The organism is Elusimicrobiales bacterium, from assembly GCA_041651175.1.
GTDB lineage: Bacteria > Elusimicrobiota > Elusimicrobia > Elusimicrobiales > Elusimicrobiaceae > JAQTYB01.
On the sequence record JBAZJT010000011.1, the window covers coordinates 1 to 87,274 of the forward strand.

Below are 87,274 nucleotides of genomic sequence, written 5' to 3' on the forward strand. Positions count from 1 at the left end.
AAAGCGGATGAAAAGGAACAGGTAAAAGGAGGCGTTATCGGGCAATAAAAAGAGCGAAAAAATCAGGCACAAAAACATTCCCGGCTTTCATTGGCAAAAGCACGGGCTACTGAAGTTTTCAGGTTAATGGGAAAAATGGATTTTGTATTGCTAAAATCAAGTTGACGGGGATAGGTCCAACGGCCCATGTGGGGGCGGCGCGCCATTACTACAATGAACCCAAGTGAGTCTTGGGACTCGCCACGCTAATAAGGAGTGTGACCAAATGAAATATGTTCTGTCCGTGCTGATGGCCGCCGCGTTCGGCGCGCAGCCGGTTTACGCGCTGAGCCTGGCGGATGCGGGATATTCCCCGTTTGCGCTGGGCACTTCGCCGTCTGACATTGAAACGCCGGACGCGCGGCAAAGCGACGCAAAATCGCCGGAGGAAGCGCCCTCGCAAAGACAGGCGCCGCCTTACGGCTACGGCATGCAGCTGAATGCCTCCATAAATCTGGGCGGCAACAATGTCCAAGTGCAGGACTGGCGCAACGGCTTCACTGTCAATGTGGGGCATGTGGGCTACGGCATGTACTCCGTGCAGGCGTTCATTGACGGAGCCGAGGTGCGCTACGGCATCGTCGGCACGCCGGGCGGATCATACCGCGTGCAGAATATGGATATTTACTTCAGCCGGCAGGGCGGCACTGTCTATATGCAGGCGAGCATCCCGCAGGCAGGTTATTCCGGCGCAGCCCAGTTCAATATGGACTGGAACGGCGAGATGTACGGCGCCGACTATGGCCGGGGATACGACCTGCGCTTTACGCGGTACGCCGTAAGCGGCACCATCAACCCCGCGCAGTTTCCGAAAGCGGTACTGGGTTCGCTGGCCGCCTATTACGCCGCAACGTTGATGGATGGAAACTCCAATCAGGGACCGTATCCACCTCCGCCGCCCGGACCGTACCCGCCCCCCGGACCATACCCGCCGCCTCCCCCGCATCACCCGCCGCACCAGCCTCCGCAGTACCCGCCGCCTCCGCCGCATCACCCGCCGCATCACCCGCGCGACATCGGCTCGTCCGACGCCGCTCAGTTCTGATTTCAAATGCGGCAGAAAGCCCCGGCTCCGCAAGGAGCCGGGGCTTTACATTTCCCGTCCGCAAAACCACCGGATATAACGGCAACAGGTTATCCGTAGCGCACGATGTGCCGGGCCAGTTTCTCCTCAAGTTCGGCGGGTTTTATGGGCTTGGTGATATAATCGTTTATCCCGGCGGCAAGGGCGGCGTCGCGGTCTTCTTTCAGCGCGGCGGCGGTAAGCGCGATTATGGGCATGGCAAGGGACAACCGTCCGCGCATGGCGCGCGCCGTCTCCAGCCCTGACATTTCCGGCATCACCATATCCAGTATGACGACATGGTATTTCTTCGCGCGCGCCATCTCCAGCGCCTGCGCCCCGCCTGAGGCCGCGTCCACCTCACAACCGAGGTTTTCAAGCAGTATCCGGGCCAGTTTAAGATTGACCGGGTTATCCTCCACCAGCAAGGCGCGCACCCCTGAGAACGGTTTGGCGGGCTTGTCCGCCGCTATCAGCGCGGCGCCCGATTGCGGCGGCCCGCCCTTCTCGGCGCGCGGCATGACGAAGGTTACGGTGAAAACGCTGCCTTTGCCCGGCTCGGATTTCAGCGAGACGCCGCCGCCCATTCGGGCGGACAGCGTGCGCACTATGCCAAGCCCCAGCCCGGAGCCGCCGAAATTGCGCCACACCGAAGGACCGGCCTGGGTAAAAGGCTCGAACAACTTCGCCTGGGCTTCCGGGGGGATTCCCATGCCGGTGTCGCGCACCGATATTTCCGCGCGGATTTTCCCATCGTCTTGGAGGGAACAGGCTATGGCAAGCACAACCTCGCCCTCATGGGTGAATTTCACCGCATTGGAAAGCAGGTTCAGGAGTATCTGGCGCACGCGCGCGGGGTCGCCGCGCATATCGCATTGGGCGGAGGCGTCCATTTCAAGCCGCAGCGCCAGCCCCTTCGCCAGCGCCTGATGGCGCACAAGGTTAAGCGCGCTTTCCGCCGCCTCGCGCAGGCTGAAATCTATCTCCTCCAGTTCCATCTTGCCCATCTCTATCTTGGCCACGTCTATGATGTCGCCCAGCAGTATGCCCAGCGTTTCCGCGCTCTCCTGCATTATGCCGACATATTCGCGCTGCGTATCGTCCATGCCGGTTTTGGCCAGCAGTTCCGAAAACCCCTTTAGCGCGTTAAGCGGCGTGCGGATTTCATGCGACATTTCGGCCAGGTAGCGGGTTTTCACGCGGTTGGAAATTTCCGCCTGCTCGCGGCGGCGCAGCAGTTCCTCCCTGTCCGCGGAAGAAACGGCGCTTTCACGCACGATGATCACGTGTTCCGGCACGGCGTCGCTGCCGCGTATCGGAAGCACCGAAAGGATGCCGTCTGCAATGCGCCCGCCCTTGACCAGAAACTGCGTCCCGTAGGACTGGGGAACAGCCTCGCCGCGCAGCCGGGCGGCGTATCTGGCGGTTATCATGGGGCGCAGGCCGGGGGGGAAAAACTCCAGGATGTCCATGCCGTTCATCTCTTCAGAAGTGTATCCCAGCATACGCTGCAGCGCCAGGTTGGTATAGCGCACTTTGCCGTTGCTCGCCACGCCCATTCCGTGCGGAGAGCATTCCACCAGCGCGGAGTACCAGCGTATAATAGAACTTTCGTTCTTGTTGCAGAGGCGGTAAATGCCCCTGTAGCCGCCGAGCTTGCAATTGCCGTCGTAAAAAGGAATTCCATTCAGTTCAAATAGCACCGGACGGCCCTGCTTGTTGAGCACGGGCTGGCTTACCTGGTAAAAAGCCTGTCCGTGCTTCATTATGTCTTCCACGAATTTCCTGCGAGCCTGCCTGAGCTCTTCCGGCACCAGCGCGAAAACGCTTGTGCCCACCAGCTCGCCCACCTCGTAGCCCAGTATATTTTTCACGGACGGGCTTATATAGGTGATGATGCCGTTTCTGTCCATCTCGGCGATGACGGTATCCTCGGAACCTTCAACCGGCTCGCGAGAATCAGCCTCCGCATCCGGCTTGATTTTCACCATATAGCCGGAGGACGCCGCGCCCCCCAGCGCAACCGCCGGCGACTCCAAAAAAAACTCAAGAGGCTTGCGGTATGTCACCGCAAACTTCTTGAGTTGTATGACGTCCAGTCTTACCTGACCCGACTCTATTTTCGACAAGTAGGATTGCGTGACACGCAAGAGTCGTGCCGCCTCCCGTTGCAGAAGACCCGCTCCCTTTCTGGCCGCTATCAGCTTGGCGACCAACCGCCTGTGCTGGCCGGAATGTATGGTCTTCATACTACCCCTCTGCACCTGTTGTAGAATTTACAAGAATACATCGCCCAATGCCAAACTGGAATATCGGCCTTTATTCAGCCTATATTATAGTCTGGCTCTTTATTGTACTATCCGCAAGTGGTTTCTACCGAAACCCGTTTTCAGAAAGGAAGTTTTCCGTAATGGAATTTCCTCCCCGGCGGGCGTATTTGAGAAGGATATCGGGCTCGAAGTTCAGCATATCGCCCGGATTGCGGTATTTCAGTGCGGTGGCGGACCATGTGGCGGGTATGACGGCGGTTTCAAATTCGCAGTTGCGGACGGAGGCTATCGTAAGGCTTACCCCGTCCAGCGCGGCGGAGCCTTCCTCAATCAAATCCCCGGACGCTTCCGCCGGGGCGGCAAAACGCATAATACGCGCCGCCGCGCGCGGGACGACGGAAACAAGCCTTACGGCGGTTTTGACATGCCCGGTAACGATATGCCCGCCAAGGCGGGAGCCCAGCTTAAGCGCGCGCTCCAGATTAACCCTGCCGCCGCGCCGCAAAGCGTGAAAAGCCGTTTTGCGGAATGTTTCCGGCGACACATCAAATGCCGCCGTCCCTCCGGCGAACAAAGCCACGGTCAGGCAGACGCCGTTGACCGCTATGCTCTCGCCCAAATCCGGCTTCCAGCCGGGGGGGAGGCGCAGTTCCAGCCGGCCCGTTCCGGCGCGCAGTATTTCGCCTTCCGCTTCAATTATTCCGGTGAACATGACCCTCCGCCACTATATCCCCGCCGCACATGCGGACGGACACATTTTCAAGCCGCAGTCCCAGCAGCCCGCCGGAGACGCGCGCGATTCCGCGCCCGCCCAGCGAGGGCAGCGCTTTCCCGCCGCCGAAAACCGCTGGCGCGCTGATGAAAATAAATTTGTCCACAAGCCCCGCGTCGCTGAAAGCGCCGCACAGGGCGGGACCGGATTCCAGCATGGCATAGGCGATGCCGCGCCGGCCCAGTTCGCGCATAAGCGGCGCAAGCGGGACGCGCCCGCCGGTTTTGAAAGCCAGCACCCCGCAGCCCGCCTTTTCCAGCGCGCGCCGCTTTGCAGCCGGCGCGTCCGAAGAACATGCCACAAGCAGCGGATGCTCACGCGCTGTTTTGACCATATCGCAGGAGACGGGGATTCTAAGTTCCGTATCCGCCACCACGCGAAGCGGCTGGCGCGCGCCCGGCAGTCTTGCATTAAGCATGGGATTGTCAGACAGAACAGTGCCTATGCCGGTTATCACCGCGTCGCTTTCCGCGCGCAGGCGGTGGACGAAACGGCGGGATTCCGCGCCCGTTATCCAGCGGGAATTGCCGAGGCGGTCGGCAACCCTGCCGTCAAGGCTCTGGGCGATTTTGGCCGTCACATAAGGCAGGCCTTCGCGCATCAGCTTGTTAAATCCGGGATTGAGCGCCCCGCACCGCTTTGCCAGCAGCCCCGCGCGGGTTTTGATTCCCGCCGCGCGCAGGACGCGGGCGGCGCGCCCGCAATTGGCGGGGTTAGGATCCCGCGCGCCGAAAACGACCCCGCGTATTCCGGCCTTTATTATCGCCTCGGAACACGGGGGGGTTTTCCCGCATGAGGAGCATGGTTCCAGCGTAACATACAAGGTTGCGCCCCGCGCGGCTGCGCCGGCATCCCGTATCGCGTTTATCTCGGCATGAGGCCCGCCGAAGCGCAAATGCGCCCCTTCCCCGACGATACGCCCGGACCTGGCCACAACCGCCCCCACCATCGGATTGGGATGCGCGCCCATGACTCCCCTGCGCGCTATCTCCAGCGCGCGCAGCATGAAGCGCTCGTCCTCCGGGGAAAAGCTCATTTTTTCAGTTTGCGCCACAGGTCGGCCATCTCTATCGCGGCGGCGGCGGCCTGCGCGCCCTTGTTGCCCTGCTTGCTGCCTGCGCGCTCTATGGCCTGTTCCAGATTGTCCGCCGTAACCACGCCGAAAATGACCGGCACGCCGGAACCCATCGCCGCCTGGGCTATGCCGCGCGCGGCCTCGCCGCAGACAAGCTCGTAATGCGAGGTCGCGCCCCTTATCACCGCCCCCAGGCAGATGACGGCGTCATAGCGTTTGGACATTGCCAGCCGCTGCGCAAGCTGCGGCAACTCAAAGGCGCCGGGGGCCCTGGCTATTTCTATATCCGCCTCGCGCGCGCCATGGCGGGCAAGCGCGTCAAGCGCGCCTTCCAGCAGCTTGCCGGTGATGAAATCGTTGAACCGGGAAACCGCGACGGCGAACTTAAGCCCTTCCCCGTTAAGCATTCCTTCCGTTGTTTTTATGTTCATAGCAGATGTCCCAGCCTCGTTTTCTTGGCGCGGAGGTAGCGGCTGTTTTCCCTGTTGCCGGGAATTACAAGCGGCACCCGCTCCGTTATTTCCAGCCCGTAGCCGGAAAGCCCCGCGATTTTGCGGGGGTTGTTGGTTATAAGCCTGATTTTCCGCGCGCCCAGGTCCGCCAGAATCTGCGCGCCCTCTCCGTAATCGCGCAGATCGGCGGCGAAACCCAGCTTGACGTTTGCTTCCACGGTGTCAAAACCCTCGTCCTGAAGCCCGTAGGCCTTTAGCTTGTTCACCAGCCCTATTCCGCGCCCCTCCTGGCGCATGTAGAGCAGCGCGCCGGAGCCGTTTTCGGCTATCATCCGCATGGCGGCGCGCAACTGCGAGCCGCAGTCGCACCGCAGCGAGCCAAAGACGTCGCCGGTGATGCATTCCGAATGCACCCTTACCAGCGCCTCGCCCTGCGGTTTTCCGCAGACAAGGGCTATATGCTCGCGCCCGTCAACCAGGCTGCGGTACACCGTCATCTCAAAAACGCCGAATTCCGTCGGCAGCCGGGCCGAGGACTGCTTCTGCACCAGCGTCTCCGCCCTGCGGCGGAAGGCTATGATATCGGCTACCGTGCCAAGCTTCAGCCCGTGCCGCGCGCAGAAACGGCGCAGTTGCGGCACGCGGGCCATGGTGCCGTCCTTATTGAGTATCTCGCAAATCACTCCGGCGGGATAGAGGCCGGCGGCGCGGGCCAGGTCCACTGCCGCCTCGGTATGTCCGGCGCGGACAAGAACGCCGCCCTCCCTGGCGCGCAGCGGGAAAACATGCCCGGGACGCGCCAAATCCTCCGGGACGGTTTTGGGATTTACAAGCGCGGCTATGGTGCGCGCCCTGTCGTGGGCGGAAATGCCGGTGGTAACCCCGGCTTTGGCGTCAACGGAGACGGCCCAGTCGGTCTTGTATATGTCGCCCGAGGGGGCGGCCATGCGCTCCAGCCCCAGTTCGTCCAGCCGGCGCGACTGCGCGGCGACGCATATCAGGCCGCGCCCGTGCGCCGCCATGAAATTCACCTCGCGCGGGCCGCAGAACTGCGCGGCAATGACGAGGTCGCCCTCGTTCTCGCGCGATTCGTCGTCGGCGATAACTACGAGTTTCCCGGCCTTGAAATCGGCTATGATGTCTTCTGCGGAAGCAAAAACGGAAGTCTTCTTATAAACGATAACGCCCCCTTCTCTCCGGGGGCGAAAATGGAAGCGCCGGCGCGGCGCGCCGGCAAGCTCTTCTCTCATCTGGACTTTACCATCGGCCCCGGAATTTCACCGGGTCATGCCGTTTTTCGGCTCGCGGGCTGTACCGCCGGTCTGGAATTTCACCATGCCCCGAAGAGCAAGCAATACTATTATACCAAAATCTGATACCATAAGCCCAGCTATGAGAATAACCTTATTATCGCTCTGCTGCGCGTTGCTTTGTTCATGCGCCGGGGTTCCCGACAGGAAAACCGCGGAATCTCTTGACGGCTGGCTGAACCGCCAGAAAACCGTCGCCCTGTCCGGGATGACGGCCAATATCTCCTCCGGCCTGTCCGGAGAAAAGAGATTCGGCATGCAGTTCGTGACAGACGAACGCAAGGATTATGTCAAAGACATGCTGGCCCGCAAAGACCCCCGCTTCCGCGCGGAGGGGGCTGATTTGATACTAAGCGGCATAAAGGCCGCGCCCGGCTCGGTCTGCGCCGCCCCGCCCGGAAAGCCGCCGGAACCGGATTATTTCTTCCACTGGACCCGGGATTCCGCCATCGTGATGGACGTTCTGTCCGCGCTGGACGCGAAAGCCCCGTCCCCGGAAAGGCAGGCCATGCTGGCGGATTTCATACATTTTTCGCGCGGCCTTCAAACGGACTTCCCGGACGGCGGGCTGGGCGAGCCGCGCTTTAACATGGACGGTTCCGCCGACGTGCTGAAATGGTCCCGCCCCCAGCACGACGGCCCCGCGCTGCGCGCGCTGACTCTGATCCGCCATGAATCGCGCCGCGCCCCGCTGCCGGACAAAACCGCCGCCGAACTGCGCGCCGCCGCGCTTGCGGACCTGGATTTTATCGCCTCCGCATGGGACAAACCCGCCTTTGACCTGTGGGAGGAATACAGGGGCGCGGATTATTATGCCGCCGTAGTGCAACTGGCGGCGCTGGAGGCCGGCTCCGCCTGGGCGGCGGCCAAAGGGGAGGGGGAGCGCGCCAAATCATATTCCGCCGCAGCGGGCGCGCTGCGCTCCGCGCTGGAAGGCTACTGGCGAAGCGACGCCGGGTTCTACGCCTTTCATCTCGGAAAACAGATTTACTGGGACGGCACGGAACGGCCAAAGCCCGGCGGCAATCTTGACTTTGCCATTGTGATGGCGGCGCTGCATTCCGGCCTTGAAGACGGGCCCCACTCGCTGCTGGGCGACAGGGTGCTTTCCACGACGGTCAAACTTGAGGACCTGTTCGCAAAAACATATCCGCTCAACCGCGCCCGCGCGCAGGACGAGGGCGCCGCCATGGGCCGCTACGACGGGGACGATTATTACGGCGGCAACCCGTGGGCGTTCGCCACATTCGCCTGGGCTCAGGCGCATTACAGGGCAGCCTCGCTGGCGGCGAAAAAAAGCGAACTGTCCGCCACGCCGCTGAACCTGGAATTTTTCTCCCGCGCGCTGCGCCGCGCGGGCCGGACCGCCATGCCCGCCGCCGGAGACAATCTGCTTGCCCCCGGACTGCGCGCGGACCTGCTGCGCGGACTGGTCCTGCGCGGCGACGATGTTATGAGAACGGCCCGCCGCTGCATTCCGCCCTCCGGCGATATAGCCGAACAGTTTGACAAAACCACCGGCGCGCCCGTATCGGCGCGGAACCTTTCGTGGAGCTTTGCCTCCTTCCTGGCGGCGGAGCAGGCCCGCAGGGAGGCCGCCGGGCTTTACTGATACTTGCGTTTGCCGCGGTTTTTGTTAAAATAGTATCCGCATGATATACCGAGCGGTTCTGTGGACAGGCGCGTTCGCTTTGCTCTGTCTGCTGGCCACTGTTGCGCTGGCGGCATCCGGCAGGAGTCACCACATAACCGCCGCAGCCGCAGTAACGCTGGCTCTGGTTCACGCATCGCTGGCGGCATATAAACAGTTCAGGTTCAGGCGCCCGGCCATTCCGCCGGGAGGAGCAGGCAAATGAAACTCGCTTTCGCTTTCACTGCAACGGCTTTGCTCTCGGCGGTTCCGGCTTTTGCGCACCCGCCTTCCGCGATACATATCTCCATAACCGGCAAGCAGGTCAACGTAACAGTGGACCACAACACGCGGAACAGGCTTAAGCATTACATCGACAAAATCGCGGTAAGCCTTGACGGCAAAACGCTGGTCTCGCAGAATTTCGCCTTGCAGCAGGATGAGAAAACCCAGACCGCGGTATACCTGCTGCCCGAACTCAAAAGCGGCGCGGTGGTGCGGGTATACGCCGAGTGCAACATGAAAGGCAGCCTTGCCGCGGAGCAGAAAGCGCCATAATGGCCAGAATAAGAATACTTATAGCCGCAAACGCCGCGCAGAACGGCCTCGCAAAATCAATCAGCGATGCCGGCTGCGACGTCGCCGCCGCGGCAACCAGCCTCAAAGAAGCGCTGGACGCCTGCGCGCGCGGCGCGGCGGACATGGCATTGGTGGACATAAGATTCGGCGGCGACGCGGCCTCGGCGCAGAAAGCGGCGTCTTTAATAGAGGAAAAAGCGTCCATCCCCGTGGTTTTTTTCGCCCCGGAGGAATGCGCCTGCCCCGCAACCCCCTCAGGCGCGCCCGGCTGCGCGGACAATCCGCTGCGCCCGGGCGAGGCGGCGGGCTTTGTCAAATTCGCGCTTTACCGCAGGGAAACCGAAGCCGCGCTGATGGAAAGCCGGCGCTGGCTCTCGGCAACGCTCAAAAGCATAGCGGACGCCGTTATTGCAGTTGACAGGGGCGGCTGCGTGCGCCTGATGAACAACGTGGCAGAGGCCGTTACCGGCTGCGCCGGCAACAAATGCGCGGGCCGCTTCATAGACGACGTGGTTGAGATCAAGGATGAAAAAACGGGCCGCCGCATTCCCAATCCGGTTTTTTCCGCGATGGAGCGCAACGACATGGTGCGCGCGCCGTTTGACATAATTCTGTCCACCATGGGCGGCAGGAATGTGGCTGTGGGCTGCAAGGCCACCCCCATAGTCAAAGAGAACGGCGAGGTTCACGGCGCGGTGCTTGCCTTCTGGGACGTCAGCGAGGCGCGGCTGGCGCAGCAGGCCCTCGCCCGCAGCGAAACCAAATACCGCCTGCTGGTGGAAAATGCCAGCAGCATCATAATGCGCGTGGACCTCTCCGGCAACATAACTTTTTTCAACGAGTTCGCGCAGAGCTTTTTCGGTTTCGGGGAGAACGAAATCCTGGGGAAAAATTTTATAACAACGTTGTTTCCGCGGGAAAGCGCCCCGTATTCCGAGGCGGCGGCCATGCTGCGCCGCCTGGCCCAGGGCGGTGAAAGCAGCCTCTCCTTCCAGTCCGAAAACCTCAGACGCGGGGGGGAGACGGCCTCCATCGCCTGGACCAGCCGGCTCATCAAGCTGGATAACGGCGGCAGGGAAATACTCTGCGTGGGAGCCGACATAACCAGCCTCAAGCGCGCGGAATACGCCCTGGCCGAAAGCGAGAACAAATACCGCAGCCTTTTTGAGGATTTCCTTGATGCCATATATCTGGCCGACGCCGGCGGCGCGCTGACAGAGGCCAATCACGCATTTCTTGACCTGTTCGGCTACAGCGAGGAACAGTTCCGCGCCGGCGCGCATCTGCGCGACATTTTCATAAGCGACAGCGACCTTTCCGCCTTCCTGGGCGAGGTGGAAACGCGCGGCGCGGTCAGAAACTACGAGATAAAACTCAGAAAGTCCAGCGGCGCTGTTATGGACTGCCTGATAACCTCGTCGCTGAGACCGGGCAGGGGCGCGGGCTTTGAAGGCGTGCTGCGCGACATAACCGAGCAGAAAAAGGCCCAGCGCGAGCTGGAAAAGGCCCGCGCCGAACTTGAACTGCGCGTGCAGGAACGCACCAAAGAACTGGCCACGGCCAATGCCGAGCTTTCCGCGGCGTATTCGGAGCTGCAGGACGCCAATCTCCAGCTTATACAGTCCGAGAAGATGGCGGCGCTGGGGCGCTTTTCCTCCGGCATAGCGCACGAGATAAAAAATCCGCTGGGCATCATTCTGGGCGGCATAGAGTATCTGCAGATAAAAGACCTCGTTTCCATAGACTTCCGGGAGGACGAGTTCACCGGCGCCAAGCTGCCCGCCGTGCTGCTGCTGCGCCTGGCCGCGGACGGGCTGGCGCAATCCTGGCCCGTGGAAAACGAGAAGCAGGCGATATCCGCCCTGAACGAAGTTCTGGATTCCAACTCCTTTTACGAGAAATGGAGCGCGCTGGGCAAGACGGCGCCCAACCGCGAGGCACAGGAACTGGTGCGCCTCACCGCAGAGTCGCGCAAGCAGGAATTTTCCTCGCTGCTGCCGGTGGAGCGCAGCTATGTGAAATTTCTCAACCGCTATCTGCTGGAGCTGGCCTATCCGGCCGACTGCCCGCACTCGCCTTACTCCGAAGTATTCCTGGCGATGATAAAGATAAAGGACGCCACCATGCGCGCCGACACCATAGTGCGCAATCTGCTGCGGTTTGCCCGCCCCTCGGAAATGCAGACGGAGCGCCTCGCCCCCGAATCGCTTATAGACTACGCCATAAACAACATCCCCGCGGAGGAGAAAAACCACGTCTCTTTTTCCGCAGACTATGAACGCGGCCTTGAAGTGGATGTGGACCGCAACCAGATTATACAGGTCATAATAAATGTCCTGGTAAACGCCGCGCAGGCCATCCCGCGCCGCAGCGAGGGCCGGATAAGCGTGCGCACATACAAAACATCGCGTCCCGAGTTGTCCGGGAAAAGACTTTACTGCGCCATGGAGATCAAGGATAACGGCGTCGGTATCAGACAGCAGGACATGCAGCGCATTTTTGAGCCTTTTTTCACAACCAAAATATATAACAGGACTCTGGAGTCGCACCCCGTGGAAACAGGCATAGGACCGGGCTCGCCCGGAATGACAATACGCCGCGTCTGGCGCGACGTGCGCCACGGCCAGACGCAGGGAACGGGACTGGGGCTTTCCGTATCCAAATCCATAGTCAATAACCATAGAGGCGACATGACGCTTTCCAGCGTGGAGGGAGAGGGCACCACGGTAACCGTTCTGCTGCCCCTCGCGCAGCCATGAGCGAAAAATCACTGATACTGGAACTGTTCCTCAGCAAAAAAGCGCTGGAGGAGAAGGATATTCCGCAAATTCTGACCGCGCAGCACAAGGACAACACCACCGTAGAAGAGGCGCTGGTATCCTCCAAATTCGCCACCGAAGCCGACATTGCCCAGTCGTATTGCGACTATTTCAAAGTGCCCTTCATCCCGGACGAGGAATTCGCCAAGTCCGCCGAAAAATCCATAGAGCTGGCGAACCTGCTGCCGGAACGTTTCGCGCGCGCCAACAAGGTCATCGCGCTGGAAAAAGCAGAGGATACGCTGCGCGTGGCCGTGATAAACCCGTCAGAGATTTTCATCGTGCAGGAGATTTACCTCTATACCGGGCTGAAAGTGCAGCTTTCGGTGGCCACCATAACCGCCATAACAAACGCGCTTAACACCCATTACGGCCAGCGCGACGAGGTCAAGGAACTGGCCTCGGACCTGCTGCCCGCCAGCAAAGGCGACGAGGACGACGAGACCGAGGAAGTCCTGGACCTCAACAAGCCCATCCCCGCCACGCGCGAGACGCAGGTTGTGCTGTTTGTAAACAAGATGCTTGAAACCTCGCTGCAGCAGCGCGCCAGCGACATACACGTGGAGCCGTATGCCGAGGAAATCCGCATCCGCTTCCGCATAGACGGCATTTTAAGCGAGGTGCCGCCTCCGCCGAAATCCATGTTCGTGCCGCTTATCTCGCGCATCAAGATATTAAGCAAGCTGGACATAGCCGAAAAGCGCGTGCCACAGGACGGGTCGTTTACCATGCGCTACAACAGCGCGCGGGTGGACGTGCGCGTGTCCACCTGCCCCACGGTGTACGGCGAGAAGATGGTCATGCGTATCCTTAACAAGGACAAACTCCCGCTGGATTTTGAAAAGCTGGGCTTCCAGAAAGCGCAGCTTGACGCTTTCGTCAAAGGCATAAACTGCCCCAACGGGCTGATTTATGTAACCGGCCCCACCGGCTCGGGCAAGTCCACAACGCTTTATACGGCGCTGCAAATGCTCAACTCGCCGGAAAAGAACATAATGACCGTTGAAGACCCCGTGGAATACAAGTTCCACGGCATCAACCAGGTGCAGGTGAAACCGAAGGTGGGGCTGACTTTTTCAGGCGCGCTGCGCTCTTTCCTCCGCCAGGACCCGGACATCATCATGCTTGGCGAAACCCGCGACGCCGAAACCGCCGAAATCTGCCTGCGCGCCGCGCTTACGGGCCACCTGGTCCTCTCAACGCTGCACACCAACGACGCGCTTTCCGCGGTATCCCGCCTTGAGGATATGGGGATAGAGCCGTTCCTGCTCGCCTCCACGTTGCGCGTGGTGGAAGCGCAGCGGCTTGTGCGCAAACTTTGTCCAAACTGCAAGCAGTCCTATCCTCCTCCGCCGGATGTCATAAAAAAATACGGTTTCGCTGAAGGGGATGTCCTCTACACCCATGTCGGCTGCGAGCAGTGCAACGGCCTGGGCTACCGCGGCAGAATCGGCCTTTACGAGGTTATATTCGTAACACCCGCCCTTTCCGACATGATACAACGCAAAGAGCCGCTGCCCGCGCTTGTGGCCCAGGCAAAACGCGAGGGCACGAAATTCCTGTTTGACGTCGGGTTGGACAAGGTGCGCGAAGGCTCCACCAGCCTTGAGGAAGTGGTAACCGCCGCCGCCGTGGGCGAGTAACCCGCGCTCCCGTTCCATATAAAACAGGCCGCCGCCGGCTAGCCGGCGGCGGCCTGTTCCTGCACTTTGTCGGCTACCAGACGTTTCTGCGGAACAGATAATCCAGCTGGCCCGCGTTTTTAAGCCCCAGCGGCACGGCGTCGCTTCCCGGCGCCTTCTCAAGCAGCACCCGCGGCGCGGCTTCCGTGTCCGGCTGCGCATCGCCCTTGACATTAAGCGTTGAGCGTATGTCCAGGAACTTGTCATACAAGACATTGCCGGGACAGTCGGAACTGCCAATCTCGCGGTGGGCGTAAATTTTCTTTACCCCTATCTTGTAAAACTTGGCTATCTGGGTCAGCGCGGTTTCAACGGCCTTCAATTGCGCCTTGGTCGGCGGGCCGTCCATGAAATTGCCCATCACGGACACGCCGGCATTGTTGGCGTTGTTATTAAGCACATGGGCGCCCTGCGCGTTTATGGGCCTGCCCTGATATATGGTTCCCTCGCCGTCTATGACAAAATGATAGGCGATATCCGTCCAGTGGCGCACGTTTTTGTGATAATCCTGCAGGAACCGCATTTCCTTTATGCCGTCCGCCCTGTTCATGGGCTGATGGCCCGCCGTGTGGTGAAGAGTGACTCTGGACGGCGTCTGCCCGGTGTAGCTGCCGTTGGGCGGTTCGGCCTTCCAGGCGGAGCGCGAAACAAAGGAAAGCCCCGGTATAGCCGGCGGCGCGGACAGCCTTGCGGAAGGCGGCGGTTCCGGCAGCGCGCCGCCGTCGTCTTTAAGCTCGCCCTTGTCCTCAAACACCTCAACATCGTAAACCGCAACTTCGCACTTCCCCTTGAGGCCCGCGTTCAACAGCCGTATCTGCACCGGGTTTGCCGACGCGGACGGAAACCTGATTTTGGCCCAGAACCGTCCGCCGTCAAAATGCTTCACCGTCATGGCCTGCCAGTCGCCGTCGCCGCTTCTGGCCTCCGCGGCAAGCCCCGGGTCGCTCATGCGGCCCTCCATCGCCAGAGTATCGTACGGCTCCGCCGCCGGGCGGCTTACGCGGCTGGTAAACACCGCGCCGGATTGCGCGGGATTTATGATTACCGCTCGGAAACCGAAACCCGAATCGCCGAAATTGAGCGATTCGCCTATCTCGCCCGCCATGGAACTACCCGGCAGGGCGAGAAATGCCGCCATCATCAATATGCGTGTTCTCATGGCTCCAGTTTTACCACACGCAGACGCTTTTGTCAAGTGCGCCGCAAATTAGCATAATGTTATGCCATGCTGGAAACGGTCTGCGGGGATTATCATCAACTGGCGGCGGCTTTTGCCGCGCGCGCCGGCGCCCGCCTGAAAAAGGGCCCCGCCGGCATTCTTGTGGCCGCCCCGTCGCGCGCCTGCGCGGACAGGCTGCAGGAAACGCTCGCGCGCGAGCATGGCTGCGCCGGGGGGGTGGCGTTTCACACCTTTATAAGCCTGGCCGTAAACCTCGCGGCGGAAAATCCGCCGCCGCGCGGCGGCCCCTCCGGCAGGCCATACCCGCTGGCAGGGGATTCGGGCTTTCAGGATTTCATCGTCCGCTTTATAACCGAAACTTTTCCCGGCTGCCGGGCGCCTTCGTCGTGCAGGGGGTTTGTCTCGGCGCTGCGCTCCACGCTGCGCGACCTGGCCGACGGGCAGACAGACCCGGCGACCGTGCTTGCCCATGCCGAGGAAGGCGCATTCTCCGGCCTGCAGGAAGAGCGCGTCCGCTGGCTGATGCGCGTGCTGGGATACTACCGCAAATGCGCGGAGCATATTCCCGTCACCAATTACGCCGAGCTTTTCTCCTGCGCCGCCGCAAACGCCGTAGAATCGCCCTGGCTGGGGCAATACTCGCAAATCTGGCTTTACGGCTTTTACGATTTGACCGGGCTGCAACTGGAGCTTTTCTCCGCGCTGGCGGAGCGGGACGCGGTTTTGTTCTATCCTCTTGTAAAAAGCCACCCGGCCTACGAGTTCGCGCAGCGGTTCCACGAGGCGCATTTGGCAGGCAAATCCGCAAAAACCGTTTTTCTGGCGCCGGAATGGAAAAATCTCGCGCTCGGCAGCGCGCTGGAGGGGATGTTCAGGCCCGGCTCCGCTCCGGCAGCGCCTCGGCCCGGGGCTGTCTCCGTCATAAGCGCGTCAGGCGCGTCCGGCGAGATACGCGCCGCCGCCAGGGAAATACTGCGGCTCAGGGAGGAGTGCGGCTTTGAATACCGCGACATCGCCCTTGTCGCCCGCACGTTAGAGCCGTACCGCCGCGAAATCCCGGAGATTTTCGGCGAAAACGCCATTCCTTTTGAAGCGGACCTGCCCCTGCCGCTTCTTTCCCGCCCGCTGGCGCAGGCGTTCCGCTGCCTGCTGTTTCTGCGCCGGGACGGCTATCCCGCCGAATCGGTGGAGCATATTCTGGAATTCTCAGGCGCGGCGCGCGGGCAGTGGCGGCAGGCGGCTAAATTTTCCCGCGGCGGGCTGGCGCAGTGGCGCGCCCTAAAGGAAGCCTCCGCCCTGCCGCCGTATATAGAGCGCCGCGCCCCGCCCTCCGAAGCCGCCGCCGGGCTTGCCGGCTGGATAGAACGGCTGGATAAGACCCTTTCATCGCTGGAGACCGCCGGGGACTGGGCCGCCCACGCGCAAACCGCCGCAAAGCTTATTGACGAATGCTTTGAGCGCGGCTCGCTGCCGCCGCATATGGACGGAGTCCGCGAGACTTTCCTTGCCGCGCTTTCCGGGCTTGAAAGATATGATACTGTCCGCCGGGCCCGTGCGGGCGAATTCCTGGACGAGCTTGAGGCCCGGCTGGACGCCGCCGAAATCCCCGCGGAGAAGGCATTCTCCGGCGGGGTGCGGGTGCTGGATGCAATGGCGGCGCGCGGGACGGCTTTCGGCGCGGTAATACTTGCGGGTCTTAACGAAAAGCTGTTCCCGCGCCTTGTGCGCGAAGACCCGCTTCTGCGCGACGGCGCGCGCAGATTCATGCGCGACCACGAGGGGTTTTCCATCCGCCCCAGACTGGAAGGCTATGACGAGGAAAAGCTGCTTTTTCATTTTGCCGCCTCCTCCGCGCGCAGGCGGCTGGTCTGCATTTACCAACGTTCCGACGAGGACGGGCGCGCCGCCGCGCCGTCCGTCTATCTCGCCGAGCTGCGCCGCTGCTGCGGCGGCGCGGCTGAGGAAAGGATTTTTCCGCGCCGGTTTTCGGAGCAGGCGTCCGGCGGGGACGAAATGCTGCTCTCCGCACGGGAAATGTCGCTTAAAACCGCGCTTGGCGGCGCGCCGTTCGCGCCGGAACTGGAACCCCTTGGCATTGTCCCGCCGGACTGGGAGCGCCGCTCCGGCGCCGCTGACGCGGTATCCGCCTTCTCCTCCGCCGGCAAATACGACGGAATGACCGGCCCGCCGGAGGCTTTCGCCGCGGAGTTTTTCGGCAGGGGAATCTCTCCCTCGGCGGCGCAGACGCTGGCGCAATGCCCGATGAAATTTTTCCTCAAATACGCCCTCTCTCTGGACGAGCCGGACAGCCCCTCCTCCGGCGAGACTCTGGCGGCGAACCTGTCCGGCACAATCTACCACGGCATTCTGCAGCAGACATACCAGAGCCTGCCGGAGGGGGGGGATTTCTCCCTCTCCGCCGCGCGGCGCGGGTTGGAGGCCGCCTGCGGCGAGGTTTTCACCCCGCAGGCAGGCCGCGCGCTGGGACTCTATCCCGTAATCTGGGAAATGACGGAAGAGGCGATGCGCGCCCATCTGGCGCGCGCGGTGGAGGAGGATTTTTCCGCGCTGGGCGGCTGGCAACCGGCATTGTTTGAAAAGGAAATGTCCGCAAAGCTGGACGAACTGGGCGGTGTCAAATGGCGCGGCAGGGCAGACCGCATAGACATGGACCCGCAGCGGCGGGTTTTTCGCGTGGTTGACTACAAACGCAGGGCGCGCAGCTCCACCCTGCTGGCGGAAACCTTGAAGTGCGAAACATTCCAGCCGCCGGCCTATATGCTGATGGCGGCAAAATCCGTATGCGAACTGGCGGGTTTTGCCCCGGAAGGCGCGCTGGTCCTGGGGCTGGAAGCCGGAGAATCCGAAAAAAGGCTGCGCCCGCTTTCACTGGAAGAAATCGCGCCGCACTGGCCCAGGCTGCGGCAAAGCGTTGAATTCATCCTGTCGCTGGCCAGGGACGGGGTTTTCTTTATCCGTCCGTCGGAAGGCGCGGAGCACGGCTGGTGCGCCTGGTGCCAGTTCGGCGCGGTATGCCGCAAAAATCATCCGGCCAGCCGCCGCAGGGCGGAAACCTGCCCGCAATTTGCCGAGCGGGAGCTGCGCTCCAAACTGAAATTTTATGACAAATGAGCTTGCCGACATAAAGCAGCGGCTGGACGCGAAATACACTTTCGGCAGAAACGTCATCGTGGACGCCGGCGCGGGAACCGGCAAGACGCGCCTGCTGACAGAGAGGCTGGCCTTCTGGATTATCGGCATAAAGCACGGCTGGCTGGGCGAAGGCGAGTCCCCTGCGGAACGGCTGGTGGCGCTGACCTTCACCGAAAAAGCCGCCGCGGAGCTGAAGCTGCGCCTTTGCGCCAGGCTGGCAGACGCGGCGTCCGGTTTTTCCGGCGGCGGCTGGCGGGACGACGAATTTCTGGCGGAAGCGGCGGCGCGCTCCGCCTGTTCCCCGGCGGAGATGGGCAAATCCGCCGCGCTGGCGCTGCAGCGGCTGGACAGGGCGCAGATAGGCACCATACACAGCTTCGCCTCGCATGTGCTGCGGCTTTATCCGGTGGAGGCGGGCATAGACCCCGCCAGCGAGATTGACGCCGGCGCGGCCTTTGACGCCGCCTTTGACCGCCTCTGGCGCAACTGGCTGGAGGAGGAGCTTTCCGGCTCCGGCGGGCGGGAGGCTTTGTGGAAAAAAACGCTGCGCGCAACCGGCATGGAAGAGCTGCGCGCGCTTGCCCGCGCGCTCTGCGGCGGCAGACTTGAAAATTACGACCCGAGGCCGCATTTCACTAAACTGGCTGAAATATGCGCGGCAAAAGCCCGGCGGGCAGCGGAATTATCCGCGCTGTATGCTCCGGCGAACAAACCGCGCGCTCTGGAAAAAGCGCTGGATGGGGCGGCGGCCTCGCTGGCAGCAGTTTCGCGCGCGCTGGAAAACGGGGACTTTTCCGCGCCGCATCCCGCGCCGGAGAATAAAAAACCCGCCAAACCCGCCAATTGGCCCGACCAGGATTTTGAGGAGGCCAAAGCGCTGCTTTCCTTCGCGGCAACAGCCACGGTTTCCGGCCAGGCGGCGGTGCTGGACGCGGCTGAACTGATTGCGCCTTTCGCCGCCAAAACCCGCGCCGCCTATGCCGGGCAGGCCATGCTTTCTTTTGACGACCTGCTGCTTAAGTCGCGCAACCTGCTGCGCGACAACCCGTCCGCGCGCGCGGAGCTCAAGGCCAGGTTCAAGACGCTGCTGATAGACGAATTCCAGGACACGGACCCGCTTCAGGGAGAACTGCTGCTCTATCTTGCCGAGGAAGGCAAATCCTCCGCCCCGGACTGGCAAAGCATACGGCTGGAGCCGGGCAAACTTTTTATCGTGGGCGACAGCAAGCAGTCCATATACCGCTTCCGAGGCGCCGACATACGCGCCTACGGCGAGTTTGAAAAGCTCATGGAATCCCAAGGCGCGCTGCGCTGCGCGCTGAGCGTCAATTTCAGAAGCGGGCGGGAGATTGTGGAGGCCGTCAACTCCGCCGTGCCGCCGGTCATGCAGCCAGCCGAGGGGATGCAGCCCGCCTATTCGCCCATAACGCCGTGCCCGCAGGCGCAGTCCGCGCCGGCGCGCCCCCGTGTGGAGATATTTCTGGCCCCGCCTCCCAGGGAAGGCGCCCCCTCCGCCGGCGGCTGGCGGCGGACACAGGCCGAATTCATCGGCGGCTGGATAGAGGAAAACTCCGGCTCGCTGGAGATAGAGCCGGGACGCAAACTCGCGCTAAAAGACGTTGCGCTGCTTTTCCGCTCGGCCACGGGGCTGGACGAATACCTCAACATCTTCAAGCGGCGCGGCATCAGATACGCGGTGGAGGAGGACAGGTTTTTCTACTCCGCCCAGGAAACCGCGGACCTGATGAATCTGCTTAAAGCGGCCAGCGACCCGGCGGACAAAACCGCGCTCTGCGGAGCGCTGCGCTCGCCGCTGGGCGGGCTGGACGACGGCGAGCTTTACGCGCTTTCCCGCGCAAATGGGCTGGATTACACGCGCGACGCGCCCTCCGGCTTTGAGGCCGCAGGCCGGCTCTACGCGATATTGCGGGAGCTTAACTCGCTTGCCGCCTCCGCCCCGCTGGATGATTTTGTCGGGCGGGCGATAGCCGCCGTCCGCGCGCCGGAGATTCTGGGCCGCGCCTATCACGGGGAACAGACGGTTTCAAACATAGCCAAGTTCGCGCGCATAGCGGCGGCGCACAGCCTGGACCAGGGATTGGGGCTGTCCGGTTTCATAAGCCGCGCGGGCCGGTTCATGGAGGACCGCGCGCGCGAGGGCGAAAGCCCGCTGGCAGACGAGTTCACAGACGCCGTCCGCGTCATGACCGTGCACAAGGCCAAAGGGCTGGAGTTTCCGGTAGTTTTCCTGCCTGATATAACCGCGCGCAGGCGCGCAGGCAGCGGCGAGGACGCGCTGTGCGACTGGGCCTGCGGCATGACCGGGCTGCGCGCCGGCAAATCACGCGACTGCGCCATGGCGGTTCTTGAAGAACAGCAACGCGCGCACGAAAACTTTGAGGAAGCGCGCATTTTCTATGTCGCCATGACCCGCGCCAGAAGCAGGCTTATACTGGCCGGCAACCGCGAAAAGCCGCCGGAAATCTCTTTCGGCGGATTTCTGGCGAAGGCGGGCTTTATTCCGCCCTCTCCCGAGGAGGAGGCCGGATTCCGCTGCTCGCCGCTTGCTCCGGTAAAAGACATCCCCGCGCAAGCCATGGCCCCGCAGCCGCGCCGCGCGGCGGAGCAGCCCCCGCGCGCCGCCGAATGGGCCGCCCGCTGGCGGCGCAGGCTTGAGGCCCGCGACGCCGAGGCGGGCAGGAGAACATTCGCCACCCCCACCGGCGCGGAGCGCGACGCTGAAACCGGGCATATCCGCCAGGAGATTTCCGAATTTGCGGGACCGGACAGGCTGCTAATCGGCAAGCTCTGCCACCGCGTGCTGGAATTGCACGATTTTTCGCGCGCCATAACGCGGGACGAGACGGAGCGCGCGCTGAACTATTTCGCCTTCCAGCACCATGTGCCGGATTATAAAGCCGCCGCAGACGAGGCTTTCGGCATCCTCTCACGTTTTGCCGCAAGCGGCATTTACGGCGAAATAGCCGCCGGCGAGATACTGGGGCGGGAACTGCCGTTTGCGCTTGAGCAGGAGGATGGCTCCCTCATGCGGGGCGTGATTGATATGGCCTTCCGGCGGGAGGGGAAACTGGTTCTGTTTGATTACAAGACCGAGGCCGCCCCCGCCGGCGGAGAGGCCGCCGCGGCGGAAAAGTACCGCGCGCAGGCTCGTGCCTACCGCAAAGCCGCGGGCCTGATATTCGGAGAGGACGCGCTGGCGGAAATCATATTCCTGCGCTCGCTTTCCCGCGCGGTAATATAAGACTCTCTACCAAATTCTTTTTTCCACCATAAAACAGGCGTTGGCAACAACTTCCATGCCGGCGGCTTTGGCGCTGTCTATGGCGGAGCGGGATTCGGAGCCGGGCTGCATCCAGACTTTTCCGATGCCCAGCCGCTTGCAATCCTCCACCAGCTTTTCGGTGATTTCGGGGGGAACGACCGTCATCAGAGTATCGGGCTTTTCGGGCAACTCGTCCAGGCTGCGGAATATTTTTCGGCCAAGAACCTCCCCGCCGGCGGGGTTCAGCCCGAAAACGCAATAGCCGGAGGCGATAAGGTCGCGGAATATGCGGAAGCCGAACTTGGCCTCGTTGCGCGAAACGCCGGCTATGGCTATGACTTCCTTCATGCGCCGGGGAAATTCAGCCCCGCCACCGCGCCCATTTTTTTGGCGGCAAGCTGCATGGACAACTCTATGGCGCGGTTCACGGTTTCCCGGACGGCCTGCTCCAGCGCCTGCGGCTGCGCGCCGGCGGAGTTTATCTTAACCTCGGTCACCCTCTGCGAGCCGTTCATCTTCACGTGCACAAGCCCGTCGCCGCTGGCGGCCTCCACGGTTTCGGCGTCAAGCTGTTTTTTCATCTCTTCCATCTTGGACTTGAGCTGCATCAGCTCCTTGATTTTGTCAAGCATGCAACCTCCACAGCAGGGATATGAAATGCAGCAGCGACGCGACGGCAAACGCCGCCGCGAAATTAAGCGCGGCAATTTTGAAAGTATCCTTCACCCCGACCTCGTTTGAGAGCGCGGCAAGCGAGGCGGCGCAGGGCATGTAGCCGGCCAGGAAAACCGACGCCGTAACTATCTGCCATGACGACAGTTCAAACGGGACCAGCAGCGCGATGGAAACGTCTTTTCGCAGAAAGCCCAGCAAAATCGGCGAGGCGGTGTCCGGCGGCAGGCCCAGGCACAGCGACACAGGCCCCTTAAAAACCGACGCCAGCCGGTCCGCCAGCCCGGACCACTGCGCCAGCGCGATGACGGCAATGCCGGCCATTATCATGGGCGCGGCCTCTACGATATAATTTTTAAAGCGCAGCCACAGCTTGGAGCCGTACACCCGCGGATTGGGCCACTGCCAGGCCGGGATTTCCACGAACAATTCCGGCTCCGCGCCCTTCATTATTTTGTTGAGCGCGTAGCCGGCCAGCGCGCCTGTCAGCAAAAGCGTGCCGAAAACAGCCAGCACATAGCCGAAACCGCGCGGCGCAAGCAGTGAAATTATCATCGCGCTCTGCGGCATGCACGGCGCGGCCAGCAAAGTAAGGCTGAGGGCTATGATTTTCTCGCGCCGGGTCTCCAGCACGCGGGTGGCCAGAATGCCGGGCACCTTGCAGCCAAGCCCCAGCAGCACCGGCACGGAGGCGTAGCCGTGCAGCCCGATTTTGTGCAGCACGGCGTCCAGCAGCACGGCAAGGCGGGGGATATAGCCGGTGTCCTCCAGAAATCCCAGCGCGGCGTAAAACGCCAGCACATAGGCCAGCACCGGCACGAAAGCCACATACACGCCGGAGGTCAGCACGCCGAAACCGCTCAGCGGCTCGCCCGGAGCGCCGAAAAGCAGCTTGACGGCCATGTTGTAATGCGACGGTTCCAGCAGTTGCAGCAAAGGCAGATACAAATGGTAATAAGCCGGCCCCAGAACATAATCAACGAGCCCCTCCCCGACAAGGCGCACAAAATAAAATGACGCCGCCAGCACAAGCAGCGCTATGGGTATGCCGGTGGCCGGCAGAATGGAAAGCGAGGCCATTTTCTCCAGCGCGGAGGGATGCCTGTGCGCGATATGCTGGGCGCGGCGGCTGATTTCGCCTATCAGCTTCCATTTCTCGTCAGAGGATGGGGGAACGGCGGAGGGGGGGGCAAGCTCGCCGCGCATGGCGGAGGCGGCCTGTTTTTCCAGCTCGGGCAAACCCTCGCCGCTTACCGCCACGAAAGGCACGCAGGGCGCGCCCAGCATTTTTGAAAGGGCGTCCGCGTCTATGGTGATGCCCCGCATCCTGGCAATGTCCCACTTGTTTAGCAGTATTATGACGGGCCGCTTCAGCGACAGTATCTCCAGCGCGAAAAACAGGTTCCGCTCAAGGCTGGTGGAATCCACCACGTGGATGAATACCGAATCTTCGGCGCCTTCAAGCATCCGGCAGGCCACTTCCTCGGCCTTGCAGGAGGCTTCAAGGCTGTAGGCGCCGGGAACGTCGGTTATGCGGCACTGCTCTCCCCCCAGCCTGGCCGAGCCGTGCAGATATTCCACCGTGGTTCCGGGATAGTTGGAGCTTATCGCGCCTATGCCGGTCAGCCGCGAAAACACCACGCTTTTGCCCACGTTCGGGTTTCCGGTCAGAAGAACGGGAAAGGGGCGCGGCTCCACGGAGACATGCTCGCATATCCTGCGGCCAAGCGCGACCTGGCAGCCCGCCGCCTCCACCACCGCCGCCCCGCCCGGAGCCGAGGATATTTTGCGGATTTGCCGCCCCTCGTAAATCCCCATGGCGGAAAGCCGCTTGCGCATGAACTCTCCGCCCGCTATGGCGGTAACTTTGGCGCTCGCCCCGTCCCGCAGAGAGGCTAAAGTGGCATTCCCGGTTTTACAGGGCACGGCAGAAGGCATATATCCATTATTCCAAGAAAACCGTTTCCCGTCAAGAAAAGAGCAGGCCCCGCATAAGCGGGGCCTGCCTGTCTGCGTCAATTCGGCTCAGTTCACAGCGCCGTCATTAACATCGGCGTCTGCCGCATCTCTATGGCCGCCATGCCCTCCGCCGGGATGGCCGCCGGGGTTGCCGCCGGGATGGCCTCCACCCCAACCGCCGCCAGGGTTAGGCGTAGGCTGCGGAGAGGGCTGCGGATGCCACGGCTGTGGCGCAGGCTGCGGATGGTTCGGCTGCGGCGCAGGCTGAGGATGATTCGGCTGCGGACCGGGTTGCGGATGATGCCCGCCGGACGGCGGATTCGGCTGCGGCCCCGGGTGATTCGGCTGCGGCGCAGGCTGAGGATGATTCGGCTGCGGACCGGGTTGCGGATGATGCCCGCCGGACGGCGGATTCGGCTGCGGCCCCGGGTGATTCGGCTGCGGCGCAGGCTGAGGATGATTCGGCTGCGGACCGGGTTGCGGATGATGCCCGCCGGGATGCGGCCCCGGATGCGGACCGCCGGGCTGAGGATGAACCGGTTGCGGGGGATAGTGATGATTCCACGGATTATGCCCCGGATAGGGATGATGATGGTAATTCCAATTGGGGTCCGGAACATAAGGATACCAGGGCCCAGGCCCGGCCCAGCCGTTGTTGAAATCCTCAAGCCAAGCCACCGCATACCCCGCCATGCAGGATGCCTCGCCTTCGGAGAATACCGCGGTGTTCATATAGCCCTTGGCAACGCTGCCGTTGAAGTGCAGATAGTAATTGCCCCCAGCATCGCCGATGGTTACCCCGCCCGCAAGGTTTACGCCCACACGTATGGCGTCGCCGCCGTCCGGTGTCGGAATATGCCCTGTTATTATCGCGGTGGTGGGGCCGTTCTGCCTGAATTCCAGGTCCACATCCTCGCCGCGCACCAGATACACGCTCGGTTCGTCCGGAGCGTTAAGCCGGTGAACCTCATAGGATATATCCGCGTTTTCCACGGTGGCCCGCACTGCGTAATCGCCGTAGCCGTTGCGGGTAACGGTAACATAGAAGGCATTTTCGTCGTCCCATATCGTGGTAACATTCCCGTTGCGCACCATCGGGACATCGCGCAATTCCACCCTCGGGTCGGGGGCTTCCTCTTCCGGCGGGGCCTCCCCGTCCTTCACGCCGGAAACAGCCATTCTGGCGGCGTCAGGCATGGGCACGTCCGCGGCATCGCTTATTCTAAACGGCGCAAGCTGCGGAATGCCCCTGTCCGCCAGGCCAAGCGCAAACAGCGGCGGCGCGCCAAAGACGGCAACCGCCAGAACAGAAACGACTTTCAGCATTTTGGCTCCTCCCCTTGACATATTCAGAGCACACTGCGGATGATAGCATTTCCGTCGCGCATCTGCCTTGGTTGTCGCATATGCCCCGTTTCAGGGACAGGGCCGCAAGACCTATCGCGGCGGCAGCGGGCAAAGTGATATTGTTTCCATATGCCTGTTCTTGAAATTCTTCTGATAGCGGTTGCCTTGTCCATGGACGCGGCGGCAGTGGCAGCCGCAGCCGGCGCGGCGGAAGGTTCTTTCCGCGTAAAACGCGCCCTGGAGATGGCTGCGTATTTTGGCGGCTTCCAGGCGGCCATGCCCGCGCTGGGCTGGCTTGCCGGAGCGGCCGCGGCGCAGCACATGGCGGCATTCGCCGGCATGGCGGCGGCAGCGCTTCTGGCCGCGGTGGGCGCCAAAATGATATGCGCCGCCGTAAGCGGAGAGGAAACCGGCAAGCTCCCGCTGCCCGCGCTGGCGCTGGCCACCAGCGTGGACGCGTTCGCTGTGGGGGCGGGGTTTTCGCTGCTTTCCGTGCCGCTTCTTGCGCCGTGCATGGTCATCGGCGCGGTTACATTCCTGCTGACGCTGTCCGCGTTTTACGCGGGCATACGGCTTGGGAAAATGATAGGCGGGAAAGCCGAGGCGGCGGGGGGAATTGTTCTTGTCATCATCGCCATAAGCCTAATCAAATAAAAGCCCGCCGCCGGGTATCCGGCGGCGGGCGGCGAAGCGGAATTTTTCAGGATTTCTTTGCCGGAGAAAGAACCTTCTCTATCGCGGCGGAAAACGTTTTCTCGTCGCCGTCGTCGTATCCCAGCCATTTGCCGGCCACATCGTGTGAACTGTCCAGCAGATAGAAATTCGGCACGCCGTGCGCCTTGTAGGCAACGGAAACCGGCTTGCCGCCGACCACTATAGGAAACGACAATTTGTATTTCTGGGCAAAGTCGCGCGCTTTTTCCGGCGCATTTTCCGTGGAAATGCCCAGCACCGCCAGCCCCTTCGGGCCGTAGGTTTCGCTGATATGCTGCATCACCGGAGCGGCAAACTTGCAATACGGGCAGTAGGAGGTGAAAAACATCACCAGCACCGGCTTGCCGGCATAGCTGGCAAGGTCCACATTCACGCCGTCGTAGCCGTTAAGCGAAAAATAGGTGTCCTTTTTGACATAAGCCGGTTTTTCCGGCGCGGGCGCCTGCGCGGGCGCAACTGCGGCGGATGACACCGCCACCGGCGCTTCCCCCTGCGCGCAAAAAGCGGGAACCGACAGACAGCCTAACGACAACGCGGCAATTGTGAGTTTTCTCATTGAACAATTAAACAAAAAAACCCCGTTTCCTGTCTATGCGGAAGGCGCCTTCTAATGATAAAATATAAGGGTCGCATCATACTCTGCGGATACTCAGGAGGATATATGGCCTACAAAATCAATGCCGAAGCATGCATCAACTGCGGCGCGTGCGAACCCGCCTGCCCCGTGCAGGCGATAACAGAGAGCAACGAAAAACGCGTCATAGACGCCGCCAAGTGCATAGACTGCGGAGCCTGCTCCGGCACCTGCCCGGTTCAGGCAATAGCGCAGTAGACGGATGGAGTTTCCCGCCGGCGCGGCGGTTCAGCCTCAAAAACTGGCCGCGCTGCGCGCCCTCGTCGCCCGGCTGGGCATAGACCTGCCCGCCGTGGAGGAGAAGTTCGCCGCCGGCGGGGGGCATGGCGGGCAAAAAACCAACCGCTCGCGCAACTGCGTCCAGCTGAAATACCGGGGAATTTCCGTGCGCTGCCGGAGGGAACGATCCCTCTCGCTCAACAGATTCCTGGCATTGCGCGAACTGGCGGAAAGAATTGAAATGCAAATCTCGCCCCAAACTTCCCAAAAACTTCAGGACAGGGAGAAAATCCGTAAATCCAAGCTGCGCCGCCGCGCGCGCAGGGATAACCCGTGATTACAGACGTCCTTGTGGCGGGCGCGGGCGCCAGCGGCCTGTTCTGCGCGCTGCACGCGGCAAGAGGCGGCGCCTCCGTAATCGTCCGGGAGGCGGGTCCGGCGGCGGGGCGTAAAATCCTTGCCAGCGGCAACGGACGCTGCAATCTGACAAACCTCAACGTCTCTGCGGAACATTATCACGGCGGCAGGGAACTGGCGCGGGCCGCGCTTGCAAACTTCGGCGGCAAAAACGCCAGGGACTTCTTTGAAACCCTGGGCGTCATGACCGTGGAGGAGGACGGGGGCAGGATATTCCCCCGCGCCGGCAGGTCCGGCGCGGTGCTTACGCCCCTTCTGTGCGCCGCGACGGAAGCCGGCGCCAGAATAGAGCTTAACGGAAAAATAACGGCCATACGGCGCGAAGGCGGAATCTACAAAGCCTTTGACGGCGCAGGGGGCCGCATTGAAGCGCGCAACGTAGTGCTGGCCTGCGGTTCCGCCGCGGCATCCGGGCTTGGCGGCGGAATGTCCGGGTATTCTCTGGCGGAAAGCTTCGGCCACGCCATAATCCCGCCGTCGCCCGCGCTTGTGCCGCTGCGCTCCGGCGAGAAAGGGCTGCGCCGGCTGGCGGGGATACGGGTCCATGCCGCGCTTTGCGCAAAACGCGACGGGCGGACTTTATGTTCCGCGGCAGGCGAAACCCTGTTTACGGATTACGGCCTGTCCGGGCCGGCGGCGCTGAACCTGTCCGCCGGCTGCGCTGCGGAACTGCAATCCGGCCCGCTGGGCTGCGAAATGAATCTGTTCCCGGATATGGAGCAGCGCAAATTCATGGATTTTTTCTCCGCGCGGGCGAAAATGTTCGCCTCAAGGCCGATGAAGCATTTTTTCGCCGGGATGCTGCATGAAACAGTCGCCAACCTTATAATGGACATAGCCGGAATAGACCGCAACTCGCCCGCGGGCGAACACGCGGGAAAAGCCGCCGCGCTCTGCCAGCGCTGGGAATTCACCCTTTCAGGCACAAGACCCATGTCGGAAGCCATGGCGGCGGCGGGGGGGGTGAAGTCCTCGGAAATCAACCCGGATACGATGGAATCCAGGCTGGCGCGCGGATTGTTTATAACGGGCGAGTTGCTGGAGCCTGTAGGCGAAAGCGGGGGCTGCAACCTCCACCTGGCATGGGCCACGGGAAGGCTGGCGGGCCTGGCCTGCGCGTCCGGCGCGCGCGCGCGGCAACAGAATGGTCGGCAGTAGCGGACCGTTAGGGTTTCCATTTGCGCAACGGTAATATATAATATCAACACCTACTGATATGACACTTCTGAAGGCGATGGAAAGAACAGCCGCTGTCACAAAATGCCTTTGCGCTATGGCCGCCGCATGGTGCCTGGCCGCGCCCGCCATGGCGGAACTGCCGAACGCTCCGCACAAAACATTCCGCGTCCAGGGCGGCTCGCCGTCAGGCATGGCATTATCCCCGGACGGCAATTTCACCCTCGTGGCGGACCGTTCTCCGGTGCTGCGGGTGTTTTCGGTGAAAACCGGCGGCATGGTCCGCAAATTCACCTCCAACGGCGACATTCGCATTGCTCTGTGGTCGCCGGACGGACGTACTGTCGCGGGCGCGGGTTCAGGACGAATATGGCTGTGGAATTACGCTTCCGGCAAGATTGTCAGACACCTTGGCGGACAGAAGAGCGACTTGAACGCGGCGGCATTCTCACCCGACGGCAAAATGCTGGCCTGCGCCGGCGAAGACAGGACTCTGAGAGTATATCGCCTGTCAGACGGTATGGAGGCGGCGGTAATAACCTCCGGCGCCGCGCCGCTGGTTGCCGCGATATTCTCCGCGGACGGCAAACATCTCGCAGACGCGGGCGCCGACAACCGCGTCCGCCTTTTCCGTGTTTCGGACTGGGCGCTGCAAAACACTTTTGAAACCGCGGCCCGCGTAAGCCACGCTGCCATATCGGCTGACGGCAGCTATATAGCCGCCGTCGGCGCGGACGGTAAAATTTACGCATTCAACACCGTCAGCGGCGCAACAGCCCAGCTGGGCACCCGCGACAGAACGGCAAGCGCGGCGGCGTTCTCCCCTTCAGGCCGGTATCTGGCCGGAGTGGGAACGAGCGCCGGAATCCGTCTGTGGGACATGCAGACCTTCCAGCTGGCTGCCACATTGCAGGGCGGAAAGGGCGACGCGGTGTCGGTCGCGTGGAACAGGGACGGCTCCGGCCTGGCCGCGCTTTCGGCGGACGGTTCCGTCAATCTGTGGAAACTTAGCCTTCTTGACATCCCCGGCGCCGCACCGCAAAAAAGCTTGTCTCCGCCGACGCCCCAGCAGAAAGCCGATGCAAAAAGCGGGGCATACCCGGAACGCGGATACGACGAATCACCCAAAGGCCGAGTAACCAGGCTTTTTTCGGGAATGCTGTCCGCGCGGATGCTTATGCTGATACTTGTATCCGCAGGACTGATATTCACCCTGATGGCCACAATGACGGACATGTTCCTGCACCCGGAAAAAGTATTTGAGGAAAAGTCGTCGCGTTACGAGCCCCCTTCGGAGCTTCAACGCGCACCCGGCGGTTTCGTTTTTCCGAAACACACGGAAAAAAAGCCAAAGCAGGAGGCGGAATCCGCCGCTGCGGAGAGTTCCAATGTACTGTCTCAGCTTGGCAAGGCACGCGCCTCCGCCCAGCCGCCAGCGCACAGCGCGGGGCCGGAGTTTTTCACAAATCCGCCGCTGATGGTGGAATCCCCCAAGCCCGAGCCGGCGCCCGAACCGCAGATAACGGCACTCCCCGCTCGCCAGATAATGCAGCCGCCACCTCCACCATCTCTGGAAACGCAGCAACCGCCGCCGCCCGCTGCGGCGGAAAGCGAGCCGCGCCCCCTTATCGTGCCGGAACGCGGCAAGCAGCCGGACGCCGCGCCCCCGCCGCCGGCCCCGCCGGCGAAAACAGAAACGGAAAAACCCTCCGACATGGTGTCCGGCAAATACCGTCTGCTACGCGAGGTCGGGCGCGGCGGCATGGCCATAGTCTACGAGGCGGTTGACATACAACTGGACAAAAAATTCGCGCTCAAAAAAATGAAGGAGGGCTCCTCGCTCAGCGAACGCGAACGCAAACGTTTCATAGAGGAAGCCCGCATCACCGCCAAGCTGCGCCATCCCAACATAGTGGATATTTACTCCATCAACGAGGAAGGCGCGGATATTTATCTGGTCTTTGAATTTGTGGACGGCAAAACGCTGGAGAACCTGCTGACCCGCTACCGGCACATACCGGCAAAGCAGTGTGTGGCGATATCAAACCACATACTGTCCGCGCTGGATTACGCGCATTCAAAAGGCGTGGTGCACAGGGACCTCAAGCCTTCCAACATAATGGTCGCAGACGACGGTTTTGTGCGCGTCATGGATTTCGGAATAGCCCAGCTGGCCCGCCTGGCCACCGCCACCCGCGCCGGAGCCGACATATCCGGCACGCTGGCCTACATGGCGCCGGAGCAGCACCTGGGCAAATATGACAGCCGCGCGGATATTTTCGCTTTCGGCGCCACCCTCTACGAAATGGCCACCGGAAGACTTACTTTCCCGGGGCCGGATTTCCTCTCGCAAAAGCGCGAGGCGCATTACAAAAAGCCCTCCCAGGTGACGCAGATGCCGCAGGCCCTGGAAGACCTTATAGTCGCCTGCCTGCACCCGGACAAGGCAATGCGCCCCGCCAGCGCGCAGGAAGTGCAGGCCCGCCTCCGGGACCTCAAACTCTGATGGCTGCGGCGCGCGCCGCGGCGGCGGCTGTTCTGGCTCTCTTTATACCCGGCGCGCAAGCCTCTGAGGTGGAATCTGCGCAGCGCCAGCCTCCCCCTTACTCCCGCACCTTTGAAACCGGCGGCTGGACCAATTCCGTGGCCTGGTCGCCGGACGGGCATATGTTTTGCGCGGCATCATCCGACGGGTTCGCCCGGGTATGGGACAAGGACGGCAATCTGCTCAAAACCGGCGCGCTGGGCGAGGCTTCGTGCGCGGTTTTCTCCCCGGACGGGAAATATCTGGCCGCCGGCGGCGCGGGCGGTGTTTTTCTGTACCGCCTGCCCTCAATGGAAGCGGCGGGGGAGCTCTCCCCGCGGAAAACCATCATCAAGTCGCTGGCCTGGTCGCCGGACGGGAAATACCTGGCCGCGGCCTCGCTTGACGGCTCCGTAACCCTGGCCGGATTTCCCGCGTTGAAAAAGCTCTGCGCCGCCGACGCGCACGAGGGGGGGGCGGCTGCCGTTTCGTTTTCTCCGGACGGGAAACTGCTGGCCAGCGCCGGATACGACAGGACGGTGAAGCTCTGGCGCCTGCCGGATATGCAGCCGGAGCGGACGCTGCGCGGCTTCAACGGCAATGTAAACGCCGCCGTATTCTCCCCAGACGGCAAATTCCTGGCCGCTGCTGCCGACGACAGGTCTATACGGATATGGCGCGCAAAGGACTGGAAAAACATCCTCGCGGAAGAAAAAGCCCACAAAGACGCGCTTAACGCCGCCGCCTGGTCCCCGGACGGAAAACTTATCGCCACCGCGGGGGACGACGGCTTTGTCCGGCTATGGCTGGCAGAAGATATGACGCGGGTGCGCACCATAAAAAACTACAACCTAAGCGCGCTTTCGCTGGCCTTCTCGCCTGACGGGACGCAGTTGTCCGCGGGATATTTGCTTGGCACAGCCAGGATATGGAACTGGAAGCGAGAAACAGCGGTTATAACTGCGCGCAAGGCCTTCATTAACACCGGCAAGGACAAGCTGTCGCTGCGCCTTGGCGAGAGAATCACCCTGCAATGGGACGAAAACCCCACCGGCAGAATCGTCTACGCCGAAACAGACTCCGCGCGCGGACGGGTCAAACGGAAGCTGCTCGGGTTTTCGGACAGGTTCGCCCCGGTGATACGAATAATCTCCAAAACCCGCGAGGGCCGGCGGCTGCGCATAAAAGGCGTGGTCTACGACGACTGCGCCGTTTCCGACGTAACCATAGCCGGACGCGACGCCGAGTGGGCATCCGGCAAAGCCGCCTACGCCGATTATTCCGACGCTTTTCCCTTCACAGCCGAGATTGCGCTTCCCCGTTCCGGCCCCGCGCCACTGATAAGCGCGCAGGATTATGCCGGACACCGCTCCAGCCTGGCCTTAACCGATGCTCCGGCGGAACACTGGGCGCCCCAGGTGGCAGAGATAAAAGCCGCCCGCCCCGCCCCGCTGATGAGCGCGGTGGATTCCGAGGCCAAAGTCGTGCGCATGGTCCCCGCCGGCGAGCCGCTTCTGGCGGTGGGCTACCGCAAGAACTGGTACCGTCTTGACGACGGCCTCTGGATATCCGCAGACGCCGTCACCGGCAGATAATCCCAGCGGTTCCGCTATGCCAAGCAGCAGCGCGCCTACCGGATGCTGAAAGAAGCCTTCCGCCCGTATCCCGTAGATTTGCCGCCCGCAAAAAAAGTTTGTTATTCCAAAGAATAATCTGCAATCGCCGGCGGGACGCCGGGACAGAATTGGCGCGCCCGGATTTTGCCGTCGGCAAAATCCGGGCGCGGCTCAAAACAGACTTTCAGGAATGCACGGGCTCGCGGGGGGCGAGCTTCTGGATGGTTTTGTCCAAATCAAGGAAACCGTCGCAGGTCTGGCGCAGCTCCCAGGACTGGCCGATTTTGAAGCCCGCCAGATACACCTTCTTGCCGGTAGCCTGAACCGCTTCCACCATCTGGACGAAATCGGCGTCGCCGGTGAGAATTATGGCGGTGTCGTAGGCGTTCTGATAGCACAGCGCCAGCATGTCGGAGACAAGAAACACGTCCACGCCTTTTTGCACATAAGCGCCTTTGCCGCGCGGGTCCCGGCGCAAATTGGTCAGCTTCACCTTTATGCCGCGGAAACGCAGCGCCTCGTAGAATTTGAGACGCTCGCGCTCGCATTCGTAGCGGCTTTTGGCCAGAACATCCTCGGCGGAGAGGATATGCCAGAACTCGTGTTCGTTGGGCGGCCATTCGCCTACTCCAGCCAGCCGCTCGCGCGAAAGCTCCATCAGCCGGCCCCAGGCCATGCCTTGCCGGGCATGGTCCATGTCGGACCAGGCGCGTGAATGGGCTTTGAGTTTCTGCTCCGCCGCGCCGCAGGCTTTTAGCGTCTCCTCCCGAAGTTCATCGTCTGAAAATATTGGCGGCTTGGCATTGTAATAATAGGCGCGGATAAGCTCAATGCCGGTCTCGGCGGCAAGGGCCTTTATCATGTCGGAGAGGTCCACGCGGGGGGTTTTGCCATACGCGGTCTGATAGGACTGGTAAAAATACTCGCCGTCAATAAACATCATGCCTTTCATAATCATTCTCCTTTGGTATTCGGGTATGTCCAGTTTACAAGAAGGCTAATAACGCCGTCAACATCTTTCCGCGCGGACAAGGTCTTCGTAGGTTTCCCGGCGGCGGATTATGCGCCATTTGCCGGTTTTGGAAACCATAACCTCCGCCGCGCGCGGGCGGGAATTATACTGCGACGACATTGACATCCCGTAGGCCCCGCAGGACAGAACCGCCAGAATATCGCCCTGCCGGGGGGGGGATATTTTCATATTGACGCCCAGAAAATCGCCGCTTTCGCACACGGGCCCGACTATGTTGAAAACCGCCGCCCTGCCTCCGGCGGAAAGACTTACAACCGGATGCGCCGCGCCGTAAAGCGCGGGACGGAGCAAATCGTTCATGGCGGCGTCAACGACGGCGAACTTCTTGCCGCCGCTTTGCTTGCGGTAGATAACTTTAGCCAGCAGCAGGCCCGCCGGCGCGGCTATGGAGCGCCCCGGCTCCACCATAACCGTCGCGCCGCAGCCGCGCAGCACTTTCAGCGCGCGGGCAAGCATTTTTTCCGGCGGGTCGGGGGGGAGGCCTTCCTCGCAATGCCAGCCGCCGCCTATGTCTATATGCGAAAGCCGCGCGCCCAGGTGGTTTTGCAGCTCCCCGCGCAGCCACAGCAGGAAGCGCGCGTTCTTTTCAAACACCGAGACATCCTTTATCTGCGAGCCCAGATGGCTGTGAACCGCCACCGGCTCCAGAAAACGGCTTTTGGCGGCCATGCGGTAAATCCCGACCGCCTCGCCGACGGAAACGCCGAATTTGGAGCCCTTTTTGCCGGTGGAGATATATTTGTGCGTGCGCGGGTCTATATCCGGGTTGATGCGCACCGATATGCTGCACCGCCTGCGCAGGCGCGAGGCCGTTTTCTCCAGCGCGGCGGCTTCCTCCGCCGATTCCAGATTTATAAACAGTATGCCCGCCTTAATAGCGGCTTCATGCTCGGCATCCGTCTTGCCGACGCCGGTGAATATGATTTTGCGCGGCTCAAAACCGGCTTCCAGCGCGCGGGCCAGCTCCCCGCCGGAAACCACGTCCGCGCCGGCCCCCAAAGCCGCCAGTTTGCGGCATACCGACAGGTTGGAATTGGCCTTCAACGCGTAGCAAATCAGATGCCCGCAGCCGGCAAGCGGTTTTTCGTAGGAGAAAAACCTGTCTTCCAGTTCTTTCTCCGAATACACAAAAACTGGCGTGCCGGCCCGGGCCGCTATATCGCGCAGCAGCCCGGCGGCAACAGGAAGATGATATTGCTTCATACGTTAAAACGAAACAGGCACACGTCGCCGTCCTTGATATTGTAATCCCTGCCTTCCGAGCGTATGAGGCCTTTTTCGCGCAGCGTCTTCTCGCTGCCGTGACGGTCTATATCCTCAAAAGAATAGACTTCGGCGCGGATGAACCCGCGCTCTATGTCGGAATGGATTTTGCCGGCGGCGCGCGGCGCGGGAAACCCTTCCGGGATAAGCCAGGAGCGCACCTCAATCTCTTCCCCGGCGGTGAAAAATGAAATCAGGCCCATCAGCTTCTGAGAAGCGCGGGCGACTTTTTCAAGGCCGGTGTAATGCTCGCCGCTTTCGGCCAGGAAGGCGCGGCGCTCGTCCTCGCCCAGTTCGGCCAGTTCGGCCTCCACCTTCACGCAAAGCTCCACAAAACCCGCGCCGCGCGCGGCGGCAAGCCCGGACAAAATCTTGGAAGCCCCGGCATTGGGTTTTTCCGAATTGTTGCCCACAAAAAGCGTCGGTTTCAGGGTGAGAAGCTGAAGCTGCGCCGTCTCCTCCGGCGCAAGGCCAAGCGAGGAGGCCGGTTTTCCCGCCGCAAGAACGGCCTGCACGCGCTTTAGCGTTTCCAGCGCGGTTCTTGCCGTTTTGTCGCCGGCGCGGCACTGGCCTTCCAGCCGGGGAATCATCTTTTCCACCGTCTCCAGGTCGGCCAGCATAAGCTCGGTCTCTATTATTTCCACGTCGCGCGCGGGGTCCACCCCGCCCATGACGTGGATGACGTTGTCGTCCTGGAAAAGGCGCACCACATGAATCACCGCGTCCACTTCGCGTATATTGGCCAGGAATTTGTTGCCCAGCCCCTCGCCCTTGCTTGCGCCTTTGACAAGGCCGGCGATGTCAACAAAACGCAGCGGCGCGGCGGTTTTTTTCGGCGGCTTGAATATTTCAAATAGCCGGTCCAGCCGGCGGTCCGGCAGCGGCACCACGCCCACGTTGGGGTCTATGGTGGTGAACGGATAGTTGGAAGACGCCGCCCCCGCGTTTGTCAGCGCGTTGAACAGCGACGATTTGCCCACATTGGGCAGCCCTATTATTCCGGTTTCCATGATTTGTCAAATGTCCTGCCAAGCGCCGCCTCAAAATCGGCCAGCCAGCGTGAAATATATTCCCCGTCAAAGCCAGGATTTTTGAGAGCGACGATGCGTGCATCCTCCAGGTCTTTCGGCCTGCCCGCGATAATTTTGTGGACTATCACATCCTCAAGCGAGGCAAATTTCACCTTCGTCCCGCATAACTCCACGGAACGGGCGCGGGCTATCGCCTGGCGCTCGTAAGGCGTCCAGGAAAATATGAAATCCACCCGTATTCCGGTGGCAGTGTCCTGCGCGGGAAATATCATCGTGGATTTGGCGAATTCCGCCGCGTCCCCGGCCAGGGATTTCAGGCCTATGCGCGCCGCGCATTCCGCCACCGGCCCGGCGCCGTCCGCGTCCAGCCCCAGGGTTATGTCTATATCCTTTGTAAGCCGCGGCTCCCCGTACAAAAGAACGGCCTGTCCGCCTATCACCATATAGGGGATGCCGCGCGCGTCCAGTTCAGCGGCTATTTTGGCGAGCAGTTCCTGAAACATGGTTTATGGCTAATGCGAGATTGATTTTATCCTCTATTCCGTCAAGAGGCTGTCTGAGCGGCAAAACACCAAGCAAAACAGCTTCTTCGCGCATAGCCTCGTAAATTCTGATGTTCCGCCCGTAATCCGGCGGAGACAGGCGCATGATGTCGTCGTCCAGTTTCCGCAGCAGATGGGGGTTTCGTATCACACCGTCATTCTATCATTTATCCAGATACGGCGCGAATACGCGGGCGAGGTCCCTGACGCTCAGCGACACGTCCGCCATCACCATCGCAAACACATCCAGATTGACCAGGGAGTTGATTACGGAATCTTTTTCGGCGGCGCCGCGGATACGCTCGGCGAAATCGCGGTTGACGGAGCGTATATCGTCGTACATGCTGACCAGTTTCTGCAGTTCCCAGTCCGGGCACAGCCCCTCTTTCATCCTGAAATACTGCGCGCCCATGTACATGGTGAAAACGCGGTAAACCGTCTCCTCCACGGTTGAAAACGGCAGATGATACATCGCCATGGGCTTTAGCTTGTCCATCACCGGGCAGCCGCTGGAGGACATGTATATGCCCAGCAGCGAGTAAAGCCCTTCGTTGAGCGAGGCCGCCTTTGTTACCGTGCGCGCGGAACTGGCCACGGAGACATACGCGCTGGCGCAGGACATTATCTCGCCGAAATCCGCCACCAGCCGGGAGATATTGGCCGCTATCGGGCAATGACTTGTGTAGCGCGAATCCAGCGGGCAGTTCCGGCATTTGCGGTATTCCAGCAGCGTCCACGGCGGCGGGTCCGGCGCATCATCCTCCTGAACCACCAGCAGGGTGGCGGGGTCTATGGAAACGTGGAATTCCTTGGTGCGCCCGTCATCCAGCTTAAAGGTATATTTCCAATTCTGCATCAATGCCCCCCGAACTTGTCCACCGAGGCGGATATTTCCACCCGCTCCGAATCCGCCAGCACCGGCCTGCCGGCTGTATCCTCTCCGGAGGCGTCCTTTTCCGCCCGCGCCCACGAGCCGAGCGTGAATTTGAAAGTCCCGCCCGCGCCGCGCGGCAGCTTCACCGAACCGCGGTACAGCCGCCGGTTGGCCGAATCGCGCGACAGTTCCACGGCGTCGGCCTTCCAGGAGCCGAACTGCGGCAGGCTGCCGGAGACAAAAACCCGCGTCCCCGCCGGCAGCCCCGGCGGCGCGATTAAGCGGAAAGACACGGCGCTTTCCGCCGGAACCGTTTTTTTCAGCAGCACCTGCGCCGAAAACGGCTGCCCCTCATACTGCGCGGACAAAATCACCGGCCCCGGCTCCGCGCCGTGCGCCAGGCGGAAAACCCCTCCGTCCCGCACGAAATAAGGCGGGGACGATCTGGCCGTCGGCGGGATATAATCCGCCTCAAGCCCGCCGGCAAAGGAAAGCCGCGCGCTCAGCAGCACGGTCTCCGGCATCAGGTTTTTAACGCCCGCCTCCGCGGAGCTGGCCGCAGGTTTAAGCGAGACCAGCCGCATATCCTCCCCGCCGAAAAACCAGCGCAGCGGACGGGAAAGGCGGCGCGCAAGCCCGCGCTCGCCGTAAACGCCGGAGCGGTCCGCATAAGCAAGCAGGTTTTTTCCGTAGACCAGCTTGTCCAGCAGCGCGACTTCAACGGCGGCCATTTCCACCGGGCCGGACATGATGCCCCTGCCGTATTCGCCCTCCAGCAAGCTGGCGTCAATCCATATTTTCACCTCCGGCGGGAAAGAGCCGCTCAGGACGGCGGATAGGCCGGCGGCATCCAGCTTGGGGGAAAGCGCGGCGCAGTTCAAAAACCCGCCGCGCGACGCCATATACAGCGCCGCCGCCCCCGAGGAAAACGCGCCGGCCACGGCCCGGCTGCCAGCCCCCGGCAGGGCGCGGTAATTGGTTTCTATATAAGGAATTAAATCACGCGACAGGAATTCCGCATAAGCCTTCGCTCCGCCGGAGCTTGCGCCGACCGCGAAATCCCCGGAGGAAGCCGGGTCTATTCCCACGGCCAGCGCCTTGCCGGCGCCGCCTCTGGCGCGCAGCTCCGCCATAACACCGGAGACGGGGACATAAGGCTCTTTTCCCGGCCAGGAAAATATCCTAATTCCGGGGAAATACACCGTTGGATAGCTTTCCCGCGACCCGTCGTATCCCTCCGGCAGCAGCACTCGCACGGTGCGCGTTCCGCCCAGTGCCGGAGAATAAAAGCGGGTGATGGTGTTCATGTCGCCGCGCTCGTATATATGCAGCCCGGAAAATGCGTCCGGTTTGGGGCGCGGCGCCAGCACGTTTTCGGATTGAGGCTGCGCCGCCAGCAGAGGTTGCACGGCAAGCGCAGACAGGAGCCATATGAATATAAAAAACAGCCGCATTTGTCAATGCTACAAAATTTGACGATATTCTGTCCGAATAAGCCCTGAAAACGGCTCTTCTCCGGCAAGTTGTGAACAGGTTTTAGCAGTAACCCCTTTAGATGAGGCAAATTACGGCGCAAGCCGGTCCTTTCTCTTTTCTCCGACGGAGTTTCGTCAGAGGCAGAGACGGACGGGGGCTGCTTGCGCCACAGGCGCGGACGCGGTTATCCACAGTTTTGGTCTGGTTATCCACAGCCCTTCAGGCCTGCGCCGGTTTTTCGCCGGAAACCGCCCTTTCAACACTATAATCCACAGGTTATCAACAGGTGTGAACATCACAGGAGATTTGCGGGTTACAACCCTTTTTTTATGGCTTCCACGGCGCGCAGGCAGGAGAGGCGCGCCGCCTCGTCAGTCTCAGTTTCCGCGACCTTTTGCAGAACAGGCAGGACTTTGCGCAGCCGGTCAAATGAGGATTGCGGATCGGCGTAAAACATAGCCGCCTGCGGCATAAGCAAATGGTCCGCCATCATGCCCAAAGCCTCGCAGCCGCCCGTTCTGGCGGAGGGGGATTTGGACGCCAGCGCGCGCTGCAGCCTGTCAACCGCGGGGCCGCCCATCCAGGCAAGCGCGGCGGCGCACTGGCGGACAGCGGACGATTCCCCGCCCAGACATTCGAACAGCGGCTCCAGCGCGGGAACGCCAATTCCTCCCAGCGCCTGCGCCGCGGCATAGGCCGTTTTCCCGTCCGGGGATTCAAGCATTTTCATCAAATCCGGAACCGCTTCGGCGGCTTTTTCGCCCATTTCGCCAAGCACAAGCGCGCACACCGCGCGCAATTGCGGGTCCGGGTCGGAAAGCGCGGGACGCAGCAGCGCGGCGGTTTTTTTGCCTTCGGGGTCAAGCTGCTCCAGCGCGGCGCGGGCGGTCTGCTCGTCGTAGCGGAACAGCCCGGCGATATCGCGCGCGGAGGTCTTTTCCGGCTTTTCCGGGAACATGAAAGCCAGCGCCGCCGCCGTCCAGCCGCGCAGCCTCGGGTCGGCGTCCTTGAGCAGCGGGGAAATTTTGTCCTGCGCGCCGCGCGCGGCGGGGCCCATCCGGGTAAGCAGCCAGGCCGCTATAAGCCTGTTGGCAGTATTATCGCCGGAAGCGAAAATTTTCCCCAGCGGCGCCGCATATTCGGGATACTGCGCGACGAAAGGCGACAGCGCGGCAGCGGCGGCAGCGGCCTCCTCGGCGGCGGATGCGGAGCGGAACATCTCCCAAAGTTCCGCGCGGCGGGGCTGGGCGGCTCCCAGCCTGTCCAGGGCCTGCGCGGCAAGTATGCGCGACTGCGCGTCCGGCTGAATCTTTCTGTCCAGCCCGCGCGCAAGGCAGGAAGACAGTTCGTCTTTCCCCGCGCCGGAAAGCGCGGCGGCGCGCTCAAGCCCGCTCTGCCGGACGGCTTCGGAGCTTGAAACCATATCCGCATACAATCCGCCGCAAAGCGCGGTTGAAACGGAAACAACCTGCGCCGCAGCGGTGGAACCCGCCGTTGCGGGATCCCCGCCGGCGGCGCGGCAAATCCCGGACGGCAGCGCCGCAAGCAGCGCCGCCGCGCATATCCCGCAAAAACGCCGCCCCGCATGACCGGACAAATGTCTCATAAAATCCTCCGTAAAGCCCTATCTTGCGCCTGCCGCGCGCCGCCGCGCCAGTTCCGCTTCCGCCGGCTTGTAGCCCGCTGCGGCGGATTGTTCCAGCAAATTCAGGCATTCCTCCCGCGACGCGGAGGCGGCTTCGCCGTTGCACTTCATCATGCCGAGCTGATACCGCGCCTTCGGGCTTGAGGACGCGGCCCTGCCGTACCAGCGCGCGGCCTCGCCGGTATCGCGCAGTCCGCCCAGCCCCTTATAGAATATATCGCCCAGCATCTCCTGCGCCCACGGCTGGCCGGCTTGCGCCGCGCGGCGCGCCAGCAGCGCGGCCCGCGCGTAATTGCGCGCGGCAAACGCCGCCTCGGCCTCGCCGGCCTCGTCCGGACGGCGGCACGGGGCGGGCTGCCTGAGCCCGCAATCCGCTTTATTGCTGAAATATCCGTTCTTCACCCCTTCCGCAGGGGGGGCTGTCTCCCCGGCGCAGAACGATTTCCGCTTCACGGCGCCATGCTCCGCCGCAACACGCGGTTTTGCGCGGGCGGGCGCGGCGACCTTTTCCTCCGGGCGGGAATGCCGCGCAAAAACGCGCTCCGGCGCAACGGCGGCTGGCGGCGCGGCTGCCGCCGGTTTTGGAACGACCGCAACAGCGGGAACGGCGGGCCGGACCGCCGGGATATCGCGCTCCGGCTTTCTGTCTGTTTCCGGCGCGGGTTTACGCACGGGTTCAATCTTTACCGCCGCTGCCGGAGCAACCCGCACCGGCGGCAGTTCGGAGTATTTCAGGGCGACTATGGCCGCAGCCGGAACGCTTGCATACTTAAGCGCGGCAATGTCAGGCCGCGTTTCGCGGGGCTGTTTCACAACCGGCGCAACGCGCGGCGCGGCGGTTTCGGCATATCTCAGCGCGGTTATCTGACGCGCCGCTTCCGGCGCATGCGCGGTTTTGGCGGCAACCGCCGCAACCGCGGGTTTGCCGGAATATGAAAGCGAAACTATGCCGGCGCGCGGTTTCGGAATTGCAGCGTTTTTTGGCGCGGCATAGCGCACCGAAACAACGGAAGGCGGGGCAGCCTGCGCCGGCGCAGCCGCCGCAAGAAACCTAAGGGAGACAACAACCAGTTCCGGCGGCCTGACGCCGGAGGCGTATTCAAGCGCGGCGATTGCCGGCGCGCTATAGCGCAGGGCGGTTATACCGGCTTGCGGCGAATGCGGCGGCGGGCCGGCTGTGCGGGACGGTTTGTCCGCATACTTCAGTCCGGCTATGCGGACTTCCGGGCCGCAGACGTATCTAAGAGCGGCTATTGAAGGCGCCGCCGCCGCATATTTCAGCGCGGTTACCAAAGGCGCAGGCTGCTTCGCTGTTGCGGGCGCGGGTTTTTCCGGCACGGACGGTTCCATGTATTTGAGAGAGGCTATGACAACACCCGGCCCCTCCTGATATTTCAATCCGGCAATGCGGACAACCGGCCTGCTTCCACCGGCATACCTGACGGATACGACTGAAGACTCCGCCGCATATTTCAGCGCGGTTACTATCCGCCCCGGCGGCGCGGCGGAAACGTCCGGGCCGGGCTGCTTCCTGGAAGGAAGGGAGCAAAGCTCGCGCAGCGGCAGGGAAGGCGCAACGTCGGGGTTGCGCCTCGGCGGCGACTGCGCCAGGTAGGAGTTCAGCTTTCTTCTGGCGCGGGCAAGCTCGCGCGGGGTCATCTGCGCCTCAACCTGACGCAGCGCAATGCGGGCGGTGGGGAAATTTTCCGCGCTGGCCGCCAGCCATTTCCACGCCTCGGCGTAGTCGCGGCGCAGCGCCTCGCCGTTGTAGTATTCCACGCCCAGATTGTACTGCGCCATCGGGTTGCCGTTGGCGGCGGCCCTGCGGTTCCACCTGACGCATTCCGCCAGGTCGCGCGGCACCACGCCGCCCTCGCAATAAAGCAGCCCGAGGTTGACCTGCGCCGTCTCGTAACCCTGCTCCGCCGCCTTGCGGTACCAGCCAAGCGCCTGCCGGTAATCCGGCGCGCCCCCCGCGGCGGAGCCGTAAATCTCGCCCAGCAGATTCTGGGCGGAGGCGCAGCCGCTCTCCGCCAGAGGCAGGGCCAGCGACAGGGCCCTCTCCCTCTCGCCGGACAAAAAGGAGTCCCGCGCCGCGTTCACAAGGTCCGGCACGGCGGACGGGGCCTGTTCCTGCCGCGCGGCAAGCTCCGGCTGGGGCTGGGAAATCAGCCGCCAGGCCGACAGCACCAGCAGCGCGCCGCCGGCAACGGCGGAAGATATGACTATAACTCGCCTTCTCACCCCTCAAGTATATTAAATACGGCCCGCCATTTGACACGGCGCCTCCGGATTGTATAGACTGCGTTATTGGCATACGCCAATAACAATCATGCCCAGACCGCACAAATGCCGCAGAATCCGCTTTGCGCCGAAGGCTTTCTATTTCAAGCCCGCCGGCATACCCGCGCCGGAACTGGAACAGGTAACCCTCACCCTGGACGAGACTGAGGCGCTGCGGCTTGCCGACCATATGGGCCAGGAGCAGGAAAAAGCCGCCGCCGGCATGCGAGTGTCGCGGCAGACTTTTGGCAACATACTGCGCTCCGCCAGGGGCAAGGCAGCCGACTGCCTGGTTAACGGCAAAGCGCTCCGTATAGAAGGGGGGAAAGTCGTTCTGCTATGCGGATGCAAAGGGAACAGGCGCGCTGGCGGCTTATGCGGCCAAAGGCTCGGGCAACGCGCATGCGCCGGGCGGATTTCGGAGGGGCCGCGCACGCGGCCAAAACGGCATAGAAACAGGAGAACATAAAATGAAAATCTGCATTCCGACGGAAACCAGAGACGGCCTGAAAGCCAGGGTATACGGCCATTTCGGCAGCGCGCCGTATTTCACGCTCTGCGACAGCGAAACCCGCCGCTGCGAGATAATAGACAACGGCGACCGGCAGCACGTCCACGGCATGTGCGACCCGCTTAAGGCGGTGGGCAATGCGAAACCCGACGCCGTCATCGCCGGCGGCATAGGAATGGGAGCGATCCGCGGGCTTAACGCCGCCGGGATAAAAGTCTATATCAGCCGCGAGGACACCGTTGAAACCGCCGTGGAGGCCGTCAAGTCAGGCAAGCTCCGGGAAGCGGACGCCGCCTCGGCCTGCGGCCATCATGGCGGGCATGGATGCCAGCACTGATTCCCGCATAACCGCTGTCTCCGCCTGTTCGTCCACCGCCGGGCGCCGGGAATTTGCTATTTTATAGGCTGGCAAGGAGGTTCCATGGCGGCAAAACGGATAGGCATTCTGACCGGCGGGGGCGACTGCCCCGGCCTTAACGCCGTGGTGCGCGCGGCGGCAAAATCGGCGCATAAACGCGGCTGGCAGGTGGTCGGCTTCCTGGACGGCTACGCCGGGCTGGTTGAAGACCGGCACAGGGAAATCGGCGACGACGCAGTCTCCGGCATACTGGCGCGGGGGGGGACGATACTGGGCACCAGCAATATCGCCAACCCGTTCTCCTATTCGCTGCCGCCTTACGGCTCGCCTGAAAAACCGGCGGACATGTCGGACCGGGCGCTGGAGGTTTTCAAAAAGAACTCGCTGGACGCGCTTATCGCCATCGGCGGGGACGGCACGCTCTCAATCGCGCTGAAGCTGCTCAAAAAAGGAATTCCCGTGGCGGGGGTGCCCAAAACCATAGACAACGACCTTGCCGCAACCGACGTTACCTTCGGCTTTGATTCCGCTCTTGCCGTAGCCACCGACGCCGTGGACAAGCTGCACACCACCGCCGAATCCCATCACCGCGTGATGATTTTGGAAACCATGGGCCGCTACGCCGGCTGGATAGCGCTGCGCGCCGGCATAGCCGGCGGCGGCGACATCATACTGCTGCCGGAAATACCCTACTGCGCCGAGGAGCTTTGCGCGGCGGTGCATGCGCGCATGGCGCGCGGGAAGCATTTCAGCATAGTGGTGGCATCCGAGGGCGCGGCGGACGAGTCGGGAAAGCTTACGGTAGCCTCCACCGTCAAAGGCTCCACCGACCCGCTGCGGCTGGGCGGGATAGGCTATAAGATTGCCGACACTATTTCCGGGCAATGCGGCACCGAGGCCCGCGTGGTGGTGCTGGGACATTTGCAGCGGGGCGGCACCCCCACCGCTTATGACCGCTGGCTGGCCACCCGCTTCGGCGCGCATGCGGCGGAAATGATAGCCCTGGGCAAAACCGGGCGCATGGCGCGGCTGCGCGGCACCGGCGTGGACGATGTCTCCATAGAGGAAGCCGTGTCAAAGCTGCGCCGCGTGGACCCGTCCGGAGAGGAAGTCCGGGCCGCGCTGGATGTGGGCACGAGCTTTGCCAGCAGGACGGTGAAATAGACGCAATGCCGGCAAATACCGCGAAAACAGCCGTAGCGGAAGCGGAGATGCTCCGTTTTTTCAATAAAGACGGGCCCGTCGCCAAAGCCGTTGGCCGCTACGAGGAACGCCCCCAGCAGGCCGAAATGGCCTGCGCCGTGGCGCGCGCGCTGGAGGGTGGCGGGCATCTGGTGGTGGAGGCGGGAACCGGCGTTGGCAAATCGCTGGCGTATCTGGCTCCGGCGGCGATGTGGGCGCTGGCGCGCGGCAAGCGGGTGGCGGTAGCCACCTATTCAAAAGCGCTGCAGGAACAACTTGTAAAAAAAGACATCCCCGGCCTGGCCAAAGCCCTGGCGGCTGAAAACAAATTCGTTACAAGCGCGCTGCTGATGGGTTCTGAGAACTATCTCTGCCTGCGCCGGCTGGACATCGCGCTGCGCCGCCAGGCCGGTTTGTTTGACAGCCCCGCCCGCGCGGAAATACTAAACGGCCTGCGCGCCTGCGCCGCGACGGCCCGGACCGGGCTGCGCCAGGAGCTGCCGCTGCGCGTGCCGGAACAACTGTGGGAAAACGTCCGCCGGGAAAGCGAGCTTTGCGCCGGCAAGCTCTGCCCGAAAAAAGATTTCTGCCTCTGGCGCAGGGACGTCTCCCGCGCGCGCGCGGCGCAGATAACGGTAGTAAACCATCACCTTTTCTTCGCGGGGATGTACGGCATCCCGTGGGACGCCGCGATTCTGGACGAGGCGCACAACATTGAAGACGTGTCCGCGCAGTATCTGGGCGCGTCGGTGTCGGGAAGGGATATAACGAGGATTCTGGACGGGATTTTCAGCGCTTCCTCAAAACGCGGCAGCGCGGCGCGCTTTATCCTGGCCGGGACGGCGGAGGGCGACGCCGTCTCAAACGCGCTGGACGCCGCCGCCTCCGCCGCGGACGATTTTTTCAGCGCGGCGGCGCGCAACGCGGGAATAGAATTGCAGCCGCGCTCGGTGCGCGTTACAAAGCCGGATTTCGCGCCGGATACGATTACCCCCGCTCTGGCCGGGGCCGCAAACGCGCTGGCCAATATCATTTCCCGCGCCAAAGACATGGAAGAGGAGCTTGCGCTGAAATCCTCGCGCGACAAGCTGACGGAGGCGGTGTCCGCCCTCAAACGTTTCCTCAAATGCGACAGCCGGGATTTCGCCTACTGGGTGGAGGGGCGCAGCTTCAGGGGCAGGACGCATGTGTCTTTGCAGATAACGCCGCTGGACGTCTCCGGCGAGCTGGCAAAAACGCTTTTCGCATCGGGGCAGCCGGTGATTATGACCTCGGCCACGTTGGCGGTGGACGGCGGGTTTGACTATTTCAGGAAGCGCACCGGCCTGCCGCCCTGCGAGGACAAAATAATAAGCTCGCCGTTTGATTACCGGAAGCAGGCCGGGCTTTATATCGCCTCGGACATGCCGTGCCCGCGCAATGAAACGCAGGCCTACGAGGCCGCCGTCATAAAGGCGGCGGAGGAAATCATACGCTCCGTGGACGGCGGCGTATTCGTGCTGTTCACAAGCTGGAATTTCCTGCAGCGCGCGGCGGGGGAGATAGCGGCGAAACTGGGCAGCCGCCCGCTTTTCATACAGGGCGAGATGCAGCCATCGGTTCTGGTAAAGGAGTTCAAGACCGCCGGCAACGGCGTGCTGTTTGCCACCGACACATTCTGGCAGGGCGTGGACGTGCCGGGAAAGGCGCTGTCGTGCGTCATAATAACGCGGCTGCCGTTTCTGGCGCCGGATTCGCCGGTGGAGCAGGCCCGCGCCCAGTGGTATGCCGAGCGCGGTCAGGAGATTTTCGGCCAATATACGCTGCCGCGCGCGGTAATCAAATTCCATCAGGGGTTCGGGCGGCTTATACGGCGCAAAAGCGACAGGGGCGCCGTCGCCGTGCTGGACCCGCGCATTCTGGGAATGCGCTACGGCGCGAAATTCATCGGCGCGGTGCCGCAGTGCGCAAGGCTGGAGTCGGCGGCGGAACTGCGCGTTTTTTTCGCCGAAAGCCGCACGGAGGAAGAGTGATTAAAATCCTTGTTCTCGCGGCCGCGCTTGCGCCCGCCGGCGCGAACGCGCAGCAGCTTGACGGCGTTTCGGAATACGAGCTTGCCTTCGCCAAAAGGCACGGTTTCCACGAGGCGATACTGGCCGAGGGGCAGGCAAAAAAACTTTCAGGGGCGGAGCTGTCGCAGTTCTATTCCTCCCAGGCGCGCGCGAAAATAAGCGGATTTTTCGCCCCTTACGCCCGCGCGCTTATGGTGATAAGCTCCAACCCGCGCGCGGCTTTTGACAGGTACTCAAAACAAACGCCGTCCGAGGCGACGTTGCTGTTCAAATCCATAGCCGCGCAGCGCGCGCGCATGCGGGGCGAGGCGATGAACGGCTACAACACCCTCATACTCCGCTCCCCGAATTTCATGGACGGCATCGCATACCGCTGGCGTGGCTCGCTTTACGAGGATTCCGGAGAGCTGGAAAATGCAGCCGCAGACTACTCCCGCGAAATAGAAATCTCTTCCGGCAATCCGGCAGCGCTGCTGGCGCGCGGCGGAACGTATTTCGCGATGGGCTATTACCTGCTTGCGGCGCAGGACACGGCCCGCGCCCTCGCCAATTCCGGCGGCGAGGAGAACAGGCGCGCCGCGCGCGGCGAACTTTGCGAGGCGCTGGCGTTCCGCGGCTACCGCCTGCCCTGCGCCGACCTGAACGCGGAAGGCGCCTACGAGGCGCAAATCAGCACGCCGCCCGCGTCGGAGCTTGCGACGCGAGTCCGGCAAACCGCGGCGGGCGCGGAAACGGCAGTCGCGGAGAGCGAAAAAATTCTCACCGGGCCGGGAAGCGACATCGCGCGGCTTACGGCGGCCTCCGAGATGCTGGGCAGGCCGCTGGAAAAGGAATCCGACACGCGCTGCCATTTCCTGCGGGGAATAATAAAGCTGCGCCTGGCCCAGCTTCGCGCGGGAACCTTTGCCGCCGCGCTGCCGGACTTGAAAAAGGCGGCGGTGGCGGGCTCCGGCTGGGCATGGCACGCAATGTTCCGCGTATGGGACAAATACGGCGAGCCGCAGCTTGCCCTGGCCTGCGCCCAATCAGCCGTTGCCGGCGGCGAAGAAAACCCCTTCTTTTATAACGATATGGCCAGGGCGCGCGCTGCCCTCGGACAATACCGCGACGCGCGCGCGAGCCTCAGGAAGTTTTTCAAACTTAACAGGAACAGGGTTTACGGGGAGCATGTCTCCTCCGGGCCGGAGTGCAGGACACTGGCGCTTGAAGGCTATAAGACCCCGGGCTGCCGGGACAAGGCGTATTTTGCCGCCGGCGGGGAAGTCTCCGCCCCGGAATGGCAAATGCCGCCTTCGCGCGCGGTAACGGGCAGAAATTGAGAAAACCCTCCAAAAACGGTAGAATATACCTTCGGCACAGGAGAATGCATTATGATATATACCAACGATTTCAGGGAAGGGCTTATCTTTGAGAACGAGAACGGGCAGATTGTGGAAATTCTTGAATACCAGCATCACCGCAAATCCCAGGCGCGGGCGGTGGTGCGCGTGAAGCTGCGCAATCTGGACACCGGCTCGGTCATTGAAACCAGCTACAGGCCGGAAGACAAATTCAAGGACGTAACCGTGGAAAAACGCCCAAAAACCTACATGTACACGCAAAACGGCATGGCGGCGTTCATGGACACCGAAAACTACGACCAGACCGAGCTTCCCCTTGAGAAACTGGGCGGTATGGACAAATTTCTGGCCGAGAACATGGAAGTGGAAGGGCTCTACATCAACGACAAATTCTACAACATCATCCTGCCCGCGAAGGTGGAGCTGAAGGTGGCCTCCACCGTGCCGGGGGTAAAAGGCGACTCGGTTTCCAACATGACCAAGCCCGCCACTCTGGAAAACGGCATGGAAGTGAAGGTGCCGCTTTTTGTCAACGACGGCGACACCATCCGCGTGGACACCCGCACCAGCCAGTACATGGACCGCGTCTAACCGAAACGGCGGCCCGGAAAGTCGAGGCCCGCATTATGATTGAAGCCGTAATTTTCGACATAGACAACACGGTGATGGATTTCATGCGCATGAAGCGCGCGGCTGTGGACGCCGCCGCCGACGCGATGATAGACTCCGGCCTGAAAACCCCCAAAGCCGCGCTGGTGGATAAAATTTTCAGCGTCTACTGGCGCGAAGGAATTGAGGACCAGAATATTTTTGACAAGGTGCTGTCCGGGGAAATGGGCCAGGTTGACTATAAAATCCTTTCCGCCGGCATTGTAGGCTACCGCCGTGCAAAAGACGCCGCAACCACCTTATACCCGCATGTCGGCATCACAATGACGGAGCTTATAAAAATGGGCGTGCGGCTGGGCGTGGTTTCCGACGCGCCGCGGCTGCCGGTGTGGCTGCGCATAACCACGCTGGGGCTGCAGCACTATTTTGACCATGTGGTAACCTACGACGACACGGGCGAGCGAAAACCCTCCCCCAAGCCGTTCATGCGCGCGCTGGATTTTCTGAAAGTTGCGCCCGAAAAAAGCCTGATGATAGGCGACTGGGCCGAGCGCGACATCGCCGGCGCCAAAAAGCTGGGCATGAAAACCGTCTGGGCCAGATACGGCAACCAGTTTGACAATGTCCGCTCAGGCGCGGATTACGAAATTGACGATGTCTACGAGCTTGTTGACATAGTGCGCAAGCTGAACACGCCATGCAACTGCTGACGCTGCTGCTGGCCTGCGGCTGCGCCCGCGCGCTGGAAATAACCGCAGCGGACAGGGCGGGCGGATTTATACAGCTTTCCGGCGGTATAGAGATAACCGGCGTCCGGTTTTCCACGGACGCCTTCGGCGGGGCGGTTGCGCTTGCGCTGGACAATTCGCGGGACGGGCGGACATTCGCCAACATCAGAATTATGAATAAAAACCTGTACGGCAAATTGATGGCGGCAAACGCCGCCCAGCAGGCAGGAAAGACGGACATAGACGTCAAAGTCCTCTCCGCCAGAAAGCTGGCATCGCCGTCGCGGATAGCAAACGTAGACATCGCCTTTGACGGCGAGCTTGCGGCAACCTTCGGCCTGCTCAAAACGCGGGGCAAAAGCGGCACAGCCTATAAAATGCTCTCGCCCGCGAGTTTCAAATTCAAATCCGGCGCGCTGCGCAAGCGGGTGCGCGAACTGGTGATACAGGCGGGCATGAAAGCCGCCGGGGAAACCGCGCCGGGAAAGGCAGGCGTCAAATGAAATTAATAAACACAACGCGCGGCTGCGCGCTGGCGGAAAACGTGGAAACCGCCGGCACTTTTTTCAAAAGGCTTGTCGGCCTCATGGGCCGCAGGGCCCTGCCGGAGGGCAGCGCGCTTTACCTGTCGCCCTGCAATCAGATACACACCTTTTTCATGCGTTTTGCCATAGACGCGGCTTTTGTGGACGAGGGGGGGAAAATACTGCACATCGCCGAGAATCTCAAACCCTGGCGGATTTCCCCCTGGATAAACGAAGCGCGCGGCACTTACGAATTCCCGGCGGGCGCGCTGGCCGGCAAAGCCGATACGGGCGACATTTTGTCGGTGCAATAATACAAACAACCGCAGCATTCCCTCATAGTCTGTTCCCCGCGCTTGGCGGCGGGGGCGTGGCGGCATATGGCAATGGCATTGCGCCGCCCATATTCCCACCGCCAATCGCGGCACAACAGCGATTTATCGCCCGGACAAGACCAGGCCGCGGTATTCAAGCAGCGGCTGCGTCTCCGGAGGGCCGCCGTAGAACTTCCTGAAAAGCTCGTCTGGCTCCGCCGTGCGCCCGCGCGAAAGAATTCCGGCGCGGAACAAATCCCCGTTGGCGCGGCTTATGCCGCCATGCGAATAGAACCATTTGCCGGTGTCGCGCGCCAGCACCTCGCTCCAGATATAGGCATAATAGGCCGCCTGATACCCGCCGCTGAAAGCATGCGCGAAATACTGCGTGTGATAGCGCGGCGGCACGGGACCGTAATCCATGCCGGCTTTTTCAAGGGCGGCGCGCTCGAAATCCAAAACGCCGGAAGCCGGCGGAACCTGCGAGGCGGGTATCTGATGCCAGGCCTGGTCAACAATCGCCGCAGCCACGTATTCGGCGGTATCATAGCCCTGTCCGCAGGTCAGCGAAGACAGCAGCTTGTCCAGCAGGGCCTTCGGCATGGGCTGGCCGGTGCGGTAATCTTTTGCGAAATTTGCCAGCACACGGGTGTCGCGGGTCCAGGTTTCGTTGAATTGGGACGGATACTCCACGAAATCCGGCGGCACAACCGTGCCGGAAAGCAGCGGATATTTCACATTGGACAACAGCCCGTGCAGCGCATGGCCGAATTCGTGGAACATGGTTACCACTTCGTCAAAGGTCATAAGCGCCGGCTGGCCCGCTGGAGGCTTGGGGATATTGAGGTTATTTATAACCACCGGCTTCCGGTCCAGCAGGCCGGACTGGTCCACCAGATTTTCCATCCACGCGCCGCCCCTTTTGTTTTCGCGCTGGAAATCGTCGCGCAGGAAAAGGCCTATGGTTGAGCCGTCCGCATCAAAGACCTCAAAGACGCGCACCTCCGGGCGGTAAACCGGCAGGTCCGCGCGCTCCTTAAACGAAAGCCCGTAGAGTTCATGCGCGGCGAAAAACACGCCGTCCCGCAGCACGCGGTCCAACTCAAAGTAGGGCTTTATCTCTTCTTCGGTGAAATCGTAGCGGGCCTTGCGCGCCTGCTGGGCGTAAAACGCCCAGTCCCAGGGCTGAACGGCAAAAGGCTTTTCCCCTGCGTCTTTGGCCTGCCGGTCAATAAGACTTTGTATGTCCGCCGCCTCGCCTTTGGCCTTGGCAAGCGAGGCGCGGGCCAGCATTGCCAGCATTTCGTTGACGGCGCGCGGGGTTTTGGCGCTTTCATCCTCCAGCGAATAGCTGGCGTAATCGGGGTAGCCCAGCAGCGCGGCCTGCCGCGCGCGCAGCGCGGCTATCAGGGAAACCAGCGCCGTATTGTCGGTATCGCCGCCGTCCGCGCGGGAGACGGAGGCGCGGTAAATCCGCTCGCGCAGCGCGCGGTTTTTAAGCTGCTCCAGCGCGGGCTGCACGGTGGTGTTTTGCAGCGCGATAACCCATTTTCCGGCAAGGCCGCGCTCTTTGGCGGCCTCCGCCGCCGCGCCTTTCTGCTGTTCGGAGAAGCCGTCCAGCTCCGCGATATTGTCAACAACCACGGCATTGCTTTTGGCCGCTTTAAGCAAATTCTGGCCGAATTTGGTGCTAAACAAGGAGAGTTTTTTGTTTATCTCCTTCAGTTCCGCCTTGCCGGATTCGGGGAGTTTGGCGCCGGCGCGCACGAATTGCCTGTAATACCGCTCCAGCAACTGCGCCGATTCGGGGTCCAGTCCCAATTTGTCCCGCCGCGTATAAAGCTCGTCAATGCGCGCGAACAATGCCGGGTTGAGGCTGATAGCGTCCTGATGCGCGGCCAGCCGGGGCGACACCTCCTCCTCTATTTTCTGCATTTCATCGTCGGTATTGGAGGCGTTGAGGTTGAAAAACGCCTTTGACACCCGCGCAAGCAACGCGCCTGAACGCTCCAGCGCGAGTATGGTATTGTCAAACGCCGGAGCCTCGCCGCTGCGGGCAATGGCATCCGCCTCGGCAAGCTGTTCGGCCATGCCGCGCTCAAAAGCGGGCCTGAAATCGGAGTTCTTTATCCTGTCAAACGGCGGCAGATGATACGGCAGCGGGCTTGGCCGGAAGAACGGGTTCTCCGGCGGCGTCTGCGCATTAGCCGACAACGCGCAGGCCGCAAACAGCGACGTAAACAGGTATCTCATAATTTTGCCTCCGTATACTGCCTATTTTACCAAAGATTGCTCCGCCATCACCGCTGCGGTGTAGACATAGAGTTCCGCGCCCGAATCCTTCCAGGCGCCGGGAGCAAGGCCCGCCTTCTCACCGCAGAGGGAATTCATAAACTCCTCCCGCGAGCGGAAATGCTCCCACACCTGCGGCAGATAAGTCCCGCCGCGCGCGCCTTTGCGGATAAGCACGCCGTGTTTGCCGGGGATTATTTCTTCCGCGCTTTTGACGCGCTTCATCGGCGAGAGCACCGATATTTCAATATCCACGGCAGCCAATTCGTCGCGGGACAGGCCCGGAAACCGCGGGTCCGAAAACGCGCTTTGCTTTGCCATTTGCGCCACGCAATCCGCCAGCGTCTGGCGGGCCTCAAGGCTGCCTATGCAGCCGCGCAGTTCGCCGCGCTTGTGCAGCGTCACAAAAGCCGCCGCCGGCGCATTGAAGGCCGGATGCGCGGAGAGTTCCGGCGGGGGGGGTATTGTTTTGTCAAAAGCGCGGGCTATGCTCTGCCGGGCAAGGGCAAGCAGGTCTTTGCGTTCCGCCTCCGAAAGCGGGAAAAGTTCCGCGCCCCCGTCCGCCGCGCAGAACACCCCCGCGCCGTAGCCTACAGTGCTTTGCGCGTCCGCGCCTTTAACGTCGCCGGAGTTGTCATAGCGCAGCAGCCGGAAATCGCCAGCGCCAAGCTCCATGGCGGCGCGCGCGCCGGCGCGCGCGGCGGCCTCGCCGCAACAGGCGGTGTCATAGCCCTCAAGCCGCTTTTCCATAAGCAGCCGCGCCGCAAGCCCGAAATACTCTGGCCCCGCACCCCGCGCGGCAACCCCCAGCGAAAACATCAGCGAATTATCCGCCAGCCGCGCAACCTCCGCCGGAGGATAATGCGACAGGTCCGCCGAAATCACCAGCAGCGCCTTGCTGCCTTTCAGCGCGGCGGCCAGCGCGCGGCCCAGTTTTTCAAGAATTTCGCCGTCGCCGGTATTAAGCAGCAGCGGCAGCATTTTACGCGCTTTCCCGCCCAGGCATTGCAGGAAGGGAAGCTGAACCTCTATGGAATGCTCGCCGTCATGCGCTTTGGGCAGAACCTCAAACAAGGGAGACAGTTCCGCCAGCCGGCGATGCAGCCCGCCGTCAATTTCCACACGCCCCAGCGGAGTTTCAAAGGCGCCCTCGCCCCACAGCGCGGCGCCGCGTATATCGGCGCGATGCCCGGTTCCCAGGATGACTGCCGTTTCAAAATCCAGATTTTTCACCGCAGCCCATGCCGCGCCCGCCGCCGCGCCGGAATAGACATAGCCCGCGTGGGGGGACAGTATCGCCTTCACGCCGGGGGAATCCTCTCCGCCGGAGATAAAGGATTTCACCGCGGCCTCAAGCTCGCGCGGGCGCGCAGGGTAGAAACTCCCCGCTGCGGCGGGCGGCCTTGTCATGGATTTCATAACCCCTCCAAACAAAAAACGATTTGCCCGAAAGCCGGTTAAATTCTAGAATATATTCACGGTGGTTGTAGCTCAACGGTTAGAGCGCCTGGCTGTGGCCCAGGAGGCTGCGGGTTCGAGTCCCGTCAGCCACCCGTACTAAACCGCTTGCCCCCCAAAAAAAACATAACCTTGCCCTGCCGCTTTGCGCTGGCAGACTCCGTCAGACAGCTAAATCCGGCGGCGGAAATTCCATGCGGGCGCGACGAAACATGAGGGGGGCTTGACAGCGGCGTAAACTAATACTAAAATAGTCTTAGTATGGCGCTGCTAAGCAGGGAAACCGATTATGCCGTGCGCGCGCTGGCCGTGCTGGCCGGGGCGGGGGAGGGGAAGCATGTATCCTCGTCCGAAATTTCGCGCGTGCAGCGCATACCGCTGTCTTTCCTGCGGCGCATTCTGGGCGGGCTTTTGCGCGCGGGCCTTATAGAAGCGCGCGAGGGCAGAAACGGCGGCGTCCGGCTGGCCCGCAAGCCGGAAACCATATCCATAGCCTCGGTGATGGAGATTTTTCAGGGGCCGGTTTCGCTTTCGCGCTGCATATTCCGGCGCAGGCTTTGCCGCAACGGCGGAACCTGCGTCCTGAGGCGGGAAATAGCGGATATAGAATCCTACGCGGCGCGGAAGCTGGCGGGACTGACTGTCGCTGATTTGCTGAGGATACAAAGGAGAAAATCATGACGATGTACTGCAGACAGTGCGAACAGACACAGGGCGGCAAAAACTGCCTTAATCAGGGCGTATGCGGCAAAACGGCGGAAACCGCCGCCATGCAGGACATGCTGGTTTACGCGCTTAAAGGGCTTGGCTTCTGGGGCCATCAGGCGCGCAAGCTGGGAATCGCGGACGAACAGGCCGACAGGCTGGTTATGGAAGGCCTGTTCACCACCGTTACAAACGTAAACTTCGCGCCGGAGACTATCGCGCCGCTTATCGGGAAAGCCGCCGCCGCGCGCGAGCGGCTGCGCGGCAAGGTCATGGCGGCAAGGCCTTTTACCGGCACAATTCCGGCGGCGGCGGAAATAATTCCGGCGCAAACCGTCGCAGAGCTGCTGAAGCAGTCCGGCCAGGCCGCGCTGCCCGCGGACAGCGCAAACGAGGACATACGCTCACTGCGCGAAATTCTGCTTTACGGCCTCAAGGGAATGGCCGCCTACGCCGACCATGCGGCTGTTCTGGGCAAAAGCAGCGATGAGGTCAACGCATTCTTCCATGAAGGGCTTGCCGCGCTGACGGACAATTCGCTCTCCGCGCAGGATTATGTGGCCCTTATCATGCGTTTCGGCCAGGTCAATCTCAAATGCCTGGAATTGCTGGACGACGCCAACACCGGCGCCTACGGCCATCCGGCTCCGGTCAAAGTGCCGCTGGGCCATAAAAAGGGACCGGCGATACTGGTGTCTGGGCATGACTTGCGCGACCTTTATCAGTTGCTGGAGCAGACCAAGGATAAAGGAATCACCGTCTACACGCATGGCGAAATGCTGCCGGCCCACGCCTATCCTAAGCTGAAGGCCTTCCCGCATTTCTACGGCCATTACGGCACGGCGTGGCAAAATCAGTACAAGGAGTTTGACGCCTTCCCCGGCGCGATACTGATGACAACCAACTGCATACAGCGTCCCGCCAAAAGCTACATGGACCGCATTTTCACGACGGGACTTGTGCAGTGGCCGGGGGTGGAGCATATCGGCGCGGGCGAAGACGGCGCAAAAGACTTCTCCCCGGTGATAAGAAAAGCGGTTGCCGCCGGAGGGTTCAGCGAGGACGCCGCCGGTAAAGAAATCACTGTCGGCTTCGGGCGCAACACCCTGCTGGGCGCGGCGGAGACGGTGGTCAAACTGGTCAAGGCCGGCAAAATCCGCCATTTCTTCCTGATAGGCGGCTGCGACGGCGCGAAACCGGGCCGCAATTATTACACCGAGTTCGCGCAGAAAATTCCCAAGGACTGCCTGATACTGACGCTGGCCTGCGGCAAATTCCGTTTCAACACGTTGGAATTCGGCGAGCTTGAGGGGCTGCCCCGGCTGCTGGACTGCGGACAGTGCAATGACGCATACACGGCGATAGTGATAGCCTCCGCGCTGGCGAAGGCGTTCAACTGTTCAGTAAACGAGCTGCCGCTGTCGCTGGTGCTTTCCTGGTACGAGCAGAAGGCGGTGTGCATACTGCTGACGCTATTCTCGCTGGGGATCAAAAACATCAGGCTGGGGCCGTCGCTGCCGGCCTTCGTATCCCCGAATGTGCTGAATATACTGGTGGAGAATTTCGCAATAAAACCCGTCTCCACGCCGGATAACGACCTGGCGGAAATGCTGGGCGCGATAAAGCGGTAACACTTACGGCGCGGCGGGCAAATGTATTTGCCCGCCGCGTTATTTTTTGAAATACCCGTTCATCCAGAGCAGTATCGGCAACAGCGCGGCGAGGACCGCCTTGGAAATCAGTATCCTGGCAGGCATGTCGCAGAAAACCCCGGCGGCGGCATACTGCGCCAGCCACAGCGCGCCGGCGCACATCAGCGCCTGCCCCGCGCGCGAAAAATCATAAGGCACCGGGTAAAGTTTGCGCGAGAAGGCCAGCATCACAGCCGCCATCAGCGCATAGCTGATAAACGTCGCCCAGGCCGCGCCCATGAAAGAAAATTTCGGTATCAGCAGCAGATTGGCCGCGATATTGGACAACGCGCCGACCGCCGTGGTCCAGGCGATTATCTTGGTTTTCTTGGCGATGACCGGCCCGGCGAGGAAATTTACATAGAACCCGTAAAACAAATACCCCGCCAGCACCACCGGCACTACCGGCAGCCCGCCCCAGTAGCGCGGGTCTATCAAATGCCAGCCGCCGATATCCAGCCGCACGATGTCGCCTATAAAAAACGACAGCGCCAGCACCACAAAAGCCCCGAAGGCCGCGAAATAATTGAACACCCGCGCGAATACCTCCGGCGCGCCCGGCTTGCCGGCATGTTCCAGAAAAAACGGCCGCCAGGCCTGGTCAAACATGCTTACAACCAGCATCATGAATATCCCCAGCCTGTAGCCCGCCTGATAAATGCCCACGGTGGACTGGTTGGTGAGGAAAAGCAGTATCGGCCTGTCTATGACCTGCACGGCCATAGCCGCCAGCCCCGCCGGCACCAGCGGCCAGGAAAAAGCCAGCATTTCCCGGAAAACCTCTTTTGAGAACCGCCACCGCAGCGATTGCGTGATGACCGGCGTCAGCAGCACAAGCGACGCCGCAGACGCCGCCACAGACGCCATCAGCGCGCCTTCCGGCCCGGTTTTCAGCTTGAGCAGCAGTATCACGGTTGCCGCCAGGTTCACCGCTATGTTGGCCGCGCGTATGGAGGCGTAGCGCAGCGCTCTGTGTTCCATGCGCAGCTTGGCGAAAGGCACGCACATCGCCGCGTCCATGGCCAGCACTATGGCGGCATAGGCCACCAGCTCGGAATACCGCCCGCCAATTCCACCTATAACCGCGGCGGGCCCGCGCAGCACGCACAGCAGCGCGGCCAGCGCCGCCGAGGCCGCTATCACCGGCCAAAACGCGGTGGAAAATACCGTTTTCTCGTCGTTTTCGCGGTTGACGGACAGGCGCATGTACGCCTGGTCCATCCCGAACTGGAATATGACGCCCAGAAAGGCCACATAGGAATAAACCGCCGCCACCACGCCGTGCTGCTCCGGCGCGAAGGCGCGGGTGTAGACGGGCAGCAGGAAAAAATTCAGCAGCCGCGCCAGCACGGTGGAAAGGCCGTATATGGCCGATTCCTTTCCCAAGTCCCTTATACGCATTTTTTCATTATAATAGATTTGGGCCGTTTCCCGTCCATGCGCGGCCACAGTATTGAGACAGGGTAATTCCGGCAGCTTGATTCGCAGGCGCCTTGCAGTTCGCCTTGAGCGGCGCGCATTTAACGGCACTCGCCACCGGTTGCGATTTTGGGTATAATGTGAATGTTGGGCGGCGGTTCGCGCCCGAATTCCGGGATGGTGTAACGGTAGCACAAGCGGCTCTGAACCGCTTTGTCTAGGTTCGAATCCTAGTCCCGGAGCCATGTATTTGCAAAGATAGAACTTCTGCCCTTTTAGCGTTCGGCGCTAAGGGCAGTTTGTATTTTATGTGGCCTCCGCCCGGCGTGTCCAGTTCAATGCGCTGTACCCAGTTGCTGAGGAACGATTTCGTCTCGGTTATGCTGGATTTCTCCAAAAAGCCGCAAAGTTCGTCCGAGTAGTCCTTAAGCTCCTTGTCCGACACGTTTATCGTTTCCTTGGCGTATTCCGCGTTCAGCGCGGCTTTCATGCCCTCCAAGGCCTTTAGCTGCTCCCGGAGTTGTTTTATGCGCGGGGCCAAGTCCTCGACCTTCACATGGCCCGTTTCCAGCGCGTTATAAAGCTTCTGCAGGCGCTTATTGGCATCCACTATCTGCAGGTCCTTTTCGGCTATACGGTCGCGCAGTCCGCCTTTTGAGGCCAGCAACTCCTCGTTTATATCCTGCACCAGCTTGCCAAGATTTTCTTTGGTTACAACCCGTTCGCGTATTTTGGCTATTACCGCGTCCTCCAGTTTCTTGCGCGGCACAAAGCCGCAATCACACACGGATTTGCCGCGTTTGAGGTAATTCTGGCAGGCGTAGTAGAAAAATTTGCTGGATTTCGCCGCGCTGCCGATTAGCTTCGCGCCGCATTTGCCGCAATAAACCATCCCGGACAGGAGGTAATCGCTGCCAGCTTCGCGCGGATGCATAATTTGCGGAGCCCGTGATTTCATAAGTGCCACCACCTTGTTAAAAGTTTCCTTGTCCACAATCGCCGGATGCGCGTTTTCCACGCGAATCAGCTTGTCCTCCGGCTTTTTGCGGCGGACTTCCTCGTGCTTGGCGTAACGGTTGAATATCACCGCGCCGGTATAGGTTTCATTGGTCAGCATATAATGGATGACGGTCTTGCTCCACGGGAACCCGGCCCGCGTTTTTGCGCCTTCGCTATTCAAAACTTTGGTGATTTCCTTGGTGCCCAAGCCTTTTATAGCCATTTCAAACATCCTGCGCACAACGGATGCCTCCGCCGGTTCTATGTCCAGTTTGGCCTTCTCGTTTCCATTGACCATGACCTTGAGGCGTTTGTAGCCGTAAGGGGCGGCTCCGCCGTTGCAGAAGCCGCGTGCGGCGTTCTCGCGCATGCCGCGTATCGTATCGCTTGAAAGATTGAGCGAGTAAAATTCGTCAACCGCTTCCAGCATGGCTTCCATCAGGTGGCCGGACGGCGTATCATCTATCGGTTCATTGATGGAAACGACGTCCACACCATGCTTGCGAAGCAGCTTCTTGTAAAGGATTGAGTCTTCGCGGTTTCGTGCGAAACGGGAGAATTTCCAGACCAAAATGGTGTCAAAGGGACAGATTTTCTGTTTAGCGGCGTAAATCATCTCCTGAAACTTGGGGCGGTCGGCAGAGCGCGCGGATTCGGCCTCGTCTATAAATTCAGCAATGATGCTGCCGCCTTTTTTGAGCGCATATTCGCGCAATGCCTTCAACTGGGCGGGGATTGAGAGGTCCTTGTCCGCCTGGCCTTGCGAAGATACTCTTGCGTATAACGCCGCTTTCATAACAATACCCGCTCCTCGGCTATTTCACCGCCCTGAAATATGCGGACAGCAGCTTTGCAGTCAATTCGCTTTTGCCGCCGATGTGCCAGTCCATGTTCTTTTCCGGCGGGACTGGGCATTTATAGTCGTAGATGCTGAATTCCAGCCCGTTGATTTTGCCGACCCATTCAATATTGCTCTTGCCGCTTGGGAATGCGAACGGGCGGGGCTTGCCGAATACTCGGACAAGGTCTCTGTATGTCGTGCCGTCGGGCATGTAGCCGACGAGGCTTATGCCGGTTTCCGGGCCTTGGCCCATTTTGATTTCCACGTCTACGGACACTCGGATTTTCATAGCGTCTCCGTTAAAATTCCGCGTTTTTGATTGCGCCGGTTTCGGCGTCGCGGACGGTGTAATAGCGTTTGTTGCTCCGCCAACTGCCGTCGGTGAATTGCTCCTCTATGGTGATGCTCCATTTCGCCTTCGGCAGGGTTTTGCGGACTATCGCCAGCTTTTCAAGCGCGGCGGGGATGTAGTCCTCGGTCTTGCCGGTCAGGGCGACGTCTTCCACGTACATCTCCGAGCCGTCCTGCTTGAGGCTCAGATACCGCGACTTCAGCGTTTTGCCGGTCATATCGCCTCCTGTACTTTTATCCGCGCGAGTGTTTTGCCGTCGTGCCGGATTACAAACCGGATGCGGCTTTTGCCGTTGCGGACTTCGGGGCGGCGGGCTTGCGCCCCGGCAAATGCCTGCGCTTCTGCTGCCGTGTTGAACTTGCCGATTGTGCGGCGTATCGTGCTGCGGAACCTCGTCCCCGCCAGCGCCGTTGATACCGCCGTCACGTAAAACCTCGCTTTATTTACCGTCTCAGAATCCATCGTTTTCATACGGCCTCCGTTAGCTGTCATCATGAACATACAATGACTTCGGCGATTAATCCAGTCCTTTCCGGAAGCCCTTTACCGTCAGGGAAACAGCCCTTGACTTCATCCCGGAAACCCTTTATTTTCTGGCCCGCCCGGCCCCATAAACCGGGCGGGCTTTGCGTTCACGCGCTCGCGGGCAGGATTTTGCCCAGCCAGTCTTTGCCGACCAGCTTGTTGAGCGCGGCCACCACCGCGTCTATCGCCCAGCCGATGAGCATTCCTTCTATGCTCTCCGGCAGGAACGGGATGTCTATCAGCGCGTTGAGGACGGCGACGGCTAACGCCTTCTTATCCGCGCCTTTGAGGCCTTCGTCCTGACCGACGGCTTCGACCAGCTTCACGACATCCGGGATAGCCTCCGCCGCATCCTTGAGGCTTTTCACGGCCTTGATTTTGCCCTTCAGTTCGCCCAGCCCGTCCAGTAACTCTTTTGCCTTCGCTTCGTAGTCCATGGTGTCTCCTGTTTACGCCAGTTTCGTGTATTTGCCGTCTTTGAACGCCAACACCTCGCGCTTGCCGCCGGTGCTGGCGTGAATCCACCGTGAGCCGCCGCGCCGTTCGTCAATAAGCTGTCCGAACGGGATGCCGGATTCTTTCCACAGCCAGTTGAACGCGTCGTCTATGCTCACGCCTTTCACCTCAAAATCCGCCGCTTGTCCCAGCGTATGCTGGCTTGACGCGCTGCCGCCGATGGCCTTGTTAAGCTCGTAACACCTAAAGCCGGAATGCGCTATGACCGGCTTGCCGTAATGCGTCCGCACCGGCTCAAGGATGAGGCGGCACAGGCCGGTAAGCTCGGCGACATAGGGCATCGCCTTTCGGCGGTTAAGCTCCCGGAACCCCGGCTTGCCGGTGCGCGTAAGTTCAAAGAATGTGAAATGTTCCGTCAGTTTGAAGTCGTTCATTTGCCGCTCCATTTAAGCCCCAGTTGGAATATGGCGTTCACCGCCAGCGTTATGCCGCCGACGAGCCATGAAATCTTGGTTTTCATGGCCCTCAGTTCCTCGGCGAGGCCGATTTGGCCGTTGCCGTTGACCGTATGCTCCAGCCGCGATACTCGCCCATCGTTGGCGGCCTTGTCCTGCGCGTAACCGGCAAGATGCGCGTCCTGTTTGGCCTCTATGCGGGCCAATCGTTCAAGTATTTCGTCGAGTTTGCTCATATCACGGCCCTCCTCCGCCGGTTTGGCCTTGCCATTGACCGGCGGCTGTTCCTGTCGCAAGGAACACCTCATACGGCGCATCCGTCGCTATGGCCATGCACGGCAATGCGGCGCAGGCCAACCCCTGCAGCTGGATATGCGTTTTTGCGCCGTAGAATGTCGCGCCGCCGAACACCCCGGTTCCGGTGATGGCTATCGTTGACGCGCTGATGCCGTAGGTTTCCGTGATGGTTTTCGTGAACGTGTTTACGCCGGTGAATGCCTGGCTGGCGCTTAATAGCGGCACATTCGCGCTTAATCTTGCGTCGGGGATTGTGCCGCTGGCGAGGTTGGCGGCGTTCAGGCTGGTTAGCGCGCCGCCCGCTCCGGCAAAGCTGGCGGCGGTTACCGCGCCTGAAAACGCACCCGTCGCGGCGGCGATTCCGTAGGCTTCGGTGATGGTGTTTGAAAACGCCACCCGTCCGGCGGTGGATACTGACATGGCGGGCGAGGTTCCTGCCGTATCAGTTGAAACGACAAGCAAGTACGGGAATGTCCCGGCGGGGCGTATGTCCAGCGCGGCGGCGGGGGCGTACTGGCTGTTGCCTATCAATACCCCGTTTCCGGCGTTTAGCGCGATGTCGCCGTTTGACGCGTCCACCTGCACCGCCCGGCCTGCGCCGGTGTTGTTGATATGCAACCGCGCGTTGGGGACGGCGGGGCTGCCGATGATGAGCCGGCCCAAGTCCGCGCCCTGATAATATGCCGCGTTCGGCGGCGAGAAGTTCGATGTCCACCGCGCCGCGCCGACATCTATGCGCAGCTCGTCCATATAGACCGCGCTGGCGGTCGTGGCGGTATCCGTCGCGCGGGTCTGCTTTGCGCCGATATACGCGCCGTTGGACACGTCTATGTTTGCGCCCGTGCAGATATTGACCAGTTTTGACACCCCGTCAACATACAGGTTGATTCCGCCCGCGTAAGTCGCCCGCACCAGCGCGACATGATGCCAGCCGCCGTTATACGGTCCCCAGACGATATAAGACGCGATGCCCATGCAGCCGGGGCCGGACACCATCAGGAAATCGTTGCCGTTGTAGTTCACATGCGACACCGCCAGCGCGTTCGTTATCGCCGCGTTATACATGTCCAATCCGCCGCCGGTCGTCGTCCAGTCCGGGTTCAGCACGAGGAACGCGCGCGCGGCCTGCCATGCCGGGCAACCAACGGTGTAGACCCAAAAGTCTATCGTGAATGTCTGCGAGCTGATTTGCGGCATGGACGATATATGCGCGCCGTCGTTCCAATGCGTCATATAAAGCGACGCGGAGCCGAACTTTTTGTTGGCCTGCGTCAGGTATGCCGCGTTGACGATAGTGAATGTTGCGGGCGAGACCGAATCGGGGATAGCCGTCGCGCCCTCCGCGCCGTCCATGTGAGCCATGACCGCCGTGTTGGGGCTGTATGCTATGTTCAAATCGCCGCCGATGGCGACGTCGCCGTTGTAGGTGTTTATGATACCCGCGCCTGTGTTGGTGGCGACATTGACGACGGCGGCGTTCACCGCGCCTGAAAACGCGCCCGTCGCCGCCGCTATGCCGTAAGTCGCCGACACGCTGCCCGCGTTTACCGCGCCCGTGAACGCGCCGCTTTGCGCCGACAGCGGCCCCTGCACCGTCGCCGAAGACTTGAGCGTGATGCCGTTTGCGGTTATCCGCCCGCCATTGCCTTGCAGTATGATTGACGTCGCGCCGCCCACGGACGGGTACAGAAGTTCCTGCCCGACGAGCGTCATCGTCGCTTTGCCCGTCGGCGTGGACACGGTTACGCCGTAATACTGCGCCTGCGCCGGGGGCGCAAGCAATACCATCAGCCACACTATCCATTTCCACATATCAGCCCACCTCCTCTGTTGAAGTTGCCGCGCCGCCGAGGACGATAAACCCGCCGTCGCCCTGCGCCGTGTCGCCGCAGTAAAACATCCTTTGCTTCAAATCCGCCGCCCAGCAGTCAAAACACTTCGCCGGATTCTCGGCGGCGTAACCCTTCAGTTCCTCATACGTCCCCGCCTTGAACGCGATGCCGCCGATGTCCAGATAGTTGAAATTCGCCATCAGGATATCCGCGTCCGGAATGTCGCCGTTTTTTATGTTGTGCGGTAACGCCATCAGAGCGCCTCCGTCAGATTGAATGCGGTGGCCCAGTTCTCCACGTCAAGCTCGATGCCCTCTACACGGAAATTCGCGTTATAGAACGGCAGCCGCACGGCCAGCCAGCTTTCGTTGTAATAGACCACCCGGTTCGTTTGGCCATAGCGCACCGCGCCGTCGCCCCATTTCCACGCCGTTATGAAATCGCGCGGGATGATTTTCAGCAAGACCTTGTCGCCCAGCTCAAGGTGCAGGAAAAACCGCGTCCTTGCCAGCGCGCGCCGCCGCTGGCCTTTGACATAGTCATACACCGTCGGCGCGATGGCGCGGGCCAAATCAACATTCGCCGCAGGCAGGAAGTTGCCGCTTGATATCGCGTACTCCCGGACGCCCATCTGGTCTATGTTGTCCGGCCTCGGCTCGCTTTGCGTTTTGGAATCAACGACGATGTTATAGCCGCCGAATGTCACATTGACCCGGTTGTAAACCCGCGCCGCGCCGCTTGCGACGCTCTCCAGCGCGGCCACGTTTGAATTGTCCAGCGTGTAAACCGGCGACATTGAATCGGCGCGCGGTCGGAAAACGAAGCCGTCATCGCCGGTGAAGCCGATTTCATAGCTGCACATCCGCGCCAGCGCGGCCAGCGCGTCTTCGCAGGTCAGCCCGGTCATGTTGACGACAGGGATTGTGACAGCCGAGGTGTAATAGTCCACCTGCCAACCTTTCAGCAACGCGTAGTTCTGCCATGCGTAGTCGTTGGTTACAGTTACCACCCAGCGCAGCTGGATATACCGCAGCAACGACGGAATGACAGAGCCGGGCGCAATCGCCGTCCAGCCGTTCCAGTTCGCCCCGTCGGCGGAATCGCGGTAATAGAATGCGGACACGGCGGTGCCAAGCTCAAAATGCGAAGCCGTCAGCTTCCCCCAGTTCGCCAAATCGGCGGTGCCGTCTATGACGGGGCTGGTGTACGAGCCGGTCAGCGACGGGTAATGGCCGGAAGTATTCCAGTAAAGCCGTATCCCCATGTCATAAGAATCCCACAACGTGTTTGAATACTCGCCAGACGAAAAACCCGCCTCGTCCAATTGCGAAAATGTGGTCTCTACGGAATTTGCGAACAACGCCGGGCTGATGTCCGCGCCGTCAACGCCGCACAGCGCGCAGATTTGCGCGACAATCCATTCAATTTTCTTGTCCAAGCGCCAGTAGGTGTAGCTGCACCACAGGCTTTGACCGGCGTTCAGCGCGATTTTAACCGTGATAGCCGCAGGCGCATCATGCTCGTTGAGGTTGGCGACCGAATAATCTTTGTCTGCCATGAGAACGGTCGCGTTTTCCGGCCCGGCGGAGGTCAAACCTTTGCGAACCTCCGCGATTATTCCCGCCGCGTTATGCCCCGTGCTGAAATCCAGTCCCGAATTGGAGCCAATCAGTTCGTTGGTTACCGCAGTGCCGACGAGCGCCGCGCTGAACTGGGCGAACACCGACATCCGGCCAAGCAAATTCAGTTGCATGGTTTTCTGTTCGGGGTATTCGGTGTTGTCGTCTGTAAGATAACCCGTGTAAATATACTGCGGGTCCGGTGTGCCGTCGGACCGGACCACGCCTGCTATCAGCGCGATTTTGGAGTTGAACACATAATACCCGTCAGGGAAATAGCCGTCCGGATTGCCCTCAAGCCACTGTCCACGGTCGTTTCGGACGGTTACGGCGCAATTGCCGTAGGTCCATTTGTTGTATTCCTCGGTGTCCAGCTTGATTTGGATTTTGCCGACCTCCGCGACATCCGGCGTGAGGTCAATGGCGTCGTCGTAGACAAATGCCGCGCCGGTCCAGCTCCGGCGGTAAAGTAATACTCGCTTGAAATACTTCGGCTTCGGCGAGTTGAACGCGTCCAGCGATTCAGGAGCAATCGTTTTCATAATCAACGTTCCTTGAGCGATAGCTCTATCTCGTAACGGCATGTTTTCCGGTCAAAGGTTTCAGTCGGCGGCTCGGCTATGAGGAACTCGTAAATCTGCGTCGGGTCGTAATCGGCGAAAAATGCGAAAGTCAGGAAATCATAGGTTGCAATCGCCGACAAAAGCGTATCCCGGTCGGCTTGCGTGACATTGCGAAGCGACAGTGTGCCTTCAACCTTCTGCCATTCCTTCCACGCGACGAGGCTGCCGTCGGACATGCGGATGTTGCCGCATTTCGCGGCGTCCTTGCGCTTGAACGTGGACTGCGCGTGAAGCGTGAGCAATTCCACATCCAAATGCGCGGGGTCGTAGACTTTTATCGCGTTCACATTGCCTCCCCGTCGTGTTTCGCGCCGATTTTGTAGGCGGCTTTGGCGTTCTCGACGCCCCACGAAACGCCCTGCTTTATAGCGGTCGTGATTTGCTCGCACACCGCGCGCACATCAGTTTGCGAACCCATGCCGCCGTTGATTGTTATGGGCGCGTTGAGCGAAATATTGACGCCGCCTCCGCCGACAGCCGCGAGCGCGCCGCCGGTGCTGACCGAACCCATCGCTGCCATCTCGCGCAGGCTCAATACATACTCGCCGCCGTGGACGATGGCCGCAACCGGCTGGCCTTTCATGCCGGGGACCAACCCGCCCTCGGCAAACCCCAGAAACTTGCCCAGCCCGCCGGTCAGCCCGCCGAACGCGCCGCCGGTGAACAGGTTCAGTATCCCGTACAGCGCCATCTTGGCGGCAAGTTTTGCGATAAGCTCCTCAAACGCTTTCAGTATCGCCTGAAAAAGGTTGTCGGCCAGATTTTTAATCGCGCCGAACACGCCGCGCGCGGTGTCCAACGCCTTCCAGAACCCTCCCGCAAACGAGCTTTCAAAGCTGCTCATCGCGCCGGTCATCTCGGTTTTCCAGTTAACCCCGGCGGCGGCTGTCTCGCGTAGCGCGCTCGTCCACGCGACGCTGAACGCCGAGGCGTCTTGCGCCGCATCCGCCCCGATATTCGGGATTTGAGGCGCGGCGGGCATGTTCAGCGTAGGCGCGGAAATGCCGCCGGAAAACACGCTTTTCACCGCCGCCAGTTTGCCACCGACAAAATCCTGCGCTTTGCCGTAACCGTTCGCCACGCTTTCGGCGATATCCTTGCCGGTGTTCAACGCAGTTTCGCCGATTATGCTGCCCCATTTCTTTACATCGTTCGCCACACCTTTAAGTGATTGGCTGATTTGCGAGTTGCCCAACGCTCCGGCGGTATCGTCCACGAATTGCCTGATAGCCGCGACCGCGCCGTCCATGCGCAGATACTCGGCCACCGTCATAAAATCCCGCACCCAGTTCTTGAAATAGTCCTTCAGGGCTTGGAATTTATCGCTGAAAAACCGGACGAAGAAGTCCGCGATGACCAGAACATCGTCCATGTAACCCCGGCATACTTCGCGGAATGTCAGCATCAGGCTGTCCCATGTTTTGACGATGGACGACCATTTGTCTATGACAATCAGTCCGACAGCAATCAATGCGACCGCGATAATGCCAACCGGCCCAGACAATGCCCCGATTGCCGTGACAATCAACTTGAACGCCGCGACAATCCAGCCCAACACCGGCGCAAACCCACTCACCGCCGACACGAACAGTCCCAATCCCCAGATGGCGGGGCCTAAAGCCGCGATAATCATGGACACCGTTATCAGCCAGTTGCGCGTACCAGCGTCCAGTCCGCCAATAAACGCCGCCGCTTTTTGCGCCGCCGAGGTCAGCATTTGCGTCAGCTTTACGACCGTCGGCAAAGCGATGTCGCCGAGTTGGATTAACGCGACCTGCAATGTCGCCAACGCTTTGGCGAACTGTTGGCTCGCGTCTTTGTCGGCGATGTTGAACGCGGTTTTCAGGTCTTGCCCCGTCGCTTTCGCCACATCGGCGATGACCGCCCGCGCGACCTCGCCGTTCTTGCCGATGAGGTTCAGAAGTCCGACAAAACCCTCCGCTTCGGGGAACACGTTTGCCAGCGCGATTTCGTTGTCGCCGAAGCACGCTTTCAGCGTCTGCAAGACCGCCAGCAAACCGCGTTCCCGCAGTTCCGAGCGCAACCCCTCCGCCGAAAGTCCGACAAGCGCAAGCCCGTCGCGCATTTGCTGCGTCGGTTTCAGCAAAGTCAGGAACACACCGCGAAGCGCGGCCACCGTCTGCCTCGCGCCCATGCCGAGCCGCGACATCGCCGCCACCGCGCCGGATACCTCGCCGAACGACACGCCCAGTTGCGCCGACACTGGCAGCAGCTTCCCGATAACCGGCGCAAGCTCGTCCAGTTGCATTTTTCCGTTGCGGACTGTGGCGACCAGCATGCCCGCCGCCGTTGCTGCGCTCAAATTCGCGGGACCGTAGGCGTTCAGGGCGGAAGTTACCGCGTCGGCGACGGTTTTGGTGTCGCCCATCCCCGCCGCCGACGCCATCGCCGACGCTTTCACCGCCTCCAGCGCATCCGCGCCGCGTAACCCGGACTGCGCGACAAAATACAGCGCGTCGGCCAGTTCCTTCGGGCCTCTGCCGGTTTGTGTCGCAAGCGTCATAAGGTCGCCGCGCCATGAATCCACCTGTTCGCGGCTCACGCCGATAATCGCGACGATTTTGTCCAGACTGTCGTCGAACTGTGTGGCGAATTTTACAGCGGATAGCGCGGCCCCGGCGAACGGCAGCGACAACCCGTAAGTGATTTCCTTGCCGAGCGCGGTAAACCTGCGCCCCGTGCGGGCGAGCGTCTTTTCAGCTTTGGCGAGGCCTTCCTCAAAGCTGGCTGTCCGCGCCGTCAGGTTCACTATCAGGTTGCCGATTGTCGCCATATTTTCCGCCTAATGCCGCGTTTATTATCCGCACTTTCGCCAACATCTGCCGCCAGTCTTGCGTTTCACCGCCGAACTTCGGCATGAAGTCCTGCGGTTTGTACGGCTTTATTCCCTTGCCGCGAAACACATTCGCGCCCGTCGCCGCTATTATGCCCGCCCGCAAATCCGCCCGTTCCTCGCCGAACGGCTCGATGCCGTAATACGCCTGCCATTCGGTCAGTTCGCGCGAGCTGATGCGGCCCAACAGCTCGCCCACCGTCATGCCCAGAGCGAGCGCTAACCGGAAATAGAACTTTCGCTCCGGGCGGCGGTGAAATTTCCGGCAAGCTCCTTGACGTCGCTTTCGCTCAAGCCGGACAACTGTTGAACCGCATTGAACAGCCGGTTCAACGCCTTTGCGGACTTCTCGCCGAGCCAGTTCGCGTCCGCTTCCGTGAACAGCGGCTTGCCGTCCTCGCCGATAACCGACTGCGCCACCAGCTTTGCGCGCAGGTTCTGCATGTTCACCGTCGCGCTCTTGCCTTGTCCTTGCACGACGCCAGCCTCAAACCTGTCGCGCTCCGCGCCGGTGAGGCTTTTCAGCCGGACTGTCCCGCCCCATTCGGGGACTTCCACGTCCAGCGTCTCGATGTCCGAGACGGTCTTGATTTGGTCTTTGTTGAGCAACATATATCCTCCGTTACGCCAGCGTCGGCTGGCCTGTTATTTTCAGCGTCACGCTTGCCGCCAGCTTGCCGTCTACCGGCGCGTCCGGCTCGAAGTTCGTGACGAAAGCCGAAAAACTCCACGTCGTGTTCGCCGTGTCAGGAAACACCAGCTTGAAGTTTTTTGCCGCGCGGCTTGTCAGCGCGGTCAGCAGTCCCGTCTGGCTCGCGTTGGCGGGCAGGAAGTTCAGCTCCAGTTTTATCTCGCCCGCGTCCAGCAGCCCGGCGGCATACTCTTTGTAGCCGCCCGGTGAATCATCCGCCGTCACATCTATCGTGTCCAGCGAGACGCCCGGCCCGCCCACTTTTGACACGGCGGCTATGTCGCTAAACACCTCCGGCGACGCGCCATCGCCCATTTTCAGTTTCGTGCCGAAACCGCTTATCGCTTCGCTCATATCAATCCTCCTTGTGCCATATCAGGACGTCAGCCGTGACGCGAAATACGCCGTCGTCCGCGCTGAACCCGTCCGTTTCGTTTTCGTTGAACGCGGCCTGAATATCGCCGCCTTTCTTGCCGTGTAACGCCGACACCGCCGCCAACGCCAGCCGCTTTGCCTCAAGGTAATCCACCGAGTAACAGTCCAGTTGGAACCGCGACGATGCCAGCTTTGACGGCCCGCCATGCGAGGCATATCTGATGCACGACACTTTCATGTAAACCATCGCAGGCAGCATAACCTCGTCGGGCAGCCGGACTGGATAGACCCTGTCGCCGACAATCGCCGACACGGCGGCGTCATGCGACAACAATTCAAACAACGCCTGTTCAGCGGTCACTTTGGCCTCCGTATTTCGCCACCAATCGGCGGTATTCCGCGTCGCAGGCCTGAATCGCCTCCTCTTTTTTCGCGTCAAACGCCGGGCGCATGAACGGTTTCGCCTCGACGCGGCCCACAACCTTGTAGAACCATCGGTTGCCGGATTTATGCGACCGCACAGCCAGCGCGTGGCCGAACTCGACGAGACGTCCGTACCACACCGTCCAGTGCAGGCCAATTCGGGCGCGGACTTCGCCTTTCAGCGGGTCAGTGCTGATGGTTACGCCGATGTTGTCCTTGATATGTTCGGCGGTCTCCGGCTTGCCTTTGGTGAACAGGTTGTTGACGCCGGGGTCATACGGCGCGTTCGCCGCCGCCTGCGCGCGGATGACTTCCGCGCCTTTCTTGACGGCGCGCACGGTGGCGCGCCGCAGCTCCGGCCCGCGTATGTTTTTCAACGCCAGCTCAAGCTCCGGTATGCCGTCCAGTTGGATTACGGTTATGTCGCCCATAATTACGCCACCCGCTTACACATAAGCTGCAATTCCTGTTTCCCGTCGGCGGGGTTGATTATTTCCACGATGTCATAACCATTTCCGCCGGATACCACGCGCCAACTCGGCTTCACATCCGCGCGATACCGAATGACGACGCGCACCGTGATTTCGCTGTTCACACGGGCGGATTCAAAATACTCCCGCCCGCGCAAAGGTAGCACCGCCGCCCATACCGTCGCCACATCCGCCCACACCGGTTTCGCTTGCCCGACGGCATCGCGGGTTATGGTCTGCCGCTGCAAGGTTACCCGCCTGTTCAGCTTGCCGGGGTTCATAATGCGCGCCCCCATAACCGATACGGCGCGAGCAGGTACTGCACGCCCATCGGCAACTCCTCGAAGCGCACATTGGCTGCGTCGCTGACGGCGATGCGGTTCTCGTACCAGTGCGCCGCCAGCAGCCTGATTGCCTGGCGCAGCGGCTCCGGCACATTCGCGCCAGCCGCGCCGTAACCGCAGCCGAAGTCGACCTCTATCCCGTTCGCCCGCCGGAACCCCGCCGACGGGGTTTGCCAGTTGTCTTTTGGCAACACCCGCGCCGGTTCGCACAGCACATCGGCGTAATAAACCGCCGCGTTCAACACCGTCCCGACGCCGTTTGCGTCCCAGAACCGGACGAACTCAACCGCCGTAACCGGCGCGAACGGCGCGATTATCACGCCGTCCGCGGGCAGGCCGTCCCAATAGACGCGCCAGCGCTGCGTGATGAGCTTGCGGTTCGTGAGCATTTCAACGCATTCGCGGGCGGCCTTGATAAACCCAGCAATCAGCGCGTCGTCATCGGCATAATCAACCCGCGAATGCGATTTCTGCTCGGCAAGCGTCACCGGCTCAGCCGCCGGCGCGGCTATCAGCGACAGCCCCATATCACTTCGTTCCCGGCGCGTCCGCCTTCCTGTCGCGCTTGAACGGCTCGAGGTATTCCTTGTGCCGCTCCGCGTCGGCGTCGGAAAGCTGTATCACAGCCCCCTCCGCATAGCCGCCGAACGGCTTCTTCACCCGGTAGAGTTTCGTTTCCATGTTTTTTCGCTCCTATTTGAACAGCAGGTACGAGAACGCCGAACCCTGCGCAACGTCCACCGACAACGCCTGCGTAAACCGCAGCCATGTCTGGTCCTGCATGAACGCGTTCGAGTTATCGCCCGCGTCGTAGGCGTCCTGCGACAGCTTCACAGCCAGCCCCTCGCGCGGCGATATCAGCAGCGCGCGGTTGAACCGCCCGTATACCGCCGCCGTGCAATCCGCCCCGGCGCCGAGGTTGTTCGGTATCGTCGGGCACAGGACATACGGCACGTTCCATACCGTCGCCGGCACATCGCCCGCCGGAGGCTGCCAGATGTACTGGTTCTGGTTGTCCTTGAGCTTCATCAGCTTCTTGAGGCCCGTCCGGCTCAGGGTGATTGTCGCGCCCTGCGAGTTCGCCGCGTTGAGCGAGAATATCAGCTCCGCGATATCGTCAAAGCTGACCGACGCGCCGCCCATGCTGACAACATTCACGCCCGACGCCTTGATAACGCCCGTGAACGGGTCGCCCGCCGCTGTGTCGCCCAGCAGCGCGACGCGCTCTATCTCCAGCGCCATCGCCTCGCTGATAAGCTCGGACAGGAACGCCGTCAGGTTGATGGCGCTGTCGCGCAGCAGCTCGTCGGTGCATTTGATGACCGCCGCCATCACCTTCGCCACCTGCTCCAGTTGCCCGAACGCCGGGTTCGTGACCGGCTTCGTCCCGCCCTCCGTCGCCCAGCCCACCGAGACACTGGTCAGCTGGCGCGGCAGCTGCCGTTTCCACGTCGACATCGGCAGGATGTTGGCCAGTTGCATTACCGGCGAGGCGTCTTTCAGCAGCCGAATCACCTCGGCGCTGAACTCGGTCGGGACCAGATACCCGCCCGCCGACGAGGAGCCTTCGCTCATCACCGTCTTCGCGTCGGCCAGCATCGGGTGCCGCTCCTTGGCCGCCAGCAGGAAGCCGCGCATCCCGCCGAATTTCCGGCCGTAGTCGCTGGTCCACGGTTTCTCCGGGGTGTTCGCCGGCGAATTCCTGAACGCCGCAACCAGCCCCGACACATCCTCCGGCCCCTGCGGCGGAACCTGCCTGCCGCCGGGCTGGGGGTGGAGCTTTTTGACTATGTCCTCCACCAGCTTCTCGGCCTTGTCCCTGGTGATGCAGTCGTCCAGCCTGCACTCCAGGGTTTTGCGCAGCTCCGCTATGGAGCCGCTTACCGCTTCGTTTGCATCCATGTGCAAACCTCCTTTGGTCTTTTCGATTTCTATCGACTTCAAAGCCTTGCTTACCGCCTCCGCCAGTGCGTCAGGGTCGGCGGGCACCGCCACAAGCGATATCTCGTATATCTCGGCCAGCGTCAGTTGATGGGGCGCGTCGGGATTTTCGTAATGGAACCGGCCCGCTATGCTGATGCCTTTCGCGTGGCCTTCCGTGTATATCCGGCGCGCGTGTTCCACAACGGGATAATCCGAGCTTGAAAACTTGGCCTTGAAGTACAGGCCCTTCGCATCCTCGCGGATTTCGGCCATCGAACCCGCGATATGGTCAACCGCGTTCACATGGTCCACCAGCAGCACGGGGTTTTTCAGATATTCCTTGAGGTCGTAGACGTAATCCCGTTTCGCCTTGTAAACCGTCGGGATATCGCCATACCTGTCGGCTTGGTTTTTCGTGTTCGCGTATCCCTCAAGGAAAACAGAGCCGTTCTCCTGTATGATTTTGCCGCCTTCAATCGGCAGTATTTTGAATTGCCTGTCCATTGTCGCCTCCAGCCGCCGAAACCATGTTCAGCGGCGTCAGATATATCACACCCTGCCCGCCCGGCAGGCGGTTCATGTTCTCGCGCTCGCGGATATCATCAGCCGATAGCCAGCCCCATTGCCGGCCAATCGCATACGCCGCATAACGCGTCTTGATATCGCCGCGCAAAAGCCCCTCAATCAGAAATTCGGGGAAATAATCGCCGGAAAACAGCTTGAACGACAGCTCCTGCTCGATATTCACCAGCCACGGGCGAATAGTATCCGTCACAAATTCAATCGCCTGATGCTCGATGTTGTTGTTCGTGGACCTATCCAAATCCGAAATCTTGTGCAAAGGCATCCTGAAATAGCGCGCTATTTCAGACACGCCGAATTTGCGGGTCTCAAGCAACTGCGCGTCCTCCGGCGGTACGCCCACCGCGTTGAACTTCATGCCCTCCTCAAGCACGGCGACGCGGAACTTGTTGTCCAGCCCTTCATGCGTCTTTTCAAATGATTTCCGAAGCCGCGCGGATGCTTCGTCGGACAACTGGCCCGGATGCTCAAGTATCCCGCCGGGCCGCGCGTCGTTTGCGAAGAATTTCGCCGCGTATTTCTGCGCCGCCAGCCCCAGACCGATAGCTTCCTTCGCCGCGCGCATCGGCGGCAGCCCCAAAAGCCCGTCATAAGACAACCCTTTGATGTGCAGTATGTTGGCAAAAGGCACGTCCACAACGCCCGAATCCAGCGCGACGGCATAAACCAGTTGCTTGTTCACGCGCTTTAACGATACCCGCCACGGGGTTATCGGCCACAGGGCGACCGGATTACCGTCGGCGTCGCGTTCTATTTCGCTGTAATGGTTGCCCCACAGGCACAGGTGAAGCATTATCGCCTGCCGCCAGCTCATGGAGGTCATCTCCCGGTTGGGCGCGTCGTGCAGTATGCGGTAAAGCGGATGGCCCGCCGCGCGGGATTTGCCGTCGCTGGTGCGCTGGTAAACATGCAAAGGCAAACTGCCGATTGTCTGCGACAAAACCTGCGCGCAGGCGTAAACCGCCGATAAATTCAATGCCAGCGTTTCGTTGACCTCCACGCCGCTTTGAGTGTTCGTCAGAGGCAACAACACGTCGGCAAAGAATTGCTGGATGCTCTGCATTTTCCGACCGCCGATGTTCAAAACCTTTTTGAGCCAGTTCATAAAATCACCATCCCGCGATTCTCGTAGACGCTTCTGCCGCAATGGCGCATGGCCCGGTCCAATGCCATCACGGCGGCTACGATACCGTCTATGCGGCTTGTGCTTTTCGCCTTGTCGGGTTTGATGTTGCCCGCCGGGTCCGTACGCACCACGGCGTTATCGGCCATCCAGCGCAACACCGGATTGCCGCCGTGATGCAGCTTTCCCGCCAGCACCAGCCGCAAAAGTTCGCCGCTCGGCCCCGCCATGCTGGCAAACCCCTGCCCGAACGGCACAACCGTCAGGCCAAGCTCCTGCAGTTCCTGCACAATCTTTGCCGCGCCCCAGCGGTCAAACGCTATTTCCTTGAGGGCGTATTGCTTGCGAAGCTCCGCTATCTTGGCGACGATGAACCCGTAGTCGATATAATTCCCGCCGGTAGTGAATATCAGTTTCTGCCGCACCCACAGCTCATACGGCACGCGGTCGCGGTTGGAACGCCCGCGCAAATCGTCTTCCGGAATCCAGAAAAACGCCAGCAGCTTGATTGCGTCCTCCACCGGAAACGCCAGCACGAGGGCGGTGATATCCGTGGTGCTGGACAGGTCCAGCCCGGCGTAGCAGGCCTTGCCACGCAGCATCTCGGGAATTACCGTTCCCCTGGACGCGTCCCACGCCGCCATCGGCAGCCAGCGGCTTTCCTGCTGCGTCCACTGGTTCAGATAGAGCCGGCGGAAGGTGTTCTCGCAGGCCGGGATATTCTGCGCCTTGGCGCATTCGCGCCTGAGGTAATCCTCGCTGATGCTCACGCCGAGATTCGGATTGGCCTTGCGCCATGTTTTCGGGTCGCGCCAGTCATCAGCCTCATCCGCCGCGTAGATTACCGGCAGAAACGAATCGTCCGGGACCATGCCTTCCTTCACGCGGCGGGCGTATTCATGCAGCTCCCGGCAGATGCTGTTGCGGTCAAAACCTGCCGTGGTGATCGCCATAGTCAGCGGCTGCGTCCGCGAGCCGGTGCTTGTAGCCAGCACGTCCCACAGGTCCCGGTTCGGCTGCGCGTGAAGCTCGTCAAAGATAATGCCGTGCGCGTTCAGGCCGTGCTTGGTCGGCGCGTCGGAGCTTAAAACCTGATAGGTGGACGCCGTGCGCGGAACGAATATCGAGTTGCGGTATAGCTGCCCGCGCGACATGAGCGCTTTCGACGCCATCGCCATGCCCTTGGCCACGTTGAACACGATGGCGGCCTGCTTGGTGTCCGCCGCCGCGCTGTAGACCTCGGCGGATGGCTCGCTGTCGGCGTAAAGCAGGTACAGCGCAACGCCGGAGCAAAGGCTGGATTTGCCGTTCTTGCGCGGGATTTCGATATAGCAGGTGCGGTAGCGGCGCGTGCCGTCTTCCCGCCTGCAGCCGAACAGCGGACGGATGATGTCGTCTTTCTGCCAACGTTCCAGCATGAATGGCTCGCCCGCCCACTTGCCTTTTATATGGACGAGGTAACGCTCGAAAAACCGGGTGGCCCGGTCCGCCGCTTTATGGTCGAAGTAGAAATCGTGTTCGCTCATGACGGTTTGTCGAAAAACCTCTCGTCCTCGTCGCCGCCGTCCTTGTCCGGCCTCGGGATTATCCGGCTGCGCATCGTGGCCGGTATGCCCATCTCGGCGGCAAGCTTAGTCATCATCAGCATCCAGCCCCGCGCGATTGAGACGAACGGACTCTGCTGTACCGCGCCATTCGGCGTACGGTAGACGGGTTTGGTCTTTTTAAGCGCATCGTTTGCACGTTTCCAATTGGAATACGCCGAGCAATAAAGCATGAACAGGTCGCGGTCTATCGAGCTGACTACGCCCAACGCGGACAGCTCCGGGAAAAGCTCGCGCCACTTCGCCTTGGCCTCGTCGTCCAGAAACTCAGGAGGCGCGCTGCTGGCGGGACCGGGCCTGGGTTCGGCAGGGTTGGTCCTGCACCGCTTCAAAGTGCCCGTTTTCCGCTTGATTTCCGTCGGTATCGGCTTCCTTCCGCGCATATTTTCCCTGCCTACCCCCCCCTTGCGAATTATGGACGCGTTTACGCATAGCCGCGCACCGGTCTATAGTCAAAAGCCGGGGGGAATTACCCTGCCTACCGGTCAGCCGTTGCGCTTTTTGCGACACCTGCCGAACCCGCCATCCTCCCGCGCCGTCTTGAGGCTGTGATGTTCATGGCACAGCCCCTGCAAGTTATCCATCGCGTCCGCCCCGCCCTGCGACTTGGGTACGATGTGGTCAACATCGGTGGACAACTCGGCGCAACCCGGATAACGACACACCGGGTCCCGCGCCAACACCAGCACCCGCAATCGCTGCCACCGCGAACCATACCCCCGTTGAGTAGAAGTTCCTCGCCTTTCCTGCTCGGCCTTGTTTGCCTTCGCTTTGTGCGCCGCGCAGTAACGCCCGCCAGCCTCCGCCAAAGCAGGGCAGCCGGGATACGCGCACGGAGGCAAAGGCTTATGAGGCATGCTGCACCTCCGCCTTCCTGCCCGTCGCCTGCTCCCAGCGTTTGACTATGACATCGGCGTAAAGCGGGTCTATCTCGCAGAGGCAGGCTTTGCGGCCTGTATGCTCGCACGCAATGAGCGTGCTGCCTGACCCGCCGAACAGGTCCAGCACCACATCGCCCTTGCGGCTGCTGTTGCGTATCGCACGGGCGCACAGCTCCACGGGCTTCATCGTCGGGTGTTCTTCGCTGCGCGTGGGACGGGGGATCTCCCAGACGGTGGTTTCCGCGCGTCCGCCATACCACTTGTGGCTTGCGCCAGCCGCCCAGCCGTAAAGTATCGGCTCGTGCTGCCACTGGTAGTCCTGTCTGCCGAGAACGAAGCTCTGCTTGGCCCAGATAACGGTTTGTTTGACCTCGAAACCGCTGTCCAGCAAAGTCTGCCGGAACAGCATGGTCTTGCCGTCAGCATGACAGACATAATAAGGCGTCCCGCCGTCGCAGACCTTACGCATGGCGTTGAACGCCTTGCCGAGGAACGCGCTGAAATCCGCGTCGGACATCGCGTCGTTCTGTATGGTCAGGCGCTTCTTGGTTTTGCCGACATAGGCGATGCCATACGGCGGGTCGGTGAATATCATGTCGGCCTTGGCACCGTCCATCAGGCGGTTGACGGCAGCCTCGCCGGTCGAATCGCCGCAAAGCAGGCGATGGTCGCCAAGCAGCCACAGGTCGCCGGGCTTGGTAATGGCGGTCCCTGGCTTATCCGGCACTTCATCCAGCCTGTCCTCATCCAGAAGCGCTTCGTCCTGAGCCAGTTCGCCCAACTCGTCGTCCGAGAAGCCGACCTCGCGCAGGAAATCCGCGTCAAAATCGTTGGCGAGTATGTCCATGTCCCAGTCGCCTGACGAGATGTTATCCCGCAGCATCCGCTTGGCTTCCAGTTCCGGATTGTCCATGACGATAACCGGCACTTCCTTCATGCCAATCTCGACAGCCGCACGGTAGCGCTGGTTGCCCGCGAATATCACCATCTCCTTGTTGACGAGTATGGGCCGCGCTTCAAAATAATCGCGGTCTTCGCGAAGGCTGGCGCACAAACGCTTGAACGCTTCGTCCTTTATGACGCGCGGGTTCTGCGGATTGGGTTTGATTTTACCGACGGGGATATATTCAGGCTTAAGCATTGGAACCTCCGGTTAAAGCTTGAGCGGAGTGCCGGAACCGCCCCGGCCCCTTGAGTGTGGGACACTCATGGCTCTCTCTTGAGCCCTCCTCCGCAAATATCTTCCACGACAGGTCTTTGTGTTTCGGATAGTTCAGGTTCCAGGTGAAAGGCGACTCGCGTAGCAGTGCCTTGCGCTCTTTGTGCGAGCAGAGGAATTTGCAGTAGCGGAACTGGAAGCCGGTTATCTTGTGCAACCCGAGTTTGCGGACAAATCCGGCTTCGCGCGTGCCGTAGCGGGTTATCAGAAAGCGCGGGTGAACCACTTCGCCGTCGGCGGTGGCATAGAACTGGCTGACGATGCTGCCGCCGTAGAGCCAGCTCGCCGCCTGATAGACATAGCCCGGCTTGCCGCGTAATCCGTCGGCCCAACTGAACAGCAGCTTCACCAAAGGGAAATCTTCCAGTATCCGTTGGCAGCAAAGTTTCAGGAACGCGCTTTCGGTGTTGCGCGGCATGCAATCCAGCACGCAGAACCGGTTTAGTTCAAGGTAATCCGCGACGCCCAGCGACGGAAATATCCGGCGGATAGTGTGTGTCGGACGCACGCCATAGCCCCAAAGCGCTACGCCGACCAGCTCGCCGTCATGGAACAGGCCATAGCAGACCTTTGTTATCGGCGGACATATGACGGCGTAGTGATACTCGGCAACAAACCGCCGTCCCGCCGCATTTGAGATAGCCTGAATGGAAAGCCCGGTCATGCAACCTCCGGGCAGGAAAGGGTGGCGGCGTCCGTCCGGGCCGAGCATTTATGTATGTGTGTGCCCGCGCTGCCGCCAGAAAACGAAGCCCCGCGCCCATTTTTCAGGACGCAGGGCTGTGCGTATATTGTCGAGGTATACGCAAATTTCCTGCAAAAACAAATCGAGGTATTCGCCATAGTTCTCCCGGCGTATACCTCGACACCAATATTCTACCGCACGGGATTCAGGTTGTCACGTGTTGGTTTTTGGCTATGCTTTTGCAAGCGGCTTTCCCGTCGTAAAACGCACGCCTTCAAATTGTTTCTGCGAAGCAGCTCATACACCACGCCCGCTGATTGCAGCTTCATCTTGAACGCGACTTCCTTTGCCGCAAAGCCGCACCGCAACAGCCGCACTATTTTCGCATCGCGTTTCGGATTCTTGCTCATAACCTCTGCCCTGGAAAATCGCCGAACAGCATCGGCGCTTCATGCTGATGCTTCGCCGCCAAATCTATCGCGGTCTTGTGCAACGCTTCCCAATGCTCCAGCTCTTTTGTGAACTGCCGCATCGTGGCGTTGTTGGCCCGGCACGCTATCCAGACCGCGTTTAACCGGTTCTCGCAATCGCATATCGCTCGGAACAACCTCGCGTCTTTTTGCTCCGTGATTTTATACGCACCGGAAATCCAAGTCGCTGAAACCCGATTGATAGCGGCCATCACCAGCTTCCTGCGTTCTATCTCCATACTCCCCCAGTTTTGGCGATTTGGCGAGCCGTTTTTGAGTTTTGGCGAACGCATTTGTATTGGTAAATTTCGGGTTTTCGCCAAAATCGCCAAGATTTTCCGAAACTTTTTCGGTATAAACCGGAGGTTTTATATACAGAAACTTTTGGGAATTTCTTGGCGATTTGGCGAACAATATATATTACTCGCGTGCGTACGAGCTGACGTTCGCCAAAACTGCGTTTTTTCGTTTTGGCGATTTTGGCGACTTTGGCGAAAACCGGGCAGGGCTGTATACATTGCGCCTGCGCGCAAAGTATTTTAATTGTCATACCAGCTCCCGTACTGTTTCGGCTGCATATCCGGTTTAAGCTGAATCCCTGACCACACATACTTGTCAACATGAGCGCCCGCGGTGGCGCGCATTTTGACCAGCCCGTGCCGCTCAAGGTAATCGGACATCTGGTTGCGGCTGATGCCCTTGTAGCCGTTTTCTTTGGCCCATGATTGCGCAGCGGAGGATAGCTTGCCAGCTAATTCTTCGGCGTTTGGCGACAGCTCGCAGCACTCCGCGATAAACGCGCCCATAAGGTCGGATTTCTCGCGGTATTCGTCCAGCGCGCGTGCCATCACGGCGGGCATGCCCAACCCGTCTTTTTGCCACAGCCGGAAACCGTCAACCATCCACGCAAAGATGCCTTCCGCCTCCGCCATGAGCTTTTCGTCCAGATTCTTGTCCACCGTGTCCGGGCCGAAATACGCTTTGAACGGTATCAGCCGGATGCGCGACCAGATGCCTTGGTCCGTGCCGCTGATGTTCGGTTTGTAATTCGTTGACAGCCAGATTTTGAACTCAGGAACATATTCAAACGGCTTGTGGTACAGAAACCGTGCGCTTATCGGTTCGCCGCCGGTCATCGCTTTTATCTGCGCTTCGGCGAATTTCTGGCCCTTCTCGCCCTCGGAGGCCATCACGAAGCGTATGCCTTTGAGCTTCGCCAGCTCCTGCGACGCATTGTTGCTGTTCCCGTCGTAACGCTCCATCAGCGTGCTTGCTGGCGTAACCGCCGCATACGGACCAAGTATCCGCCAGATTGTTTTCAGGAACGTGCTTTTGCCGTTGCGCCCCGTGCCGTAACAGATGAACAGGCAATGCTCCGAAATATCGCCGCTTAACGAATATCCCGCCGCGCGCTGCATGAACGCTATCAACTCGTTGTCGCCCTGAAATATCTCGTCAAGGAACTTGAGCCAGCGCGGGCATTTGGCCTCGGGGTTGTAATCGTAAGCAATTTTCCGCGTAATCATATCCTCCCTCCTGTGTCCGCAAAGTTTCAACGCTGATAAATTAAACGCGCCGTTGTCGCAATTGAGCAGTTTTTCGTCCGCGTCAAAATCGCCCGCCGCAGCCGGGATGCCTTCCTCGCTTTCAGCCAGTTTTATCATCGCGTCCAGCCGCGATTTTGACTCGCTGGTTTTTGCGTGAGCGAACAGCTTATCGTTGTTCTCGCCCTCAGCCAGCGCGAACATGCGCTTCACCGATTGCTTGGCCAGCCGCATCACTTGACCGGATTCCTCACGCGCCCATTTCTTGCCGTCCCAGACATGCCAGCCCGCGAACTGCGCCGAATAACGTAAATCACGACCGGACAACTCGCGCAGTAACGCGGCGTTCCATACATCGGTATACGGCCCGGCCAGCTTATCCACGGGATAGCGGCACGCCGATTTGGCTATGGTTTCCGCCTCATGCTCCGACAGCGGCGGTATACATTTCTCGCGGTTGGTCTTGAGAACCAGCGACAGGATATCCTCCGCGCTCAACCCGGTTTTGTGCAGCCGGTAGGCGATGGAAAACAGCTTGTCGTTGCGGTTGGACGTGATTTTGCTTCCGTCGGATAAATCAACTTTCGCAATCGCGCTATGCGCCTTGACCAGTTTTATAAGCCAGTCCGGCGCGTCGGCGAACGGCACGGAATCCGGCGGACGCACCCAGTCATAACTTTTGCCTTCAGCGACGGACGGCGGCGCGATGATATATCCGCCGTCGCCGCGTATATCCAGCCCGGGGCGCACGCCGATTCTGCAGCCTATCCCATCTGCCGGATAGTTGAAGTAAAGATGCCTCCCGCCGGAGCATGACCGGGCCTCCACCGTAACCGGCAGAACGCCGCGCTCGCGCTCCAAATCGGCAAGCGAGATGTCGCCTCCGGCGTTTTCCTTCACGTCAACATCCAGCACGAAAAATCCGGTCACCTTGCCGGTGGATATGCCGATAAGCGCGTCGGGATGCGGCGCGAACAGGCGTTTCACCGTTTCCGCATCGTTGGACGCGTCTTTGAAGCCGTGCGGCGTTAACGGCGATTTGGCTTTGTTCTTGCCTTCGAGCCTGGGCCTGCACGGCAGCACCGGCCAGCCGCGCGCGGCGTATGCCAATGCGTGCGCTATCATGCGTTCTCGTCGAGAAGCAGCAACAGCGCGGCGGTCAGCGCGCAGATAACCAGATACAAAAGCAGACCGCGCGGATTGCGCCACTGCTTGGGATTGCCAATGCGAAGACAGATTGCTTGCTGTAAGTTCATAAACCCTCCGTTAGTTGGTTACGCCGATTCCCTGACCGGCGCGGGATATGCGGACGGTTACGCCCGGCGGCTCGCCGTATATCTTGCTCACTCGCCCGTCGCAGACGCGGCTGTCGTCAACCCACAACCGCGCGTATGTTATCGCGTCCAGTAAGGCCTTTTTGAGATTATCTTCGTCGGGGCGGCGGCACATGAACACCACATCGGGCTTGACGGATTTCGGTCGCGGGAACCGGAACGTGGCGTCCAGCCGTATCGGCCCGTCCAGCGGCAAGACGGGCCGGTGCTTTATCGCCTCCGCGTGAATCAACCCGAACCAGTCGCTCTTGGGGATCCAGCTCACGAACTTGCCACTGGGCTGACGAAACCTGACAGGCCGCTTCCACGGTTTGGGTATGCCGATGACGGTGAACTCAATCACTCCATCCATAAACCTCCGTGCATCGCGTCAAACAGCTTTATTGCCGCCAACCAGCCGTCCAGCGCGACGGGGATATTCACCTTCTTGGTCTCGAAGTCCGGCCCGGTCTTGCCGAAACGGATTACCCATGCGCTGTCCGGCAACGAGACGCCGTAGGTTTCCGCGAACGCTTGCGCATAGGCGGACACCTGCAGGGGATACTCGTCGCGCATGGCATTGCTGGTTTTCCAGTCCAAGATGATAAACCCGCCGGATTTCGCGCGGGCTATCGCGTCCAGCCGCCCGCCATAGCCGTATTTTGTGCTGGCTACGACGGTATCGCCCGCGATTATCTCCAGACCTTCGTGCGATAGCCACGCCATGAAGTTGTCAAAGCCGGGTTGGGTGTCCAGTTCCAGTTTTGGCGTCTTTCCGGCGATGTAATCGTCTATGGCTTGGTGTACGCGCCCGCCGATATCTGCGGCCTCGTCCTTGATTTTGTCCGGTTGCCGGTCGGCGCGGGCGAGTATCGGGCCAAGAATATCGGCTGTGATGGCCCGACCCTGCGTAAGCTCGGCGATAAGCTCGGACTCTGCCAGTTTCAGCGCGGCACGGCGTGCCCACACCACCAGCGCGTTGGTTTTGCCACCGCCCACGATGTTGAGTATCTTCGTGACGGAGGGATACTCTATCCCGTTGACGGTGTAAAGATGCTGGCGGCGGTAATCGCGGTAGCCGACCGCATAAACAGGCTTCGGCAGTATCGCGGTATCCATCAGAATGGCACCTCGCCGTCGTCCGCCGGTTTGTTGTCCGGGATATAGTCGAACTGGCGGACCTTGTTGCTGCGCTTGCCGTTGTATTCCTCGATGATGATGTCCGCCATCGCTTCTTTGCCGACGATATCGTCCGAGTCAAAGTTGACGCAGCTTTTGTCTATCGAAAAGCCGAAACATTTCAGCGAATGCACCGCTATGCCATGCCCCGGCTGGCCTTTCGGGATGAATGTCAGCGTGTGGTAAACCCACCTGTCCGGCTTGTCCAGAACGCCAAGCTTCATGTTTATTTTCGGGTCGCCCGCCTTGGAGTAACCGTCCTCAACTTGCAACACCTTCACGCGGTATCTGCCCGCCGGTAACGGGGTGTAAACGCCTGCGTTCTCGTCCACTTCGTAATCTATCCTCATGGCTATCCTCCCTATTTGGATTCTTCAAAGCCGAGCATGTCGTACTGCTTCTTGCCGTCCTTGATAGACTCTTTGTAAGCGACGGCGATTGCCTTCCCGACAAATCCGACAGCGCGTTCCGCAGCCGCCGCGCTGTGGGTGATGAACACCTTGCCGACGCCCGCCAGCTTGAGGCCGTATTTCTTACCGGTCCCGGTATCCCGGCTTTTTACTTCCTCCAGCACGCCCTTGGCGGTAAGCTGCTCGGCGGCTTCCGGCGCGGATTTTGCTTCCGCCGGTCTGGTTTCCGGCGAGGGCGCAGGTTTAGGTTCCGGCTTCGCGCCGGCGTTCAGCCAGCTTATGAGCGCCTTGCCTGTGTCATCGGTAATCGGGAAATCTTTGCCGTCAAACAGGCTGGTGCGGTCTTTGGAAACTGCGGCGTAGTGATTTTGGTTGAGTGTGAATACGACGGTGAACTCATATTCCACACTGTCGCGCTGTATCGGCGCGGTGCCGATTTTGCGGGGAATTGCCTGCCCTTTGATGTTGGTTTCAACAGCGTATTCAGCTTTTGAACGCATTGTGGCGATGATATGCATATCGCTCTGTAAAATCGCGTTGATCAGCCGCTCGTGGCGCGGCGTGACATTTTTCCAGCCCGCAAAACCCTTGTTGAGCGCGTCTACGACGGAAAGACATCCGCCTTCGCCAGTCCACTCATGCGACAGGCTGTCTATAACGCACACGCCGTATCCCGCCTGCTGCGCCACCTTGATGGCGTCCACATAGGCTTCGGGCGTATAAGGCGGGCGAAGCTCGGTAACGTCGAAATCAAACCTGTCGGCATACAGGCTGGCCGAGCCATGCTCGGTGTCTATAACGGCGACTTTAGACGAGAGCGATTTGGCGAGTATCAACGAGCTGAACGTCTTGCCCGCGCCCGCCGGACCTTCAACCGCCAGCCTTAGGCGGCTCTGTGTTTTCTGAGCTTTCTGGAACATGTGCCTGGCTCCTTTTCTTTATAATGTCGGCGGCAATCATCCGCGCCAGTATCCGTAATCCGGCGTCAAACTGCCGCTGCGCTTCCGGCGTCCACCCCTCGGAAGAGGGGTAATCGTCATTTGGTGATTGCGAAGAGGTCATCGAAGTTTTCGGTCTCCAGAACGCGCATCATCCGCTGCCGCAGTTTGGGGGAGGGATTGCGCTTCCCGTGAATGATATGGGAGAAGTAGCCGCTGGTTATATCCAGCCTGTAAACCAGCCATTTGACCGTTTTGTTGCGTTCGGCCAGTTTCTGGCGCACTGCTTCCGCCTTAACCCTCACTTTGCATCGCATTCTTGTGTTCCTCCTGATGGGTTAGTATTATTCTTGCACAGTCAAATATACCGAATTCGTTGCAAATATAGCTAATTTATTTTCTTGCAGAAGTTGCGCAAAAGCTATACAATCAGGACGGAATGCGCCGTTGAAAGGAGAACGCGAAAATGAAGTCAAAGGATTTCGGAAAATACCTGCAGCAACTGCGTAAGGCCCGCCGGCTCACGCTGCTGGACGTCGAGGCCGAGGCCAGGATATCCAACGGCTACCTGTCGCAGTTAGAGACCGGCGTGCGCGGGATACCGCATTTCGACACGTTGAAAAAGCTGGCGGCGGTGTATAAGGTGAGCGTGGCGGAAATGATGGCAAAAGCCGAGGCTGCGGCGCAGGGCGCGGAGCTTGGCGAGGCGGAGAGCGAACTGGACGCGGTCGCCCGCGATTTCCAGCGGCTCAGCCCCGCCGAGAAAGAGCAGCTCAAGACGTTCCTCAAGTATCTGCTGGAAAGGGACAAGTCAAAACGAGGCCGAAAATAGGGATTATGTGTTGGTTTTGCCGGAAAAGACGTTCAGGACAGATGCCGCATCCGGGCGGCATCGGAAAATCCAGCGTGAGCTTGCCAGCCGTTATGTCATGCTCGCATCGGCGTGTGATCCATGCTGGTCTGCAAGCCAGCATCACCTAAAAACGCGGCTACAGCGGCAAAAGTCCGAAACAGCATATTTAGGATTAGGTGTTCGGTCGGTTAGCGGAAATTCTTCCAAGCCGGGACCGTGCTGGCGGAAACCGGCCCGGCGCATCTGCCGTGTTTAACTGGTGCAAGCCTTGCCGACTTATTCCACGCGGATGATTTATTGTGCAACCACATAACTACCGCCCATACATGGGCGGGTGTTTTCGCTTTGGCACCGACGACAGATCCGAACTAATAACATTGACGTGTCCGAATAATGGGTGGAGGTAATGGTGAGCGCGTTGACTCTCCTCCATATTTTCGGTATCATACTATTAAGTTAGGTCATCTCTATTGCGGTGATCGATTGCAATCAGCTTGTCTTTGGGGGAATGAATACAGGAATGATGAGTTGTTGCGCTATGCGATCCCGGCTGAACTGCGTTTCCAGCAAAAGCGTCAGACGCTGGTTTTTTTCTGCGTGCAAATGCGCGGCGGCAGTGATTTTGCCGGCATTTTTCCTTTCCGATGTTAACGCTGCGTCAATAAGATGGATTGGCGGAAGCGGCTCGTGGTCGGTTGCGTCCAACTGGAGTGGCGGAGTTCTGCCGACTGCGACTGACGATGTGACCATAGATGCCGCTGTAACGGTAACAGCCAGTGGCGCTCCTATATCTTTCAATACTTTGGTGCTTGGCGGAACCAGTGCTCCCAAGCTGATGCTTTCAACAGGCACACTGAATGTTGGTGCAATCACAATCAATAACAATGCGGTTTTGGAACAGAACAGCAGTTTACAGTTGGTTTTTTCTGAAATAACCATAAATTCCGGCGGCAAACTGACTCATACTGCCAATACCAGCGCAAAACAGTATTCCCTTAATATTAAGGCTACGGGCAACTTTACCCTACAGTCCGGCGCCACGATATACATGGACGGGTTGGGGTATACTGGTAATGCTAGCGGTGGTGGGAATGGCCCGGGGGGAGGGAAAGGCGCTTATGACAGTTTAGGCGGTTCCGGCGGCGGGCATGGCGGTAGCGGCGGGAACAGTGATTCGCAGTATGGCGGCACCTATAATGACAATTTGCTGGCTCCGGCGGATTTGGGAAGCGCTGGTGGAGGAGGGAAGAGTTCCAATGCTGGCGGCAGCGGGGGCGGTTTATTAACCGCCAGCATTGGCGGGGTGGCGCATATATACGGGTTGATAAGCGCGAACGGAATAAGCGGCACCAATATCAGCGGAGGGTCGTCCGGCGGCGGCGCCGGGGGCGGCATCAATATAAGCGCTGGTTCCATAGACGGCAGCGGGGTAGTGCAGGCGAACGGCGGCGATAAAGGCGCCGGGGGTCCCTACGGCGGC

Annotated in this window: 88 protein-coding genes, 2 tRNA genes and 1 riboswitch; of the genes, 29 read left to right on the top strand and 61 right to left on the bottom strand. The window is 60.7% G+C overall.

Annotated features, from left to right (window positions below; translation table 11 throughout):
* The first annotated feature begins 265 nt into the window (after positions 1 to 265).
* Complete coding sequence (locus tag WC421_07260) at positions 266 to 1,084, top strand: hypothetical protein (protein ID MFA5162029.1); 819 nt, start codon at positions 266 to 268, stop codon at positions 1,082 to 1,084.
* 89 nt (positions 1,085 to 1,173) lie between these two features.
* On the opposite strand, the gene WC421_07265 is transcribed toward WC421_07260, so the two are convergent.
* The 5 genes from WC421_07265 to WC421_07285 all read right to left on the bottom strand — a co-directional run bounded on the left by WC421_07265 (position 1,174) and on the right by WC421_07285 (position 6,921).
* The gene (locus WC421_07265) at positions 1,174 to 3,351 is read right to left on the bottom strand and encodes a PAS domain S-box protein (GenBank protein ID MFA5162030.1); all 2,178 of its coding nucleotides are present in this window, start codon (positions 3,349 to 3,351) and stop codon (positions 1,174 to 1,176) included.
* Between the two features lie 124 nt (positions 3,352 to 3,475).
* Complete coding sequence (locus WC421_07270; GenBank protein ID MFA5162031.1) at positions 3,476 to 4,084, bottom strand: riboflavin synthase; 609 nt, start codon at positions 4,082 to 4,084, stop codon at positions 3,476 to 3,478.
* On the bottom strand, positions 4,065 to 5,180 hold the full coding sequence (gene ribD / locus WC421_07275) for a bifunctional diaminohydroxyphosphoribosylaminopyrimidine deaminase/5-amino-6-(5-phosphoribosylamino)uracil reductase RibD (protein MFA5162032.1): 1,116 nt from the start codon (positions 5,178 to 5,180) through the stop codon (positions 4,065 to 4,067). The genes WC421_07270 and ribD overlap by 20 nt, the downstream gene beginning before the upstream one ends.
* Entirely contained in the window at positions 5,177 to 5,650 is a 474-nt protein-coding gene (gene ribH, locus WC421_07280) for a 6,7-dimethyl-8-ribityllumazine synthase (GenBank protein ID MFA5162033.1), read from the bottom strand. Before ribH ends, ribD begins: the two co-directional genes overlap by 4 nt.
* Positions 5,647 to 6,921: a bifunctional 3,4-dihydroxy-2-butanone-4-phosphate synthase/GTP cyclohydrolase II gene (locus WC421_07285; GenBank protein MFA5162034.1), complete on the bottom strand. Its 1,275-nt coding sequence runs from the start codon at positions 6,919 to 6,921 to the stop codon at positions 5,647 to 5,649. The genes ribH and WC421_07285 overlap by 4 nt, the downstream gene beginning before the upstream one ends.
* A riboswitch (FMN riboswitch) is annotated at positions 6,906 to 7,023 on the bottom strand. (Overlaps the previous gene by 16 nt.)
* Before the next feature lie 40 nt (positions 7,024 to 7,063).
* On the opposite strand from WC421_07285, the gene WC421_07290 reads away from it, so the two are divergent.
* From WC421_07290 to WC421_07310, 5 genes are read left to right on the top strand one after another with little or no spacing between them, the layout of a single operon-like run.
* Positions 7,064 to 8,593, top strand: a complete 1,530-nt coding sequence (locus tag WC421_07290) for a glycoside hydrolase family 15 protein (GenBank protein MFA5162035.1) — start codon at positions 7,064 to 7,066, stop codon at positions 8,591 to 8,593.
* Between the two features lie 40 nt (positions 8,594 to 8,633).
* On the top strand, positions 8,634 to 8,837 hold the full coding sequence (locus tag WC421_07295) for a hypothetical protein (protein ID MFA5162036.1): 204 nt from the start codon (positions 8,634 to 8,636) through the stop codon (positions 8,835 to 8,837).
* The gene (locus WC421_07300; protein ID MFA5162037.1) at positions 8,834 to 9,169 is read left to right on the top strand and encodes a hypothetical protein; all 336 of its coding nucleotides are present in this window, start codon (positions 8,834 to 8,836) and stop codon (positions 9,167 to 9,169) included. Before WC421_07295 ends, WC421_07300 begins: the two co-directional genes overlap by 4 nt.
* Positions 9,169 to 11,949, top strand: coding sequence for a PAS domain S-box protein (locus WC421_07305; protein MFA5162038.1), 2,781 nt, complete (start codon positions 9,169 to 9,171; stop codon positions 11,947 to 11,949). Before WC421_07300 ends, WC421_07305 begins: the two co-directional genes overlap by 1 nt.
* On the top strand, positions 11,946 to 13,652 hold the full coding sequence (locus WC421_07310; protein ID MFA5162039.1) for a GspE/PulE family protein: 1,707 nt from the start codon (positions 11,946 to 11,948) through the stop codon (positions 13,650 to 13,652). The genes WC421_07305 and WC421_07310 overlap by 4 nt, the downstream gene beginning before the upstream one ends.
* 73 nt (positions 13,653 to 13,725) lie before the next feature.
* On the opposite strand, the gene WC421_07315 is transcribed toward WC421_07310, so the two are convergent.
* A complete protein-coding gene (locus WC421_07315; protein ID MFA5162040.1) occupies positions 13,726 to 14,850 on the bottom strand; it encodes a peptidoglycan recognition family protein in 1,125 nt (374 codons plus the stop codon).
* A gap of 66 nt (positions 14,851 to 14,916) precedes the next feature.
* On the opposite strand from WC421_07315, the gene WC421_07320 reads away from it, so the two are divergent.
* Both WC421_07320 and WC421_07325 read left to right on the top strand, forming a co-directional pair.
* Positions 14,917 to 18,003 carry a PD-(D/E)XK nuclease family protein gene (locus WC421_07320; protein ID MFA5162041.1) on the top strand — a complete coding sequence of 1,029 codons (3,087 nt, stop codon included), beginning with the start codon at positions 14,917 to 14,919 and terminating at the stop codon, positions 18,001 to 18,003.
* Positions 17,993 to 21,286 (top strand): UvrD-helicase domain-containing protein, encoded by a 3,294-nt coding sequence (locus WC421_07325; GenBank protein ID MFA5162042.1) that lies wholly within the window; start codon positions 17,993 to 17,995, stop codon positions 21,284 to 21,286. Before WC421_07320 ends, WC421_07325 begins: the two co-directional genes overlap by 11 nt.
* Before the next feature lie 6 nt (positions 21,287 to 21,292).
* Here WC421_07325 and WC421_07330 read toward each other — a convergent pair whose 3' ends face one another.
* The 4 genes from WC421_07330 to WC421_07345 form a co-directional block, all read right to left on the bottom strand.
* Entirely contained in the window at positions 21,293 to 21,655 is a 363-nt protein-coding gene (locus WC421_07330; protein MFA5162043.1) for a CoA-binding protein, read from the bottom strand.
* Positions 21,652 to 21,939, bottom strand: a complete 288-nt coding sequence (locus WC421_07335; protein ID MFA5162044.1) for a YbaB/EbfC family nucleoid-associated protein — start codon at positions 21,937 to 21,939, stop codon at positions 21,652 to 21,654. Before WC421_07335 ends, WC421_07330 begins: the two co-directional genes overlap by 4 nt.
* Positions 21,932 to 23,917: a fused ferrous iron transport protein A/B gene (locus WC421_07340; GenBank protein ID MFA5162045.1), complete on the bottom strand. Its 1,986-nt coding sequence runs from the start codon at positions 23,915 to 23,917 to the stop codon at positions 21,932 to 21,934. The genes WC421_07335 and WC421_07340 overlap by 8 nt, the downstream gene beginning before the upstream one ends.
* Positions 23,918 to 24,004: 87 nt before the next feature.
* A complete protein-coding gene (locus WC421_07345; protein ID MFA5162046.1) occupies positions 24,005 to 25,264 on the bottom strand; it encodes a hypothetical protein in 1,260 nt (419 codons plus the stop codon).
* 150 nt (positions 25,265 to 25,414) lie between these two features.
* On the opposite strand from WC421_07345, the gene WC421_07350 reads away from it, so the two are divergent.
* Complete coding sequence (locus tag WC421_07350; GenBank protein ID MFA5162047.1) at positions 25,415 to 25,939, top strand: manganese efflux pump; 525 nt, start codon at positions 25,415 to 25,417, stop codon at positions 25,937 to 25,939.
* Positions 25,940 to 25,985: 46 nt separating this feature from the next.
* On the opposite strand, the gene WC421_07355 is transcribed toward WC421_07350, so the two are convergent.
* Positions 25,986 to 26,555: a TlpA disulfide reductase family protein gene (locus tag WC421_07355; protein ID MFA5162048.1), complete on the bottom strand. Its 570-nt coding sequence runs from the start codon at positions 26,553 to 26,555 to the stop codon at positions 25,986 to 25,988.
* Positions 26,556 to 26,660: 105 nt separating this feature from the next.
* Here WC421_07355 and WC421_07360 point away from each other — a divergent pair, with 105 nt between their 5' ends.
* The 5 genes from WC421_07360 to WC421_07380 are packed head-to-tail and all read left to right on the top strand — an operon-like array spanning position 26,661 to position 32,564.
* The gene (locus WC421_07360; GenBank protein MFA5162049.1) at positions 26,661 to 26,831 is read left to right on the top strand and encodes a 4Fe-4S binding protein; all 171 of its coding nucleotides are present in this window, start codon (positions 26,661 to 26,663) and stop codon (positions 26,829 to 26,831) included.
* A gap of 4 nt (positions 26,832 to 26,835) precedes the next feature.
* On the top strand, positions 26,836 to 27,189 hold the full coding sequence (locus WC421_07365; GenBank protein ID MFA5162050.1) for a peptide chain release factor-like protein: 354 nt from the start codon (positions 26,836 to 26,838) through the stop codon (positions 27,187 to 27,189).
* Positions 27,186 to 28,427, top strand: coding sequence for an aminoacetone oxidase family FAD-binding enzyme (locus WC421_07370; protein MFA5162051.1), 1,242 nt, complete (start codon positions 27,186 to 27,188; stop codon positions 28,425 to 28,427). The genes WC421_07365 and WC421_07370 overlap by 4 nt, the downstream gene beginning before the upstream one ends.
* A 58-nt stretch (positions 28,428 to 28,485) precedes the next feature.
* Entirely contained in the window at positions 28,486 to 30,951 is a 2,466-nt protein-coding gene (locus WC421_07375; GenBank protein MFA5162052.1) for a protein kinase, read from the top strand.
* The gene (locus tag WC421_07380) at positions 30,951 to 32,564 is read left to right on the top strand and encodes a WD40 repeat domain-containing protein (protein ID MFA5162053.1); all 1,614 of its coding nucleotides are present in this window, start codon (positions 30,951 to 30,953) and stop codon (positions 32,562 to 32,564) included. Before WC421_07375 ends, WC421_07380 begins: the two co-directional genes overlap by 1 nt.
* 205 nt (positions 32,565 to 32,769) lie before the next feature.
* Here WC421_07380 and WC421_07385 read toward each other — a convergent pair whose 3' ends face one another.
* The 9 genes from WC421_07385 to WC421_07425 all read right to left on the bottom strand — a co-directional run bounded on the left by WC421_07385 (position 32,770) and on the right by WC421_07425 (position 42,693).
* Positions 32,770 to 33,537 (bottom strand): NYN domain-containing protein, encoded by a 768-nt coding sequence (locus WC421_07385; GenBank protein ID MFA5162054.1) that lies wholly within the window; start codon positions 33,535 to 33,537, stop codon positions 32,770 to 32,772.
* 57 nt (positions 33,538 to 33,594) lie between these two features.
* Positions 33,595 to 34,821 (bottom strand): diaminopimelate decarboxylase, encoded by a 1,227-nt coding sequence (gene lysA / locus WC421_07390; protein MFA5162055.1) that lies wholly within the window; start codon positions 34,819 to 34,821, stop codon positions 33,595 to 33,597.
* Positions 34,818 to 35,891 (bottom strand): redox-regulated ATPase YchF, encoded by a 1,074-nt coding sequence (ychF, locus tag WC421_07395; GenBank protein ID MFA5162056.1) that lies wholly within the window; start codon positions 35,889 to 35,891, stop codon positions 34,818 to 34,820. The genes lysA and ychF overlap by 4 nt, the downstream gene beginning before the upstream one ends.
* On the bottom strand, positions 35,876 to 36,415 hold the full coding sequence (locus tag WC421_07400; GenBank protein MFA5162057.1) for a hypothetical protein: 540 nt from the start codon (positions 36,413 to 36,415) through the stop codon (positions 35,876 to 35,878). Before WC421_07400 ends, ychF begins: the two co-directional genes overlap by 16 nt.
* Positions 36,381 to 36,605 carry a hypothetical protein gene (locus WC421_07405; protein MFA5162058.1) on the bottom strand — a complete coding sequence of 75 codons (225 nt, stop codon included), beginning with the start codon at positions 36,603 to 36,605 and terminating at the stop codon, positions 36,381 to 36,383. Before WC421_07405 ends, WC421_07400 begins: the two co-directional genes overlap by 35 nt.
* 12 nt (positions 36,606 to 36,617) lie before the next feature.
* The gene (locus WC421_07410; protein ID MFA5162059.1) at positions 36,618 to 37,310 is read right to left on the bottom strand and encodes a hypothetical protein; all 693 of its coding nucleotides are present in this window, start codon (positions 37,308 to 37,310) and stop codon (positions 36,618 to 36,620) included.
* Positions 37,310 to 38,782 (bottom strand): alpha/beta hydrolase-fold protein, encoded by a 1,473-nt coding sequence (locus tag WC421_07415; GenBank protein ID MFA5162060.1) that lies wholly within the window; start codon positions 38,780 to 38,782, stop codon positions 37,310 to 37,312. The genes WC421_07410 and WC421_07415 overlap by 1 nt, the downstream gene beginning before the upstream one ends.
* Positions 38,783 to 39,117: 335 nt before the next feature.
* On the bottom strand, positions 39,118 to 40,410 hold the full coding sequence (locus tag WC421_07420) for a HEAT repeat domain-containing protein (GenBank protein ID MFA5162061.1): 1,293 nt from the start codon (positions 40,408 to 40,410) through the stop codon (positions 39,118 to 39,120).
* An 18-nt stretch (positions 40,411 to 40,428) separates the two neighbouring features.
* Positions 40,429 to 42,693 carry a hypothetical protein gene (locus tag WC421_07425; protein ID MFA5162062.1) on the bottom strand — a complete coding sequence of 755 codons (2,265 nt, stop codon included), beginning with the start codon at positions 42,691 to 42,693 and terminating at the stop codon, positions 40,429 to 40,431.
* An 88-nt stretch (positions 42,694 to 42,781) separates the two neighbouring features.
* On the opposite strand from WC421_07425, the gene WC421_07430 reads away from it, so the two are divergent.
* The 9 genes from WC421_07430 (at position 42,782) to WC421_07470 (ending at position 50,349) form a co-directional block, all read left to right on the top strand.
* The gene (locus WC421_07430) at positions 42,782 to 43,201 is read left to right on the top strand and encodes a DUF134 domain-containing protein (protein ID MFA5162063.1); all 420 of its coding nucleotides are present in this window, start codon (positions 42,782 to 42,784) and stop codon (positions 43,199 to 43,201) included.
* Between the two features lies 1 nt (position 43,202).
* Complete coding sequence (locus WC421_07435) at positions 43,203 to 43,580, top strand: NifB/NifX family molybdenum-iron cluster-binding protein (GenBank protein ID MFA5162064.1); 378 nt, start codon at positions 43,203 to 43,205, stop codon at positions 43,578 to 43,580.
* An 84-nt stretch (positions 43,581 to 43,664) separates the two neighbouring features.
* Positions 43,665 to 44,765 (top strand): ATP-dependent 6-phosphofructokinase, encoded by a 1,101-nt coding sequence (locus tag WC421_07440; protein ID MFA5162065.1) that lies wholly within the window; start codon positions 43,665 to 43,667, stop codon positions 44,763 to 44,765.
* Between the two features lie 5 nt (positions 44,766 to 44,770).
* Positions 44,771 to 46,795 (top strand): ATP-dependent DNA helicase, encoded by a 2,025-nt coding sequence (locus WC421_07445; GenBank protein MFA5162066.1) that lies wholly within the window; start codon positions 44,771 to 44,773, stop codon positions 46,793 to 46,795.
* Positions 46,792 to 48,153, top strand: coding sequence for a hypothetical protein (locus WC421_07450; GenBank protein MFA5162067.1), 1,362 nt, complete (start codon positions 46,792 to 46,794; stop codon positions 48,151 to 48,153). The genes WC421_07445 and WC421_07450 overlap by 4 nt, the downstream gene beginning before the upstream one ends.
* Before the next feature lie 51 nt (positions 48,154 to 48,204).
* The gene (gene efp / locus WC421_07455) at positions 48,205 to 48,765 is read left to right on the top strand and encodes an elongation factor P (protein ID MFA5162068.1); all 561 of its coding nucleotides are present in this window, start codon (positions 48,205 to 48,207) and stop codon (positions 48,763 to 48,765) included.
* Between the two features lie 35 nt (positions 48,766 to 48,800).
* Complete coding sequence (locus WC421_07460; GenBank protein MFA5162069.1) at positions 48,801 to 49,493, top strand: HAD-IA family hydrolase; 693 nt, start codon at positions 48,801 to 48,803, stop codon at positions 49,491 to 49,493.
* Complete coding sequence (locus tag WC421_07465) at positions 49,481 to 50,014, top strand: hypothetical protein (protein ID MFA5162070.1); 534 nt, start codon at positions 49,481 to 49,483, stop codon at positions 50,012 to 50,014. Before WC421_07460 ends, WC421_07465 begins: the two co-directional genes overlap by 13 nt.
* Positions 50,011 to 50,349: a DUF192 domain-containing protein gene (locus WC421_07470; GenBank protein ID MFA5162071.1), complete on the top strand. Its 339-nt coding sequence runs from the start codon at positions 50,011 to 50,013 to the stop codon at positions 50,347 to 50,349. The genes WC421_07465 and WC421_07470 overlap by 4 nt, the downstream gene beginning before the upstream one ends.
* A 123-nt stretch (positions 50,350 to 50,472) precedes the next feature.
* Here the strand turns inward: WC421_07470 and WC421_07475 are convergent, their stop codons facing one another.
* Positions 50,473 to 52,602, bottom strand: a complete 2,130-nt coding sequence (locus WC421_07475) for a M3 family metallopeptidase (GenBank protein ID MFA5162072.1) — start codon at positions 52,600 to 52,602, stop codon at positions 50,473 to 50,475.
* Positions 52,603 to 52,623: 21 nt separating this feature from the next.
* Complete coding sequence (gene amrB, locus WC421_07480) at positions 52,624 to 54,060, bottom strand: AmmeMemoRadiSam system protein B (GenBank protein MFA5162073.1); 1,437 nt, start codon at positions 54,058 to 54,060, stop codon at positions 52,624 to 52,626.
* Positions 54,061 to 54,121: 61 nt separating this feature from the next.
* Between amrB and WC421_07485 the strand changes: the two genes are divergently transcribed.
* From WC421_07485 to hcp, 3 genes are all read left to right on the top strand, one after another.
* Positions 54,122 to 54,194 (top strand) — tRNA-His (locus tag WC421_07485).
* 166 nt (positions 54,195 to 54,360) lie between these two features.
* Positions 54,361 to 54,780: an Rrf2 family transcriptional regulator gene (locus WC421_07490; protein ID MFA5162074.1), complete on the top strand. Its 420-nt coding sequence runs from the start codon at positions 54,361 to 54,363 to the stop codon at positions 54,778 to 54,780.
* The gene (hcp, locus tag WC421_07495) at positions 54,777 to 56,435 is read left to right on the top strand and encodes a hydroxylamine reductase (GenBank protein ID MFA5162075.1); all 1,659 of its coding nucleotides are present in this window, start codon (positions 54,777 to 54,779) and stop codon (positions 56,433 to 56,435) included. The genes WC421_07490 and hcp overlap by 4 nt, the downstream gene beginning before the upstream one ends.
* 39 nt (positions 56,436 to 56,474) lie before the next feature.
* Here hcp and WC421_07500 read toward each other — a convergent pair whose 3' ends face one another.
* Positions 56,475 to 57,896, bottom strand: a complete 1,422-nt coding sequence (locus WC421_07500; GenBank protein MFA5162076.1) for an oligosaccharide flippase family protein — start codon at positions 57,894 to 57,896, stop codon at positions 56,475 to 56,477.
* 189 nt (positions 57,897 to 58,085) lie between these two features.
* On the opposite strand from WC421_07500, the gene WC421_07505 reads away from it, so the two are divergent.
* A tRNA-Gln gene (locus WC421_07505) sits at positions 58,086 to 58,159 on the top strand.
* Here the strand turns inward: WC421_07505 and WC421_07510 are convergent.
* The 37 genes from WC421_07510 to WC421_07690 all read right to left on the bottom strand — a co-directional run bounded on the left by WC421_07510 (position 58,132) and on the right by WC421_07690 (position 85,258).
* A complete protein-coding gene (locus WC421_07510) occupies positions 58,132 to 59,709 on the bottom strand; it encodes a recombinase family protein (GenBank protein ID MFA5162077.1) in 1,578 nt (525 codons plus the stop codon). The genes WC421_07505 and WC421_07510 overlap by 28 nt on opposite strands.
* 19 nt (positions 59,710 to 59,728) lie before the next feature.
* Positions 59,729 to 60,043 (bottom strand): hypothetical protein, encoded by a 315-nt coding sequence (locus WC421_07515; protein ID MFA5162078.1) that lies wholly within the window; start codon positions 60,041 to 60,043, stop codon positions 59,729 to 59,731.
* A 10-nt stretch (positions 60,044 to 60,053) separates the two neighbouring features.
* On the bottom strand, positions 60,054 to 60,323 hold the full coding sequence (locus WC421_07520; protein ID MFA5162079.1) for a hypothetical protein: 270 nt from the start codon (positions 60,321 to 60,323) through the stop codon (positions 60,054 to 60,056).
* A complete protein-coding gene (locus WC421_07525; protein ID MFA5162080.1) occupies positions 60,320 to 60,577 on the bottom strand; it encodes a hypothetical protein in 258 nt (85 codons plus the stop codon). The genes WC421_07520 and WC421_07525 overlap by 4 nt, the downstream gene beginning before the upstream one ends.
* A gap of 161 nt (positions 60,578 to 60,738) precedes the next feature.
* Complete coding sequence (locus WC421_07530) at positions 60,739 to 61,068, bottom strand: hypothetical protein (GenBank protein MFA5162081.1); 330 nt, start codon at positions 61,066 to 61,068, stop codon at positions 60,739 to 60,741.
* Between the two features lie 12 nt (positions 61,069 to 61,080).
* Complete coding sequence (locus WC421_07535; protein ID MFA5162082.1) at positions 61,081 to 61,521, bottom strand: D-Ala-D-Ala carboxypeptidase family metallohydrolase; 441 nt, start codon at positions 61,519 to 61,521, stop codon at positions 61,081 to 61,083.
* A complete protein-coding gene (locus WC421_07540; protein ID MFA5162083.1) occupies positions 61,518 to 61,778 on the bottom strand; it encodes a hypothetical protein in 261 nt (86 codons plus the stop codon). Before WC421_07540 ends, WC421_07535 begins: the two co-directional genes overlap by 4 nt.
* Before the next feature lies 1 nt (position 61,779).
* The gene (locus tag WC421_07545; protein ID MFA5162084.1) at positions 61,780 to 63,651 is read right to left on the bottom strand and encodes a LamG-like jellyroll fold domain-containing protein; all 1,872 of its coding nucleotides are present in this window, start codon (positions 63,649 to 63,651) and stop codon (positions 61,780 to 61,782) included.
* A gap of 1 nt (position 63,652) precedes the next feature.
* A complete protein-coding gene (locus tag WC421_07550; GenBank protein ID MFA5162085.1) occupies positions 63,653 to 63,925 on the bottom strand; it encodes a hypothetical protein in 273 nt (90 codons plus the stop codon).
* Positions 63,925 to 65,832, bottom strand: coding sequence for a hypothetical protein (locus WC421_07555; protein MFA5162086.1), 1,908 nt, complete (start codon positions 65,830 to 65,832; stop codon positions 63,925 to 63,927). The genes WC421_07550 and WC421_07555 overlap by 1 nt, the downstream gene beginning before the upstream one ends.
* Before the next feature lie 2 nt (positions 65,833 to 65,834).
* Entirely contained in the window at positions 65,835 to 66,200 is a 366-nt protein-coding gene (locus WC421_07560) for a hypothetical protein (GenBank protein MFA5162087.1), read from the bottom strand.
* Complete coding sequence (locus tag WC421_07565) at positions 66,197 to 68,707, bottom strand: phage tail tape measure protein (protein ID MFA5162088.1); 2,511 nt, start codon at positions 68,705 to 68,707, stop codon at positions 66,197 to 66,199. Before WC421_07565 ends, WC421_07560 begins: the two co-directional genes overlap by 4 nt.
* Positions 68,652 to 68,972, bottom strand: coding sequence for a DUF4035 domain-containing protein (locus tag WC421_07570; protein ID MFA5162089.1), 321 nt, complete (start codon positions 68,970 to 68,972; stop codon positions 68,652 to 68,654). The genes WC421_07565 and WC421_07570 overlap by 56 nt, the downstream gene beginning before the upstream one ends.
* Before the next feature lie 14 nt (positions 68,973 to 68,986).
* Positions 68,987 to 69,379: a hypothetical protein gene (locus WC421_07575; protein MFA5162090.1), complete on the bottom strand. Its 393-nt coding sequence runs from the start codon at positions 69,377 to 69,379 to the stop codon at positions 68,987 to 68,989.
* Positions 69,380 to 69,389: 10 nt separating this feature from the next.
* Complete coding sequence (locus WC421_07580; GenBank protein ID MFA5162091.1) at positions 69,390 to 69,812, bottom strand: phage tail tube protein; 423 nt, start codon at positions 69,810 to 69,812, stop codon at positions 69,390 to 69,392.
* Position 69,813: 1 nt separating this feature from the next.
* Positions 69,814 to 70,194, bottom strand: a complete 381-nt coding sequence (locus WC421_07585; GenBank protein MFA5162092.1) for a DUF3168 domain-containing protein — start codon at positions 70,192 to 70,194, stop codon at positions 69,814 to 69,816.
* Complete coding sequence (locus WC421_07590; protein MFA5162093.1) at positions 70,184 to 70,687, bottom strand: HK97-gp10 family putative phage morphogenesis protein; 504 nt, start codon at positions 70,685 to 70,687, stop codon at positions 70,184 to 70,186. Before WC421_07590 ends, WC421_07585 begins: the two co-directional genes overlap by 11 nt.
* Before the next feature lie 2 nt (positions 70,688 to 70,689).
* Positions 70,690 to 71,007 carry a phage head closure protein gene (locus WC421_07595; protein MFA5162094.1) on the bottom strand — a complete coding sequence of 106 codons (318 nt, stop codon included), beginning with the start codon at positions 71,005 to 71,007 and terminating at the stop codon, positions 70,690 to 70,692.
* Positions 71,004 to 71,597, bottom strand: a complete 594-nt coding sequence (locus tag WC421_07600; GenBank protein MFA5162095.1) for a head-tail connector protein — start codon at positions 71,595 to 71,597, stop codon at positions 71,004 to 71,006. Before WC421_07600 ends, WC421_07595 begins: the two co-directional genes overlap by 4 nt.
* A gap of 1 nt (position 71,598) precedes the next feature.
* On the bottom strand, positions 71,599 to 71,751 hold the full coding sequence (locus WC421_07605) for a hypothetical protein (protein ID MFA5162096.1): 153 nt from the start codon (positions 71,749 to 71,751) through the stop codon (positions 71,599 to 71,601).
* Positions 71,752 to 71,763: 12 nt separating this feature from the next.
* The gene (locus WC421_07610; GenBank protein MFA5162097.1) at positions 71,764 to 73,497 is read right to left on the bottom strand and encodes a phage major capsid protein; all 1,734 of its coding nucleotides are present in this window, start codon (positions 73,495 to 73,497) and stop codon (positions 71,764 to 71,766) included.
* Entirely contained in the window at positions 73,466 to 74,680 is a 1,215-nt protein-coding gene (locus WC421_07615; protein MFA5162098.1) for a phage portal protein, read from the bottom strand. The genes WC421_07610 and WC421_07615 overlap by 32 nt, the downstream gene beginning before the upstream one ends.
* Positions 74,677 to 76,224, bottom strand: a complete 1,548-nt coding sequence (locus tag WC421_07620) for a terminase TerL endonuclease subunit (protein ID MFA5162099.1) — start codon at positions 76,222 to 76,224, stop codon at positions 74,677 to 74,679. The genes WC421_07615 and WC421_07620 overlap by 4 nt, the downstream gene beginning before the upstream one ends.
* A complete protein-coding gene (locus tag WC421_07625; protein MFA5162100.1) occupies positions 76,221 to 76,685 on the bottom strand; it encodes a phage terminase small subunit P27 family in 465 nt (154 codons plus the stop codon). The genes WC421_07620 and WC421_07625 overlap by 4 nt, the downstream gene beginning before the upstream one ends.
* 102 nt (positions 76,686 to 76,787) lie before the next feature.
* The gene (locus WC421_07630; protein MFA5162101.1) at positions 76,788 to 76,991 is read right to left on the bottom strand and encodes an HNH endonuclease signature motif containing protein; all 204 of its coding nucleotides are present in this window, start codon (positions 76,989 to 76,991) and stop codon (positions 76,788 to 76,790) included.
* 157 nt (positions 76,992 to 77,148) lie between these two features.
* Entirely contained in the window at positions 77,149 to 78,324 is a 1,176-nt protein-coding gene (locus tag WC421_07635) for a DNA modification methylase (GenBank protein ID MFA5162102.1), read from the bottom strand.
* The gene (locus tag WC421_07640) at positions 78,317 to 79,066 is read right to left on the bottom strand and encodes a hypothetical protein (protein MFA5162103.1); all 750 of its coding nucleotides are present in this window, start codon (positions 79,064 to 79,066) and stop codon (positions 78,317 to 78,319) included. Before WC421_07640 ends, WC421_07635 begins: the two co-directional genes overlap by 8 nt.
* A 212-nt stretch (positions 79,067 to 79,278) precedes the next feature.
* Positions 79,279 to 79,497 (bottom strand): hypothetical protein, encoded by a 219-nt coding sequence (locus tag WC421_07645; protein MFA5162104.1) that lies wholly within the window; start codon positions 79,495 to 79,497, stop codon positions 79,279 to 79,281.
* Entirely contained in the window at positions 79,494 to 79,796 is a 303-nt protein-coding gene (locus WC421_07650; GenBank protein ID MFA5162105.1) for a hypothetical protein, read from the bottom strand. The genes WC421_07645 and WC421_07650 overlap by 4 nt, the downstream gene beginning before the upstream one ends.
* Positions 79,787 to 80,107, bottom strand: coding sequence for a hypothetical protein (locus tag WC421_07655; protein MFA5162106.1), 321 nt, complete (start codon positions 80,105 to 80,107; stop codon positions 79,787 to 79,789). Before WC421_07655 ends, WC421_07650 begins: the two co-directional genes overlap by 10 nt.
* Positions 80,097 to 82,226, bottom strand: a complete 2,130-nt coding sequence (locus tag WC421_07660) for a phage/plasmid primase, P4 family (protein ID MFA5162107.1) — start codon at positions 82,224 to 82,226, stop codon at positions 80,097 to 80,099. The genes WC421_07655 and WC421_07660 overlap by 11 nt, the downstream gene beginning before the upstream one ends.
* Positions 82,223 to 82,357 (bottom strand): hypothetical protein, encoded by a 135-nt coding sequence (locus WC421_07665; protein MFA5162108.1) that lies wholly within the window; start codon positions 82,355 to 82,357, stop codon positions 82,223 to 82,225. The genes WC421_07660 and WC421_07665 overlap by 4 nt, the downstream gene beginning before the upstream one ends.
* Before the next feature lie 10 nt (positions 82,358 to 82,367).
* A complete protein-coding gene (locus tag WC421_07670) occupies positions 82,368 to 82,787 on the bottom strand; it encodes a RusA family crossover junction endodeoxyribonuclease (protein MFA5162109.1) in 420 nt (139 codons plus the stop codon).
* Positions 82,775 to 83,533: a PD-(D/E)XK nuclease family protein gene (locus tag WC421_07675; GenBank protein MFA5162110.1), complete on the bottom strand. Its 759-nt coding sequence runs from the start codon at positions 83,531 to 83,533 to the stop codon at positions 82,775 to 82,777. The genes WC421_07670 and WC421_07675 overlap by 13 nt, the downstream gene beginning before the upstream one ends.
* On the bottom strand, positions 83,533 to 83,943 hold the full coding sequence (locus tag WC421_07680) for a DUF669 domain-containing protein (protein ID MFA5162111.1): 411 nt from the start codon (positions 83,941 to 83,943) through the stop codon (positions 83,533 to 83,535). The genes WC421_07675 and WC421_07680 overlap by 1 nt, the downstream gene beginning before the upstream one ends.
* A gap of 11 nt (positions 83,944 to 83,954) precedes the next feature.
* The gene (locus tag WC421_07685; GenBank protein ID MFA5162112.1) at positions 83,955 to 84,923 is read right to left on the bottom strand and encodes an ATP-binding protein; all 969 of its coding nucleotides are present in this window, start codon (positions 84,921 to 84,923) and stop codon (positions 83,955 to 83,957) included.
* Between the two features lie 116 nt (positions 84,924 to 85,039).
* A complete protein-coding gene (locus WC421_07690) occupies positions 85,040 to 85,258 on the bottom strand; it encodes a helix-turn-helix transcriptional regulator (protein ID MFA5162113.1) in 219 nt (72 codons plus the stop codon).
* 149 nt (positions 85,259 to 85,407) lie between these two features.
* Here WC421_07690 and WC421_07695 point away from each other — a divergent pair, with 149 nt between their 5' ends.
* The gene (locus WC421_07695) at positions 85,408 to 85,773 is read left to right on the top strand and encodes a helix-turn-helix transcriptional regulator (protein ID MFA5162114.1); all 366 of its coding nucleotides are present in this window, start codon (positions 85,408 to 85,410) and stop codon (positions 85,771 to 85,773) included.
* Positions 85,774 to 86,283: 510 nt separating this feature from the next.
* Here the strand turns inward: WC421_07695 and WC421_07700 are convergent.
* Entirely contained in the window at positions 86,284 to 86,733 is a 450-nt protein-coding gene (locus WC421_07700; protein ID MFA5162115.1) for a hypothetical protein, read from the bottom strand.
* Between the two features lie 265 nt (positions 86,734 to 86,998).
* On the opposite strand from WC421_07700, the gene WC421_07705 reads away from it, so the two are divergent.
* The coding region (locus WC421_07705) for a hypothetical protein (protein ID MFA5162116.1) at positions 86,999 to 87,274 on the top strand (276 nt) is incomplete at its 3' end.

What these genes read in the sequence shown, in the direction of transcription:
- WC421_07260 (MFA5162029.1), top strand. Translation starts at nt 266, where the DNA reads ATGAAATATGTTCTGTCCGTGCTGATGGCCGCCGCGTTCGGCGCGCAG.
- WC421_07265 (MFA5162030.1), bottom strand. Translation starts at nt 3,351, where the DNA reads ATGAAGACCATACATTCCGGCCAGCACAGGCGGTTGGTCGCCAAGCTG.
- WC421_07270 (MFA5162031.1), bottom strand. Translation starts at nt 4,084, where the DNA reads ATGTTCACCGGAATAATTGAAGCGGAAGGCGAAATACTGCGCGCCGGA.
- ribD (MFA5162032.1), bottom strand. Translation starts at nt 5,180, where the DNA reads ATGAGCTTTTCCCCGGAGGACGAGCGCTTCATGCTGCGCGCGCTGGAG.
- ribH (MFA5162033.1), bottom strand. Translation starts at nt 5,650, where the DNA reads ATGAACATAAAAACAACGGAAGGAATGCTTAACGGGGAAGGGCTTAAG.
- WC421_07285 (MFA5162034.1), bottom strand. Translation starts at nt 6,921, where the DNA reads ATGAGAGAAGAGCTTGCCGGCGCGCCGCGCCGGCGCTTCCATTTTCGC.
- WC421_07290 (MFA5162035.1), top strand. Translation starts at nt 7,064, where the DNA reads ATGAGAATAACCTTATTATCGCTCTGCTGCGCGTTGCTTTGTTCATGC.
- WC421_07295 (MFA5162036.1), top strand. Translation starts at nt 8,634, where the DNA reads ATGATATACCGAGCGGTTCTGTGGACAGGCGCGTTCGCTTTGCTCTGT.
- WC421_07300 (MFA5162037.1), top strand. Translation starts at nt 8,834, where the DNA reads ATGAAACTCGCTTTCGCTTTCACTGCAACGGCTTTGCTCTCGGCGGTT.
- WC421_07305 (MFA5162038.1), top strand. Translation starts at nt 9,169, where the DNA reads ATGGCCAGAATAAGAATACTTATAGCCGCAAACGCCGCGCAGAACGGC.
- WC421_07310 (MFA5162039.1), top strand. Translation starts at nt 11,946, where the DNA reads ATGAGCGAAAAATCACTGATACTGGAACTGTTCCTCAGCAAAAAAGCG.
- WC421_07315 (MFA5162040.1), bottom strand. Translation starts at nt 14,850, where the DNA reads ATGAGAACACGCATATTGATGATGGCGGCATTTCTCGCCCTGCCGGGT.
- WC421_07320 (MFA5162041.1), top strand. Translation starts at nt 14,917, where the DNA reads ATGCTGGAAACGGTCTGCGGGGATTATCATCAACTGGCGGCGGCTTTT.
- WC421_07325 (MFA5162042.1), top strand. Translation starts at nt 17,993, where the DNA reads ATGACAAATGAGCTTGCCGACATAAAGCAGCGGCTGGACGCGAAATAC.
- WC421_07330 (MFA5162043.1), bottom strand. Translation starts at nt 21,655, where the DNA reads ATGAAGGAAGTCATAGCCATAGCCGGCGTTTCGCGCAACGAGGCCAAG.
- WC421_07335 (MFA5162044.1), bottom strand. Translation starts at nt 21,939, where the DNA reads ATGCTTGACAAAATCAAGGAGCTGATGCAGCTCAAGTCCAAGATGGAA.
- WC421_07340 (MFA5162045.1), bottom strand. Translation starts at nt 23,917, where the DNA reads ATGCCTTCTGCCGTGCCCTGTAAAACCGGGAATGCCACTTTAGCCTCT.
- WC421_07345 (MFA5162046.1), bottom strand. Translation starts at nt 25,264, where the DNA reads ATGCTGAAAGTCGTTTCTGTTCTGGCGGTTGCCGTCTTTGGCGCGCCG.
- WC421_07350 (MFA5162047.1), top strand. Translation starts at nt 25,415, where the DNA reads ATGCCTGTTCTTGAAATTCTTCTGATAGCGGTTGCCTTGTCCATGGAC.
- WC421_07355 (MFA5162048.1), bottom strand. Translation starts at nt 26,555, where the DNA reads ATGAGAAAACTCACAATTGCCGCGTTGTCGTTAGGCTGTCTGTCGGTT.
- WC421_07360 (MFA5162049.1), top strand. Translation starts at nt 26,661, where the DNA reads ATGGCCTACAAAATCAATGCCGAAGCATGCATCAACTGCGGCGCGTGC.
- WC421_07365 (MFA5162050.1), top strand. Translation starts at nt 26,836, where the DNA reads ATGGAGTTTCCCGCCGGCGCGGCGGTTCAGCCTCAAAAACTGGCCGCG.
- WC421_07375 (MFA5162052.1), top strand. Translation starts at nt 28,486, where the DNA reads ATGACACTTCTGAAGGCGATGGAAAGAACAGCCGCTGTCACAAAATGC.
- WC421_07380 (MFA5162053.1), top strand. Translation starts at nt 30,951, where the DNA reads ATGGCTGCGGCGCGCGCCGCGGCGGCGGCTGTTCTGGCTCTCTTTATA.
- WC421_07385 (MFA5162054.1), bottom strand. Translation starts at nt 33,537, where the DNA reads ATGAAAGGCATGATGTTTATTGACGGCGAGTATTTTTACCAGTCCTAT.
- lysA (MFA5162055.1), bottom strand. Translation starts at nt 34,821, where the DNA reads ATGAAGCAATATCATCTTCCTGTTGCCGCCGGGCTGCTGCGCGATATA.
- ychF (MFA5162056.1), bottom strand. Translation starts at nt 35,891, where the DNA reads ATGGAAACCGGAATAATAGGGCTGCCCAATGTGGGCAAATCGTCGCTG.
- WC421_07400 (MFA5162057.1), bottom strand. Translation starts at nt 36,415, where the DNA reads ATGTTTCAGGAACTGCTCGCCAAAATAGCCGCTGAACTGGACGCGCGC.
- WC421_07410 (MFA5162059.1), bottom strand. Translation starts at nt 37,310, where the DNA reads ATGCAGAATTGGAAATATACCTTTAAGCTGGATGACGGGCGCACCAAG.
- WC421_07415 (MFA5162060.1), bottom strand. Translation starts at nt 38,782, where the DNA reads ATGCGGCTGTTTTTTATATTCATATGGCTCCTGTCTGCGCTTGCCGTG.
- WC421_07420 (MFA5162061.1), bottom strand. Translation starts at nt 40,410, where the DNA reads ATGAGACATTTGTCCGGTCATGCGGGGCGGCGTTTTTGCGGGATATGC.
- WC421_07430 (MFA5162063.1), top strand. Translation starts at nt 42,782, where the DNA reads ATGCCCAGACCGCACAAATGCCGCAGAATCCGCTTTGCGCCGAAGGCT.
- WC421_07435 (MFA5162064.1), top strand. Translation starts at nt 43,203, where the DNA reads ATGAAAATCTGCATTCCGACGGAAACCAGAGACGGCCTGAAAGCCAGG.
- WC421_07440 (MFA5162065.1), top strand. Translation starts at nt 43,665, where the DNA reads ATGGCGGCAAAACGGATAGGCATTCTGACCGGCGGGGGCGACTGCCCC.
- WC421_07445 (MFA5162066.1), top strand. Translation starts at nt 44,771, where the DNA reads ATGCCGGCAAATACCGCGAAAACAGCCGTAGCGGAAGCGGAGATGCTC.
- efp (MFA5162068.1), top strand. Translation starts at nt 48,205, where the DNA reads ATGATATATACCAACGATTTCAGGGAAGGGCTTATCTTTGAGAACGAG.
- WC421_07460 (MFA5162069.1), top strand. Translation starts at nt 48,801, where the DNA reads ATGATTGAAGCCGTAATTTTCGACATAGACAACACGGTGATGGATTTC.
- WC421_07465 (MFA5162070.1), top strand. Translation starts at nt 49,481, where the DNA reads ATGCAACTGCTGACGCTGCTGCTGGCCTGCGGCTGCGCCCGCGCGCTG.
- WC421_07470 (MFA5162071.1), top strand. Translation starts at nt 50,011, where the DNA reads ATGAAATTAATAAACACAACGCGCGGCTGCGCGCTGGCGGAAAACGTG.
- WC421_07475 (MFA5162072.1), bottom strand. Translation starts at nt 52,602, where the DNA reads ATGAGATACCTGTTTACGTCGCTGTTTGCGGCCTGCGCGTTGTCGGCT.
- amrB (MFA5162073.1), bottom strand. Translation starts at nt 54,060, where the DNA reads ATGAAATCCATGACAAGGCCGCCCGCCGCAGCGGGGAGTTTCTACCCT.
- WC421_07490 (MFA5162074.1), top strand. Translation starts at nt 54,361, where the DNA reads ATGGCGCTGCTAAGCAGGGAAACCGATTATGCCGTGCGCGCGCTGGCC.
- hcp (MFA5162075.1), top strand. Translation starts at nt 54,777, where the DNA reads ATGACGATGTACTGCAGACAGTGCGAACAGACACAGGGCGGCAAAAAC.
- WC421_07500 (MFA5162076.1), bottom strand. Translation starts at nt 57,896, where the DNA reads ATGCGTATAAGGGACTTGGGAAAGGAATCGGCCATATACGGCCTTTCC.
- WC421_07510 (MFA5162077.1), bottom strand. Translation starts at nt 59,709, where the DNA reads ATGAAAGCGGCGTTATACGCAAGAGTATCTTCGCAAGGCCAGGCGGAC.
- WC421_07515 (MFA5162078.1), bottom strand. Translation starts at nt 60,043, where the DNA reads ATGAAAATCCGAGTGTCCGTAGACGTGGAAATCAAAATGGGCCAAGGC.
- WC421_07520 (MFA5162079.1), bottom strand. Translation starts at nt 60,323, where the DNA reads ATGACCGGCAAAACGCTGAAGTCGCGGTATCTGAGCCTCAAGCAGGAC.
- WC421_07525 (MFA5162080.1), bottom strand. Translation starts at nt 60,577, where the DNA reads ATGAAAACGATGGATTCTGAGACGGTAAATAAAGCGAGGTTTTACGTG.
- WC421_07530 (MFA5162081.1), bottom strand. Translation starts at nt 61,068, where the DNA reads ATGGACTACGAAGCGAAGGCAAAAGAGTTACTGGACGGGCTGGGCGAA.
- WC421_07535 (MFA5162082.1), bottom strand. Translation starts at nt 61,521, where the DNA reads ATGAACGACTTCAAACTGACGGAACATTTCACATTCTTTGAACTTACG.
- WC421_07540 (MFA5162083.1), bottom strand. Translation starts at nt 61,778, where the DNA reads ATGAGCAAACTCGACGAAATACTTGAACGATTGGCCCGCATAGAGGCC.
- WC421_07545 (MFA5162084.1), bottom strand. Translation starts at nt 63,651, where the DNA reads ATGTGGAAATGGATAGTGTGGCTGATGGTATTGCTTGCGCCCCCGGCG.
- WC421_07550 (MFA5162085.1), bottom strand. Translation starts at nt 63,925, where the DNA reads ATGGCGTTACCGCACAACATAAAAAACGGCGACATTCCGGACGCGGAT.
- WC421_07555 (MFA5162086.1), bottom strand. Translation starts at nt 65,832, where the DNA reads ATGAAAACGATTGCTCCTGAATCGCTGGACGCGTTCAACTCGCCGAAG.
- WC421_07565 (MFA5162088.1), bottom strand. Translation starts at nt 68,707, where the DNA reads ATGGCGACAATCGGCAACCTGATAGTGAACCTGACGGCGCGGACAGCC.
- WC421_07570 (MFA5162089.1), bottom strand. Translation starts at nt 68,972, where the DNA reads ATGACGGTGGGCGAGCTGTTGGGCCGCATCAGCTCGCGCGAACTGACC.
- WC421_07575 (MFA5162090.1), bottom strand. Translation starts at nt 69,379, where the DNA reads ATGTTGCTCAACAAAGACCAAATCAAGACCGTCTCGGACATCGAGACG.
- WC421_07580 (MFA5162091.1), bottom strand. Translation starts at nt 69,812, where the DNA reads ATGAGCGAAGCGATAAGCGGTTTCGGCACGAAACTGAAAATGGGCGAT.
- WC421_07590 (MFA5162093.1), bottom strand. Translation starts at nt 70,687, where the DNA reads ATGGGCGACATAACCGTAATCCAACTGGACGGCATACCGGAGCTTGAG.
- WC421_07595 (MFA5162094.1), bottom strand. Translation starts at nt 71,007, where the DNA reads ATGAACCCCGGCAAGCTGAACAGGCGGGTAACCTTGCAGCGGCAGACC.
- WC421_07600 (MFA5162095.1), bottom strand. Translation starts at nt 71,597, where the DNA reads ATGGGGCTGTCGCTGATAGCCGCGCCGGCGGCTGAGCCGGTGACGCTT.
- WC421_07605 (MFA5162096.1), bottom strand. Translation starts at nt 71,751, where the DNA reads ATGGAAACGAAACTCTACCGGGTGAAGAAGCCGTTCGGCGGCTATGCG.
- WC421_07610 (MFA5162097.1), bottom strand. Translation starts at nt 73,497, where the DNA reads ATGGACAGGCAATTCAAAATACTGCCGATTGAAGGCGGCAAAATCATA.
- WC421_07615 (MFA5162098.1), bottom strand. Translation starts at nt 74,680, where the DNA reads ATGAACTGGCTCAAAAAGGTTTTGAACATCGGCGGTCGGAAAATGCAG.
- WC421_07620 (MFA5162099.1), bottom strand. Translation starts at nt 76,224, where the DNA reads ATGAGCGAACACGATTTCTACTTCGACCATAAAGCGGCGGACCGGGCC.
- WC421_07625 (MFA5162100.1), bottom strand. Translation starts at nt 76,685, where the DNA reads ATGCGCGGAAGGAAGCCGATACCGACGGAAATCAAGCGGAAAACGGGC.
- WC421_07635 (MFA5162102.1), bottom strand. Translation starts at nt 78,324, where the DNA reads ATGCTTAAGCCTGAATATATCCCCGTCGGTAAAATCAAACCCAATCCG.
- WC421_07640 (MFA5162103.1), bottom strand. Translation starts at nt 79,066, where the DNA reads ATGACCGGGCTTTCCATTCAGGCTATCTCAAATGCGGCGGGACGGCGG.
- WC421_07645 (MFA5162104.1), bottom strand. Translation starts at nt 79,497, where the DNA reads ATGAGCAAGAATCCGAAACGCGATGCGAAAATAGTGCGGCTGTTGCGG.
- WC421_07650 (MFA5162105.1), bottom strand. Translation starts at nt 79,796, where the DNA reads ATGGAGATAGAACGCAGGAAGCTGGTGATGGCCGCTATCAATCGGGTT.
- WC421_07655 (MFA5162106.1), bottom strand. Translation starts at nt 80,107, where the DNA reads ATGACAATTAAAATACTTTGCGCGCAGGCGCAATGTATACAGCCCTGC.
- WC421_07660 (MFA5162107.1), bottom strand. Translation starts at nt 82,226, where the DNA reads ATGATAGCGCACGCATTGGCATACGCCGCGCGCGGCTGGCCGGTGCTG.
- WC421_07665 (MFA5162108.1), bottom strand. Translation starts at nt 82,357, where the DNA reads ATGAACTTACAGCAAGCAATCTGTCTTCGCATTGGCAATCCCAAGCAG.
- WC421_07670 (MFA5162109.1), bottom strand. Translation starts at nt 82,787, where the DNA reads ATGGATGGAGTGATTGAGTTCACCGTCATCGGCATACCCAAACCGTGG.
- WC421_07675 (MFA5162110.1), bottom strand. Translation starts at nt 83,533, where the DNA reads ATGGATACCGCGATACTGCCGAAGCCTGTTTATGCGGTCGGCTACCGC.
- WC421_07680 (MFA5162111.1), bottom strand. Translation starts at nt 83,943, where the DNA reads ATGAGGATAGATTACGAAGTGGACGAGAACGCAGGCGTTTACACCCCG.
- WC421_07685 (MFA5162112.1), bottom strand. Translation starts at nt 84,923, where the DNA reads ATGTTCCAGAAAGCTCAGAAAACACAGAGCCGCCTAAGGCTGGCGGTT.
- WC421_07690 (MFA5162113.1), bottom strand. Translation starts at nt 85,258, where the DNA reads ATGCGATGCAAAGTGAGGGTTAAGGCGGAAGCAGTGCGCCAGAAACTG.
- WC421_07695 (MFA5162114.1), top strand. Translation starts at nt 85,408, where the DNA reads ATGAAGTCAAAGGATTTCGGAAAATACCTGCAGCAACTGCGTAAGGCC.
- WC421_07700 (MFA5162115.1), bottom strand. Translation starts at nt 86,733, where the DNA reads ATGGTTATTTCAGAAAAAACCAACTGTAAACTGCTGTTCTGTTCCAAA.